We start from the raw sequence: 115,343 nt of genomic DNA on the forward strand, positions 1-115,343 counted from the left end.
GAGCGGCGTGATCGTCTCAATCATCTGTTGTTCCCGGGGCCGGCGAAGGAGTTGGCGGAGCATCGGGAGAAGTACGGGGACACCTCGGGGTTGTCGGCGAATCAGTTCTTCTACGGGTTGCGTCAGGGCGACGAGCATCGGGTGCGCCTGGAGAAGGGTGTGGATCTGCTGATCGGGTTGGAGGCGATCTCGGAGCCGGACGAGGCGGGGATGCGGACGGTGATGTGCATCCTCAACGGACAGTTGCGGCCGGTGTCGGTGCGGGACAGGTCGATCTCGGCGGATGCGCCGACGACGGAGAAGGCGGATCGGGACGATCCGTCGCATCTGGCGGCGCCGTTCGCGGGTGTGGTGACGTTGACCGCGGAGGTGGGGCAGTCGGTGTCGGCGGGGGAGACGGTGGCGACGATCGAGGCGATGAAGATGGAAGCAGCGGTCACCGCGCCGCGGGCGGGCACCGTGACCCGTCTGGCTCTGTCCGGTGTCGCGCAGGTCGAGGGCGGGGACCTGATCTGCGTCATCGCCGTCGGCGACACCACCGACCGCTCCTGACAGGGTTCTCGCAGTGACCAGGATCGTGGCCGGGACGGCCGGCGGGCGTTCGCTCGTCGTGCCGTCCCGCGGCACCAGACCCACCGCGGACCGGGTCCGAGAGGCGCTCTTCAGTGCGCTCGAGAGCCGGATGTACCTCGACGGTGCGTCGGTGCTGGACCTGTACGCGGGGTCTGGCGCTCTCGGTCTCGAAGCGCTCTCGCGCGGAGCCGAGCACGTCCTCCTCGTCGAGAACGACGCGCGCGCGGCGGCCGTGGTCGCCCGGAACATCGAATCCGTGGGACTGCCGGGAGCGCAGGTGCGTACCGCGCCCGTCGCGGCCGTCGTCGGCGGGACACCGGAGCGCCGCTACGACCTCGTGCTCGCCGATCCTCCGTACTCCGTGTCGGACGGCGCCGTGTCCTCGGTGTTGGACCGACTCGTCGAGGGCGAGTGGCTCGCCGAGGACGCCCTCGTGGTCGTCGAGCGGTCCTCGCGCTCGCCCGCAACGGTGTGGCCCGCCGGGCTCGTCGAACTGAAGGCCAAGCGCTACGGCGAGGCTCGCATCGACATGGCCCGGTTCGAGGTCGCGCAGATCGAGCACCCCGCACAGGGAAGCTGATACGTTCACCCACCATGAGCCGCGCCCTGGTCCCGGGATCCTTCGATCCGATCCACAACGGTCATCTCGACGTGATCTCGCGCGTCGCAACGCAATTCGACGAGGTCATCGTCACGGTGGTGGTGAACCCCAACAAGAGTGGACTCTTCACCGTCGACGAACGGGTCGAGATGCTGGCGCAGGCCACCACTCATCTGCAGGGTGTGCGCGTCGCGACGTGGCAGGGGTTGCTCGTCGACTTCGCGTCGGAGTCCGGGGCCACCGCCATCGTGAAGGGTCTGCGCAACGCCGCCGACTTCGACTACGAGGTGCAGATGGCGCAGATGAACCGGCGACTCACCGGCGTGGACACGGTGTTCCTCGGAACCGACCCGGTGCACAGCAGCCTGTCGAGCTCGCTCATCAAGGAGATCGCGCGACTGGGCGGAGACGTCACGACGATGGTTCCGGCCGCCGTGCACGACCGACTGCTGGCCCGGCTCGCCGAGCGCTCCTGACCGGGCCGGACGGCGACACACCGGGGGACAATCGTGCGGACCGGTGCGCGTACCGGGCACACTGACACCGGAGATCGCGCCCGACGGGTGTGGTCGCCGAACTCAGAGACTGTCGATCGAAGTGAGGGCCGAGCACGGTGTACCGGGTATTCGAGGCGCTCGACGAGCTCGTCGCGATCGTCGAGGAGGCGCGCGGCGTCCCGATGACCGCGGGATGCGTCGTCCCGCGTGGTGATGTGCTGGAGCTGCTGGACGACGTCCGAGACGCCATTCCGGGTGAGCTCGACGACGCGCAGGACGTGCTGGACCACCGCGACAAGCTGGTGTCGGACGCACGGACCGGTGCCGAGAAGACGATCTCGTCGGCCGACGCGGAAGCCACCAGCACGGTGGAGAACGCGCGGGACGAGGCCGATCGACTCCTGGCCGACGCGAAGGCCCACGCCGACCGGATGGTCGCCGAGGCCACCGCGCACGCCGAGAGCCTCGTCGCCGACGCCACCGCGCGCGCCGACGCCACCATCGCGGACGCGGAGCACGAGTACGAGACGCTGACCGAGCGCGGCCGCGTCGAGTCCGCTCGCTCGATCGACGCCGGCAAGGCGGCCTACGAGCGTTCCGTCGCCGAGGGTCTCGCCGAACAGGAGCGCCTGGTCTCGCAGACCGAGGTGGTGCAGTCCGCGCACGCGGAGTCCGCTCGGGTCATCGACGCGGCGCACGCCGAGTCGGATCGTCTGCGTACCGAGTGCGACCTTTACGTCGACACGAAGTTCGCGGAGTTCGAGGAGATTCTCTCCGGCACGTTGCGGTCCGTCGGTCGGGGACGGCAGCAGCTCCGCACCGGCAGTGGCGTTCCGAGTTACGACACCGATTTCGCCGACTCGCGTGGTGAGGGCCGCTCGCGCTACTGACCGCCACGCAGATCCCTCCTCGCAGGGTGGGCTGGTGTGATTTGGCGCTGACCTGACGCTCCCGTATCGTGGAGTGGTTGCCCGCACCGCCCGTGAAAGGATCGTTCGTTGTCTCCCGCTGCTCGTCGCCACTCCGCCGAACCCGTCTCGGGGCTGGTGGTGGACACCCGTCGTCTGGGTCGCCGCGCAGGGTCGATGATGCCGGTCGCTCGCACCGTTCCCTCCCCGTCGCGCATCGGTCTGGACCTGATCGCGATCCAGGAGGGGGCCGACATCGATCTCGATCTCCGGTTCGAGTCCGTGTCCGAGGGTGTGCTCGTCAGCGGCACGGTCGACGCCGACACCGTCGGTGAGTGCTCGCGGTGCCTCGAGCCGTTCACGTCACACGTGCAGCTCCACCTCACGGAGCTGTACGCGTACCCGAACAGCGTCACCGAGGCCACCACGGACGAGGACGATCTCTACCGGGTCGAGGACGACGCGATCGATCTCGAACCACTGATCGTGGACGTGGCGGGGCTCACCCTGCCGCTGCGACCCCTGTGCACCGAGGACTGCCAGGGACTGTGCCCGGAGTGCGGCATCCGCCTGTCGATTGCGGAACCGGGTCATGCGCATGAGACAATTGATCCTCGCTGGGCCGGTCTCGCGGCGAAGCTGCAGACCGACACCGACCAGACCTAGTCGGCCGGCGCACCCTGCGCCTGCACGACCCGTGCTTCACCAGCACGACATTGCACCGAACGAGTACGAGGAGAAGTAGAAGTGGCTGTTCCGAAGCGCAAGATGTCGCGGTCCAACACCCGATCGCGACGCAGCCAGTGGAAGACCACTGCACCCACCCTCATCACCTGCCCCAACCGCGGGTGCGGCGAGAAGACCCTGCCCCACACGGTGTGCCCGAACTGCGGCACCTACAAGGGTCGCCAGGTCACCGCGGCAGTCTGACGGTGACCTCACAGTCGCCAGCGACAGACCGGAGCGGCGAGGACGATCATGCATCGCTTCTCGCCGCTCTTGGCGTGTCTCTGGACCACGACCTGCTTGTCCACGCTCTCACCCACCGCTCGTACGCGTACGAGAACGGTGGGCTGCCCACGAACGAACGCCTCGAGTTCCTCGGAGATTCCGTTCTGGGTCTGAGCATCACCGAGCAGCTGTACAGCGCCCACCCCGACAAGTCGGAGGGCGAGCTGGCCAAGATCCGCGCGAGCGTGGTCAACATGCACGCGCTCGCCGAGGTGGCTCGCCAACTGGGTGACGGCGGACTCGGTGCGCACCTGCTTCTGGGCAAGGGCGAGGAGATGACCGGTGGGCGCGACAAGCCGTCGATCCTCGCGGACGGCATGGAATCGCTTCTCGGCGCCATCCACGTCGAGCACGGCATCGACGTCGCACGCGAGGTGGTGCTGCGTCTGTTCGACGCGTTGCTCGAGCGTGGACCGCGTCTCGGTGCCGGCCTCGACTGGAAGACCAGCCTGCAGGAGCTCACGGCCGAGAAGGGTCTCGGTGTTCCCGCGTACGAGATCACCGCGACGGGACCGGACCACGACAAGGAGTTCACGGCCACCGTGCTCGTCGGCGGATCGCCGCACGGGCAGGGCGTGGGTCGCTCGAAGAAGGAAGCCGAGCAGCGCGCCGCCAGCGCGGCCTGGAACGCCCTCAGTGAATCGGCCTCCGCAGCGCTGATCGCCGGCCCGACCCCGGAGATGTCGTCCGACCGGAATGCCTGAACTTCCCGAGGTCGAGGTGGTGCGACGCGGACTCGCGTCGCACGTCGTGGGGGAGACCCTCGTCGACATCGAGGTCCTTCATCCGCGTGCCGCTCGACGGCATCTCGAGGGAAGTCTCGATCTCCAGTCGCGACTGGCCGGCACCACCGTCGTGTCCGCCGAGCGCCGTGGCAAGTACCTCTGGCTCGTGGTCGCCGCGAACGACGACGCGACCGGGCCGCTCGAGTCGATCGTGGTGCACCTGGGCATGAGCGGGCAGATGCTCGTCCAGCCCGCGGACGCACCCGACGAGAAGCATCTCCGCATCCGCGCCCGACTGGGCAGCGGCAAGGATCTGCGATTCGTCGATCAGCGGACGTTCGGCGGGTGGGCCGTCGCCGACCTCGTGGAGGTCGACGGCTCCCGGGTCCCGGTTCCCGTGGCGCACATCGCCCGCGACCCACTCGACCCCCAGTTCGACGCGGAGTCCGTGGTGACGGCGATGCGGGGGAAGCACACCGAGATCAAGCGCGCGCTCCTCGATCAGACCGTCGTGTCGGGCGTGGGCAACATCTACGCCGACGAGTCGTTGTGGCGCAGCAAGATCCACGGCAATCGACTCACCGATTCACTGACTCGCCCGGCGCTGCGCAGGTTGCTGAACAACGCGCACGCTGTCATGGGGGAGGCACTGGCGCAGGGCGGCACCTCGTTCGACGCGCTTTACGTCAACGTGAACGGTCAGTCGGGGTACTTCGACCGGTCACTGGCCGCATACGGCCAGGAGGGACTCCCGTGCCCTCGCTGCGGCGCTCCCATCCGCCGCGAGAAGTTCATGAATCGGTCGTCCTTCAGCTGTCCGAAGTGTCAGCCGGCGCCGAGGGTTCGGCGGGGGTAGGGCGACTCCCGGCACGTCGGTCGTAAAGATCTCATAAAAACGCCTGCTCGCAGCGTCAACAGAGTGTCAGTGAGGCCGAGATGGGCGCGTAGGGGGTGGACGCTGGCGTAGCTGCCGAGCAACCGCCGGCAGTTCGTCGCCGTTTCACGAGGATTGCATCCATGGCTGACCTGGCCTATCTACTCACCGCCGCAGCAGGTTTCGCTGTGCTGGTATTCACCGTTCTTCGACTCGGGCGATCCGCATGACCGCCGCCGGAATCGAGAGCGTGATCTTGATCGTGGTGTCCGCGGCACTTGCGGTGTACCTGCTGATCGCGTTGCTCGACCCCGAAAGGTTCTGAGCCGTGACCCCCGCACTTGCGGCCGGCGTGCAGATCGCGGCCGTCGTGATCGTGCTCGCTGCCGCCTACGTTCCACTCGGCGACCACATGGCGCGCGTGTTCACCACCCCGCGAGATGCACGTGCTCGTGACGAAGTGGTCAGCTCTGCCGCGAACCAGGCAGAGGGATCGACGATCACCACGACCACTGCTCTCGACCCTCCGCAGCCGACGAGCAGGTCGGTATCGGCAACAGCGGACTGGCGGGTGGAATCCCTGCTGTATCGCGTGTGCCGGATCGACCCCCGCTCGGAACAGACGTGGGTCGGCTACGCCTTGTCGCTGCTGGGCTTCTCTGCGGCCGGCGTCTTCTTCCTCTATGCCCTCCAACGCGTTCAAGGTGTTCTGCCGCTGAACAATTCGCTGCCCGGTGTCAGCCCGTCGGTTGCGTTCAACACCGCCATCTCCTTCGTGACCAACACCAACTGGCAGTCGTATTCACCCGAGACAACGATGAGCAACCTCACGCAACCGCTCGGCCTCGCAGTGCAGAATTTCGTCTCTGCCGCAGTGGGATTGGCCGTGGCGGTTGCAGTGATCCGCGGGTTCGTTCGTGTGCGCAGTGGAGGCGAACTCGGAAACTTCTGGGTCGATCTCACACGCGGCGTACTTCGGATCCTGCTGCCGTTGTCGTTCGTCGTGGCGCTGATCCTGCTGACGCAGGGCGTGGTCATGTCGTTCCACAGCAGCTTCGCGTCGACGGGTCTGGACGGTAGCTCGATCACGAATGCTCTCGCTCCCGTCGCCTCTCAGGAAGCGATCAAAGAGCTCGGCACCAACGGCGGCGGAATCCTGGCAGCCAACTCGGCGCACCCGTTCGAGAACCCGACGCCGTTGTCCAACATCGTCGAGATCATCGCCCTGCTGTTGATCCCGGTCGCATTGACGCGCACCTTCGGAACCCTCGTCGGAGAACGCAAGCAGGGTCTGTCGATCCTCGCCGTCATGGCGTTGCTGTGGGCCGGCATTCTCGCCGTGACGCTCGCTGCGGAATCCGGTACTCGTGGCGTCGCTGCGCAGGCCGCCGGCGCCATGATGGAGGGCAAGGAACAACGATTCGGCATTCCCGGCTCGGCCCTGTTCGCAGTCAGCACCACCGGAACATCGACCGGTGCAGTCAATTCCGCGCACGACGCCATGTCCCCGCTCGGCGGTGGAGTCGTCATCCTGAACATGCTCTTCGGCGAGGTCGCACCCGGCGGAGTCGGGACCGGCCTCTACGGAATGCTGGTGCTGGCCGTCATCGCCGTGTTCGTGGGTGGGCTTCTGGTCGGACGCACGCCCGAATACCTCGGGAAGAAGCTCGGCAGACGCGAGATCACGATGGCAGCGCTGTCGGTACTGGTCATGCCGGCGCTCGTTCTGATCGGGACCGGTGTCACGGTGATCCTCGGTTCCACCAGCGGAGCGCTCGGCAACAGCGGCGACCCTGGAACTCCGGGTTCGATCCACGGGTTCAGTGAGGTGCTCTATGCCTACGCCTCCGCGTCGAACAACAACGGAAGTGCGTTCGGCGGACTGACCGTGACCGACGACTGGTTCCAGACCTCCCTCGGCATTGCGATGTTGCTCGGCCGATTTCTTCCGATCGTGTTCGTTCTGGCTCTCGCCGGCTCACTCGTGACCAAGCGTCGAAGTCCGGCCGGACCCGGCACGCTCCCCACCACGGGACTGCTGTTCGCCGGTCTTCTCACCGGCACGATCGTCCTCGTCGCTGCGCTCACATTCTTCCCGGCGCTCGCGCTGGGCCCCTTCGCGGAGGCTTTGCAATGACCCTCGTCAACGACCATCCCACTCTGTCGGAGGCGACACCCGACAACGGCGCGCCGGCTCCCGTCAAGTCCGGCTACTTCAGCCCCAAGCAGCTGTGGACCTCGTTACCCACCGCATTCCGCAAGCTCGATCCGCGTCACCAGGCCCGCAACCCGGTCATGTTCGTCGTTCTGGTCGGCTCGGTCATCACCACTGTCATGGCGATCGCCGACCCGTCGGTGTTTTCCTGGCTCGTCACCGGGTGGCTCTGGTTCACCGTGGTGTTCGCGAACCTCGCCGAGTCCGTTGCCGAGGGTCGCGGCAAGGCCCAGGCGGCCAGTCTGCGCAACGTCAAACGGGACACGCTTGCCAATCGTCGGCTGCCCGACGGGTCCGTCGAGAGCGTGCCCGGCACCGAACTGAAGGTCGGTGACGAGGTGGTCGTCACCGCAGGGGAAGTCATTCCTGGTGACGGTGACGTGGTCGACGGCATCGCATCGGTGGACGAATCCGCCATCACGGGTGAATCCGCACCGGTGGTGCGTGAATCGGGCGGTGACCGAAGCGCCGTCACCGGCGGCACCACCGTGCTGTCGGACCGGATCGTCGTGAAGATCACCGCCGCACAGGGTGAGACGTTCGTCGACCGGATGATCGCGCTCGTCGAGGGTGCGTCGCGACAGAAGACTCCGAACGAGATCGCTCTCAACATCCTGCTCGCGTCCCTGACCATCGTGTTCTTGCTTGCCGTCGTGGCCATCGGTCCCATGAGCATCTACGCGGGGTCGGCGCAGGATCCGGTCAAGCTCATCGCACTTCTCGTCTGCCTGATCCCGACGACCATCGGCGCACTCCTGTCCGCCATCGGCATCGCCGGCATGGACCGACTGGTGCAGCGCAACGTTCTCGCCATGTCGGGCCGCGCGGTCGAGGCCGCCGGTGACATCGACACCCTGCTGATGGACAAGACCGGCACGATCACCTTCGGAAATCGCAGAGCCACGGCACTGCATCCGGCACCAGGGGTCGAGGTTCGGGAACTCGCCGATGCGGCTCGCCTGTCTTCGCTCGCTGACGGAACACCCGAGGGACGCAGCATCGTCGAACTCGTCGCACGCGACTTCGGCGGGGAAGCAGATCCCGCAGCAGGGGGTGAGTTCGTTCCGTTCACCGCTCAGACCCGCATGAGTGGGCTGGACGTCGACGGTCGGCAGATCCGAAAGGGCGCCTCCGACAGCGTGTTCGCCTGGGTCCTTGAACGCAGTGGCGACGCCACCGACACTGCGGTACGTGATTCGGTCGAGTCGGTGTCCGAAGCGGGCGGTACTCCGCTCGTCGTTGCGGTCGCCGAATCCGGTTCGAGCGCCCGAGTTCTCGGAGTCGTCGAGTTGTCCGATGTGGTCAAGCCTCACATCGCCGAACGATTCGAACGGTTGCGCGCCATGGGCATTCGGACCGTGATGGTGACCGGTGACAACCCCCTCACCGCTCGGGCCATCGCTGCGGAAGCCGGGGTCGACGATTTCCTCGCCGAAGCGACACCGGAAGACAAACTCGCATTGATCCGCCGTGAACAGAACGGTGGTCGGCTGGTCGCAATGACGGGGGATGGCACCAACGACGCTCCCGCGCTGGCTCAGGCCGACGTAGGCGTGGCAATGAACACCGGCACGTCCGCAGCGAAGGAGGCGGGCAACATGGTGGATCTCGATTCCGATCCCACCAAATTGATCGAGGTGGTCGAGGTCGGAAAGCAACTCCTCATCACCCGCGGAGCGCTCACCACGTTCTCGTTGGCGAACGACCTCGCCAAGTACTTCGCGATCCTGCCGGCAATGTTCTCCACGGTGTATCCCCAGCTCGACACGCTGAACATCATGCGGCTGGCAACTCCACAATCAGCGATCGTCTCGGCCGTGGTGTTCAACGCACTGGTCATCGTGGCGCTGATTCCCCTTGCGCTGAAAGGTGTTCGGTACACGCCGTCCACCGCGTCGACACTGCTCGGCCGCAACCTCGCCGTCTATGGCGTCGGAGGCGTGATCTCGCCCTTCGTCGGCATCTGGCTGATCGACCTCGTGGTCCGACTTATTCCTGGAATGGGCTAGCAATGCGTATTACTTCGGTGTTCTTCAAACAGGTCGTCGCCGGGTTCACGGTCCTGTTGGCGTTGACGGTACTTCTCGGCATCGGGTACCCGGCTGCGGTGTGGGCGGTCAGCCGGATCGGGTCCGATTCGGCGGAAGGCTCACCCATCCGCGATGCCTCGGGATGTGTTGTCGGCAGCTCGCTCATCGGCGTCGACACCACTGTCGCAGACGGACAACCCGATCCGTATTTCCACACGCGCGTCACGGGGTCGGTCGCCGATGACGACGCCTTTGCCGCGGGCGACCCCTCCGCCGCTCTCCCTCTGAACCAGGGTCCGAGCAGTGACACTCTCGCGTCGTTCATCGAGCAACGTCGCGCTGCGATCGCCGAGCGTGAGAACGTCGATCCGGCGGCGGTGCCCGTCGACGCGGTGACGGGTTCGGGTTCGGGTATCGACCCGGACATCAGCCCGGCGTATGCAGAGCTTCAGGTCGCCCGCGTGGCGGCAGCAACAGGGAAATCACAGGACGAGGTGCGCACGCTGGTCGCGGAGAACACCGACGGTCGGCAGCTCGGTTTCCTCGGACAATCGGTGGTGAACGTCGCCACGCTGAACGTCGACCTGGGACTGACTGCACCCGACTGCTCGACCACGGGTGGATGATGAGCAGGTGAGCATGCACGCCGACGCCGCAGACGAACGCACGACTCCGGGGGGCAGGGGAGAACTGCGTATCTATCTCGGCGCGGCGCCGGGCGTGGGAAAGACGTTCGCGATGCTCGGCGAGGCGCACCGTCGCCAGTCCCGCGGGTGTGACGTCGTCGCCGGTGTCGTCGAGACTCATGGACGCACTCGAACGGCAGAGATGCTGGACGGCATCGCGGTACTGGCGCCGAAAATGGTCGAGTATCGCGGAGCCTCGGTGCCCGAACTCGACGTCGACGGCGTCGTGGCCAGAATGCCGGAATTGGTGCTCGTCGACGAACTGGCCCACACGAACACTCCGGGCAGTCGTAACGCCAAGCGCTGGCAGGACGTCGAGGAGTTTCTGGCCGCCGGGATCGACGTGGTGTCGACTCTGAACGTGCAGCACCTCGAGAGTCTCAACGACGTGGTCCAGCGCATTACCGGTGTGGTGCAACGGGAGACGGTTCCCGACGCCATCGTGCGGGCCGCAGCCCAGGTCGAGCTGGTCGACATCACCCCGGAAGCGTTGCGGCGCAGGCTGTCACACGGGAACGTCTACGCGCCCGAGAAGGTCGACGCAGCGCTCAGCAACTTCTTCCGACGGGGTAATCTCACTGCGCTGCGGGAGCTGGCACTGCTGTGGCTGGCCGATCAGGTCGACGCGGCGCTGGCCCGCTACCGTGCGGACAACGCCATCAAGGACACGTGGGAAGCACGAGAACGTCTCGTTGTCGCGGTGACCGGCGGTCCCGAATCCGAGACGCTGCTGCGCCGGGCGAGCCGAATCGCCGCCAAGTCCAGCGCGGAACTGATGGTGCTGCATGTGGTCCGAGGCGACGGACTCTCCGGTGTCTCCGCCTCGCACATGGGCAAGGTCCGTACCCTGGCCACCGCGCTCGGTGCCTCCGTGCACAGCGTCGTCGGCGACGATGTTCCGGCGACGCTTCTTGAGTTCGCGCGGGGCGTCAACGCGACACAGCTGGTGCTCGGGACGTCACGTCGCTCGCGGTGGGCCCGCATCTTCGACGAGGGCATCGGATCGTCGGTGGTGCAGCATTCCGGCAAGATCGACGTGCACATGGTCACTCACGAGGAGGCGCGCCGCGGAATCAGACGCACTGCCGCGCCGGCGTTGCGACGCCCGTTGGCGTGGGCCGCGTCGGTCGTGGTTCCTGCACTTGCGGCCGCGATCATCTCGCTGTTCGACGATTCCCTCGAACTCGGCGGTGAGAGCGCCCTGTTCTTCGTGGTGGTGCTGGCGGTGTCCCTGCTCGGCGGTGTCGCTCCGGCCGCGCTGTCGGCACTGTTCTCGGCTCTGCTGTTGAACTACTTCTTCACCGATCCGCGCTACAGCTTCACCATCGCCGAACCGGACAACTTCGTGACGACGGTGGTGCTGCTCGTCGTCGCCGTGGCGGTGGCCGTGCTCGTCGACGCGGCCGCCCGGCGGGCACGGGACGCCCGCAGCGCGTCGCAACAGGCGGAACTGCTGGCGCTGTTCGCCGGATCGGTGCTGCGGGGAGCCGACCTGCCCGCTCTGCTCGAGCGGGTGCGCGAGACGTACGGGCAGCGCGCCGTGGCGGTGCTGCGCTCGGGGCACGGCGTCGTCAGTGCAGTGGGGGAGAACCCGCCCACGAGCGTGGACGCCGCCGACACCGCGGTGGAGGTGGGCGACGAGGAGTACGCCCTCGTCCTCGCGGGGCACCGCACCCGAGCGACCGACCGGCGTGTCCTCACGGCGGTCGCCAATCAGGCGGTCGGCTTGATCCGCCAGAGCGAACTGGCCGCGGAGGCGAGCACCGCCGCGGCCGCCGTCGAGTCGGACACACTGCGGCGGGCACTGCTGTCCGCCGTGGGACACGACCTGAGGACGCCGCTGGCCGCGGTCAAGGCCGCCGCCTCGAGTCTGCGCAGCGAGGACGTCACCTTCTCGCCCGAGGACACCGCGGAGTTGCTGGCGACGGTCGAGGAGTCGGCGGATCAGCTCACCGCGCTGGTGGAGAACCTGCTCGACTCCTCGCGCCTGGCCGCCGGCGTGGTGCGGCCGGTGTCGGCGCGTGTGTTCCTCGACGAGGTCGTGCACCGCGCCTCGGCCTCCGTCGGTCCGGCGCGGTCCCGCCTGCAGGTGGAGGTGGGAGATCTGTCGGTGCTGGCGGACGAGGGTCTGCTGGAGCGGGTGGTGGCGAATCTGATCGACAACGCGGTGCGGTACGCACCCCACGGCGAGATCCGCGTGTCCGCTCGTGTGGACGACGACCGCGTCCGGCTCGCCGTGGCCGACCACGGGCCCGGTATCGCGGACGGCTCGGAGGAGACGGTCTTCGACGCGTTCCAGCGGCTCGGGGATCGCGACAACACCACCGGCGTCGGCCTCGGACTGTCCGTGGTGCGCGGCTTCGTCGAGGCCATGCACGGCACGGTGTCGACGCAGCGCACCGTCGGCGGCGGGCTGACCGTCACCGTCGACCTGCCGGCGGCGTCGTGACCGAGGACGGGGGAACGACCGAGACGCCGCGGCCGGGACCGCCGCCCACCCGTGTCCTCGTCGTCGACGACGAGCCGCAGTTGCTGCGGGCGCTGCGCATCAATCTCGGGGTGCGGGGCTACGACGTGTCGACGGCGTCGACCGGAGCGGGAGCTCTGCGCGCCGCCGCCGAGAGGCATCCGGACGTGATCGTCCTCGACCTGGGTCTGCCGGATCTCGACGGCCTGGAGGTGCTCGCCGGACTTCGCGGGTGGACCACCGTGCCCGTGATCGTGCTGTCCGCCCGTTCGGATTCCGGCGACAAGGTCGACGCGCTGGACGCGGGTGCGGACGACTACGTGACCAAGCCGTTCGGCATGGACGAGTTCCTCGCCCGGCTGCGCGTCGCGGTTCGGCGCGCCGCGCGCACGGCGGACGGCGACGGCGAGGCGGTCGTCGTGACCGACTCGTTCACCGTGGATCTGGCCGCGAGATCGGTGACGCGCGACGGGCAGCCGGTCCACCTCACCCCCACCGAGTGGGGCATGCTCGAGATGCTGGTGCGGCACCGCGGCAAGCTGGTCGGACAGCGAGAACTGCTGCGCGAGGTGTGGGGTCCGGCGTACGAGACCGAGACCCACTATCTCCGGGTGTATCTCGGTCAGCTGCGGCGCAAACTCGAGCCCGATCCGGCGCATCCACGCCACCTGCTGACCGAGGCCGGCATGGGGTATCGCTTCCGAACCTGATGCGCCTCACCGCCGGCGGCCCACCGCTCCGATAGGTTGGCCGGTGTGCTGGTCGACGGAAGAGACATCCCGGTCACCGGGAGCGTCCTGCAACCGTTGACCCGGCGAACGAGCGACATCCTGCGGGTCGTGACCGCGGCGATCGTCCTGGGGGCGATCGTCGTCGGTTCGTTGGTGACCCGCAACGAGTGGACAGCGCTGGAGCGCTCGATCTCCGACATCGTCGGCGTGCTCACCCCGAGCCAGTCCAATGCCGTCTATCTCGTGTACGGCGTCGCCATCCTGGCTCTCCCGTTCACCGTGCTCGCCGGACTGGTGGCGGCACGCCGCTGGCGGCTGCTCGCGGGTTACGTCGCCGCGGCCGTGGTGGCCGCACTGGCGTTGTCGGTCAGTGGCAGCGGGATCTCCGCGCCGAAGTGGCACATCGACGAATCGACGCGCCTGGACACCCTGCTCTCGCAGATCCTCGACGATCCGCGCTGGATCGCCATCGTCGCGGCCGTGCTCACCGTCTCCGGCCCTGGGCTGCCGATCCGCTGGAAGCGGACGTGGTGGGTGCTGCTCCTGGCTTTCGTCCCGATCCATCTGCTCATCAGCACCGTCGTCCCCGCGCGCTCGCTGCTGGGTCTCGCCGTGGGGTGGCTCGCCGGATCGCTCGTGATCTGGGTGGTGGGCACCCCGGCACTCGAGGTGCCGCTCGCCGAGGCCGTCCGTGCCCTGAAGCGCCGGGGAGTCGACATCGCCGGGTTCGTCGTCCTGCGCCCGGCGGGTTCGGGTCCCCTGGTGCTCTCGGGACGGATCGGGCCGGTGGGCCACGACGTCGTCGTCGAGCTGTTCGGTCCCAATCAGCGCAGCCGCGGCGCCCTGCGTCTGCTGCGCCGACTGGTGACTCTGCGGTCGTCGGAGAGCCCGCCCCTGCACGCCTCACAGCGCCGCGCGGTGGAGCATCGCGCGTTGATGGGCATCGCGCTGAACGACCTGGGCGTGGCGGCCTGTGTCCCGACGGCGGTGTCGGCCCTCGAGCGTGGCTGGGTCCTGTACGCCCACAGCGTTCCCCGCGGTCGGCGCGTGGACCCCGAGCGTCCGGAGGATGCGCACGCACTGTGGCGGACTCTGGGAGTGCTGCGCTCCCGGCAGATCTCGCACGGAGACCTCCGGGTCGACGACATCCGGATCGACGAGGACGGCACCGCGTTGCTCGGTGGCTTCGACACCGCGGAACTCGGCGCGTCGCAGGCCCAGTTGCACTCGGACGCCGCGCAGCTGATGCTGACCACCGCATCGCTGTACGGGCCCGACGTCGCCGTCGACGCCGCGATCGACAGGCTCGGCCCGGCGGACGTTCTCACCGCCTCACGCCGGCTGACGCCGTCCGCCATCCCGACCCGCGTGCGCCGGGCGGTGCACGACGCCAAGGGGGTGCTCACGGCGACGCGGGACACGGTGCTGGCCCGGACCGGGACCTCGGCGATCGCCACCGAGCAGGTGACGCGGTTCTCGCGTAACCAGGTCGTGCAGTTGGTCCTGCTCATCGCGCTGGTCTACGTCGCGTATCCGTTCATCAGTCAGGTCCCGACCTTCGCCTCCGAGCTGGCCTCGATCAACTGGTGGTGGGCACTGCTCGGTCTCGCGATCTCCGCCGCGACCTATTTCGGAGCGGCCGCGGCGCTGTGGGCGTGCGCCTCGGGCGCCGTGGGTTTCCTGAACACGACGATCATGCAGGTGGCCAACACGTTCGCGGCGACGACGACTCCGGCGGGTGTCGGCGGACTGGCGCTGAGCGTCCGCTTCCTGCAGAAGGGCGGTTTGACGCTCACGCGCTCGACCGCCGCGGTAGCTCTGCAGCAACTGGTGCAGGTGATCTCGCACGTGACGCTGCTCGTGGTGTTCAGCGTCGCGGCGGGCCAGTCCGCCGACCTGTCCCGCTTCGTCCCGAGCGCCACGATCCTGTACCTCATCGCCGGTGTCGCGTTCGGCGCCCTCGGCGCCTTCCTGTTCGTGCCCACCCTGCGGCGCTTCCTGCGCACCGCGGTGCGGCCTCAGCTCGCGGAGGTCTACTCGGACCTCTCGGAGCTCGTGCGGCATCCGGCACGCTTCACCGTCATCGTGCTGGGCTGCGCCGCAACCACTCTCGGTGCTGCCTTCGCGCTGTGGGTGAGCATCGAGGCGTTCGGCGGGGGAACCACCTTCATCACGGTCACCATCGTCACGATGATCGGTGGGACGCTCGCCTCCGCAGCCCCGACGCCGGGTGGCATCGGCGCCGTGGAAGCCGCTCTCATCGGCGGTCTGGCGGCGTTCGGGTTGCCCGCCACCATCGCGGTGCCGTCCGTTCTGCTCTATCGCGTGCTCACGTGCTGGATCCCGGTGTTCCTCGGCTGGCCGATCATGCGATGGTTGGCGCGCAAGGACATGATCTGATCCCGGCCGTCACGACATCCGCAGTGCCAGATAGAAGTTCACGCGGTCCTCGAGTCCGGAGAGATCCCGACCGGTGAGTTCCTCGATACGCTGGATGCGGTAGCGCACCGAGTTGACGTGCAGGTGCAGCCGGGTCGAGCACGCCGTCCACGATCCGTTGCAGTCGAGGAAGGCTCGCAGAGTCGGGACGAGATCGCTCTGATGGCGGTCGTCGTACTCCACGACCGGATCCAGCAGACGCGAGCGGAACAGCCGTCTCATCTCGTCCGGCACGCTCGCCAGGAGCAGCACCAGGTCCGCCAGTTCGTCGTGCCCCACGATGCGGACCCCGTCGCTGCGGCCGGCCGCGAGCCGGCGGGCGTACCTGGCTTCGTCGACGGCGCCGCGGAGTTCGCCCGCCGTCACCGCGCCGCTGACGCCGAGCGAGACGTCGCTTCCGGCAAGTCCGGGACCGAGGCGATCCATCCCCGACCGCACTCGCGGCGTCAGGTCGTCGTCGGTGGGAACGATCGCGACCACCTCACCGTCCGTCACACCGATCGCGCCGCCGCTCGGGAGCAACTCGCGCAGGACCACCCGGAGTTCGCCGGGGCGGAGGGGGCCACTCGCGACGGCCGCGGCGACCACCGCGTACCAAGCGTCGGTGTCGAGGCCGACCACCGTCATCTGGGCGAGGGTGTCCGCGACCGATCCGCCCGCGGTGATCACGCGGATCAGCTGGTGCGCCGAGCGTCCGGACGACCCGAGGCGGTCGTCGGTGCGCTCACGTTCGAGCGCGACGATCGACGCCACGTCCTCGGCGAGTGCGAGCCGCTCGGGAGTCCAACTGCGCCAGTCGCTGCGGAAGGCCACCATCGCGTCGGCGACGCGCGACGTCCGGTCACCGTCGACGGCGAGGAGGGACAGGCCGTGGGACACCACGGGAAGTGCTCGCGCCGTGAGGAAGTCGTGCGCCAGATCGTCGGGACGGATGTCGTCGGGAAGCGGATGGGACGAGGCCACGACGCGCCCGCCGGGGGTGAGCACCCAGCACTCCAGTCCGAGGTCCTCGGACACCAGGTCGAGAAGTGGCCCGATGCCGTCCCCGGCGCCGGCGCCCGACACCAGGCGGCGGTGCCGGTCGAGGACCGACCGGAGATCGGTCGCGCGCTCGCGCGAGAGCGAGCGCACCACGCTCTCCGTGATCGTCGCGAAGGCCACGGCGGCGGACACCCGGAACAGGGGCAGCCCGTGTCGGCGGCACGACTCGACGAGATCGGCGGGCACCACGCCGTCGTACGAGGCCGCCAGTGCGGCGACGCCGGCACCGGTGATCGCACGGACGAAGACGTCCGAATCCTCGGGTCTCGTGTGCCACATCAGTCCGGTGAGGACCAGTTCTCCGCCCTCGAGATACCGACCGGGATCGAGCATGTCGGTCGTCACGACCCATCGGATGACCGTGTCTCGTCCGTCGTCGGACACGAGGGGGTCGAGTCCGAGATGGGGCATGTCGAGTAGGTCGTGCACCTTCATTCGGAGGAACCTACAGTGATTCGCGTGTGATGCGGGTCATAGTCTGTCGTTCCTGCGTCTCGTCCGCCGGACGGTGGGCGGGTGTACTTCTCCCATGGACTTTCTTCGGCCACAGACCTGGGCGGACGCACTCGCCGCCGCAGCCGATCGACCCGATGTCGTCCCCGTGCAGGGGGGTACCGACGTCATGGTCGAGATGAACTTCGATCTGCACAGACCGACGGCGCTGCTCGACCTGAACCCGATCACGGAGCTCACCACCTGGGAGGAAAATCCAGACGGGTCGCTCCGCGTCGGTGCCGGCATGCCGTACGTGCGGATCATCGCCGAACTGGGCGATCGGCTGCCGGGAATCGCGCAGGCCGCGCGCACGGTCGGATCGCCCCAGATCCGCAACAGGGGGACGGTCGGCGGCAATCTCGGGGGCGCATCCCCCGCCGGCGATCTGCACGCGCCGCTGCTCGCCTGCGGCGCGATCGTCGAGGCCGAGTCGGCCGCTCGGGGCACACGCATGATTCCGGCCGAGGAGTTCTACGTCGGCGTCAAGCGTCACTGCCTCGAATCGGACGAGTTGATCCGCGCGTTCCACGTGCCGCCGGCCACCGGGCCGCAGTACTTCTCGAAGGTCGGCACGCGCAACGCCATGGTCATCGCGGTGTGTTCGTTCTCGCTCGCCCTGTTCCCGGCCGAGCGACGTGTCGGGACGGGTATCGGTTCGGCCGCCCCGACGCCGCGGCGGGCCACCGCCGCCGAGGAGTTCCTCGCTGCCGAACTGGACTGGGACGGCCCGCTCGACGACGCCGTCGCCCGCCGGTTCGGCGACCTGGTCCGTGAGGCGGCGAGCCCGATCGACGACGTACGCGGTACCGCCGATTATCGGCGACATGCGCTGGCGGTCATGGCGAGACGCACTCTCGCCTGGTCGTGGCGCGACCACAGGAACAACGGAGAGGCGGCGTGAGCATGAGAGTGAACTGCACGGTGAACGGCACCGACCAGAGCGCGGACGACGTGTGGGAGGGCGAGAGTCTTCTCTACGTGTTGCGCGAGCGCATGGGCCTGCCCGGATCGAAGAACGCGTGCGAGCAGGGGGAGTGCGGTTCCTGCACCGTCTATCTCGACGACGTGCCGGTGTGCTCGTGCCTGGTGGCGGCCGGCCAGGTCGAAGGTCGACGCGTGCGCACCGTGGAGGGACTCTCCGACGGGGAGGCGCTGGGTCCGATCCAGAAGGCCTTCGTGGAGTGCGGCGCCGTCCAGTGCGGCTTCTGCACACCCGGGCTGGTGGTCCAGGCGCACGACCTCGTCGAGCGGGTGCCCGATCCGTCCGATGCGGAGATCCGCGAGGCCCTCGCCGGAAACCTCTGCCGCTGCACCGGTTACGAGAAGATTCTCGACGCCGTCCGACTCGCCGCCTCACGAAGGGCCGATTCCCGATGAGTGTTCGCATCGTCACCAACGCCTACATCGCACCCGTGGTCGGTGCCGAGATCCCGCACGGGTACATCGTCGTCGACGGGCCGCTCGTGACCGCGATCGGCGCGGGTCCCGCGCCGATCGTTCCCGGCGCCGAGATCATCGACGCGCGTGGCGGACTGGTCACGCCCGGTCTGGTCAATGCCCATCACCACCTGTACCAGTGGGCGTCGCAGGGACTGGCGAAGGACAGCACCCTCTTCGAGTGGCTCGTGACCCTCTACCGGCCCTGGGCGAAGATGGACGCCGAGGTGGTCGGCGGGGCCGCGCTGGCGGGGCTCGGCTGGCTCGCGAAGTCCGGGTGCACCACCAGCACCGATCACCACTACATCTTCCCGAAGGGACGGGGCGATCTGTTCGCCGCCGAGATCGACGCGGCGGCGCGGATCGGAGTGCGCTTCCACCCCTGCCGCGGGTCGATGGACCGGGGCGTGTCGGACGGCGGGCTCCCGCCCGACGAGGTCGTGGAGAAGCTCGACGACATCCTGACCGCCACCGCGGACGCGATCGACACGCACCACGACGCGTCGTTCGGGTCGATGCTGCGCATTGCCGTGGCGCCGTGCTCCCCGTTCTCGATCAGCAAGGATCTGCTCGTCGAATCGGCGAGCCTCGCCCGATCGAAAGATGTTCGGCTGCACACACATCTGTCCGAGACGGTGGACGAGGAAGAGCATTGCCTCGCGCAGATGGGCTGCACCCCCGTGCAGTACATGGAACAGGTGGGGTGGCTCGGTGACGACGTGTGGTTCGCCCACGCCGTCCACCTGCACGACTCCGACATCACCTCGCTCGCGGCAACGGGTACCGGCGTCGCGCACTGCCCCAGTTCGAACGCGCGACTCGGCGCGGGAATCGCCCGTGTCGCCGATCTGCTGCACGCCGGCGCGCCGGTCGGTCTCGGCGTGGACGGATCGGCGTCCGCCGAGATGGTCTCGCTCGCCGGGGAGATCCGTCAGGCCGTGTACATGCAGCGGGCACGCTACGGGCCGACCGCGCTGAGTGCCCGCCAGGCTCTCGAAGCAGCGACACTCGGTGGCGCCACGGTCCTCGGCCGGCAGGACGAGATCGGGTCACTCGAGGTGGGCAAGCTCGCCGACCTCGCGATCTGGCGTACCGACGGCTTCTTCGCCGCGATAGACGATCCCGTCGTCGCGCTCGCGTACGGGCAGACGCCGCCACTGGGCCACCTCATGGTCGGCGGTCGGACGATCGTGGAGGACGACACGCTGATCAGCGTGTCGCAGGACGAGGCGGCGGCGGCGGGAGCGAACGCACATCGTCGTCTCATGGCTCTCGCGAAGGACGTCCTGTGAGCGCCCCCGGACGGACGCGCCCCGGCGCCTTCCCCGCACCCGTGGTCGCACCGGGCCTCGGACGCGTGGGAGACAGTCCGCTCCGCCCCGACGGGACCCTGAAGGTCAAGGGAGAGTTCGCGTACTCGTCCGATCTGTTCATCGACGGCATGCTGCACGGCGCCACCCTGCGGAGTCCGCATCCCCGCGCGCGCATCGTGTCCGTGGACATCTCGGCGGCGCTCGCCCTCCCCGGCGTGGAGGCCGTGCTCACCCACGAGGACGTGCCGGGACGCCCGTGTTTCGGCCTCGACGGCACATGGGACCAGCCTGTCCTCGCCTTCGGCGAGGTGCGTCACGAAGGCGAGCCGATCGTGCTCGTCGCGGCGGATCACCCCGAGACCGCGCGCCGGGCGATGGAACGGATCGAGGTGGTCTACGAGGTGCTCGAGCCACTGTGCGACGCCCGCCGTGCCGCACTGGATCCGACCTACCCGAAGGTGCAGGAGCGCGGCGGAATCGCACGACACCAACCGGTGCGCGTCGGCGACGTGGCCTCTGCGCGCGTGCGGTCCGACGTGATCGTCAGCAGCGACTTCTCGGTCGGCATCCAGGACCAGGCCTTCCTCGGACCCGAATCGGGTCTCGCGGTTCCCGGCGACGACGGCGGGGTGGACCTGTACGTCGCGACGCAATGGATGCACAACGACCTCGAACAGATCGGGCCGTGCCTCGGACTGCCGAAGGAGAAGATCAGGATGACGCTCTCCGGCGTCGGGGGAGCGTTCGGCGGGCGCGAGGACCTGTCCATGCAGATCCACGCGGCCATGCTCGCGATGTACACGGGCAAGCCGGTCCGGATGGTCTACAACCGCTACGAGTCGTTCTTCGGGCATGTGCACCGGCACCCGGCGCAGATGCACTACGAGTACGGCGCCACGAGCGACGGCCGGCTGTTGTTCGCGGACGTCGAGATCATCCTCGACGGCGGCGCCTACACGTCGGCCACGCTGAACGTCGTCGGCAACGCTGCGTCGCTGGGCGTGGGACCGTACGTGATCCCGAACATCGAGATAGACGCGTACGGCGTCTACACGAACAACCCGCCGTGCGGCGCGATGCGCGGATTCGGCGCGGTGCAGGCATGTTTCGCGTACGAGTCGATGATGGACCAGCTCGCCGAGGCGTGCGGTCTGAGCCCGGTCGAGGTCCGCCGCGTCAATGCCGTCGCTCAGGGTTCGCTCCTCGCCACCGGTCAGGTGATCGAGGCTCCCGCGCCCCTCGCCGAGATGCTCCTCCGGGCCGAGGCGATGCCCATGCCCGCGCCACTGGACACCTCCGACATCCGCAATCTTCCCGGAGGCGCGTCGCAGACCACGCACGGTGAGGGCGTCGTGCGGGGAGTCGGCTACGGCGTGGGACTCAAGAACATCTGCTTCTCCGAGAACTACGACGACTACTCGACGGCGCGGGTCCGACTCGAGGTCATCGGCGGCGAGGTCACCGCTCTGGTGCACACGGCCGCCGCCGAGGTGGGCCAGGGCCTGGTGACACTCGAGGCGCAGATCGCCCGCACCGAGCTGGGGGTGTCGCGCGTGACGATCCACCCGGCCGACACCACCGTCGGGAACTCGGGCTCGTCGTCCGCGTCCCGCCAGTCCTACATGACCGGCGGCGCGGTGAAGGCCGCGTGCGAGGCGGTCCGGGAGGCCGTGTTCGTCCTCGCCGGACTGCATCTCGGTCGCGCCGCGACGGACCTGACTCTGGACGGCGGCAAGGTCGTCTCACGCACCGACGGCGTCCTGGCCACGATCGAGGACGTTCTCGGCGACCGAGTGGTCGAGCAGACCCGCGAGTTCCACCACCGTCCCACCACCGGCATGGATCCGGTGACCGGGCAGGGTGCGAGCCACACCCAGCTCGCGCTGTGCGTGCACCGCGCGGTGGTCGACGTCGACGTCGAGCTCGGTCTGGTGAAGGTGGTCGAGATGGCCGCCGTCCAGGACGTCGGCAAGATCCTCAACCGGCTCTCCCTCGAGGGGCAGATCCACGGCGGATCGGCTCAGGGACTGGGCCTCGCCCTGATGGAGGAGATCGTCGTCGTGGACGGGCTGGTGAAGAACCCGTCGTTCACCGACTACCTCATCCCCACCATCCTCGACATGCCGCCGATGAAGCTCGACATCCTGGAGAACCCGGACCCGCTGGCGCCGTACGGCCTTCGCGGCGCCGGCGAGCCTCCGACCCTGTCCTCCACCCCCGCAGTCGTCGCTGCCGTTCGCGACGCCACCGGTCTCGCCCTCACACGAGTACCGATACGACCCGAACACATCACGGACCCGGGAAGGCCCTGACCTCATGACGAAACTCGATCCCGCGACGACGGTGGGCAGCGGCGGACGCCGCTCCCGACTCGACACCTTCTTCTCCATCACGATGCGCGGCTCCACGATCACCCGTGAGATCCGCGGCGGCATCACGACGTTCGTCGCGATGGCCTACCTGATCGTGCTGATCCCGCTCATCATCGGCGACGCGCAGGACGTCACCGGTGCGACCCTCGACCCGGCACAGTTGAGCACCATGGTCGCGCTGTCGGCGGGGCTGACGACCGTGCTGATGGGCGTGGTGGGCAATGCGCCGCTCGCCATGGCGGCAGGGCTGGGAGTGACGCCGATCGTGGTGTTCCAGGCCGCGCCGTTCATGACCTGGCCCCAGGCCATGGGTCTCGTCGTCCTCGAAGGTGTCATCATCGTCGTCCTCGCGCTGACCGGTGTCCGCCAACTCATCATGGACGCGATCCCGCGCGTGCTGAAGCAGGCCATCGGAGTGGGCATCGGAGCGTTCATCGCTCTCATCGGTCTCGTCGACGCCGGGTTCGTCGGTTACGGCGACAACGCCTCCACCGCAGTCACACTCGGTATCTTCGGCAAGCTCGCAGGCTGGCCGGTCCTCGTGTTCTGCGTCGGCCTCGTGGTCATGATGGTGCTGTTCGTCCGGCGCGTCCCCGGTGCGATGCTCATCGGCATCTTCGTCGCTACCAACCTCGCCATCGTGCTGAACTCCGTGGTCGACATCGACCCACGCGCATGGGGTCCCGTGGTGCCCTCGGTACCCGATTCCATCGTCGCCACACCGCGATTCGACCTGCTGTTCGAGGTGGACGTGTTCGGCGGCTTCGCCCGCGCCGGCGTCGTCACCGCGTCGGTCGTGTTGTTCACGCTGGTGCTCTCGGGCTTCTTCGACGCCATGGGAACCATCCTCGGAGTGGGCGAGGAAGCCGGTCTCGTCGACAAGCAGGGCCGGCTGCCCGGACTGAGCCGTATCCTCACCGTCGACGGCATCGGCGCCATCCTCGGCGGCGCGATCAACGGATCCGCCAACACCGCGGTGGTCGAATCGGCCGCCGGAGTCGCGGAGGGTGCTCGCACGGGACTGGCCAGCGTGGTCACCGGTGGACTGCTCACCAGCCTCATCTTCTTCACACCACTCGCCGGCGTCGTCCCGGTCGGCGCGGCCGCTCCCGCGCTGGTACTCGTCGGCGCGTTGATGATGACCCACGTCCGCAAGATCGACTGGGAGGACACCGAGATCGCGATCCCGGCCTTCCTGACCATCGTGCTCATGCCCTTCACGTACTCGATCACGGTCGGTGTGGCGGCAGGGGTGTTGTCCTACACGATCATCCGCCTGGCCAAGGGAAAGGTGCGGCAGACGCACTGGCTGCTGTACGTCATGAGCGCGGTGTTCGTCGTGTACTTCGCACTGCACCCCATCGAGGAAGCGCTGGGCATCTCCTGATGCGGGACATCGCGGACCGGTTGATGGCCTGGCACGACGCGGGACTGGCGTACGCCGTCGCGACCGTCGTCGCCGTCTCGGGCAGCGCGCCCCGGTCACCCGGTGCCGCGATGGCCGTCGCCTCCGACGGACAGGTGGTGGGCAGCGTGTCGGGCGGCTGCGTCGAGGGTGCCGTCTACGCGCTCTGCGAGGAGGTCCTGGAGACCGGCGTCGCGGTCCGCCGGAGTTTCGGCTACAGCGACGACGACGCGTTCGCCGTCGGTCTCACCTGCGGGGGCGAGATCGAGGTGTTCGTCTCGCCGGCGCCCGACCCCGCGGTCCTGCGGTCGTTCGACGGCGCCGTCGCCACCGTTCAGCTCCTCGACTCCGTCGGCACGGTCCTGGCCGTGCGGCCGGACCGGCACGTCGGATCGACCGGCTTCGCCGACATCGACCGCATCGCGGTCGACGAGGCCCGCGCCATGCTGGACACCGGGTCCACCGGAATCCGTTCCGTTCGTTGCCGACCCGGTGTGGAGATGTTCGTCGCGTCGTATGCCGAGCCGCCGCGACTGCTCGTCTTCGGTGCCATCGATCATGCCGGCGCTCTGGCCCGGCTCGGTACCTTCCTCGGCTACCGCGTGACGGTGTGCGACGCGCGCCCGGTGTTCGCCACACGGGCACGGTTTCCGGACGCCGACGAGGTGATCGCCGAATGGCCGCACTCCTATCTCGCGCGCACCGAGGTCGACGCGCGCACGGTGGTGTGCGTCCTGACCCACGACGCGAAGTTCGACGTGCCGCTGCTCGAGGTCGCGCTCAGGTTGCCGGTGGCGTTCGTCGGGGCGATGGGATCGAGGCGGACCCACCGTGACCGGCTGGCACGGCTGCGCGAGGTGGGGATGACCGAGACCGAACTGTCTCGACTGCGGTCACCCGTCGGCCTCGACCTGGGTGCGAGTACACCCGAGGAGACCGCGGTGGCCATCGCGGCGGAGTTCGTGGCAGCGCGGCGCGGCGGCAGTGGCATGTCCCTGACACTCGGGGACGGCCCGATCCACCACGCGACCGTGCCCGACCGTCGTCAGGCGTAGCCGAGTTGTGTGCAGTGATCCGCGGTGGGCGCGGATCACTGCACACAGGCGGACCGGGAACGACCGTGCCGCCCTGCGCGTCGAACCACTCGTGATCGACAGACTGCTCGCGGCTCAGGACGGCGTGGTCACGTCCGCACACGCTCGAGCTGCCGGCCTGAGCTCGGACGCTCTCGAACGACGAGTCCGCTCGGGACGGTGGCGACGGGTGAGTCCCGGCGTGTACGTCGCCCTCGACCGACCGTTCACCGACACAGCGCGGGTGCGGTGCGCAGTGTGGTCGACCACCAGCGGAGTGCTCACCGGGACGAGCGCCGCGTTCTGGTTGGGCCTGACGACGCATCTCTCGCCGCTGGTCGAGGTCACCGTTCCGCTCACCGCGTCGGGACGCCCCGCGCCGGGGGTTCGGTTGCGCCGCCGCACTCTCGATGCGGCAGACATCGTCGAGGTCCGCCGTGTCCGCGTCTCCGGTCTGGCGCTGACGGTGCTCGAGGCATCCGTCGTTCTCGGCCAGGAGGTCATGGACCGGCAGCTGCAGCGGCACGCGACTCTTCTGGGCCTACGGCGGGCGCAGGACCGCAATCGCGGACGACACGGCAGCACGGAAGCAGAGCGGTTGTTGCGGGCGGCCGAGTCCGGCGCTCGATCGGAGGCGGAGCGACTCGTTGTTCGCCTGCTCACCGTATCCGGGCTCCGCGGGTGGGTGGTGAACCATCCGTTCGGCGGGTACGTGCTCGACATCGCGTTCCCGTTGCAGCGCTTGGCGATCGAGATCGACAGGTGGGCATTCCACTCCGACAGCGCGGCCTTCCACCGTGACCGTATCCGGCAGAACGTGCTGAGCGCGTCGTGGACGGTGCTGCGCTACACCTGGCGCGACCTGACCGAGCGTCCCGGCGACGTGATCGCGGAGATCCGCGCGTTCGTCGATCGTGTGCAGTGATCCGCGCCCACCGCGGATCACTGCACACAACTCGGCTACTCGGTGGGACGCGAGGACGACCAGCGTTCGCGGGCCGCGGTGGCCGAGGCGTCGTCGAGCTCACCGAACAGCCGCAGCCGCGACAGTCCGCCGTCCGGGTAGACGTCCAGACGCAGGTGCGTCGCGGCAGGCGAGGTATCCAGGGCGAACCGGTGCCGTGTGTCCGGAGCGACGGCCGTTCGCGGTAGCAGTTCGTGCCACGCGCCCTCGTCGTGGACGTCGGCGGTGCGCGCGTCCACGGTGGTGACACGGACCCACCCGGGGGCATTACCGACGTAGTAGCTCGTGTCCACCTCGAGGTGGCGGGGAACGCCGGCGGCCGCCATCGCGAACACCGCGAAGTCGTTGCCTCCGTGTCGTCGTCGCGCGTTCTCCCAGCCCTCACCCATGTTGCGGGCGCGGCCCGGCATGATGATGTTGGCCGGCGAGGAGTAGAACGCGTCGGAGCACTCCGTCAGGACAGCGCCGTTCTCCGCGGCGAGCAGGTCGACCGTCCCCGTCAGGAACCTCGGGTCCGGGACCACCTCGCCGTGCACCCGGAGTCGGGCCACGCCCCCGTCGGGAAAGATGTTGAGGCGCACATGTGTCCACCGGTGATGATCGTCGACGCTGTAGGCGTTCGCGGTGCCGCCGAGTGCCGGCGATCTCTCGACGAGGGTGTGCCAGTCGGCCTTCTCCAGCTCCTCGCTCGACGGGTGGCCCTCGACGCAGGCTCCGTCGACGGACACGAACGGCGGGTAGTTGCCGAGGAAGTGTGCCGTGTCGACGATGACGCCGTGCACGATGCCGGCGGCACCGAGTCGAACGATCGCCCAGTCGTGTCCGTCGTCCCGGCGGCGACGGGTCTCCCACCCGTCGTAGACCTTGCCCTTGTGCCCGAAGTCGTGGGGATCGAAGAACGGGGGTTCCGGCCGGATCAGGTTCTCCCGCTGGGCGAACAGTTCGTCGTTCGCCGCGCTGACGCTTCCTCCCAGGGCGCGGGAGGCGAGGTCGACATGGGCGGTGAACGCAGCGGTGGTCATGAAACTCCTTCGGTGAGGTACGAGGTGGCGATGGTCGCGCCGATCCGCCGGAGCAGCGTCGGAGCGCGGCGCATCGACGCGGCGAGATCGGGTTCGAGATCGGCGAGCGAGTAGGAGCGGACGATGCCGTGGTCGGGTAGGCGATCGGGTGCGAGCGTGATTCGGCCGGCGACGGCGATCACCGGGATGCCTTCGTCGCGGGCGACGTGGGCGACGCCGACCGGGACTTTGCCGTGCAGGCTCTGCTCGTCCAGCGATCCCTCACCGGTGACCACGAGGTCCGCCGACGCCAGTCGGCGACGGAAGTCGACCAGGTCGAGCACGGTGTCGATTCCGGACCGCACCGTCGCTCCGAGCACTGCCATCGCGCCGAAGGCAGTTCCGCCGGCTGCGCCCGCACCGGGCCGATCGGCGTGGGCAGCGCCCGCGACCTCCGCCCATCGCGTCATCGCCTGCTCGAGGACACGCACTGCGTCCGGGCCGGCGCCCTTCTGTGGTGCGTACACGGCGGTGGCGCCCGCAGGGCCGAGCAGTGGATTGTCGACGTCGCACGCGAGTTGGAAGGAGACACCGGCCACCGCGGACGTCATCGCGTCGAGATCCAACGTCGCCGCCTCGCGTAACGCCTCACCGCCGCCGGTGATCCCACGGCCACGGGCGTCGAGGATACGCACACCCAGTCCGCGGAGCATACCGGCGCCGCCGTCGGTGGAGGCGCTGCCGCCCAGCCCGATGACGATGGTCCGGGCGCCGTCGCCGAGAGCGTGTCGGATGACCGTCCCGAGTCCGAAAGTACTGGTGTCCAACGCGTTCGGGGCACCGCCGGGCAGTAGCGACAGTCCCACCGTCGACGCGAGTTCGACGACCGCGGTGGCTCCCCGCCGCGCGTACGAGGAGTCGACAGGCGTGCCCGTCGGACCGGTCGTGGACACGGGCACGCGGTCCCACCCGGCGGCGACGGCGGCGTCGACCGTGCCGTCGCCGCCGTCCGCCACCGGCAGTCGCACGACGTCCCACGACGGTGCGGCGGTCGCGATGCCCTCGGCCAGGGCATCGGCGACCTCGATCGCCGTCGCCGATCCCTTGAACTTGTCGGGCGAGAGGAGAACGCGCGGCATCCTCAGTCCAACATCAGCAGTGCCGTGGGTGCATCGGCGGACGATCGCGCGAGATCCTCGAACTCGCCGACATTGTCCAGCTCGGTGCCCATCGCGATGTTCGTGACGCGCTCCAACACGATCTCGACGACGACGGGGACCTTGTGCTCGGCCGCCAGGGTGCGGGCCGAGGCGAGTGCGTCCGCGATCGCATCCGGGTCGGTGACGCGCAACGCCTTGCAGCCCAGCCCCTCCGCGACGGCGACATGATCGACGCCGTAGCCCTTGGGGATGCCCGGTTCACCGTCGACCGGGTCGTGGTGATTGATGTTGTCGAAACCGAGCTGCACACAGAAGTCCATGTCGAAGGCACGCTGGGCCTGTCGGATCAGACCGAGGTACGAATTGTTCACCAGCACGTGCACGTAGGGCAGGTTGAACTGCGCGCCGACGGCCAACTCCTCGATCATGAACTGGAAGTCGTAGTCGCCCGAGAGACCCACGACGGGGGTGCTCGGGTCCGCCGCGACCACACCGAGCGCGGCGGGGATCGTCCACCCCAGTGGACCGGCCTGGCCACAGTTGATCCAGTTGCGCGGCTCGTACACGTGCAGGAACTGTCCGCCCGCGATCTGCGACAGCCCAATCGTCGTGACGTAGCGGGTGTCCCGGCCGAAGACGCGGTTCATCTCCTCGTACACGCGCTGCGGCTTGATCGGGACGTCGTCGAAGTGCGTGCGACGCTGCATGGTCCGCTTCCGCGTCGCGCACTCCTCCACCCAGCCCGTGAGGTCGCGGAGCGCACCGGCCGCGCGGCGGTCACGTGCGACGGCCACGAACTGTTCCAGTGCTGCCGCAGCGTCCGAGATGATGCCGTAGTCGGGGGCGAACACCCGTCCGATCTGAGTCGGCTCGATGTCGACGTGGACGAACGTCCGCGTCCCGCGGTAGGTGTCCAGGCCACCGGTGTGTCGGTTGGCCCACCGGTTCCCGATGCCGATGACGAAGTCCGAGGCGAGCAGCGTCGCGTTGCCGTAACGGTGCGAGGTCTGGAGCCCGACCATCCCCGCGGCGAGGCGATGATCGTCGGGAATGGTGCCCCAGCCCATCAGCGTGGGGATCACGGGGACGTTCAGGATCTCGGCCAACTCGACCAGGAGGTCCGATGCGGCGGCGTTGACGATGCCTCCGCCGGCGACGATCAACGGTCGCTCGGCGGCGAGCAGCATGTCGATCGCCTTCTCCGCCTGTGCCCGCGAGGCACGCGGCTTGTGCACCGGCAGTGACTGATACGTGTCGGGGTCGAACTCGATCTCGGCCATCTGCACATCGATGGGCAGGTCGATCAGGACGGGCCCCGGGCGCCCGGACCGCATCAGGTGGAACGCTTGCGCGAAAGCGCCGGGCACCTGCGCGGGCTCGAGGACCGTCATGGCCATCTTCGTCACCGGTGCGGCGATCGACGCGATGTCGACGGCCTGGAAGTCTTCCTTGTGCAGTCGGGCCACCGGTGCCTGGCCCGTGATGGCCAGTACGGGAACGGAATCCGCCATCGCGGAGTAGAGACCGGTGATCATGTCGGTGCCGGCGGGCCCGGAGGTGCCGATGCAGATGCCGATGTTTCCGGCCTTCGCCCGCGTGAACCCCTCCGCCATGTGGGACGCGCCCTCGACGTGGCGGGCCAGCACGTGCCGGATGCCGCCGTGCGCCCGCATGGCCGAGTAGAAGGGGTTGATCGCGGCGCCGGGCAGACCGAACGCGGTGGTGGCGCCCTCGAGTTCGAGAATCTTCACCGCGGCGTCGGCCGCGCGCATGCGGGTCATCGGCTCGCCTTCCCGGACAGCTGCTCGACGCCGCGGAACAGGGCCGAGTGGTCGAGTCCGCCGTCACCGTTCGCGCGTGCCGACGCCATCAGCTGGGCGAGCAGGGCACCCATCGGCGTGACGACACCCGCCTCGCGTGCCGCGGAGCCGACGATGCCGAGGTCCTTGTGGTGCAGGTCGATCCGGAACCCGGGCTCGAACGATCGGTCGAGCATCTTCTGTGCCTTCTGCTTCAGGACTGCCGATCCGGCGAGGCCGCCCCCGAGAACCTCGACGGCGGCGCGCATGTCGACGCCGTAGGCCTCGAGGAAGACGATCGCCTCCGCGAGCACCTGGATGTTGCCGGCCACGATCAATTGGTTGGCGGCCTTGACGGTCTGCCCGGAGCCGTTGGGTCCGACGTGGACGACGGTCGAGCCCACCACGTCGAGAATGGGCCTGGCCGACTCGACGTCCTCGGCGGTGCCGCCCACCATGATCGACAGGGCCCGGTTCTCGGCGCCGGCCTGACCGCCGGACACCGGCGCGTCGATGATGCGGAACCCTCGTGACCGGGCCTCCTGCGCCAGCGCGCTGGTGACGTCCGGTCGGATGCTGGAGAAGTCGATGATCAGGGCGTCTGCAGGTGCGTTGTCGAACACCCCGCCCTCGCCGGTGAGGACGTCCTGGACGTCGGGGGAGTCGGGCACCATGACCGCGATGACGTCCGCGCCGGTCACCGCCTTGGCGATCGACTCGGCCGCGGTGCCGCCGGCCTCGACCAGTGGTGCGGTGCGGTCGGGTGTGAGGTTGTACCCGACCACCTGATGGCCGGCCTGTGCGAGGTGGACGGCCATGGGGCTGCCCATGATGCCGAGTCCGATGAATGCGATGGTGCTCATGGCGGATCCTTACGTGGAGTGCGAGTGGGTGAGCCAGTCGAAGGCGGTGTCCCGAGCGGCCTTGTATTCGAGTCCGATGACACCGCGGTAGCCGTTCTCGGCGAGGCGCGCGAGGTGCGCGTCCAGATCGAGGGCGCCGCTGCCGGGTGCACCGCGACCGGGCGCGTCAGCAATTTGGACGTGTCCGATCAGGGCGGCCCGGGTGTCGATGACCGCGGCGACGTCGTCACCGTTGACGTCGAGGTGGTACAGGTCGGCGAGCAGTCGGAGCGAGTCGACGCCGCGGGCGGCGACCCGGTCGATCACGGCGACCGCGTCCGCGGCCGTCGTCAGCGGGTAGGCGGGAGCTCCGCTCACCGGCTCGATCAGGACGACTCCACCGAGTCGGGCGACGGCGGTGCCGGCGGCCACCAGGTTGTCGGTGGCGACGCGGTCCTGTTCGACGGGATCGACCCCCTCCAGCCGATTGCCGTAGAGCGCGTTGAACGCTCGGGTACCGAGTCGCTCACCGATTCCGACCGTGACGTCGATGTTGTCGCGGAACGCCGCGATCTGTGCCGGGTCTGACAGGATTCCCCGATCACCGGCCGGCATGTCGCCCGCGGCGAAGTTCAGCCCGGTCAGTCGGACCCCGGCATCCTCGACCGCGGTGACGAAGGCGTCCACCTCGCGGTCGGCGGGCACGGGAGAGGCGAAGGGCCACCAGAACTCGACGGCGTCGAAGCCGAGATCCCGAGCGAGCCGAGGGCGTTCGAGGAGGGGCACCTCGGTCAACAGGATCGAGCAGTTGACCGCGTACGTCCACGTCTCGCCGCCGCTCACGAGACGTCGCCGGACGACGGGGCGGTGAGCCCGCAATACCGCCGCCAGCTGCCGGCGGCGGTGATGTCGGTCAGGCCCGTGTGGTCGTCGAGCAGTATGCCGGGCCGAAGACCCACGGCGAGAACGGAATCACCGTTCTCGAGCTGCACGACCGTTAGTTCGAGCTCGGGTGGCTCGTCGGGCAGGAACCGAGCGCGGATGTCGTTCATCGGGACGTCGTACAGCTCACCCTCGATGGCGGCGCCGCCGTCCGGGGCGAGCACCAGGGCCGGGAACTCGTCCCGTACCGAGTAGAAGCGGTAGTCGGGTGTGGTGCGCACGGTGCCGAGGAAGGTGTGGGCGGCGACGTTGTGGTGCAGAACGCCACCACGCATAGCGTCGCCGTTGCAGAAGAGTCGAGCCATCGAATGGACCTCCAGAATCCGTATTGTGGAATAATTATTCCGCGGATGCGTCGAGTGTCACGGGTCACAGTGGGGATGTCAACCCCTGGACCGCGCCGTGCGAGGCGCTGCGGATCGAGGGTTGACAGCGCGTGTGACCGCTGTCACTCTTCGTTCTATGGAATTGCTGTTTCGCGATACGGAATTCAAGACCCCCGCGAATGATGGCGGAGAAGAGCACCTCCGACACTGCCTCGACATCCCCCGGTGGGGCCGGGCGCTGCTCGCGCTGACGCCCTTCGCGGACGAGAGATCGCTGCACACCGCGGTGATGTCGGTGGCCGCCCCGTTCACGCCCGCCGAGATCGACGGTGCGCTCCGGCACCATCCGCGCATCGGGGACCGGCCCGTCGGTGACGGCGCCGGCGCCGCGTTCGCACGCTCGGAGCAGTCCGGCGTGGACAGCTCCGATGCGCGGGTCGGCGCTCGGCTCGCCGCCGGCAACGAGGAGTACGAATCGCGATTCGGTCGAGTGTTCCTCGTCAGAGCGGCCGGCCGGAGTGCTGCCGACGTGCTCGCCGAGCTCGATCGGCGGCTGGGTCACGACGAGTCGACCGAACTCCGCGAGATCGAGGACGCTCTGCGTCAGATCGCCGCTGTGCGGCTCCTGGGACCGGGTGTCCTGTGACCGAGCCCGCTCACGTCACGACGCACGTACTCGATGCAGCCGATGGTGTTCCCGCACAGGGCGTGTCGGTGGTACTGGTGCGTGAACGCGACGGCGTGACCCTGGCCTCGCGCGTGACGGACGCGCAGGGGCGCATCACCGATCTCGGTCCCGCCCGCCTCGAACCGGGCGTCTACCGGCTGACCTTCGACACCGCGTCCTACTTCACGCGCGGGGGCCGTCCGACCTTCTATCCACGGATCGACATCGCCGTCGACATCCGTTCCGCCGACGAGCACTACCACGTACCGATCCTTCTCAGCCCGTTCGCGTACACGACCTATCGAGGGAGCTAGACATGAGCACGATCGTTCTCGGAGCCAACCAGTACGGCAAGGCCGAATGCCGCCTCGTGCGCATCGACAGGGAGACCCCGCGCCACCGCATCACCGACATCTCGGTCACGTCGCAGTTGCGAGGAGATCTGTCCGCGGCGCACACCGACGGCGACAACGGTCGTGTCGTCGCGACCGACACACAGAAGAACACCGTGTACGCGTTCGCACGCCACGGGATCGGTGCCATCGAGGAGTTCGCGCTGCGTCTCGGGCGGCACTTCACGACCGATTTCGACTGGATCACCGGCGGCCGCTGGGAGATAGAGCAGTACTCGTGGGACCGCATCCCGACGGGACCGGAAGGGCACGATCACTCCTTCGTCCGTGCCGGCGACGAGAAGCGCACCACCATCGTGACCGTGGACGGCGACGACACCTGGATCGTCTCGGGCCTCAGCGATCTCGTGGTGCTCAAGTCGACGGGCTCGGAGTTCTGGGGCTTCCCCACCGACAGATACACCACTCTGCAGGAGACGACGGATCGCATCCTCGCCACCTCGGTGAGTGCACGGTGGCGGTACCTCACCACCGAGCTCGATTTCGACAAGACGTTCACCGACGTCCGCTCCATCATGCTCGAGACCTTCGCGACGGTGCATTCACTGGGGTTGCAGCAGAGCCTGTTCCAGATGGGGACGAAAGTTCTGGAGGCGCATCCCGAGATCGGCGAGATCAGATTCTCGATGCCCAACAAACACCACTTCCTCGTCGACCTGGAACCGTTCGGGCTCGACAACCCCGGCGAGGTGTTCTACGCCGCGGACCGGCCCTACGGGCTCATCGAGGCCACCGTCGAACGTGACGACGCCCCCGACGCCGGCCGGGCGTGGGACACCGTCCCCGGATTCTGCTAGGAGACGGCGATGACACGCGCAGCGCACGATCCCGCCCGTCCGGAAGACGAGCGGCTGAGTCTCGGCAAGACGTACGTTTACGGCCTGCAACACATCCTGACGATGTACGGCGGGGTCATCGCGCCTCCGCTCATCGTCGGCGGCGCCGCCGGTCTGTCCGGTACCGACATCGCGATCCTGGTGTCGGCGGCCCTGTTCGTCAGCGGCGCGGCGACTATGCTGCAGACACTCGGGTTGCCGTTCGTGGGCGCCAAGCTACCTCTCGTGCAGGGAATCTCGTTCGCCTCCGTGTCCACGATGGTGGCCGTCGCGAGTGGGCCCGGTGGGCTGAACGCGGTGTTCGGCGCCATCATCGCCGCCGGTGCCATCGGCATCCTCGTCACACCGTTCTTCAGCAGGATCGTCCGCTTCTTCCCACCGGTGGTCACCGGCACCATCATCACGGTCATCGGAATCTCGTTGCTGCCCGTGGCCTGTCGGTGGGCCATGGGTGGGACGGAGTCCGCGCCGGACTGGGGGTCGACCTCGAACATCGGGTTGGCCGGTGTCAGTCTCCTCGTCGTCCTCGTCGTCAGCCGGTTCGCGCAGGGCACAGTGTCGCGCCTGTCCATCCTGATCGGCATCGTCGTCGGCACGATCGTCGCGTCGCTCGTCGGCGAGGCCGACTTCGGTGACGTGGGCACGGGCGCGATCTTCAGTGTCCCGGAGCCGTTCGCCTTCGGGACGCCCGTCTTCCAGATCGGGGCGATCATCTCGATGGTCGTGGTCATCCTGGTGATCATGACCGAGACGACGGCCGACATCCTCGCGGTGGGCGAGATCGTCGGCACCGACGTCGATTCCCGCCGCGTCGGGGACGGTCTCCGGGCCGACATGCTCGCCACCACCGTTGCCCCGATCTTCGGGACGTTCCCCGCGAGTGCCTTCGCACAGAACGTCGGCCTCGTGGCGGTGACGGGCATCAAGAGCAGGTTCGTGGTCGCCGCCGGTGGATCGGTCCTGCTGGTGCTCGGGTTGTTTCCCGTCCTCGGACGTCTCGTCGCCGCGGTACCACTGCCCGTGCTGGGCGGCGCCGGCATCGTGTTGTTCGGTTCGGTGGCGGCGAGCGGCATTCGCACCCTGTCGAAGGTCGACTTCGACGGCAACCTGAATCTCGTGATCGTGGCCGTGGCCATCGGATTCGGCGTGCTTCCCATCGCCGTGCCCGGATTCTGGTCGGCGTTCCCGGAGTGGGTGCACGTGGTGTTCGACTCGGGAATCAGCGCGGCGAGCATCGTCGCGGTGATCCTCAACATCTTCTTCAACGAGATCACTGCCGGTCGACGGTCGTCGCCGTCGGTGGTCGCAGCGGCACCACCCATCGTGGTCGAGCGAAGTGAATGAGCCGTTTCTTCCGCCTGGTGGAATAGGCTCGGCGGCATGGAGTCCAGTGGCGGCGTGCAGTCGGTCGAGCGCGCGTTCGACCTTCTCGAGATCATGGCCGGTGCGGGCGGTTCGGTCGGTGTCAGCGAGCTGGCCGAGGCGGCCGAGCTGCCGATGCCGACCATCCACCGTCTGCTCAAGACCCTGGTGGCGCTGGGATACGCACGCCGACTCCCGTCGCGCCGGTACGCCCTGGGGACACGGCTCATCGCCCTCGGTGAGCGATCCGCCAAGCTCATCGGCTCGTGGGCTCGTCCCTATCTGGCGGAGCTCGTGTCGATCACGCACGAGACGTCCAACATGGCGTTCCTCGAGGACGACATGGCCGTGTACGTCGCGCAGGTGCCGTCCGAGCATGCGATGCGCATGTTCAACGAGGTGGGTCAGCGCGTGTTCCCGCACAGCACCGGGGTGGGAAAGGCGTTGCTCGCGCAGCTGCCCGACGAGGAGGTGCTCGCACTGCTCGCCCGGACGGGGATGGCGCCGAAGACGGTCAACACTCACACCACACCCGCGGCGCTCCTCGCAGATCTCGCCGTGATCCGCGAGCGCGGGTACTCCGTGGACGAGGGGGAGCAGGAAGTGGGGGTGCGGTGCTTCGCGGTTCCGGTGATCGGCGCCCCGACACTCACCGCGATCTCGATCGCGGGCCCGTCCGCCCGCGTCACCCCCGACACCGCGAACGACTATGTGCCACTGCTCGTCTCGGCCGCCGAACGACTGGCGAAGGACCTGGCCGCGGACGGTCTCGGTCGCCGCTGACTAGACTCGATCCATGGCTGAACTGTGGGTCGATCGCACCGGGACACGTCGTTACACCGGCAAGAGTTCGCGCGGTGCCGAAGTGCTCATCGGGTCCGAGGACGTCGAGGGTGTCTTCACTCCCGGTGAGCTGCTCAAGATCGCTCTCGCGGCATGCACGGGCATGAGCTCCGATCGTCCCCTCGCCCGCCGGCTCGGTGACGACTACGACGCGACCGTCCGGGTGTCGGGCGTCGCCGATCGTGACGAGGAGCGCTACCCGCGGCTCGAGGAGGTGCTGACGGTCGACCTCAGCGCCCTCGATCCGGAGGCCAGGGAACGGTTGCTCACCGTCGTCACCAAGGCAGTCGACAAGGTGTGCACGGTGGGGCGCACGTTGAAGGCGGGCACCGAGGTGGACCTCCGTATCGAGGTCGAGGAGTGACGGCAGTCGACCTCGAACGGCTGAGCGCGTGGGTCCACGGCAGTGTCCAGGGCGTCGGTTTCCGCTGGTGGACGCGGTCGCGCGCGTTGGAACTCGGGCTCGTCGGATCAGCGACCAACACGTCCGACGGCCGGGTGCACGTGGTCGCCGAGGGAGATCGAGCTGATCTCGAGGCGCTGCTCGCCGCTCTGCGATCGGGTGACACCCCGGGCTCGGTGACCACCGTGGTGGACAACTGGGAATCCGCGCGCGGCGGACTCGACGGGTTCGTCGAACGCTGAGAGAGCAGGGCTGGGTAGTCTGAACCGCCATGCACCTCAAGAGTCTGACGCTGAAGGGCTTCAAGTCCTTCGCCTCGGCGACGACTCTGCGTTTCGAGCCCGGCATCACCTGCGTGGTGGGGCCCAACGGATCGGGCAAGTCGAATGTCGTCGACGCGCTGACCTGGGTCATGGGGGAGCAGGGCGCGAAGGCGCTGCGCGGCGGCAAGATGGAGGACGTCATCTTCGCCGGCACGTCCGGCCGCGCCCCGCTGGGCCGGGCCGAGGTGACGCTGACCATCGACAACAGCGACGGCGCGCTGCCGATCGACTACTCCGAGGTCTCGATCACCCGCCGCATGTTCCGCGACGGTGCCGGCGAGTACGAGATCAACGGCAGCTCGTGCCGACTGATGGACGTCCAGGAACTGCTCAGCGACTCGGGTATCGGCCGTGAGATGCACGTCATCGTCGGTCAGGGTCGGCTCGCCGCCATTCTCGAGTCGCGGCCGGAGGACCGTCGCGCCTTCATCGAGGAGGCCGCCGGCGTCCTCAAGCACCGCAAGCGCAAAGAGAAGGCCGTCCGCAAGCTCGACTCCATGCAGGCCAACCTCGCGCGTCTGACGGACCTCACCACCGAACTGCGTCGGCAGCTCAAGCCCCTGGGCCGACAGGCCGAGGTGGCCCGGCGCGCGCAGACCGTGCAGGCGGACCTCCGCGACGCGCGCCTGCGCATCGCCGCCGACGATCTGGTGACACGCCGGACCGAACTGGCGGAACAGTCACACGACGAGACGAAGGCTCGCGAGGAGTACGCCGCTGTCCAGGACGCGTTGGCCGAGGGCGAGGCGGTGCTGGCCGAGGGCGAGCAGGACCTCGCGCGACTCACCCCGAGCGCGGAGGCGGCGGCGCAGACGTGGTTCCAGCTGTCCGCTCTCGCCGAGCGTGTCGGCGCCACCGTGCGCATCGCGACCGAGCGGGCACGTCACCTCGGTGACGAGCCGGAGGACCGCCGCGGTCCCGACCCGGACGAGCTCGAGCAGCGTGCGGACCGGGTCGCCGAGGAGGAGCTGCAGCTGACCGAGGCGGTGGAGTTCGCGCGCGCCACCCTCGATGCCGCGAGGGAGCAGCTCGCGGAACGGGAAGCGGCCGCGGCGGACGCGGAGCGCGCCCACGCCGCTGCCGTGCGCGCCGTCGCCGACCGCAGGGAGGGCCTCGCGCGGCTCTCCGGTCAGGTGGACGGGCTGCGCGCTCGGGCCGAGTCGTACGACACGGAGGTGGCCCGTCTCGCGACCGCGATCGAGGACGCGAAGCACCGCGGCGACGCCGCACAGGCCGAGTTCGACATCGTCCAGGAGAAGGTCGGCGAACTCGACGCCGGTGAGGCGGGACTGGACTCGCAGCACGAGAATGCTGTCGAGGCACTGGCCATCGCCGACGCCCGCGTCGCGGAACTGCAGACGGGAGAACGGGAGTCGAGCCAGCGAGTGGCATCGCTGCGCGCCCGGATCGACGCTCTCACGATGAACCTGGAACGCGGCGACGGCGGTGCGTGGCTGGGGGAGAAGCAACAGCACGGCGTCGTCGGCAGGTTGGGCGATCACCTCACCGTGCGGCCGGGCTACGAGGTGGCGGTGGCCGTGGCGCTGGGAGCCGCGGCCGACGCCGTGGTGGTCTCGTCGGTCGAGAACGCCCGCGAGGCGGTGTCGGCGCTCAAGAGCGAGGACGCCGGCCGCGCGGCGATCGTCTACCCCACGGGCGCGGCGTCCGAGGAGCGGACGATCGGCTCCGGCACCTCGATCCTGTCGGTGATCGAGGCGTCCGAGTCGGCGCGCGGCGCGCTCGCTTCGTTGTTGGCGGGCACCAGCGTCGTCGACACGCTGGAGGAGGCCACCGCCCTGGTCGAGGACAGCGCCGACGTGCGCGTCGTGACACGCGGCGGCGACCTGGTGGGGCGCGGGTGGATCACCGGTGGGTCGGACCGCCGACCCAGCACGCTCGAGGTGCAGGCGGCCATCGACGAGTCGGTGACCGAACTGGCGGCGACGGAGCGTCGGACCGAGGAACTCGCCGCGGCGCTGTCCGGGGCGCTCGCCGAACAGGCGGACCGCCGGGAGGCCGCCGATCAGGCGTTGGCCGCGCTCACGGAGTCCGACGCCGCGATGTCCGCGGTGTACGAGCGACTCGGCCGACTGGGCCAGGTCGCCCGTGTCGCGCATGCCGAGTCGACCCGGCTGCAGTCCCAGCGCGAACGGGCCGAGCATCAGCGGGACGAGGCGGTGACCGCGCTCGCCGAACTGGAGGAGCGCGTGCGCCGGGCCGAGGACGACCAGGGCGGCGACGCCGACGGGGACGGTGAGGCGGAGGAGTGGGCGCGGGCCCGCGAGGACGCTGCCGCAGCGGTCACCGAGGTGCGGTCCGTCGAGGTCGAGGCCAGATTGTCCCTACGCACCGCCGAGGAGCGCGCCGACTCGGTCCGCGGCAAGGCCGACCAGCTCCGTCGGCAGGCGCGGATGGAACGAGAAGGCCGTGCGCGAGCCGAGCGGGCACGGGCACGCCGCGTGCAGTCCGCTGCGGTGGCCGCCGCGGTCGCCGAGGCCGGGACTCGTGTCGCCGGACGGCTGGAGCGCGTCGTGGCGGACGCTGCCGTGCGCCGCGACGAACTGGCTCGCCGTCGTTCCGACCGAGCGGCCGAGCTGGACCGGACGCGGGAACAGGTTCGCGCCCTCGCCGCGCGCGCCACGCAGTTGACCGACGCGGTGCACCGCGACGAGGTGGCCAAGGCGCAGGCGGTGCTCCGCATCGAGCAGCTCGAACAGAACGTGGTGGAGCAGTTCTCCATCGCGCCCGACGACCTGATCGCCGAGTACGGACCCGACGTCACGCTGCCGCCGACCGACCTCGAGATGGCGGAGTACGAGCAGGCGAAGGAACGCGGCGAGCAGGTGGTGGCCCCGGCCCCGATGCCGTTCGACCGCGCGGAGCAGGAGCGCCGGGTCAAGCGTGCGGAGAAGGACCTCGCGACGCTGGGCAAGGTCAACCCGCTGGCTCTCGAGGAGTTCGCCGCCCTGGAGGAGCGCTACAACTTCCTGTCCACCCAGCTCGAGGACGTGAAGTCGGCGCGCAAGGATCTGTTGGGCGTGGTCGCGGACGTCGACGCCCGCATCCTGCAGGTGTTCACCGAGGCCTACGCCGACGTCGAGCGCGAGTTCGTCGGCGTCTTCGCCAAGCTCTTCCCGGGCGGTGAGGGCCGACTGGTACTGACCGACCCCTCGGACATGCTCACCACCGGCATCGAGGTCGAGGCCCGTCCGCCGGGCAAGAAGGTCAAGAGGTTGTCGCTGCTGTCCGGCGGCGAGAAGTCGCTCACCGCGGTCGCGATGCTCGTCGCCATCTTCCGGGCCCGGCCGTCCCCGTTCTACGTCATGGACGAGGTCGAGGCGGCGCTGGACGACACGAACCTCCGTCGCCTCATCGGCCTGTTCGAGCAGCTGCGGGAGAAGTCGCAGCTCATCGTCATCACGCACCAGAAACCCACCATGGAGGTGGCCGACGCGCTGTACGGCGTGAGCATGCGCGGCGACGGCATCACGACGGTGATCTCGCAGCGGTTGCCCAAGCGTGCCGTCCTCGAGCCCGCGGGGGAGGTGGCGACTCCCGGGCCACCGTCCTGACAGGATGGTCGACGTGACTACCGAACTGTGGATCGTCGTGGCGGCCGTCCTCGCACTGCTCGTCGTCGTTCTCGTCGTCGGGTTGGTGTTACAGCGTCGTCGCCGCATCTCCCTGGCCCGTCCGGACACCACCGAGCAGGTCCGCGAGGTCGACCGATCGGGTGGCTACAAGGCCGGGACCGGATTCGACTTCTCGCAGGGCACGGCGGCTCCGCCCACGCCGGCGCCCCGGAAACCGATCCCCGAACCCACCCTCGAGCGCACCGACACCGACGATCAGCCGCGGGTCGGTGACGACGCGTCGGTTCCTCGCGACGCACCCAAGCGGGGCATCACCGACATCTCGCTGCCGGACCCGGTGCTCGACGAGCCCGCTCCGGCCACGGAGGCACCGCCTGTCGAGACCCCGCCCGTGGTCGTCCCTCCGGTGGAGGAGGAGACGCCCGCAGAACCGGCGAGCTCCGCTCCGGTGCTCGACGAGATCGAGCCCACGTCGGGCCGCCTCACCAAACTGCGCGGTCGACTGTCTCGATCGCAGAACGCCGTGGGCCGGTCGTTGCTCGGACTGCTCGGTGGCGGCGACCTCGACGAGGACTCGTGGGAGGAGGTCGAGGACACCCTCCTCGTCGCCGACCTGGGGAGTGCGGCGACCGCCGAGATCGTCGCGACGCTGCGTGAACAGATGGCCGTGCGCAACGTGCGGACGGAGCCCGAGGCCCGCGCCCTGCTGCGAGAGGTGCTGATCGAGCAGCTCACCCCGTCGTTCGACCGCTCGATCCGTGCGCTGCCGCACGGTGACCGGCCGTCGGTCCTGCTCGTCGTCGGCGTCAACGGCACCGGCAAGACCACGACGACCGGCAAGCTCGCCCGCGTCCTGGTGGCGGACGGTCGTCGGGTCGTGCTGGGCGCGGCCGACACCTTCCGCGCCGCGGCGGCCGACCAGCTGCAGACGTGGGCCGAGCGCGTGGGCGCCGAGGTGGTGCGCGGCAAGGAGGGCGCCGATCCGGCCGCCGTCGCGTTCGACGCCGTGACGCGCGGGATCGCCGACGGAGTCGATGCCGTGCTCATCGACACGGCGGGCCGACTGCACACCAAGACCGGACTGATGGACGAGCTGGGCAAGGTCAAGCGCGTCATCGAGAAGAAGGCGCCTGTCGACGACGTCCTGCTCGTGCTCGACGCGACCATCGGTCAGAACGGTCTCGCGCAGGCCCGGGTCTTCGCTCAGGTCGTCGACATCACCGGCGTCGTGCTGACCAAGCTGGACGGCACCGCCAAGGGCGGCATCGTGTTCCAGGTGCAGCGTGAACTCGGTGTCCCGGTGAAGCTCGTGGGCCTCGGTGAGGGCGCCGACGACCTCGCTCCGTTCGAGCCCGGCGCGTTCGTCGACGCTCTTCTCGGCTGACCGCGAGCTCCGCTCGGGCCGCCGAGAATTCGACTCTCGTCGAGTCCTCGGCGGCCGAATCGGGTGAAAAGACCGAGACGCAACACGGTCGCAACATGATTCGGCTGTGCGTTCACACCGACGAAACACCGCAGTGTCGTCGCCGAAACGTCGAGTGAGCACCCTTCTCCTCAGGTCGTCAGCCGCCATCGGCTGGGGCGAGGAAGAAGGAGGAGGCTCAAGGTGGATTTTCCCACTATCGGTGCGCCCGACACCGGTGACACCGCATGGATGCTGACAAGCGCGGCATTCGTGTTGCTCATGGTTCCGGGTCTTGCGTTCTTCTACGGCGGCATGGTCCGCGCGAAGAGCGTGCTGAACATGATCATGATGAGCATCAGCGCGATGGGCGTCGTCGGCGTTCTCTGGGTGCTGTACGGCTACTCGGTCACCTTCGGCGAGGACAAGGGCAACCTGATCGGTGACCCGTTCCAGTACTTCGGGCTCAAGGGCCTGATCGGCGGAACGTACCTCGCCTCCGAGGACGAGGCCGGTGTGCTCACCGATGCCGCGATCCCGCTCGTCGGCACCATTCCCGCGACCGTGTTCGTCTCCTTCCAGGCCATGTTCGCGATCCTGACGGTCGCGCTGATCTCCGGCGCTGTCGCGGACCGCATGCGCTTCGGACCGTGGCTGCTGTTCGCCGGACTGTGGGCGACCCTCGTCTACTTCCCGGTCGCGCACTGGGTCTTCTCCTTCGACGAGGTCACCACCACGACCGGTGGCTGGATCGCCAACAAGCTCGCGGCGGTCGACTTCGCCGGCGGTACCGCCGTCCACATCAACGCGGGTGCCGCGGGTCTGGTGCTCGCCGTCATCCTGGGCAAGCGCAAGGGATGGCCGGGCACTCCGTTCCGCCCCCACAACCTGCCGTTCGTCATGCTGGGTGCCGGCCTCCTCTGGTTCGGTTGGTTCGGCTTCAACGCCGGTTCCGCCGTCGGCTCCAACGGCATCGCCGGTGCCACCTTCGTCACCACCATCGCGGCCACGGCCGCAGCCATGCTGGCCTGGCTCCTCACGGAGCGCATCCGTGACGGGCACGCGACGAGTCTCGGTGGTGCGTCGGGCATCGTCGCCGGACTCGTGGCCATCACCCCGGCCTGCTCCTCGGTCAACATCCTCGGTGCACTCGTCATCGGCGTCGTCGCCGGTGTGCTCTGCGCACTGGCCGTCGGCCTGAAGTTCAAGTTCGGTTTCGACGACTCGCTCGACGTCGTCGGCGTCCACCTCGTCGGCGGTCTGGTGGGCACGCTGCTCGTCGGACTGGTCGCCACCTCCGAGGCGCCGGCCGGTGTCGAGGGGCTGTTCTACGGCGGCGGATTCGACCAGCTGTGGCGTCAGGCAGTCGGTGCCGGTGCGGTGCTGCTCTACTCTCTGGTGGGTACGACCATCGTCGCGCTCATCGTCAAGTACACCGTGGGCCTCCGGATCGACGACGATGGTGAATCCATGGGAGCCGACGAATCGGAACATGCCGAGACCGCCTACGACTTTGCGGCACTCGGTGGGTCAACACTGGGACGCGTTCCCAGCAAGGAGGCGTGAGACATGAAGTTGATCACTGCAATCGTCAAGCCGTTCACTCTCGAGGACGTCAAGACGGCTCTCGAGCAGGCAGGCGTTCTCGGTATGACCGTGAGCGAGGTACAGGGGTACGGCCGACAGAAGGGCCACACCGAGGTCTACCGCGGTGCCGAGTACTCCGTGGACTTCGTTCCCAAGGTTCGCGTCGAGGTCGTCGTGGACGATGCGGCCGTGGACAAGGTCGTCGAGGTGATCGTCGAGGCAGCCCGTACCGGCAAGATCGGTGACGGCAAGGTCTGGGTCTCGCCCGTGGAGGCCGTCGTGCGCGTGCGCACCGGCGAGCGTGGCTCCGACGCTCTGTAGTTCCCGTCGGTCCGGCCGCGGATCCGCCTCGTTCGACGGGGCGGATCCGCGGCCGATCTGTTTCTCGGCGACACGACACCAGAAGGAGTGAGCCCCGTGGGAGGTTCCGAAGCAGCGGCGGATCTCGTCCGAGCGCGCGAGCAACTGCTCGCGGGCCAGGGCCGGAATCGACGACTGGACGCGACGGCGCTGCGCCAGGCGCTCGTCGATCTGCACGAGTTCTGGCTGACCACCAAGGGTTCCGAGGTGGGTATCAAGCCGGACAGCGGATTCGCCATCGTCGCCGTCGGCGGGTTGGGTCGCCGCGAGATGCTGCCGTACTCGGACCTGGACCTGGTGCTGTTGCACGACGATCTCGATCCCGCGCTCGTCAGCGGTGTGGCCGACCAACTCTGGTACCCGCTGTGGGACGCGCACATCAAGCTCGATCACAGTGTCCGCACGGTTCCGCAGGCTCTGGACGTCGCCGCCCACGACATGACCGCGGCCCTCGGTCTGCTCGACGCCCGACACATCGTGGGCGACGCCGAACTCAGTTCGATGTTGATCGACGGGATACGGCGTCAGTGGCGCATCGGGATCCGCGATCGGTTCGACGAATTACACGCGCTGACCCGCACTCGCTGGGGGCGTAGCGGCGAGATCGCCCACCGGGCCGAGCCCGATCTCAAGAGTGGACGCGGCGGACTGCGCGACGTGCAGCTGCTCGACGCGCTCTCCATCGCGCAGCTCACCGACGCGATGCCGGGCCTCGGGCCCGAATCACCGGGCGGTGGACTGGATTTCGCTCACCGACGGATCCTCGACGTCCGTACCGAGCTGCACCGGGTGGCGGGCCGTGCCCGTGATCAGCTGCGAGCGCAGGACGCGGACGAGATCGCCGCCGCGCTCCGTATCGGCGATCGGTTCGATCTCGCACGCGTACTGAGTGATTCGGCGCGCACCATCGTCTACTCGACGGACGTGGGCCTGCGTACCGCCGGGAATGCCATACCGCGACGCGGACTCTCGCGGCTCCGCCGGGCACCGGTGCGTCGGCCCCTGGACGAGGGGGTCGTCGAGCACGCCGGCGAGGTGGTGCTGGCGCGGGACGCCCGCCCCAACAAGGATCCGGGACTGATCATGCGTGTCGCAGCGGCCTCCGCGGTGACAGGGATGCCGATGTCCGCGTCGACCCTGGGCCGGCTGTCCGACAGTGCACCGGAACTGCGCGAGCCGTGGCCGAAGGAGGCACTGAACGACCTGCTGGTGGTCCTCGGATCCGGCCGCCGCGCCATCGACGCGATCGAGGCTCTGGACCGGACGGGCCTGTGGGGGCGTCTGCTTCCCGAGTGGGGGGCGGTGCGCGACCTGCCGCCGCGCGACGCCGTGCACACCTGGACCGTGGATCGCCATCTCGTCGAGACCGCCGCGCACGCGAGCGGTTTCACCACCCGGGTCGCGAGGCCCGACCTGCTGGTCCTCGGGGCACTGCTGCACGACATCGGCAAGGGCCGCGGGGGAGACCACAGCATCGTCGGCGCGGATCTGGCCACGCAGGTGGGCAAGCGGCTCGGTCTGTGGCCGTCGGACGTCCGGCTGCTCGAGGCGATGGTGCGCCACCATCTGCTCCTGCCGGACACCGCGACCCGACGCGACCTGGACGATCCCGCGACGGTGCAGCGGGTGGTCGACGCGCTGGACGGCGATCCGATCCTGCTCGAACTCCTGCACGCGCTGGCCGAGGCGGACTCGCTCGCGACGGGACCCGGTGTCTGGGGGGACTGGAAGTCCTCGCTCATCGGTGAGCTCGTGCGGCGCTGCCGCATGATCATGGCCGGTGAATCACTGCCGACGCCCGATCCGATCGACGCGGCGCTCGCGGCCCGCGCCGCCGAGGGCGGAGTCGACGTCGATCTGCAGCCGTCGGACAGTCCGCACACGTTCGAGGTGACGGTGACCGCGCCGGACAGGCTCGGCCTGCTGTCCAACGCGTCGGGCGTGCTCGCTCTGGCCGCGCTGCGGGTACTGTCCGCGTCCGTGGTCAGCGCGAACGGGTTCGCGATCAACCGCTTCGTCGTCACGCCCACCTTCGGGGCGCCGCCCCAGCCCGGCCTGCTGCGCCAGGAGCTCATCCGGGCACTCGACGGGGACCTCGACCTGCTCGCGCAACTCGACCTCAAGGAGGCCGGGGCACGGATCGCCGCCTCGGACGGCGAACTCGGAACGCTCGACTCGTCGGAGGTGCTGCTGTACGCGCAGGCGCCGCCGCGGGTGCTGTGGTTCGACGGTCCGGACGGCGACTCCGTGATCGTGGAGGTCCGCGCCGAGGATCGGCTCGGGCTGCTGTGCCGGCTCTCGTCCGTCTTCGAGAAGCACGGTGCCGACGTGCGCTGGGCCAAGGTCACCACCCGCGGATCCTCGGTGGTGGACGCGTTCTGCGTCGACACCAGCGGGGCGTCGGAGGGCGGCGCCGGATCGCGGGCACAGCGCGAGGAGCTCGAACGCGCGCTGCTGGCCGTCGTCCCCGCCCTGCGTCCGAAGGAGCCCGAGTCGGACGACTGAGGTACGCGTCGGGCCGGGCCACCGCCGGGTCGATCGACCGTTAGTCTGGTCGACGGAGTCTTCACTTCTCTCGCGATGTTCAGGAGTATCGGTGTTCGAATCACTGTCCGACAGATTGACCGGAAGCCTCAAGGATCTGAGAGGCAAGGGTCGGCTCTCGGGCGCCGACATCGATGCGGTGTGCCGCGAGATCCGCCTGGCACTGCTCGACGCCGACGTCGCGCTGCCGGTCGTGCGCGCTTTCATCACTCGGATCAAGGAGCGCGCGAAGGGCGCCGAGGTCTCCGCTGCTCTCAACCCCGCGCAGCAGGTCGTCAAGATCGTCAACGACGAGCTCGTCGGCATCCTCGGTGGCGAGACCCGGCGGGTGGAGTTCGCGAAGAACCCGCCGACCGTCATCATGCTGGCCGGTCTGCAGGGCTCCGGTAAGACGACACTCGCCGGCAAGCTCGCCAAGTGGCTCAAGGACCAGAACCACACCCCGCTCCTCGTGGCCTGCGACCTCCAGCGCCCCGGTGCGGTGAGTCAGCTCCAGATCGTCGGCGAGCGTGCGGGCGCCGCCGTCTTCGCGCCGCATCCGGGCACGTCGATCGGCGGCGGCGAGAATGCCCTCGGCGTGACCGCGGCCGATCCGGTGGAGGTCGCTCGCGCCGGTATCGCGGAGGCCAGGGCCAAGCAGTACGACGTCGTCATCGTCGACACCGCGGGCCGTCTCGGTATCGACACCGAGCTCATGGGCCAGGCCGCCGGTATCCGCGACGCGACGAACCCCGACGAGATCCTGTTCGTGCTCGACGCGATGATCGGCCAGGACGCCGTCAGCACGGCGCAGGCCTTCCAGGACGGTGTCGGCTTCACCGGCGTCGTGCTGACCAAGCTCGACGGCGACGCCCGCGGTGGCGCCGCGCTGAGCGTCCGCGAGGTCACCGGTCGACCGATCATGTTCGCGTCGACGGGCGAGAAGCTCGAGGACTTCGAGATCTTCCACCCGGATCGCATGGCGAGCCGCATCCTCGGCATGGGCGACCTGCTCAGCCTCATCGAGCAGGCCGAGACCGTCTTCGACGCGAAGCAGGCGGAGGACACCGCCGCGAAGATCGGGTCCGGCCAGTTGACGCTCGAGGACTTCCTCGAGCAGATGATGGCGATCCGCAAGATGGGACCGATCGGCAACCTGCTCGGCATGCTGCCCGGTGCCGGTCAGATGAAGGACGCCCTCGCGTCGGTGGACGACAAGCAGCTCGACCGCGTGCAGGCCATCATCCGCGGTATGACACCCGCCGAGCGGGCCGATCCGAAGATGATCAACGCCTCCCGTCGTCTGCGCATCGCCAACGGTTCCGGTGTGAAGGTCTCCGACGTCAACCAGCTCGTCGACCGCTTCTTCGAGGCCCGCAAGATGATGGCGTCGATGGCCGGCCGCATGGGCATGCCCGGCGCGCGCAAGCAGGTTCAGCGCAGCAACAAGAAGGGCAAGAAGGGGAAGAAGGGCGGTCGCGGACCCACACCGCCGAAGGGCGTGCGGGGAGGCTTCCCCGGTATGCCGGGCGGAATGCCCGCGGGGATGCCCGATCTGTCCTCGATGCCGAAGGGCCTCGACCAGCTTCCGCCGGGCCTCGAGGGCATCGACCTGTCGCAGCTGAAGCTCCCCAAGAAGTAGGGCGGAGCACGCGGTGCGCATCTCGCCGAGTCTGCATCTGCGCGGCGTCGTGCTGCCCGGCCACGACGAGGTGGACGTCTGGGTGCGAGACGGCCTCGTCTCACTGGATCCGGTTCCCGGTGCCACCACGGTGGCGCGGGGCGGCTGGATCGTTCCGGGTCTCGTCGACGCGCACTGCCATGTCGGTATCACGTACGGCGGCGGGCACGAGGATCACGACGGCACCGTCGCGCAGGCCACCACCGAGCGCGAGGTGGGTGCGCTGCTGCTGCGTGACGCGGGATCGCCCGTCGACACCCGCGCTCTGGACGACCACGAGGATCTGCCGCGCATCATCCGTGCGGGTCGGCACATCGCGATGCCCAAGCGCTACATTCCCGGCCTCGCCGTCGATCTCGAGGACGAGTCGCAACTGCCCGAGGCCGTGGCTCAGCAGGCGCGCCTCGGCGACGGGTGGGTCAAGCTGGTCGGCGACTGGATCGACCGCGAGGTCGGCGACCTCGCACCCTTGTGGGACGACGGGGTCCTGCGCCGGGCCATCGACGCCGCCCACGCCGAGGGCGCCCGGGTCACTGCGCACGTCTTCGGCGAGGACGCGCTGCCCGGGCTGATCGGTGCCGGCATCGACTGCATCGAACACGGCACCGGCCTGACCGACGAGACCATCGAGATGATGGTCGAGCACGGAACCGCACTGGTGCCCACGCTCATCAACATCGAGACCTTTCCGTCGATCGCCGACTCGGCCACCCGCTATCCGCGCTACGCCGATCACATGCGCGACCTGCACGCCCGAGTGGCGGACACGGTGGGGCGCGCGCACGACGCCGGAGTCCCGATCTACGCGGGCACCGACGCGGGCGGCAGCATCGAGCACGGGCGGGTGGCCGACGAGGTGGCGGCGCTGGTGGGCGTGGGCCTGTCGCCGACCGACGCCCTGGGTGCGGCCAGTTGGACGGCGCGGCGGTGGCTCGGGCGTGCGGGCATCGAGCACGGCGCACCCGCGGATCTGGTGTTCTACTCCACGGACCCACGAACCGGGCCGGACGTGCTGTCGGCGCCGGACGTGGTGGTCTTGCGCGGCCGGATCTGGTGACCGGCGGCTCCGATGGTCAGCGTGCTCGGTAGCGGCGTTCCGGGCGCCCCGCCCGGCCGTACTGCAGACGGACGTCCAGCACGCCGCAGGCCAGATAGTGTTCGAGGTACCGGCGCGCGCTGACTCGCGAGATGCCGACCGCTTCGGCGCATTCCGTGGCCGACAGCTCGGCTCCTCCGGTCATCTGCCCGAGTACCACGCCGCCGGTCTCCGGCGACAGACCCTTGGGCAGCCGGGCGGCGTCCGAGGTCGACTGGTCCGGCCGCGCTGCGGCACCGAACAGCGAATCGACGAGTGACTGATCAGCCTGCCCGGAGGACAGGGCATCGAAGCGCGCGGCGAAGGCGTCCAGCTTGTCGCGCAGCTGCGGATACTCGAAGGGTTTGATCAGGTAGTCCGCGGCGCCGCCGCTCAAGGCATCCGCGACGGTGTCGAGTTCCCGTGCGGCGGTGATCATGATGACGCCGACGGGATTCTTCTCGGCCCGCAAGGTACGGAGCACGTCGAGTCCCGAGACGTCGGGCAGGTGCACGTCGAGAAGGACGAGGTCCGGGGTCAACTCCGTGATGCTGGTCCGGGCTGCCGCCGCGGAGTGCGCGACACCGACCGCCGTGAAGCCAGGTGTGTGGTCGACGAAGCGGCGGTGGATGTCCGCCACCATGAAGTCGTCGTCCACCACCAGCACCGTGGGCACTCGGGGTACGTCCTCTCTCGTCGGGTCGGGAATGTGCAGAACCTAACCGAGCGGCATGCGGACGCGGAAACGGGCACCGCCGGAATCTGCGTCCTCGATGGTCGCGGTGCCGCCGTGCTGCACGCTGACCAAGCGGACGAGCGCGAGACCGATGCCGCGTCCGCCGGGAACGTCCGTCTTGGACGTCACGCCCCGCGAGAAGATCAACTCGCGCATCTGCGGGGGAACTCCGGGGCCGGAGTCGACGACCTCGACACACAGTTCCGGATCGTCACGGACGAGCACGGTGATGGAGCGATCGCCGTGGTCGCGGGAGACGTCGAGCGCGTTGTCCACGAGGTTGCCGAGGACGGTGATGACGTCCGTCGACAGCGCCGGATCGAGCGCACCCAGATCCGACTCCGGATCCAACACGAGCCGCACCCCGGCCTCGGCGGCGAGCGACGTCTTCGCGATGAGCAGTGCCGCCACCGCCGGGTCGTGGACGTGCGCCGTGATCGAATCGCTGATCTCCGCGCGGCGGCGGGTGAGCGTGCCCACCAACCGGGTCACGTCGTCGTAGCTGCCCAGCTGTGCCAAGCCGGAGATGGTGTGCAGCTGGTTCGCGAATTCGTGGGTCTGGGCGCGCAGGGTGTCGGTCACACTCTTGTGCGACGTCAGTTGGCTCTGCATCGAGGCGAGTTCGGTGCTGTCACGCATTGTGGTCACGGTGCCGATGTGCTGCCCGCGGTTCTCCGCACGGCGACTGGTGGCACTGCGGCGATTGAGGGCCAGGACCCGCGTCGAGGTGGTGACGACGACGTCCTCGACGTCACCGTCGGACAGAAGTACCTCGCGTATCCCGGCGTCGATGTCGACCTCGGCGACGTGACTCCCGACGACGCTCGGCTGTAGATCCAGCAGGGCGCACGCGCTGTCGTTGATCATCGTGATCCGGCCGTCGTTGCCGACGGCGATGACGCCTTCACGGATGCTGTGCAGCAACGCTTCTCGGTGGTCGGCAAGGCTCGCGATCTCGGTGGTCTCGAGCCCGAGAGTGTGGCGACGGATGCGCCGGGAGAGCAGCCACGATCCCGCGGCGCCGACGCCGGCGCCTATTCCGAGATAGATCAGGAGGCGAGCACCGGAGTCGGACAACAGCATCCACGTCGAGGGATAGTTCTCCGACACGGTGACCACAGCGATCACACCACCGTCGGTGTCGAGGATCGGCACGTGTCCGGCAATGGAAGGGTGGCCCTCCACGTCGACGTCGCCGTACCAGCCGCGGCCGCCGAAGACGTCGCTGTCACCGAGTTCTGCGGCGGATCCGACGCGGGTCGGATCGGTGGACACCAGAACCTCGCCTTCGGTCGAGACGATCTCGGCCAGGGTGGCTCCGGAGAGAGACACCGCGCGGTCGACGTCCGGCGCGAGCACTTGTTCCACCAGCGGCGCGTTCAGCTGCTCCCGCACGATCGGGGTGGAGGCCAGGCTCTCCGCGACGGACAGCATGCGCCCGCCCTGGATGTCCCGGAACTCGGTGGTCGACTGATGAATCGAGATCGCGGCCACGGCCCCCAACACCACGGCGACGACGGCCAGTTGCAACACGAGGAACTGGCCGGCCAGCGACCTGCCGCGCGCGTGCCGGACCAGGGCGGTCCGGGTCGACCGTCGTGACCACAAAGAACTCAACTTTCCTTGGTAACGAATGGGTGACCTGAATCACTGAAACATCCATGATTGCTCTCGATCACAGTCTTACATCACGATCGAGACGAATCGAGGACCGATGCCGAGAAGGCTGACAGCCGTTCTGGCGCTCGTACTCCTGCTGGCGGGGTGCGGCGTCACGCGGGGCGACGAGGGCGAAGGGCTGCACCGCATCCGCATGATGGTGCCCAACAGCCCCGGCGGCGGATACGACCTGACGGCGCGCACGGCCGTGAAGATCATGGAGGACGACGACATCACCGGTCGTGTCGAGGTGTTCAACGTCATCGGCGCCGGTGGCACTGTCGCCATGGCCCGTCTGATGAACGAGTCGGGTAACGACGACCTCATGATGATGATGGGCCTGGGTGTGGTCGGCGCGGGATACACGAACGGGTCCGCTGCCCGAGTGTCCGACGCGACTCCGCTGGCCAAGGTGGTCGAAGAGCAGGAGGGCATCCTGGTACCCGCCGATTCGCCGTTCACCACGGTGAACGAGCTGGTGGAAGCGTGGCGCGCGAATCCGGGGTCGGTGACGATCGGTGGCGGCTCGTCGCCTGGCGGCCCGGACCACCTGTTCCCGATGGAGACCGCGCAGGCGGTGGGCGTCGATCCCACCGCGGTCAACTACATCTCCTACGACGGCGGCGGCGATCTGCTGACGGCGTTGCTGGGCAACAAGATCACCGCGGGCACGTCGGGTCTGGGGGAGTACGTCGACCAGATCGAGGCGGGCCAGGTCCGGGTTCTCGCCGTCTCGGGAGCGGAGCGCGTTCGCGGGGTCGACGCCCCCACGCTGCGCGAGGCCGGCATCGATCTCGAATTCACCAACTGGCGCGGCATTCTCGCGCCGCCCGGACTCTCCGACGAGGTCCGCGCCGAGATGGTCGAGGCGCTGACAGAGCTGCACGCCACGACGGAATGGAAGGACGCACTGATGACCAACGGCTGGACCGACGCTTTCGAGACGGGACCGGGCTTCGAGCAGTTCCTGCGCGAGCAGGACGAACGGGTCGAGTCGACTCTGACCGAACTGGGGCTGGTGTGACGGCCACGGTGGAACGACCGGACGACGCGGCTGCGCAGAACCGTCCGGACTGGGCGCAGTTCGTCGTCTGCGCGGTCATGCTGGTGGTGGGGATCTTCCTGATCGTCGACGCCCTGTCCCTGACGGCCGAGTTCGCGAAGGTGGACCCGGTGGGCCCCAAGCTGTTCCCGCTCGTCATCGGCGCCGGCCTGCTGGTGTGCTCCGTGCTGCTGGCCATCGCCACCGCGCGCGGCAGCAAGGGCACCCCCGACGACGGTGAGGACATCGACACGTCCACGCCGGCCGACTGGAAGACGGTGGGACTGCTGGTTGCCCTGTTCGTCGCCACGATCGCACTGGTCGACGTTCTCGGCTGGGTGATCATGGGCGCCGTGCTGTTCGGCGGCGCCGCGACGATCCTGGGCAACAGGCATTGGATCCGCAATCTCGGGATCGGTCTGGTGCTCTCGCTCGTCAGCTTCTACGCGTTCTACGTCGGACTCGGGATCCCGCTGTCCGCAGGCATCCTGGACGGAATTCTCTGATGGACAATCTGAACTGGCTCATGGAGGGGTTCTCCCAGGCTGCGACGCCGATGAACCTGCTCTACGCCTGCATCGGTGTGCTTCTCGGCACCGCCGTGGGAGTGCTCCCCGGAATCGGCCCGGCCATGACGGTCGCGCTGCTGCTCCCCATCACCTACAACGTCAGTCCCAGTGCGGCGTTCATCATGTTCGCCGGCATCTACTACGGCGGTATGTACGGCGGTTCGACGACCTCGATCCTGCTCAACACGCCGGGTGAGTCGTCGTCGGTGATCACGGCCATCGAGGGCAACAAGATGGCGAGAGCGGGTCGAGCTGCACAAGCGCTCGCGACCGCTGCCATCGGGTCGTTCATCGCCGGCTCGATCGGCACGATGCTGCTGGTGCTCTTCGCCCCGATGGTCTCTCGGTTCGCCGTATCCCTGGGTGCGCCGTCCTATCTGGCCATCATGCTGCTGGCCCTCGTCGCCGTGACCGCGGTCCTCGGCTCGTCCAAGCTCCGCGGGTGCATCTCGCTGCTGCTCGGACTGTCCATCGGACTGGTCGGCATCGACTTCCTGACCGGCCAGCCGCGTGCCACATTCGGTATCCCGCAGCTGTCGGACGGCATCGACATCGTCGTGATCGCCGTCGCCGTGTTCGCCCTCGGCGAGGCTCTCTGGGTCGCCGCGCACCTGCGTCGCAAGCCGGCCGAGGTCATTCCCGTCGGGCGTCCATGGATGGGTAGAAGCGACTGGAAGCGGTCGTGGAAGCCCTGGCTGCGCGGAACCGCCTACGGCTTCCCGTTCGGTGCTCTTCCCGCCGGCGGCGCCGAACTACCGACATTTCTGAGCTACATCACCGAGAAGAAGCTGTCGAAGCATCCCGAGGAATTCGGCAAGGGCGCCATCGAGGGCGTCGCCGGACCCGAGGCCGCCAACAACGCGTCCGCGGCCGGCACCCTGGTCCCGATGCTCTCACTGGGCCTGCCCACCAATGCCACCGCCGCGGTCATGCTCACAGCGTTCGTCTCCTACGGCATCCAGCCCGGCCCTACGCTGTTCGACAAGGAACCGCTGCTGATCTGGACGCTCATCGCCAGCCTCTTCATCGGCAACTTCCTGCTGCTCGTGCTGAACCTGCCGCTCGCGCCGGTGTGGGCCAAGCTCCTGCGTACTCCGCGTCCGTACCTGTACGCCGGCATTCTGTTCTTCGCCGTCCTGGGTGCGTACGCCGTCAACCTGCAGTGGCTCGACCTGGCGATGCTGTTGATCTTCGGCCTGTTGGGGCTGATGATGCGGCGCTTCGGACTCCCCGTGCTCCCGCTGATCATCGGTGTGATCCTCGGACCGCGCATCGAACGTCAGCTCCGCCAGACGCTGCAACTCAACGAAGGCGACTGGAGCGGCATCTTCACCGAGCCCATCGCCGTGGTGGTCTACGCGATCATCGCCGTCCTGTTGATCGCGCCGTTGCTGGCCCGTCTCGTCCGACCCCGTGTGTCCGCCACCGCGGACCGGGAACTTCAGAAGGAGAACGCATGATCGTCGTCGGCTACACCCCGGACAAGTATGGCCGAGCCGCCCTCGAGCACGGCATCGCCGAGGCGAAGGCGCACGGCACCGAGGTGACCGTGGTCAACGCCTCGAAGGGCGATGCGCTGGCCGACCCGCACTTCGCCGACTCCGCGGCGGTGGACCAGTTGCAGAGCACGCTCGAGTCGTCCGGCGTGCCCTTCACCGTCGAGCAGGACACCACCACCGATCCGGTCGAGGCTCTGCTCACCGCGATGGAGAAGCCCGACGCCGACGTCCTGGTCATCGGCATCCGGCACCGCACTCCGGTGGGCAAGCTGTTGATGGGCAGCACCGCGCAGCGGATCCTGCTCACGTGCCCCAAGCCGGTGCTGGCGGTGAAGCCGGAGGACTGACGGGCGGGTCCCCGGGGACGGAAAGGCCGAGGATTATGAGGGGCGGGCAGCGTCTGGCAGAATAAGTCGCTGTTCGCCCGTCTCCGGTTCCGTACCGAGCGGCGGTCACAACACCCATCCACCGCAAAACCGGGTGCGCATGCCGTGCGCATCGCTGAATTGCGCCGTGACCAGCGGTCGCGTCCTGCGACCACATCGAAAGAGGCTTCGTTTCACATGGCAGTCAAGATCAAGCTCACCCGTCTCGGCAAGATCCGCAACCCGCAGTACCGCGTCGTCATCGCCGACGCGCGTACCCGTCGCGGTGGCCGTGCCATCGAGACCGTCGGCAAGTACCACCCGAAGGAAGAGCCGTCGCTGATCGAGATCGATTCCGATCGCGTGCAGCACTGGCTGAGCGTGGGCGCACAGCCCACCGAGCCCGTCGAGGCACTCCTCAAGATCACCGGTGACTGGCAGAAGTTCAAGGGCCTGCCGGGCGCCGAGGGCACGCTCCGCGTCAAGGAGCCGAAGCCGTCCAAGCTGGACCTGTTCAACGCTGCGCTCGCTGCCGCCGACAACGAGCCCGTCGCCGAGGCCACCACGCCGAAGAAGAAGAAGGCCGCCAAGGCCGACGACGCCGAGAGCGCACCGGCAGACGAGACCGCGGACGCCACAGCCGAGTCCACCGAGAAGTAGGACCCACCTGTGAGCACCATGGTCGCCGACGCCGTCGAGCATCTGGTTCGCGGCATCGTGTCCAATCCGGACGACGTTCGTGTCGAGATGATCACCGGTCGCCGTGGCCGGACCGTCGAGGTGCATGTGCACCCCGACGATCTGGGCAAGGTCATCGGCCGTGGCGGTCGTACCGCCACCGCGCTCCGTACCCTCGTCTCGGGTATCGGCGGCCGTGGGATCCGTGTCGACGTCGTCGACACCGATCGCTGATCACCGACGTGGATCTCGTCGTGGGCCGCGTGGCCAAGTCGCACGGCATCAAGGGCGAGGTCGTCGTGGAGGTCCGCACGGACGATCCTGACGAGCGGTTCGCTCCGGGATCCGTTCTGCACGGCCGTGCGCGTCGCGACGACAGCACGACCGACTACACGGTGGAAGCCGCCCGGGAGCATTCCGGGCGGCTTCTGCTGCGTCTGAAGGGAATCGACGATCGCAGTACCGCCGACGCGATGCGCGGCACCCTGTTCGTCGTCGACACCGCGGATCTACCCCCGTCCGACGATCCGGACGAGTTCTACGACCACGAGCTCGAGGGCATGACGGTGCAGTTCGCTCCGGATCACGAGTCGGCGGGCACGGTGATCGGCACGGTCAGCGAGGTGCTGCACTCCGCTGCGGGGGAGTTGCTGTCGATCACGCCGGCCGACGAGAACGTCGGCCGCGAACTGCTCGTACCGTTCGTGTCCGCGATCGTGGTGTCGGTCTCCCGCGAGACGCGGACCGTCGAGATCGACCCGCCCGAAGGGCTTCTGGACGGCGAGTGACCATGCGTATCGACGTGGTGACGATCTTCCCCGAGTACCTCGAGCCCATGCGTACCGCGCTGCTGGGCAAGGCCGTGCAGAACGGTCTGGTGACCCTCGGTGTCCACGACCTCCGGGACTGGACACACGACGTGCACAAGGCGGTCGACGACTCGCCCTACGGCGGCGGCCCCGGCATGGTCATGAAGCCGACGGTGTGGGGAGACGCGTTGGACGACGTCATGCGCGACTCCGACCCGATCCTGGTGGTGCCCACGCCCGCCGGAGTGCCCTTCACCCAGCGCACCGCCGAGAGATGGTCGCGCGAGGATCATCTGGTGTTCGCATGCGGCCGCTACGAGGGCATCGATCAGCGAGTCTTCGACGACGCGGCGACCCGGGTGCGCGTCGAGGAGGTCAGCATCGGGGACTACGTGCTCATCGGCGGCGAGGCCGCGGTGCTGGTGATGACCGAGGCCGTGACGCGGCTGCTGCCCGGCGTCCTGGGCAATCAGCTCTCGCACCAACAGGACTCGTTCTCCGACGGTCTCCTCGAGGGGCCTGGCTACACCCGACCGGCCACGTGGCGCGGCCTGGACGTGCCGCCGGTCCTGTTGTCCGGCAACCACTCCCGCATCGAACAGTGGCGGCGGGAACAGTCGCTCGAGCGTACCGCTCAGCGCCGGCCCGACCTCCTGCCCTGACGCGATCTCTCAGGCGACGACCCCGGTGGGGAACAGAATCTTCAGCGCGCCGGTGACGGTGACGCGCGCGTGCTTGGCGCCGTCGTCGTCCGTCACCGCGGTGTCCGCCGTCGTCTCCGCGCTGCCGCCGTCCGCGCCGTACCAGGGATCCTCCCGCGAGAGCACCGCCACCACGTAGCGTTCTCCGTCGCCGACGAACCCCGTGCTCAGGTGGATCCACCGACCGTCGACGCAGCACATCCAGCCTTGCTTGACCCCGCGGACCGTCTCGCCCGGGAGTGCCCGCGGGATGCCGAAGGTCTGGGGATAGCCGTCTGCCCCCTCGGGGGTGAACGCCTCGAGGTCTCCGACGACGGTCGCCCGGTCCGCCGGGTTCAGTCCGCCGGTGCCGTCGAGGACGGCGTCGTAGTACCGCACCAGGTCTGCCGCGGTGGTCCGGGTGTTCCACCAGATCCCGTCCGCCGACGCGGCTGTGGCGGGCAGGCCGTAGCGGCCGGCGACGCGTGCCACGACGTCGGATCCACCGGCGGCGTCCCACAGGACCTGTGCCGCACTGTCGTCCGACGACGAGAGCATCGGCGCGATGAGGGCACGGGACTCCTCGTCGAGGGCGAACTCGCCGCGCGACGAGCGGTAGAGCAGATCGTCGGCGATGAACAACTTGACCACCGACGCCGTCTCGATCGGATCGTTGTCACCGGAACCCATGTACGTCCCGGTCTCCCGATCGAGGAAGCCGATGGAGAGCGTGGCGCCGCGAGCGGCCGCGCCGTCGAGTGCCTGCTGCAGGCGGCCGGTGAGGTCCGGTGCCATCGGCATCTCGGGTTCGGGGAACTCCGGTGCGACCGGGATCGTCGTCGCCGCCGGCTCGGCCGGCTGCGCGCAGGCCGCCGCCATCGTGGTGGCGAGCGCCACCGCCGCCATCATGGTGGAGGCTCGTCGCAGGCGCGCCGAGAGAGTTGTCACGTGACTACCGTTCTGTCATCGAGTGCCCCCACATTCGAGAGTGGACGTACCGGGCGCGTCGGCGCTCGGAACCCGGGGCGGCACCGTCACTCCACGGTACCGGCGCGGTAGGGTCCATCGCCGTGACGACCGCTGTGAAATCTGTCAATCGCCGGATCGCCGAGGAGCTCGACGTCGCGGAGGAGCGCGTACGCGCCGCCGTGGACCTGCTCGACGGGGGTGCGACGGTGCCGTTCATCGCGCGCTACCGCAAGGAGGTCACGGGCACGCTCGACGACACCCAGCTGCGCACGATCGACGAGCGACTGCGATACCTGCGCGAGCTCGACGAGCGCCGCGCCGCGATTCTCGAGTCCATCCGCTCGCAGGGCAAGCTCGACGACGCGCTCGAGGACTCGATCGTGCTCGCGGACACCAAGGCGCGCCTCGAGGACATCTACCTCCCGTTCAAACCGAAGCGCCGCACCAAGGCGCAGATCGCGCGCGAGGCCGGCCACCAGCCCGTGGCGGACGCCCTGCTGTCCGATCCGACCACCGATCCGACGTCCTTCGACGAGGAGCAGCTCGCCGGTGCGCGCGCGATCCTCGTCGAGCACTTCGCCGAGGACGCCGACCTCGTCGGGTCGCTGCGCGAGCTGATGTGGACCCGTGGCCGGTTGACCAGCGCGGTGCGACCGGGCAAGGAGACGGACGGTGCGAAGTTCTCCGACTACTTCGCGTTTTCCGAGTCCTTCACCTCCGTTCCGTCCCATCGAGTACTGGCAGTCCTGCGCGGGGAGAAGGAGGAGGTGCTCTCCCTCACGATGGATCCGGAGCCGAACACCGACGAACCCGCACCCGGTACCGCGTCGGTGTACGAGACCCGCATCGCGGCGCGCTTCGGTATCGGCGACCACGGCCGTGCGGCCGATCGGTGGCTCCTGGACACGGTGCGATGGGCGTGGCGGACCAAGCTTCTGGTCAGCCTGGGCATCGACACCCGCATGCGCCTGCGGCAGTCCGCGGAGGAGCGCGCGGTCGACGTCTTCGCCTCCAACCTCAAGGACCTGCTGTTGGCTGCGCCCGCCGGCAGTCGCACCACCATGGGCCTCGACCCCGGGTTCCGCACGGGAACCAAGGTCGCGATCGTGGACCCCACCGGCAAGGTCCTCGCGTACGACACCATCTATCCGCACAAGCCCCAGGGCAAGTGGAACGAGGCGCTCGCGACGCTGGCCGCACTGGCGGCGAAGCACCGTGTCGATCTGCTGGCCATCGGCAATGGCACCGCGTCGCGTGAGACCGACGCGCTGGCGGCGGAACTCATCGCGAAGTACCCGGACGCGAACCTGACCAAGGCGATGGTCTCCGAGGCCGGCGCCTCCGTGTACTCCGCGTCCGCCTACGGGTCGCGCGAACTGCCCGATCTCGACGTCTCGATCCGCGGCGCGGTCTCCATCGCCCGTCGTCTGCAGGATCCCCTCGCGGAACTGGTGAAGATCGACCCGAAGTCGATCGGCGTGGGGCAGTACCAGCACGACGTCTCGGAATCCATGTTGGCGCGTTCCCTGGGCGCCGTCGTCGAGGACGCGGTGAACGCGGTCGGCGTCGACGTCAACACCGCCAGTGTGCCTCTGCTCGCGCGCGTCTCCGGCGTGGCCACCACTCTCGCCGAGTCGATCGTCGCGCACCGCGACGAGAACGGCCCCTTCCGATCCCGATCCGCGCTGCAGAAGGTTCCGCGGCTCGGGCCCAAGGCTTTCGAGCAGTGCGCCGGGTTCCTCCGCATCACCGACGGCGACGACCCCCTCGACCGGTCGAGCGTGCACCCCGAGGCGTATCCCGTGGTGCGCCGCATCGTCGACAGGGCCGGCATGGGAGTCCGTGAGGTGATCGGCAACGAGCGGGTGCTGCGGTCCCTGCGCCCGCAGGACTTCGTCGACGACCGGTTCGGACTCCCGACCGTCACCGACATCCTGTCCGAGCTCGAGAAGCCCGGCCGCGATCCGCGTCCGGAGTTCGCCACCGCCACCTTCGCGGCCGGTGTCGAGAAGGTCGCCGACCTCCGACCGGGCATGGTGCTCGAGGGAGTGGTGACCAACGTGGCGGCCTTCGGCGCCTTCGTCGACGTGGGCGTGCACCAGGACGGACTCGTCCACGTCTCGGCGATGTCCGACCGCTTCGTCTCGGACCCGCACGACGTCGTCAAGTCCGGACAGGTCGTGCGCGTGAAGGTCATGGAGGTCGACCTGCCGCGCCAACGGATCGGCCTGTCCCTGCGACTGACCGACGAGATCGGCGGTACGGCAGCGGCATCGGCTCCACGCGGCGGGTCGGGAGGCCAGGGCGCGCGGAACAGGCAGAAGACCGGAGCCGGACCACGCAAGGGAGCGCAGTCCTCGGCACCGGCCGCGGCAACGGGATCGATGGCCGATGCCCTGCGGAAGGCGGGCTTCGGAAAGTAGAGGGTGTCGCGGCGGCGCGGATAGACTTCCTCGTCACAGGACAGGCACGGCAGGAAGGCGCTGCGATGGAGCGGTGGATGCACCACGTCTCCGACGAGGGGCGCATCCCGCTGCTGTTCTTCCTCGTCGGGTTCATCGCCGGGTTCGTCTTCATCCGGTTCAGCGTCCGCATGATCCGCGCGCAGGTGTCCTGGTGGCCGGGCAACGTCACGCCGGGCGGACACCACGTGCATCACGTCGTGTTCGGTGTGGTCGCCATGCTGGTCTCGGGTATCGCGATGATCACCGTGTACGTCGACGGCACCCAGACCACGGGCGCGGCGCTCGCGGCGTTCTTCGGTATCGGTGCGGCACTGGTACTCGACGAGTTCGCGCTCATCTTCTATCTGGAGGACGTGTACTGGGCCGAGCAGGGCCGCACCTCCGTCGACGCGGTCTTCGTCGCCGTGGCCGCCACCGTCATGCTGCTGTTCGGTCTCAAACCGCTCGAGTTCTTCGACGTGGCCGGCTTCCGTGACGATCCCAGCGTCGCGGTGCGGAGCATCATCGTCGTCCTGGCCGCGCTCAACCTCCTCCTCGCCGCGATCGTCCTCGCGAAGGGCAAGATCTGGACCGGGCTCGCCGGCCTGTTCTTCCTGCCGCTGCTCGTGATCGGCGCGATCCGGATCGGCCGGCCGGGGTCACCCTGGGCGCGCTGGCGCTACACCCGACGCCCGCGGCGGATGGAGAAGGCCCTGCGGCGCGAGCGCAACCTGCGCCGTCCCGTCGTCCGCGCGAAGATCTGGATGCAGGACGCCATCGCGGGCACGCCCGACGTCGCGCACGTGCGCGCCGCTGCCGAGGACGAACTCGATCGCATCGTCGTTCCGGCGCCGGCGCCGGGGGAGTCGCGCCCCGATCGCGAATCGGTCGGCGCGGGCTGATCCGGCCGATTTCGTCGGGCACCGGTTCTCTGGCACAATCGTGGGGTTGCCTGACACCGGGCGTGCTACTCGCATGCCCGGCATCCGGTGGACACCTATTCGGAGTACGAACCAGTCGAGCGTCGACGGCATCCGCCGACGGCAGCCGCTCGGGTCCTCTGCTCGAGATCTCGTCACAGCAAGGATGAACCATGAACACCCTGGATTTCCTGGACAAGCAGTCGCTGCGCAGCGACATTCCCGAGTTCCGCCCGGGCGACACACTGAACGTGCACGTGAAGGTCATCGAGGGCTCCAAGGAGCGCGTGCAGATCTTCAAGGGCGTCGTCATTCGGCGTCAGGGTGGCGGCATCCGCGAGACCTTCACGGTCCGCAAGGTGTCCTTCGGCGTCGGCGTGGAGCGCACCTTCCCCGTCCACACCCCGAACATCGCCCAGATCGACGTGCTGACCCGCGGTGACGTGCGTCGCGCGAAGCTGTACTACCTGCGCGAGCTGCGCGGCAAGGCAGCCAAGATCAAGGAGAAGCGCTGATCTTCGGCGTTCCACTCGCTGGACGGCCGGACACAGGGGACTCGTTCCCCGGTGTCGGGCCGTTCTGCGTCCCGGCCGTTCTGCACCGCGGCGCTGCCGCTAATCTTGACCCGTGACGGACGAGCGCGCGGGCGACGACAACGACGAGGCGCGGCGAACCAAGAAGCCACGGTCCTTCTGGCGTGAGCTCCCGATTCTCATCCTGGTCGCCCTGGTGCTCAGCTTCCTCTTGCAGACCTTCGTCGCGAGGGTGTACCTGATCCCCTCGGAATCGATGGAGCCGACCTTGCACGGCTGCACTGGTTGCACCGGTGACCGCATCGTCGTGGAGAAGATCGGGTACCGCTTCGGCGATCCGACGGCCGGTGACGTCGTCGTGTTCCGCGGACCGCCGTCCTGGGACGGCGACTACGTCTCCACGCGGTCGTCCAACGTCGTCGTCCGCGGCGCTCAGGAACTCGGATCCCTCGTCGGCCTGGTCGCACCGGACGAGAACGATCTGGTCAAGCGCGTCATCGCCACCGGCGGTCAGACCGTCGAGTGCTGCGACGAGCAGGGGCGCGTTCTCGTCGACGGCAAGCCGCTCGACGAGCCGTACATCACCATGGACTTCGACTTCGTGCCCGGCACGCTCACGTGCGACACCCCGATCCGTTCCGGGCGGTGCTTCGGGCCCGTCACCGTGCCCGAGGGCAACGTGTGGGTCATGGGTGACAACCGCAGCAACTCCGCCGACTCGCGCTTCCACGTCGCCGACGAACTGCAGGGAACCATCCCGCTGGACAACGTGATCGGCAAGGCGCAGGCCATCGTGCTGCCGCCCGGTCGCTGGGGTCTCATCGACGATCCGGACATCCAGGGGCAGTGAGTTCGGGGCCCATGAAGTCGACCACGCGGCTCTCCCGGACGTCGTGGCCGCCGCGCACCGTCATCCGGCGTGCGGGTGGTATGCGCACCATGGAGTCGGCACTTCTCCGGTCGGGTCTCGGGCCCGTGGCGGGCGTGGACGAAGCGGGTCGTGGCGCCTGTGCGGGCCCACTGGTCATCGCCGCGTGCATCCTGGGCGATCGCGCCCGCGCCGCGCTGGACCTTCTGGACGACTCGAAGAAGTTGAGCGAGAAGACGCGGGAGTCGTTGTTTCCGAAGGTGATCCGCTGGGCGACGGCATACTCGATCGTCACCGTCCCCGCGGCCGAGATCGACCGCATCGGTATCCACGTCGCCAACATCGAGGGCATGCGCCGCGCGGTCGCCGGACTGTCGGTCGACCCCGGGTACGTCCTGACCGACGGTTTTCGGGTGCCCGGGCTTCCCGCGCCGTCACTCCCGGTGATCGGTGGTGACGCCACCGCGGCCTGTATCGCCGCCGCGAGCGTGCTCGCCAAGGTGCATCGCGACCGCATCATGCGCTCACTCGACGGAGACATTCCCGGCTACGACTTCTCCGCACACAAGGGCTACAACACGACGCTGCACACGGACGCCCTCGCCCGTCTCGGGGCGAGCCGGGAGCACCGTCGCTCGTGGTCGAACGTCGCCTGCCTCGAGGATGCCGGCGCCGCACCGACGGTGTCGCCGCAGGAGCGGGGTCGATGGGAACACGAGGGCGCCGATGCGCGATGATGGCGGCATGAGTGCCGAGGATCTCGAGAAGTACGAAACCGAGATGGAACTGTCGCTGTACCGGGAGTACCGCGACATCGTCGGCCAGTTCACCTACGTGGTGGAGACCGAGCGTCGCTTCTATCTCGCGAACTCGGTGGAGATGATCCCGCGGAACGCGGACGGCGAGATCTACTTCGAGGTGCGGATGTCCGATGCGTGGGTGTGGGACATGTACCGACCCGCGCGCTTCGTCAAGCACGTCCGGGTGATCACGTTCAAGGACGTCAACATTGAGGAACTCGACAAGCCGGATCTGCGACTTCCTGAGTGACGGGGACTTCCCGAGTGACGGGGACTTCCCGAGTGAATCAGCGCTGATCCGTTCCCAGGATGCGCGCGTTGAGGTGCCACCCCTCGTAGCCGTCGTCCACGCCTCTGCGCTGGTCGTGCTCGATCGACGCGCGCGGAATGGACAGGATGCGTGCCGTCCGTAGCGCCCACGAGTAGTCGCCGCACCCCACCTCCCTGGTCGATTCCCGACCCAGCGCATCGTTCGACGTCCACAGCAGTGCATAGGGGTGAGCGGGCCGCCGATCGTCCGGCACGCGGCGGAGAAGGAACTCACTGCCGGACGGCGTCCCGCTCGCCGACGAGTCGCGTGCAGTGTTCATGACCCGATCATCGCAAACCCCACGGCCGAGCGCCGCGCAACAGGGGGTTTCGGTGGTCCGTCATCCCCGGGTCGAGCGTCGTCCCCGGGTTTTCTGCGGCCGCAGGTCGGCGCCGCGGCACGGTCGCCGCGTGCCTGCACAGTCGTGCTCCGACACCGGGTGTGCCCACCACCGGGCACCGGGTCGGCGAGGGGAGCCATGGCGACGAACGCGGAAATGGGCAGAGCGGGCGAGGAAGCTGCCGCGTCGTATCTGACGACGGTGGGTCTGCGGATTCTCGACCGCAACTGGCGGTGCCGGCACGGCGAGGTCGACATCATCGGCGTGGACGGCGACACCGTCGTGTTCGTCGAGGTGAAGACCCGCTCCGGCGACGGGTACGGCACTCCGGCCGAGGCGGTCACGCCGGCGAAGGCGCAGCGCATCCACCGGCTGGCCGGGCTGTGGCTCGCCGAGCGGTCCGGTCCGTGGGTGCCGGTGCGGTTCGACGTCGTGGAGGTCGTGATCGCCGACGGCCGGGGGCCTCTGCTCTCGCATCTGAGGGCGGCGTTCTGATGGCGCTGGGACGGACGTTCTCGGTCGCCGTCACTGGCATCGACGGCATCCTGGTAGAGATCGAGGCCGACGTGGGGCGGGGCCTGCCGGGCGTGCACGTGGTCGGACTCCCCGATGCGGCGCTGCAGGAGTCACGGGACCGAGTGCGGGCCGCGGTGAACAACTCCGGCCAGAGCTGGCCCGCGTCCAAGGTGGTGCTCGCGCTGTCGCCGGCCACACTCCCGAAAGTGGGATCCGTGTACGACCTGGCACTGGCGTGCGCGGTGCTCGGCGCCGCCAAGGTGGTGCCGCCGGGTCTGTTGGCCTCGACGGTGCTGGTGGGGGAGCTGGCACTCGACGGGCGGGTGCGGAGCGTGCGCGGGGTCCTTCCCGCCGTGCTCGCCGCACGCGGAGCGGGATGGACTCGCGTGGTGGTGCCGCAGGACAGCCTCGTCGAGGCGGGCCTGGTGGGCGGGATCGAGGTCCTCGGGGCCGCGCATCTGCGGCAGGTGATCGAGTGGCTCTCGCACCGGTGCACTCTCCCGGAACCGATGCCGACACGGCCGGGTCCGGAGCCCCGGTACGGCGATCTCGCCGACGTGGTCGGACAGTCCGAAGCACGCTGGGCTCTCGAGGTCGCGGCCGCCGGCGCACACCATCTGATGTTCACGGGGCCGCCCGGTATCGGCAAGACGATGCTCGCGGGTCGGCTGCCCGGACTGCTGCCGCCGCTGACGGAGGGTCAGGCCCTGGAGGTGACGGCGGTGCACTCCGTCGCGGGGACACTCACGGCGGAGTGTCCGTTGATCACCACCGCCCCGTTCATCGCGCCGCATCACACCACCTCGGTGGCGGCACTGGTGGGCGGCGGAAGCGGCATGGCGCGACCGGGTGCGGTGAGCCGGGCGCACCACGGCGTGCTCTTCCTGGACGAGTGCGCCGAGATGTCGGTGCGCGTGCTGGAGGCACTGCGTACCCCGCTGGAGGACGGCGAGGTGCGCATCGCGCGGCGCGACGGGGTCGCCCGCTATCCCGCTCGCTTCCAACTGGTGCTGGCGGCCAATCCGTGTCCGTGCGCCTCGCCGCGGACCGCCGACTGCGTGTGTGCGCCGAACGCCCGCCGGCGCTACCTCGGCAAGCTGTCCGGACCACTGCTCGACCGGGTGGACCTGCGGCTGTCGATGCAGCCCGCTGCGACCGGAATGTTGACCGACGACGTGGGGGAGACGACCGAGGTGGTGCGCGGCAGAGTGACGGCAGCGCGGCAGGCGGCGGCGGAACGGTGGTCCGAGTTCGGCTGGCGGACCAATGCCGAAGTACCCGGATCGGCACTGCGCCAGCGCTTCCGGCTCGAACGCGAGGCGTTGATCCCGATCGAACGGGCGCTGCGGCGCGGTGGCATCACGGCGCGGGGCGCGGACCGCATCCTGCGCTTGGCCTGGACGCTCGGCGACCTCGAGGGGCGGATGTCTCCGGGACCCGAATGCGTGGCGTCGGCGATGAGTTTTCGCGAACAGGGGAGTGGCGTGTGAGTGGAGCGGAGAATCCGGAGACCCTGGCGTGGGCGTACGTCTCGACGGTGGTGCAGGGTCCGTCGCGCGCCGTCGAGCAGCTCATCGCGTCGCGCGGAGTGGTGGACGCCGCGGCGACGATGCGCACCGGGGACGTTCCGAAGGCGGTGTGGGACCGCGTGTCGGCGCGGGCACATCTCGACACCGCCGCGGCGAGCCTCGACCTGATGGCTGCGATGGACGGTCGACTGGTGGTGCCGTCGGACGAGGAGTGGCCCGCCTGGCGGTTCCTCGGATTCGAGCGGCCGGACGGGGCTCTGCCCACTCGCGACGGCGGTGCGCCGTTGGCGTTGTGGGTGGTGGGTCCGGCGCCGGTGGCGTCGTCCACGGAGCGGGCGGTGGCCGTGGTGGGAACGCGCGCCGCGACGAGCTACGGGGAGCACGTGACGGGTGAGATCGCGGGAGACCTGGCCGTGGACGGGTGGACGGTGGTCTCCGGCGGCGCGTACGGCATCGACGGTGCGGCGCATCGCGCCGCGCTGGGCGTGGGCGGCTGCACGGTGGCGGTGCTGGCGTGCGGCGTCGACCGGGCGTACCCGGCGGGGCACGAGCGTCTGCTGCGGAGAGTGTCGGAGACGGGTGCGGTGGTGTCGGAGTATCCGCCGGGCACACCACCCGCCCGGTACCGCTTCTTCTCCCGCAACAGGCTGGTGGCCGCACTGTGTGACGGCGTGGTCGTGGTCGAGGCGGGATGGCGCAGCGGGGCGCGTAACACGGCGTCGTGGGCACGGGCACTGGGGCGACCGGTCATGGCGGTACCGGGGCCGGTGACGTCCGCGTCGTCGACGGGGTGCCACCGGATGATCCGCGAGGGCGAAGCGCGTCTGGTGACGGGTGCCCGGGACGTGGTGGCCGAGGCGGGTGCGGTGGGTGCGGGTGTCGAGGACGACGACGACCGGGACGCCCTGTTCGGCCGCGATCTCGATCGCCTGCCGCAGACTCCCGCCCGCGTGCTGGACGCGTTCCCGGCCACGGGAGCCCGAACGGTGCAGCAACTGTCCGTGGACTCCGGCGTGCCCGTGTCGGCGGTGCGGTCAGCGCTGGTGGTCCTCGAGATCGAGGGACACGCCGGCCGCGACGAGGCGGGATGGGTGCGCATCGAGAAGATCCGGTGAGGGCTGTGCCGGGAGCAGGTCCTCTGCCCGCAGGGAGGTGCCGGGCAGGATCGCGTCGCGCAGGTCCGGCTTGACGCCGCTGATGATCCAGGTGCACAGCGCGGCGAGCTGAGCGGACACGAGCGGCGGTACCGCGTCCCCGATGTGGCGGTACATGTTCGACAGCGATCGCGCGCGGAACACGTAGTCGTCCGGAAAACCGTTCAGCAGGGCCAACTCTCGCACCGTGCACAGCCGGTCCTGCTCGGGATGGGTGTAGCGGCCGTTGCCGAAGTGGGCGCACTCCCGTTTGACGGTGGGCGCGGGACGGTCCCACCACAGTCGGCCGTAGACGTCGGGGTGCGACCCCAGGCGCCCGGCGGCGACGAGGCGCTGCATCGCGGGCGTCAGGTGGTCGTCGCCGCCGGGGGCGGACCTGAGGTCGAGCCAGGAACCGCCGTCGTGGGGGAGGGCGTGGAGGCGGCGGCGGGTCGACTCACGACCGATGCTGGGCGAGAGGTGCATCGGATCGCCGGACGCCGTCTCACCGGCCTCGACGCGGGGCAGGTGGCCGATCGCGCGACGCACCGTGATCGCCTCCGGTGCGATGGTCCTGCCCTCCCACAATTCGGAAAGAGTGTGCAATTCGTGATCGCGCCGCACCGCGACCACCAGGGATCTCTCGCGTCGTTGCGGTAAGCCGACCGTACTGAGCATGTGCACCGAGGCATCGACGTCGTAGCCGAGGTGATCCAACCGCAGAGCCAACGCGTCGAGATGACCACGGAAATTACCGCCGACCAATTCTCGTGCGTTTTCCATGACGAGGACGATCGGGCGCAGAGCCTCGACGGAGTCGGCGACACGGGTCACGAGCGAATTGCGTGGATCGTCGGTGAGATGATTTCGAGGATTTGCACGGGAGAAGCCGGTGCACGGCGGGCACGCGCTGAGTACGTCGAGTGGTCGTCCGTTCAGACGCGGGGCGAAGAGTCGCGCCAACTCGGCCCCGGTGACAGCGGAAAGATCCACGGCGTGCGGCACCGTTCCGATATTCGCCTCGTAGGACGCATTGCATTCGAGAGATCCGCGCGCACTGCTCGGTTTACCCAGTTGTGCGTCCGCCGCGCCGACGACATCGAAGGCGCCGTGTCGTGCGAAGCCGCAACTCATTCCGCCCGCACCGCTGAAGAGATCGACGAAGGTCAGCGAACCGGACGGTCTCGTCGTCGACGACACGGCACGCGTTTCCGAGAAACTCTGTGCGGTCATCCGTGAACCCTTCGTGGCCGACGTCGACGGGAGTGGCCGCGTCGAGTTTGCGTCCGTCACAGTACCGGCGACCGCGGTGAGCCCGATCGTCCCGTGTCGGTCACGAACAACAGGTCGTCGAATTCACGACCGAGATGTCGTGATTCGGATGTTGTCAGGGCGGTGTCGGGTCGGTGTCACGATGTCGGCCATCTCGGCTGTTATCTTGGAGGAAATTCTTTCTCCACCCGGTATCGAGGAGCGCAGTACAATGGCACGACGCACCACCGTCCAAATGATCGACGATGTCGACGGTTCACTCATCAAGGACGGGCAGGGCGAGACGGTCGAGTTCGCGGTCGGAGGCGTGTCCTATTCGATCGATCTCAACAGCAAGCACGCCAACGAGTTGTACGACCAATTCGCATTCTGGATCGAACACGCGGAGAAGGTGGGCGGCAAGAAGTCTCGCCGGAACGGGTCCGCCGCGGCGCCGAAGAAGGGCCGCCAGAATCTGCAGGACGTGCGGGCGTGGGCCAAGGAGAACGGCTTCGAGGTCAGCACCCGCGGGCGCATCAGCCAGGAGATCCAGGACGCGTACGACGCCGCGCACTGACCTGTCGTGGGGCCGGTCGGCGAATTAGGGTAGGCTAACCACGTCTTGCGCCCCACCGGCGGCAAGGCCCGTACCCGATGGAGGTGCCCTGTGGCGCGACGACTGACCACCCTGACCGTTCTCCGCACCGAGCGGCTCACCCCGCACATGGTGCGCGTGGTGCTCGGCGGTGCGAACTTCGACGAGTTCGCGCCGTCCGAGTTCACCGACAGCTACGTCAAGCTGCACTTCGGTGACGCCGACGAGCCGACGTTGCGCACCTACACGGTGCGATCGGTGGACACGCAGGCCCGCGAAGTCGCCATCGACTTCGTCGTCCACGGCGACGAGGGTGTCGCCGGCCCGTGGGCGCTGAGCGCCGCGGCGGGGGACCAGCTCTCGTTCTTCGGTCCCGCCGGCGCGTACTCGCCTCGTGCGGACGCAGACTGGCACCTTCTCGCCGGCGACGAGACGGGCGTGCCCGCCATCTCCGCAGCACTCGCGGCGCTTCCCGAGGGAGCCGTCGCGCGAGTGGTGCTCGAAGCAGCGAGTCCGGAGGACCGCGTCGAGATCGCGGCGCCGACCTCTGCCGACATCCGCTGGGTGTACCGCGACCAGGATCCGGGTGGCTCACCGCTGGCCGCCGCCGTCCGTGCGGTGGAGTGGCTGCCCGGTCAGCCTCATGTCTTCGTGCACGGTGAAGCGCAGTCCGTGATGCACGAGATCCGGCCTTACATCCGCAAAGAGCGTGGCGTGACTGCGGAATGGGCCTCGATATCGGGATACTGGCGTCGTGGCCGCACCGAGGAGGGATTCCGCACCTGGAAGCGAGAACTCGCTGCCAGCGAATCCTGACGATCTCGCGCTCCTCGCGAGATTCACCGAGCATCTCGCTCTGCAACGCAACCGCTCCGAGCACACCGTGCGCGCGTACGTCGGCGACGCCCGTGCTCTGATCGGCTTCTGTCGAGACGCGCACGGTGATCCGTCCGCGGCACTCGACGACGTGATCACACTTCGCTCCCTGCGCTCGTGGCTCGCCTCGATGTCGGTCGCGGGAGTGTCCCGCTCGACTCTCGCGCGTCGAGCGAGTTCGGCGCGCACCTTCACCGCGTGGTCGTGCACCGTCGGAGCACTCACCGCGGACCCGGCGGTGCGGCTGTCGGCACCGCCGTCGCGTCGGACGCTCCCGGGCGTGCTGCGTGAGCGTGACGCTCGGGACGCGATGACGGCCGCGACATCCGGTGCCGAGCAACAGGATCCGATGGCCCTGCGCGACAGGGTCGTCGTAGAGCTCTTGTACGCGACCGGAATCCGGGTCGGCGAACTGTGCGGTCTCGATGTGGACGACGTGGATCTCGACAGACGGGTGCTCCGCGTCCTCGGCAAGGGCGACAAGGAACGCGTCGTACCGTTCGGCGCGCCCGCGGAGGACGCGGTGGTGCAGTGGTCGACCGTGGGCCGCCCCGCCCTGGCCACACCGGACTCCGGCGCGGCCCTGCTCCTGGGGCGTCGCGGCGGACGCCTGAATCAGCGGCAGGCGCGCTCGGTGGTGCACGAGGTGCTGTCCGCCGTGCCCGGTGCCCCGGACCTGGGTCCGCACGGCCTCCGACACTCCGCCGCGACCCACCTGCTCGAGGGCGGCGCCGATCTCCGCGTGGTGCAGGAACTGCTCGGGCACGCGTCGCTCGCCACGACGCAGATCTACACCCATGTCTCCGTGGAGCGGCTGCGCGCGGTCCACGATCAGGCGCATCCGCGAGCCTGACGTCGGGTCCTGTCGACCACCTCGCACGCTCGTGCACGTTTGGTACCGTCTGCACGGGGGATGTGACCGTGCCGGCGCTGTGAACCACACCGTTCGTCCCTGATCGGCAATCGGAGCAGACCGTCGACAGGAGGGTGGGGACCGTGGATCGTCGAGACGACAGCCCGCACTCCTCAGGTCCCGGCAGCCGGGCGGGTACCAACGGACCCTGGTCTCCGCCCGAACCGGAACGATTCTCTCGGCCGTCCGTTCCGCCCTCCCACGTTCCCGCACCGCACCATCCGGGCCTCGCCGATCCGCGACGCGACTCGGCCGCCTTCGGTGCGGAGAGTCCGGTGCGCCGACCCGGGTCGCCCTTCGTCTCGCCGGCCCCGTCCTCCACACGGCCGGGGTGGCGCCGCACCCTGGATCGCGTCCTGGGCAGTGGGCGACCGGGTGGCCGTGGTGCGGTCGCCTCCGAGGCGGAGCGTCGCCATCAGATCGACCGCATTCGACAGCCGCTGCGCAGCGATTACCGGATCGCCTTCCTGTCCCTCAAGGGCGGGGTGGGCAAGACGACCGTCACCGTCGGGCTGGGGTCGGTGTTCGCTTCCTTGCGACGCGACGACGTCATCGCCGTCGACGCGAACCCCGACTTCGGAACGCTGGGGGAGCGCGTCCCGCGGCAGACGATGTCCACGGTGCGCGATCTCCTCGCTGCCCGGCCGACCATCCGGAGTTACGCCGACATCAGGGAGCACACCTCCCAGTCGTCGAGTCGTCTCGAGGTCGTCGCGGGGGAGCGTGACCCGGCCGCGTCGGAGGCGTTCACCGAACAGGACTACCGCGCGGTCATCGACACCCTCCGAGCGCACTACAACCTGATCCTCACCGACTGCGGCACGGGCATCATGCACTCGGCGATGGAGGGGGTGCTGTCGCTGGCGCACGCACTGGTGCTCGTCAGCTCGCCGGCGGTCGACGGCGCCAAGAGCGCCGCCGCGACCCTCGACTGGCTCGGGCTGCACGGGTACGCGCACCTCGTCGAGCGGACCGTCGTCGTCATCAGCGCCCACCGACCGGGCGCCGCGAGCATCGACATGGACGAACTCACCCGGCACTTCCTCGCGCGCTGCCGCGCCGTCGTGGTGATTCCCTTCGACGATCATCTGGCGGAGGGCTCCGTCGTCGATCTCGATCGACTGCGCCCCCGCACGCGCGCCGCCTTCATGGACCTGGCGGCGATGATGGCGGACGATTTCCCCGACGCGGAGGGCCGGCACGCGTCCGCGCCGCAGTCGACGCCGCAGCGTCATCGCGCGTACTGAAGGCGCCTCACTCGGGCTCGGCCAGGGGTTTCAGCACCACCACACCGCGGTCGACGAGAGCCGTGGGATCGAGGTAGTCACGGCCGCGACGCGCTCCCCAGTGCAGGCACCAGGCGGCGCCGCACCCCTGGTGACCTGCCTCGAGGACACCGATCGGCTGACCTCGTCGCAGCCGGGTGCCGACCGTGACGGTGGGCGTGACCGGCTCGTACGTCGTCCGGAGGCCGCCGGCATGGTCGATCGAGACGACGGGGCGGCCGGCGACCGCACCTGCGAACACGACGACGCCGTCCCCGGCCGCGACGACGGTGTGTGTCGGATCGGAGCCCGCATCGAGGTCGACGCCGCGATGGCCCGGCAGCCACCGCTCGGGTGGCGGGTCGTACGGGGTCACCACGGCGGGACGGGGCTGCAGCGGCCAGTCGAACGGGCGTCCGTCCGTCTCCGCGGCGGCTACGGATCCGGACGCCAGCAGGGCTGCCGTCAGCGCCGCGGACACGAGCGCCGAACGCGGCGACCAACGGCGGGCGGAGCGGAGACAGGTCATCCCCGCACTCTTGCGAACGCGACGACAGTGGTCCCGCGTCGAGCCACCGCACCCGGGGACGGACCGTCCTCCGTGCACAGGCGGTCGACCCGGTTATGACCTGCGGCGTCGCGGACGTACACTGACTTCTGCGGCCTGTCCACACGGGTCGACTTCGCGCGCTCGTCGCGCTTCGGTACGGAACGGCACCTGTCGATCCTCCACCGGAGCACGGGTTCGTCGGCTGGTCCTGCACTGCAGGTCCGACGGACGACGAGCGCCAGGGCACGACACACCTGCGGTACGACGGACCCACGGGTTCGGCGATCGACGGTGCTCGCGCATCAACCGGCACACGAAAGAGAGATCCACAGCTATGGCTGTCGTTACCATGAAGCAGCTGCTCGACAGCGGCACGCACTTCGGGCACCAGACCCGTCGTTGGAATCCGAAGATGAAGCGATTCATCTTCACCGATCGCAACGGCATCTACATCATCGACCTGCAGCAGACGCTGACGTACATCGATCAGGCGTACGAATTCGTCAAGGAGACCGTCGCCCACGGTGGCACCGTTCTCTTCGTCGGGACCAAGAAGCAGGCACAGGAGTCCATTGCGGCCGAGGCGACTCGGGTCGGAATGCCCTACGTGAACCAGCGCTGGCTCGGCGGCATGCTCACCAACTTCACCACTGTCCACAAGCGTCTGATCCGGCTCAAGGAACTCGAGTCGATGGAGCAGACCGGTGGCTTCGAGGGCCGCACGAAGAAGGAAATCCTCATGCTCACGCGTGAGATGACCAAGCTCGATCGCACCCTCGGTGGTATCCGGGACATGTCCAAGGTCCCGTCGGCGATCTGGATCGTCGACACCAACAAGGAGCACCTCGCGGTCGCCGAGGCTCGCAAGCTGAACATCCCGGTCATCGCGATCCTGGACACCAACTGCGACCCCGACGTCGTCGACTACCCGATCCCGGGCAACGACGACGCGATCCGTTCCGCAGCACTCCTCACCAAGGTCGTGGCGTCCGCCGTGGCCGAGGGCGTGCAGGCGCGTGCCGGCCGCAACGCCGGTACGGACGAGAAGCCCGAGGTCGGTGCCGGCGAGCCCCTGGCCGAGTGGGAGCTCGAGCAGCTCTCGCAGGCCTCCCCGGCCGCCGAGGCGACGCAGCAGGCCGCTGCCGAGACCCCGGCAGCCACCGACACACCCGTCACGGAGGCTCCGGCCGCCGAGGGCGCGAACGGTGCGGCGGCTCCCGCCGAGACCGAGGCACCCGTCGCGGACGTTCCCACCGCGCAGAACTGATCACGGTCGAGACCCGGTGTGCCCGTTAGTGGCGCACCGGGTCTCGTTCTGATTCACCCCCTCTCTCGTCACACACGAGACGCATCACCCGTGCGTCTCCACGAGCAATGCAAGGAGGCTCGCCCACGATGGCGAACTACACTGCCGCCGACGTCAAGCGGCTCCGTGAGCTGACCGGCTCCGGCATGTTGGACTGCAAGAACGCGCTCGCCGACAACGACGGTGACTTCGACAAGGCCGTCGAGCAGCTCCGTATCAAGGGCGCGAAGGACGTCGGCAAGCGCGCCGAGCGTTCCACCGCCGAGGGTCTCGTCGTCGCGAAGAACGGTGTCCTCCTCGAGATCAACTCGGAGACCGACTTCGTCGCCAAGAACGAGGAGTTCCAGAACTTCGCGCAGTCCATCGCGGACGTGGCGGCCGAGGGCAAGCCGGCCGACGTCGACGCCCTGAAGGCGCTGCAGCTCGACGGCAAGACCGTCGACGCCGCACTGCAGGAGCTCTCGGCCAAGATCGGCGAGAAGCTCGAGATCCGTCGCGTCGTCTCCTTCGACGGTCCGGTCGCGACCTACCTGCACAAGCGCAGCTCGGACCTCCCGCCCGCCGTCGGTGTCCTCGTCGAGTACACCGGTGAGGGCGAGGCCGCAGCCGAGGCCGCTCGCGGCGCAGCGATGCAGGTCGCCGCGCTCAAGGCCAAGTACGTCACCCGCGACGAGGTCCCCGCCGACATCGTCGAGGGCGAGCGCCGCATCGCGGAGCAGACCGCCCGCGAGGAGGGCAAGCCCGAGCAGGCACTGCCCAAGATCATCGAGGGTCGCGTCAACGGCTACTACAAGGACGTCGTGCTGACCGAGCAGTCCTCGGTCCAGGACAGCAAGAAGACCGTCAAGGCTCTTCTCGCCGACGCCGGAGTCACCATCACGCGCTTCGTGCGTTTCGAGGTCGGCTCCAACTGAGCCTCGTGACACCCGAGTGACGTCATGACCGTGCCGTCCACCCCGATGGGTGGACGGCACAGTCATGTGCGCCCCGTGCCGACGCATGGGGCAAGATCAGGCGCAACAGTGTCGTGCGGACACCGACCCGCACACGCCCCACGGACAGGAGCCTTCATGACCGAGTCGTCGCCCGCCCGCACCGGATTCTCCCGAGTGCTGCTCAAACTGGGCGGTGAGATGTTCGGTGGTGGCCAGGTCGGGCTCGATCCCGACGTGGTGCAGAAGGTGGCGGAGGAGATCGCGGACGTCGTCCGTTCGGGTGTCCAGGTCGCCGTCGTCATCGGCGGCGGGAACTTCTTCCGCGGAGCCGAGCTCCAGGTGCGCGGTATGGACCGGTCCCGCTCCGACTACATGGGCATGCTGGGCACCGTCATGAACTGCCTCGCCCTGCAGGACTTCCTCGAGAAGCAGGGCATCACCACGCGCGTGCAGACGGCCATCACCATGGGGCAGGTCGCCGAGCCGTACATCCCGCTGCGCGCCGAACGCCACCTCGAGAAGGGGCGCGTGGTCATCTTCGGAGCCGGCATGGGCATGCCGTACTTCTCCACCGACACCACGGCGGCGCAGCGTGCGCTCGAGATCGGCGCGGAAGTGGTGCTGATGGCCAAGGGTGTCGACGGGGTCTACTCCGCGGACCCGCGCGAGGATCCGACCGCCACGATGTACACCGAGATCTCGCACCGCGAGGTCATCGAGAAGGGGCTGAAGGTGGCCGATGCCACAGCCTTCAGCCTCTGCATGGACAATGGGATGCCGATCATGGTCTTCAATCTGCTCACCGAGGGAAACATCGCGCGAGCGGTGTCGGGTGAGAAGATCGGAACCCTGGTCAAGTGAGTCACCACGTGCAGTCGCTGCACACTCGAGGTTTTCGGAAGGAACGGTCGTGATCGACGAAGCGCTCTTCGACGCCGAAGAGAGAATGGAAAAGGCCGTCACGGTCGCGCAGAACGATCTGTCGTCCATTCGGACGGGTCGCGCGAACCCGGGGATGTTCTCGAAGATCGTGGTCGAGTACTACGGCTCGCTGACCCCCATCACCCAGCTCGCGGGCATCAACGTGCCCGAGGCGCGCATGGTGATCGTCAAGCCGTACGAGCAGGCCCAGTTGGGCCCCATCGAGACTGCGATCCGCAACTCGGACCTGGGGTTCAACCCGTCCAACGACGGACACATCATCCGGATCTCGATCCCGCAGCTCACCGAGGAGCGGCGCCGCGAGTACGTCAAGCAGGCCAAGAGCAAGGGTGAGGACGCGAAGGTGTCCATCCGCAACGTCCGCCGCAAGGTGATGGACGAGCTCAAGCGCATCCAGAAGGACGGCGAGGCAGGCGAGGACGAGGTCACGCGTGCGGAGGCCGAGCTCGACAAGACCACCGCGAAGTACGTGGCGCAGGTGGACGAGATCGTGAAGAACAAGGAAGCGGAACTGATGGAGGTGTGACCTCCGCACGTCCCGGTGGCCCAGATGAAGTGAAACGAGAAGCAGTGTCCGTATCGGCCGACAACGGTTCGACCGCCGATCCCGCCCCGAAGACCTCGCGGGCGGGCCGCGACCTCCCCGCGGCGATCGCGGTCGGCGGCGCACTGGGCGTGTCGCTCATCGTCGTCCTGGTCCTGGTTCCGCTCGTGTTCATCGGCATCGCCGCGGCCGCGGTCGCCGTCGCCTCGTGGGAGGTGACGAAGCGGCTGCGGGAGTCCGACATCTCCGTGCCCCGGATCCCGGTGATCCTCGGAGGTCAGGCGATGATCTGGCTCGCGTGGCCGTTCGGCGCACTGGGCGCGCTCAGTGCGTTCGCCGCGACGGTACTGGTCACGATGGTCTGGCGCCTGTTGTCCGGTGGTCTGGACGTGGCACCGAAGAACTACCTGCGCGACTGCGCGATCTCGATCTTCGTCCTGTCGTGGCTGCCGCTGTTCGGTGCGTTCGCGGCGTTGCTGACCCTCGAGGACGACGGCGGCTCGCGCGTCCTCGTGCTCATGATCGCGGTGGTGTGTTCGGACGTCGGCGGCTACGCGGCCGGAGTCCTGTTCGGACGGCATGCGATGGCGCCGGCCATCAGCCCGAAGAAGTCCTGGGAGGGGCTCGGCGGATCGCTGCTCTTCAGTGTCGTCGGGTGCGTCCTCACCGTCACGTTCCTGCTGGACGCGAACCCGTTCGTGGGGGCCCTGCTGGGCGTGCTCATCGTTTTCTCCGCGACGCTCGGCGACCTGGTCGAGTCGCAGGTCAAGCGGGAGCTCGGGATCAAGGACATGGGGACGATGCTTCCCGGTCACGGCGGACTGATGGACCGCCTCGACTCCGTTCTGCCCAGCATCCTCGTGACGTGGATCGTTCTGACGATCTTCGTCTGATCCTGTGCCCGGTCGCGACGGCGTGATCGCCAGCCCGAACATCTGGAACTGGCCCGACGTGTACGAGGCCGAGAATCGCGCCCAGGACGTCACCGGCGAGATCGAGGCGGTGCTGCGGGATCTCACGCCGTGGGCGGGACGCGACGTCGTCGACGTCGGATGCGGAACCGGATTCCATCTGCCTCTGTTCGCCCGCGAGGCACGGTCCGTGGTCGGTGTCGAACCACACCCACCACTGATCGAGCGTGCTCGGCACCGGGTCGCGGGCTCGGCTGTGCGGGTGCTCCGGGGGACTGCGGATCGGCTGCCGCTGGAGGACTGCTCGGCGGACGTCGTGCACGCCAGGACGGCCTACTTCTTCGGGCCGGGATGCGGGCCGGGCATCACCGAGGCCATGCGCGTCCTGCGCCCCGGGGGTGTGGTGGTGGTGGTGGATCTCGACGCCACGGTCGATCCGTACGGAGGATGGATGCGCCGCGACCTGCCGCACTACGACCCCCTCACCGTCGAACGATTCTTCGCCGCGCAGGGTTTCGACCTGCGCCGGGTCCGGACGCGGTGGTCGTTCGCGGACCGCGAGGAGGCCGCTGCGGTGCTGGGAATCGAGTTCTCGCCGCGGGTGGCCGCTCGCGCGCTGCGGCAGCTCACCGGCACGTCCGTCGAGGTCGGATACCGGGTGCACACTCGTCGCAGACCGCACGGACTCGAGACGGCCTGAGCCGCCGCGTCGGCGATCAGGAATCGAGAAGCAGCCCCGATGCGCACCGGCTACCGTGTCCGCTGACCCGTTCGCTGCACCACGAAGGACATCAGCCATGGCCACGAAGTCGAGTACCGCACGGCACGTCGCCGACACCCACGATGTCATCCGGGTGCAGGGGGCGAGAGTCAACACTCTGCAGAACGTGAGCGTCGACCTCCCGAAGCGCCGTTTGACGGTCTTCACCGGCGTGTCCGGATCGGGCAAGAGTTCGTTGGTGTTCGGCACGATCGCCGCCGAGTCCCAGCGCATGATCAACGAGACGTACAGCGCGTTCGTGCAGGGGTTCATGCCCAGTCTCGCGCGGCCCGACGTGGATCTGCTCGACGGTCTGACGACGGCCATCATCGTGGACCAGCAGCGGCTCGGCGCCGATCCGAGGTCCACCGTCGGTACCGCCACCGACGCCAACGCGATGCTGCGCATCCTCTTCAGCCGTCTCGGACAGCCGTACGTGGGCTCCCCGCAGGCGTTCTCGTTCAACGTGGCGTCCATCTCCGGTGCGGGAGCGGTGACGGTGGAGAAGGGCGGACGTCAGACAAAGGAGAAGCGCACCTTCAGCATCACCGGCGGGATGTGTCCGCGGTGCGAGGGGCGCGGCTCCGTCTCCGACATCGACCTCACGGCGCTCTTCGACGACAGCAAGTCGCTCAACGAGGGTGCGATCACGATCCCCGGCTACAGCATGGAGGGGTGGTACGGGAGGATCTTCCGCGGCTCCGGCTACTTCGATCCGGACAAGCCCATCGCGAAGTTCACCAAGCGCCAGCGCGAGGACCTGCTGTACCGGGAGCCGACCAAGATCCAGGTGGACGGCATCAATCTCACGTACTCCGGACTGATTCCCCAGATCCAGAAGTCGTTCCTGTCCAAGGACGTCGACGCGATGCAGCCGCACATCCGGGCGTTCGTCGAACGCGCGGTGACCTTCGCCGTGTGCCCGGAGTGCGACGGCACGCGGCTCAACGAGGGTGCACGGTCCTCGAAGATCGACGGCGTGTCGATCGCCGACGCGTGCGCCATGCAGATCAGCGATCTCGCAACGTGGATCCGCGGAGTGTCGGCACCGTCCGTGGCCCCGCTGCTCGCCTCGCTGGGAGACACCCTCGACTCGTTCCGGGAGATCGGACTGGGCTATCTGAGTCTCGACCGGCCGGCGGGCACGCTCTCCGGTGGTGAAGCGCAGCGCACCAAGATGATCCGACACCTCGGATCGTCGCTCACCGACGTCACCTACGTCTTCGACGAACCCACCACCGGACTCCATCCCCACGACATCGCCAACATGAACGATCTGTTGATCCGGTTGCGCGACAAGGGAAACACGGTGCTCGTCGTCGAGCACAAGCCCGAGACGATCGTCATCGCCGACCACGTCGTCGATCTCGGACCCGGCGCCGGAACGGCCGGTGGCACGGTGTGCTTCGAGGGCACCGTCGAGGGGCTGCGGACGAGTGACACCATCACGGGCCGGCACTTCGACGACCGCGCCGCGGTGAAGGACGCGGTGCGCACGTCGACCGGAGCGGTGGAGATCCGCGGCGCCGATTCGCACAACCTGAAGTCGGTGGACGTCGACGTGCCCCTCGGGGTCCTGGTGGTCGTGACCGGGGTCGCCGGGTCGGGCAAGAGTTCGTTGATCCACGGCTCGCTCTCGGGCCGCGAGGACGTCGTGGCCGTCGATCAGGGCGCGATCCGCGGCTCGCGGCGCAGCAACCCCGCGACCTACACGGGTCTCCTCGAGCCGATCCGGAAGGCCTTCGCCAAGGTCAACGGAGTGAAGCCGGCTCTCTTCAGCGCGAATTCGGAGGGAGCGTGCCCGACGTGCAACGGCAACGGGGTGATCTACAGCGACCTCGCGATGATGGCCGGAGTCGCCACCGTGTGCGAGCTGTGCGAGGGCCGACGGTTCCAGAACTCGGTCCTCGAGTACCACCTCGGCGGCCGCGACATCAGCGAGGTGCTCGCGATGTCGGTGGCGCAGGCACAGGAGTTCTTCGCCGACGGTGACGCCGCGCTACCGGCGGCGCATCGAATCCTGACCCGCCTGAACGACGTTGGCCTGGGCTATCTGAAGATCGGTCAGCCGCTGACCACACTGTCCGGCGGCGAGCGTCAGCGGCTGAAGCTGGCGACGCACATGGGGGACAAGGGCGGCATCCTGGTCCTCGACGAGCCCACGACGGGACTGCATCTCGCCGACGTCGAGCAGTTGCTCGCCCTGCTCGACAGGCTGGTGGACGCCGGGAAGTCGGTGATCGTCATCGAGCATCACCAGGCCGTGATGGCCCATGCGGACTGGATCATCGACCTCGGACCGGGCGCCGGGCACGACGGTGGCACCGTGGTCTACGAAGGAACACCCGCGGACCTGGTCGCGGCACGGTCCACCCTCACGGGTGAACACCTCGCCGTGTACGTCGAGCGGTGACCGTCAGCCGATCGAGAAGACCGCGGCCTGAGCGGTGATCTTCTTCGCCTTGGCCAGGCGGGGGAGGTCGCTGCCGTCGCGCACGCCGGAGCCGTCCTCACCGAGCTGGGCGATGACGTCCCGAGCCCACGCCACATCGGCAGCGCTGGGTGCGAGTTCGCGGTTGACGATGGGGCCCTGATCGGAGTGCATGCACAGCTTGCCGGTCATGCCCATGGAGACGGTGAGCTGGCTGTCGCGGCTCAGCATGCTGTCGTTGACGGCGAGGGTGGGGCCGTCGATGGGGCCGGGAAGCCGGGCGGCGCGGCTCGACACGACGAGCCGGGCGCGCGGGTAGGCCATCGCCATCGGGTCGTCGCTCATGCCGGTGTCGCGCCGGAAGTCGCCGCTGCCGAACGCCAGGCGGAAGGTGGCCTCGGCGCGCGCGATCTCAGGGGCAGCCTCGAGACCCATGGCCGACTCCACCAGCGCCACGATCCGGCAACCGTGACCCAATCGGTCGGCGGTGGCCTCGACCTGGCTTCCGCTCTCGGTCTTGGCGAGCATGACGCCCTCGAGGGTGTCGATGCCGCGCAGCGCGTCGAGATCGTCGGCCCAGTACGGCGTCGTGGCGTCGTTGATGCGTACCCAGGCGCGGCCGCCGGCACGGAGCCAGGACACGACGGCATCGCGTGCGGCGGGCTTCGCGCCCGGTGCGACGGCGTCCTCGATGTCCAGGATCACGGCGTCGACGGCGGACTCTGCGGCCGGGGTGAAGAGTTCCGGCTTGCTCGCAGGAACGAGAAGCCACGAGCGCGCCTTGTCGGCGGCCACTCCAGATAGCACGGGGTTCTCCAGGAAGGTCGTCACGTGTGCAGTCCTCGCTCGGTGTGTCGCTCGTGGGTCGCGTCGAGCTGCGACTCGTACCGTTCGATCACCACTGTGCACGGCAGACCACCACACGTGAAGGTTGTGTCAATAGTGTTCACGTGCGCGACGGAACACCGACGGCCGCGACGTGAGATCGCTCACGACGGCGGCCGACGAACTACTTGCGCTTGGCGGCCCGGCGGACCTGCAGGATGCGCACTCCACCCGCGGTGGCCATGACGAGTGCACCGGCGACCGCGGCGAGGAGCATGCCGATGCCGATGGGCAGGTCGAAGGTCCAGCCGAACAAGTGAATCGGGACGCTGTCGAGGTTCTGGATGATGAACACCATCAGGACGACCAGGATGATCGCGCCCACCACGAGACCGGTGTAGAGCGCCGCCGCACGGGTGTGCTTGACGCCGTCGGGCGTCTTTCCCTGCGCCAGGCGGGTGTCCGTGGGCCCGGTCTGCTCGACGGGGAGACCCGCGGCGGTGGAGGAGGTGTCCAGAGGGGCGTCCGTGCCGGTCAGGGCGTTCGGATCGGATGCATCGTGCGATGAGCGGGCCATGTACAGATCATGCTGTACGGAGGTGGCGAATGCACGTCTGCCCCGACCGTGCCCGACAGTGTCGCCGAACAGTGAGAGAATGGTGCTCACTATGGCACCCATCGCTCTCCCTCTCGTGTTCGACGCTCCCCGTCGCGGCATGCCCGCGAAGCACCTCGCCGACCTCGACGCGGACCAGCGTCGAGCGGCCGTCGCCGAGCTGGGCCTGCCGGCGTTCCGCGCCGACCAGCTGGCGCGGCAGTACTACTCCCGGCTGGAGGCGGACCCGGCGAAGATGACCGATCTTCCGGCGTCGGTCCGCGAGAAGGTCGGGGACGCGCTGTTCCCGACGTTGCTCACGCCCGTCAAGCACATTGCCTGCGACGGCGGGGACACGCGCAAGACGCTGTGGAAGGCCGCCGACGGCACTCTGCTCGAGTCGGTTCTCATGCGGTACCCGGATCGCGCGACGCTGTGCATCTCGAGCCAGGCCGGGTGTGGCATGGCCTGCCCGTTCTGCGCCACCGGCCAGGCCGGCCTGCAACGCAACCTCTCCACGGCCGAGATCGTCGACCAGGTGCGGAGCGCTGCGGCGGATCTCCGCGACGGTGCGGTCGAGGGCGGCGAGGGGCGACTGTCCAACGTCGTCTTCATGGGGATGGGGGAGCCGCTCGCGAACTACAAGCGCGTCGTCGCGGCGGTCAAACGGATCGTCTCGCCCGCGCCGGAGGGCCTCGGCCTGTCACAGCGCTCGGTGACGGTGTCCACCGTCGGGCTCGCGCCCGCGATCCGCAAGCTGGCCGACGAGGGTCTGACGGTGACGCTGGCCGTGTCGCTGCACTGCCCGGACGACGAACTGCGCGACACGCTCGTCCCCGTCAACAACCGCTGGCCCATCGCCGAGGTCCTCGACGCGGCGCGCTACTACGCCGACACCACGGGGCGACGGGTCTCGATCGAGTACGCGCTGATCCGCGACATCAACGATCAGCCGTGGCGAGCGGACATGCTGGCCAAGAAGCTCAAGCGCGCCCTGGGGGCGCTGGTCCACGTGAACCTGATCCCGCTCAATCCGACACCCGGCAGCGAGTGGGACGCCAGTCCCAAGCCGGTGGAGCAGGAATTCGTGCGACGCGTCCGTGCGCACGGAGTCTCGTGCACCGTGCGTGACACGCGGGGTCAGGAGATCGCGGCGGCCTGCGGGCAGCTGGCCGCCGAGAACTGAGCCGTCAGGAGCGGCGCGGCTTGCGGCGGAGCAGGATGTCGCGGACCAGCAGGCCTGCGATGGCCACGGCGAAGCCGACGAGCCAGATGTCCTCGACCCGGCCCGTGTGGTTACCGATGATCATGACCAGCAGGATCGCGACGGTGACCCAGCCCGCGATGCGCGAGGTACGGGGGCCTTCGCCGCTCCACCCCCACTCCGCAGACGGCACCTCGGCGGTGCTGACCTTGGTCGTGGGAACGCGCTCGACGTCCGAAGCCTGGTTGCGGCTGATGTCGGTCACGGCCGATCCTCCTGAAAGTCTGTGATGCAGGTGGTCCCTGGTGGGCTGAATCCTAGCGCGCTGTACGACCGGCCGTCGTAGGGGCAGTCGCCACGACGTGTCAGGCGGTGAGGGCCGCGATGTAGCGACCGGTCGCGATGCGCTGGGTCGCCCTGTTGAGGGGCCCGCCCAGTGCGACGACCCTGTTGCCGGGCCGCGAGAAGGCGCGGATGTGGGCGGTCACGGCATCGGTGACCGGATCGTGTCGGACGGTGAAGCGCTCCTCACCCGACTCGGGGTGACCCGGCAGCGTGCCGTACGCGAAGCCCCGGTGGTGCGACTCGTCGATCACCTCGACTACCCGGCACGGGATGCGGACCGGACCGAGTAGCAGGACCACCACGGTGTCGACGGTCGCCGACGCCGCGCTCGACCGCACCCGCAGCCCGGCGCCGCGATGCATGTCCCACTCGACGATGCGGCGTCCGGCCCGCTCGAAAAGTTCGAGGCCGGTCCCGATGCGCTTCTCCACGTCGACGTGGTGGTAACCCGCCGGCATCGACTCGTGCGCGGTCCCTCCGATCTCGGCGTACGTGAGGGGCGTCGAGAAGTACGAGTCCGGATCGGCGGACGGGAGCAGGGGCACGCCGTCCATCCTCACACGGTGAGCCGCAGTTGCCCGCTCACCGTGCTCTCAGTGAGGTCGTCCACACTGTCCAGGTGACGGAACAGAAGGCACGTGGGACCGACGGACCCGTGCGGGTGCTGGTGCTCGGCAGTACGGGGTCCATCGGCACCCAGGCGCTCGAGGTGATGGCGGCTCGACCGGACCGTTTCACCGTGGTCGGGCTGGCCGCCGGCGGAGGCAACGTCGATCTGTTGCGTCGACAGATCGCCGAGACCGGTGTCCGCGACGTGGCGGTGGCCGACGTCGACGCTGCGCGGACCGTGGACACGCCGGGGCTGCGCTCGGGGGCCGACGCGGCGACGTCGTTGGTCCGCGAGGTGCAGGCCGACGTGGTCCTCAACGCGCTCGTCGGGTCTCTCGGTCTGCCGCCGACGCTCGCTGCGCTGGAATCGGGAGCTCGACTGGCGTTGGCGAACAAGGAGTCTCTCGTGGCGGGCGGCTCGCTGGTCACGTCCGCGGCGGCTCCGGGCCAGATCGTTCCCGTCGACTCCGAGCACTCGGCTCTCGCCCAGTGCCTGCGCGGCGGTCGCGCCGACGAGGTGGCGCGACTGGTGGTCACGGCGTCCGGTGGGCCGTTCCGCGGCTGGGATCGCGAGGGCCTCGAGTCCGTGACGCCGGAGCAGGCCGGCAAGCACCCCACCTGGTCGATGGGGCCGATGAACACGTTGAACTCGGCCACCCTGGTGAACAAGGGCCTCGAGGTGATCGAGGCGCATCTGCTGTTCGGCATCCCGTACGACCGCATCGACGTCACCGTGCATCCGCAGTCCATCGTCCACTCGATGGTCACGTTCACCGACGGATCGACGCTAGCTCAGGCCAGCCCGCCGGACATGAAGCTGCCGATCGCGCTGGCACTCGGATGGCCTGATCGCATCGCCGGCGCCGCGACGGCCCTGGACTTCACCCGAGCCCACACGTGGGACTTCGAACCACTCGACGACGAGGTGTTCCCCGCGGTCGAGCTCGCGCGCACCGCCGGCGCGCTGGGCGGCTGCATGACGGCGGTCTACAACGCGGCGAACGAGATCGCCGCCGAGGCGTTCCTCGACGGGCGCCTGTCGTTCCCGCAGATCGTGGACGTCGTGTCCGACGTGGTCGACGCCGGACGCGGCGACTGGTCCGCGGAACCGTCTACGGTGGACGACGTTCTCGCAGCGGACACGTGGGCTCGGGGCACCGCCCGCACACTCGCCGCCGCACGATCGAAAGGCTGAACGAGAAGATGGTGTTCGTTCTCGGTGTGATCGCCTTCGCGATCTGCATCGGCATCTCGATCGCGCTCCACGAGTGCGGGCACATGTGGGTGGCCAAGGCCACCGGCATGAAGGTGCGCCGCTACTACATCGGGTTCGGGCCCAAGATCTTCTCCTGGCGTCGCGGCGAGACCGAGTACGGACTCAAGGCGATCCCGGCCGGTGGCTTCTGCGACATCGCGGGCATGACGGCGGTCGACGAGCTCGCTCCCGACGAGGTCGAGCGCGCGATGTACAAGCAGAAGACCTGGAAGCGCCTCGCCGTGATGTTCGGCGGGATCGCGATGAACTTCGTGCTGGCGTTCGTGCTGGTGTACACCCTCGCCCTCGGCTGGGGTCTGCCCAATCGCGACACGACGGCCACCGTGGCGGGGACCCAGTGCGTGGCCCCGCAGAACGTCGAGGGCGACATGGCGCCCTGCTCGGGTCCCGGTCCCGCGGGTGCCGCGGGCATCCGGGACGGTGACGTCATCACCGCCGTGAACGGTGAGTCGACGCCCACGTTCGGCGACGTCGTCGCGGTGATCCAGGACGAGCGTGGATCGGTGTCCGTCACGGTCGAGCGGGCCGGTGAGACCCTCACCGTGCCCGTCGACGTGCAGGAGACGGACCGTCTCTTCGCCGTCGAGAACGGCGCACCCGACGCCACGGAGCTGCGCACGGTCGGCGCCATCGGCGTCGCCCGCACCCCACTCACCCTCGACTACGACGCGGTGTCCGCCATCGGCGGATCGGCCTCCTACACGGTGTTCATCGCGGGGCAGACGGTGCAGGCCATCGTCGATCTCCCCAGCAAGGTGGGGGCACTGTGGACGTCGATCACCGGTGGTGAGCGGGATCCGAACACTCCCATCAGCGTGGTCGGTGCCAGCGTCATCGGCGGTCAGGCGGCGGAACGCGGCCTGTGGGAGGTCTTCGTCACGCTGTTGGCGACCCTCAACTTCTTCCTCGGTGCCTTCAACCTGCTCCCGTTGCTCCCGCTCGACGGCGGTCACATAGCGGTGACCGTCTACGAGGGCATCCGGAACAAGATCCGCTCGCTGCGGGGGCTGGGCAAGGGTGCGCCCGTGAACTACCTCAAGCTGATGCCGGTGACGTACGTCGTCATTCTCATCGGCGGCGCGTTCATGCTCCTGACCCTCACCGCCGACATCGTGAACCCCATTCAGATCTTCCGCTAGAAGCGCAGGTCCGGCGTGACGGCGCGAACACACGGCGGTCCTCCCGGCGCGACTACAGTGGGGAGGGTCAGTCGGCACCAGATGCCGTCAGAAGCTCGAAAGGATCGAAGTGACCGTTGGACTGGGCATGCCGGCCGGACCCGTACCGGTGCTCACACCGCGACGGAAGACTCGTCAGCTTCAGGTGGGCAGCGTCGGTGTCGGCAGCGACTCGCCGATCTCGGTGCAGTCGATGTGCACCACCAAGACTCACGACATCAACTCCACCCTGCAGCAGATCGCCGAACTCACCGCCGCGGGATGCGACATCGTCCGCGTCGCGTGCCCGCGTCAGGAGGATGCGGACGCCTTGGCGACCATTGCGCGCAAGTCGCAGATCCCTGTCATCGCGGACATCCACTTCCAGCCGCGGTACATCTTCGCGGCCATCGATGCCGGGTGCGCCGCGGTGCGCGTGAACCCCGGCAACATCAAGGAGTTCGACGGCCGCGTCAAGGAGGTCGCGAAGGCGGCCGGTGACGCGGGCATCCCCATCCGTATCGGAGTCAACGCAGGATCCCTCGATCCGCGCCTGATGCAAAAGTACGGCAAGGCCACGCCCGAGGCGCTGGTGGAGTCGGCGCTGTGGGAGGCCGGCCTCTTCGAGGAGCACGGTTTCGGCGACATCAAAATCTCGGTCAAGCACAACGACCCGGTCATCATGGTCGAGGCCTACCGTCAGCTCGCCGCCAAGTGCGACTACCCGCTGCACCTCGGCGTGACCGAGGCCGGGCCGGCGTTCCAGGGCACCATCAAGTCCGCCGTCGCCTTCGGATCGCTGCTGGCCGACGGCATCGGCGACACGATCCGCGTCTCGCTGTCCGCGCCGCCCAACGAGGAGATCAAGGTTGGGACGCAGATCCTGCAGTCCCTCAACCTCCGTCCCCGCAAGCTCGAGATCGTCTCCTGCCCGTCCTGCGGACGCGCACAGGTCGACGTCTACACCCTCGCCGACCAGGTGACGGCCGGACTCGAGGGCATGGAGATCCCGCTCCGCGTCGCCGTCATGGGCTGCGTCGTCAACGGTCCCGGTGAGGCGCGCGACGCCGATCTCGGTGTGGCGTCCGGAAACGGCAAGGGACAGATCTTCGTCAAGGGCGAGGTCATCAAGACGGTGCCCGAGGCGATGATCGTGGAGACCCTGATCGAGGAGGCGATGCGTATCGCCGAGTCGTACGAGTCCGACCAGGAAGCCGCCGGCGGATCGCCCGTCGTGTCGGTCAGCTGATTCTCCTCGTCTGCGGCGACATTTCCTGGCAGTGTCACCATGACAACGGGTGTGCTCGGTGCGGATCGGTGGTCACGGAGGTGGCGGGATGCTCAAGCTGCTCGGCGCTAAGGCGCTGACGAGCCGCGACACGAACGAGGTCGTCCGTGTGCTGCGCAGTGATCCCGTCGCATCGTGCATGGTGCTGGCACGTGTCGAGGAATCGGGCGTGGAGCCCCGCGACAACCACGGTGAACTGTGGTCACGCGGAGGTCCGGCATCGTCCCTGTGTTTCTCGGGAGCCAATCTCGTGCCGTTGTTCGGTACCTACGACGATCTCCGGAGTTTCGCCGAGCGCGCGTTGCGCTCTCCCCGCGTCTGCTCGTCGCTGGTGGGGCGAGCCGAACTGACGCTGCCGTTGTGGGACATGCTCGCCGCGGACTGGGGGACCCCGCGTGAGGTGCGTGCCGAGCAGCCACTGCTGGCGTTGACGAGCGCGCCCACCGCCGTGGACCCCTACGTCCGACGCGTCACCGTCGACGAGCTGGACGTGTACCTCACCGCTGCCGTGGCGATGTTCATCGAGGAGGTGGGCGTCGATCCGCGCGCGGGCGACGGCGGACGCGGCTATCGGCGGCGCATTGCCTCGTTGATCGCGGCGGGTCGCGCCTGGGCGAGGTTCGAGGAGGGCCGCGTCGTCTTCAAGGCCGAGGTCGGATCGCTGTCCACCTCGGTCGGTCAGATCCAGGGCGTGTGGGTGCACCCGCTCTACCGCGGGCGCGGGCTCGGCACCGCGGGAACCGCATCCGTGGCGGCCGCGGTGGTCGACAGCGGCCGCACGGCCAGCCTGTACGTCAACAGCTTCAACGTGCCCGCCCGCCGTGCCTACGAGCGTGTCGGGTTCGAGCGCGTCGCCACCTTCTCCACAGTTCTGCTCGACTGACACGCTGGCAGGGTGAGGGCCGCGGGCGTCCCGTCGCCCTACGATGAGAATCGATGACCTCTCGTGAACACGGCCGTGCCACCCGCGTCCTGATCGTGCTCGTCGCGGCGATCACCGCGGTGGCGGCCTCGGCGTGCACCCCGAAACCGCAGGGCCCCGAGTCCGCGGCCGATTCGTTCGTTTCCGCGCTGGCCCAGCGTGACAGTGCCGCCGCGGCGCAGGCCACGGATCGGCCGGACCTCGCGACCGCCGCCGTCGATCAGGCGTGGGACGGCCTACAGGCCGAGTCGCTCGACGCGGCGACCGGCGCGGTGAGCGTGAACGGCGACACCGCGACCGTCGACTACACCTACACGTGGCACCTTCCGAAGGACCGCACCTGGACCTACGACGGGGCCCTGCAGATGGGCCGACGCGACGGGGCCTGGGTGGTCCGGTGGAACTCGACCGATCTGCACCCCAAGCTCGGGGACACCCAGTCGATGGTGCTGCGGTCCACGTCGGCGCCGCGGGCGCGGGTCAACGAGCACGCGGGGTCCGACGTCCTGGTGCCCGGGGTGGTCCAGGGGGTGTCCTTCGACGCCGCCGAGTCGACCGACGTGGTGGGCACGGCGCGCACCCTCGAACGCATCCTGAAGCCCTTCGACGCGTCGATCACGGCGCAGTCCATCGTGGAGTCGGCGACCGCGACGCAGGGCCCTTACCGCCTGATGACCCTCCGGGACGAGGACTACGACGCCGTCGCGCCCGGTCTGCTCGCGTTGTCCGGGGTGTCGGTGACAGAGCAGTCCGACCTGGTCTCCACCGATCGCACGTTCGCCCCCGACCTGGTGAGCCAGGTGAAGAAGACCGTGATGGACCGCGTCGACGGTGCCGCGGGCTGGAGCGTCGTGGCGGTCAACACCAACGGCGCGGACACCGGTGTGTTGACCGAGACGGCGCCGCAGCCGGTTCCGTCGATCAGTATCAGCCTCGACCGTCCGGTGCAGGTGGCCGCACAGAACGCCGTCAACGTGTCACGGGACCAGGCGATGATGGTGGTGATCCAGCCGTCGACAGGCGACATCCTCGCGGTGGCGCAGAACCCGGCGGCGGATCGCGACGGTCCCGTGGCCTCGACCGGCCTCTACCCACCGGGCTCCACCTTCAAGATCATCACGGCCGGTGCGGCGATCGAGGAGGGACTCGCGACGCCCGAGACCACCGTGCCGTGCCCGGGCCGCATCGTCATCGGCGAGCGCAGCGTGCCCAACTACAACGAGTTCTCCCTCGGGGACGTCTCGATGAACACGGCCTTCACGCGCTCGTGCAACACCTCGTTCGCGAAGCTCGCCAGTGAGATGTCCGCGAGTGCTCTCACCGACGCGGCGGCCATGTTCGGCGTCGGGCCCGACTACGGCGTCGTGGGTCTGCCCACCGAGTCGGGATCCGTCCCGCCCGCAGAGGAATTGGTGCAGCGCACCGAGGACGGGTTCGGACAGGGAAAGGTGCTGGTGTCGACGTTCGGCATGGCTCTCGCCGCCGCGACCGTCGCACACGGATCGACGCCCGTTCCCCGGCTGATCCAGGGGGAGGAGACCACGATCGACGGTGACCACCCGCAGATCGAGCCGGCCATGGTCGACGGACTCCGCGGGATGATGCGCTCGGTGGTCACGAGCGGCACCGCGGACCGGATCGCCGACCAGGGCGAGGTGTACGGCAAGACGGGTGAGGCCGAGGTCGAGGGCGGATCCCATGCCTGGTTCGTCGGATACCGCGGTGATCTCGCGTTCGCGACCCTGGTCGTGCGCGGTGGCAGCTCGGACAATGCCGTCGCCGTGACGCGGGACATGATCACTGCGTTGCCCGCCGGATACTGACCTCGACCGGCGGCGACTACGCTGGTGCCATGTCCGTCCGCACCGTTCTCGAACCCGGCACCGTCTCACCCGTTCTCGATGTTCCCAAGTCCGTCGAGCGTCCCGAGTACGCGTGGAAGAAGACTGCGCGCGAAGGCCACGAGCCGTGGGTGCAGACCCCGGAGACCATCGAGAAGATGCGTCTGGCGAGCCGCATCGCCGCGCAGGCACTGCAGGAGGCCGGAAAGGCCGTCGAGCCGGGCGTCACGACGGACCGACTCGACCGTATCGCCCACGAGTACATGGTCGACCACGGCGCGTACCCGTCGACGTTGGGCTACAAGGGATTTCCGAAGTCCTGCTGCACCTCGCTCAACGAGGTCATCTGCCACGGCATCCCCGATTCGACGGTCGTGCAGGACGGCGACATCGTCAACATCGACGTCACGGCGTACATCGACGGGGTGCACGGTGACACGAACGCCACCTTCCTCGCCGGGGACGTCTCCGAGGAAGCGCGCCTGCTCGTGGAGCGCACCCACGAGGCCACCATGCGGGCGATCAAGTCGGTCAAGCCGGGTCGCGCTCTGAACGTCGTGGGACGGGTCATCGAGGCCTACGCCGATCGTTTCGGGTACGGCGTCGTCCGGGACTTCACCGGCCACGGCATCGGCACCACCTTCCACAACGGCCTGGTGGTGCTGCACTACGACGAGCCCACCGTCGAGACGGTGCTGGAGCCCGGGATGGTCTTCACCATCGAGCCGATGATCACCCTCGGCGGCATCGACTGGGACCAGTGGAACGACGGCTGGACCGTCGTCACGCGGGACCGATCCTGGACCGCCCAGTTCGAGCACACTCTCGTCGTCACGGAGACGGGCGCCGAGATCCTCACCCTCCCTTGACCCTTCGCGGCGCCATTCTGGTCGCGGGAACCACCTCGGACGCGGGCAAGAGTGTCGTTGTGGCGGGGTTGTGCCGCCTCCTCGCTCGCCGCGGTGTGAGGGTGGCGCCGTTCAAGGCGCAGAACATGTCCAACAACTCCGTCGTCACGTTGGACGGCGGGGAGATCGGTCGTGCGCAGGCACTGCAGGCCCGGGCATGCGGTCTCGAGCCCAGCGTGCGGTTCAATCCGATACTGCTGAAGCCGGGCGGGGACAGGACGTCGCAACTGGTTGTTCGCGGCCGGGCCACCGGCACCGTGGGCGCCGCCGACTACATGACGCACCGACAGCATCTGCGCTCGGTCGTGGCGGAGGAACTCGACGCTCTGCGGGTCGACTTCGACGTGGTGATCTGCGAGGGCGCCGGCTCACCCGCCGAGATCAACCTGCGGGCCACCGATCTGGCGAACATGGGACTGGCGCGCGCTGCGAGCCTTCCCGTGATCGTCGTGGGCGACATCGATCGCGGGGGAGTGCTGGCCCACTTCTTCGGCACTCTGGCCGTGCTCGACGCGGCGGATCAGGCACTGATCGCGGGGTTCGTCGTGAACAAGTTCCGCGGCGATCCCGCGCTGCTGCAACCGGGACTCGACACCCTCGAGACTCTCACGGGCCGACCGACGTTGGGCATCGTTCCGTTCAGGGACGAGTTGTGGCTCGACGCCGAGGACTCCCTCGGGACCGTGGCCGACGCACCGCTGGGCCGGCCCGCTCCTCCGATCGGATCGCAGTGGCTCCGCGTCGCCGCCGTGCGGTTACCGCGCATCTCGAATTCCACGGACGTCGAGGCCCTGGCGTGCGAACCGGGGGTGACGGTGCACTGGGCGACCGAGGCCTCCCGACTGGCAGATGCCGATCTGGTGGTGCTCCCCGGCTCCAAGGCCACGGTCCAGGACCTGGACTGGCTTCGTCGCACCGGTATCGCAGACGAGCTGGCGCGGCGCGTGGCTCGCGGTGCTCCGGTCCTCGGGATCTGCGGCGGTTACCAGATGCTGGGGAGAACGATCACCGACGCCGTGGAGTCGGGTGCCGGGCAGGTGCAGGGGCTCGGCCTCCTGGACCTCGAGATCGAATTCGCGGCGGACAAGGTGCTCTCCCGGGTCAGCGGGCATGCCGGCGCGGTCCCCGTGACCGGCTACGAGATCCACCACGGCCGGGTGACCCGAAGCGGCGACGAGCCCTGGTTCACGGGCACCGACGGCGAACCGGAGGGGAGCGTCCGTGGACGGGTGCGCGGCACCCACTGGCACGGCCTCCTGGAGAACGACGACTTTCGTCGGGCATTCCTCACGGAGGTGGCGGAGCAGGCCGGCCGCTTCGGTTTCGTGGTGGCCCCGGACACCGATGTCGACGCGATGCGCACCGCCCAGGTGGATCTGTTGGCCGACCTCATGGAGAGCTCCCTCGACGTCGACGCGCTTCTCACGCTTGTCGCCGAGGGAGCTCCCGCCCTGCCCGTGCTGCGCGTCACGCAGTCGTCCTCCGCAGGATGACGTGTGTTCCCAGACCGGCCGCGGATGCGACGAGAAGCGGCAGCAGCACCATGGTCGACAGTCGTGGTGCGTCGGCGATGGTCTCGGTGATCGTGCCCCACCACCCCTGCCAGGTGACGACGAAGATCACGGCGCCGATGACGACGGACTCGACCAGTACGGCAGTCCAGATACCGGAGACCCGCCAACGCAGGTAGACGGCGCCGGCCAGCATGCCGACGAGGTTGCACAGCAGGAACGCCGCAAGGAGGAAGAGTAGCTCGGTGACGGCATTGCCGGCGAGCGGCGTTGCGAGCGCGAACATCTGCATTCCCACCCCGAAGCCGTTCGTCGCCGTCTCCACGACAGACAGCACGAACATGCCGATTCCGAACACGAGAGCATGCGCCGCTGCGACGCACAGAGTCCCGCGGAAGAACTCGCGGCGCGTGACCCCCAGCCCCAGAACGAACGGGAACACCTGCGTCACCATCTGCGCGAACAGCACCAGGCCGAAGAGGAAGACGAACAGCGACCCGCCCGTCTTGATCTCGGTACTGCCTTCGGGAGCGAGGGACAACACCGCCCACGTGACGCCGACGATGACGGCCAGGATGCCGAGTGGCCATGCGAAGGCGAGCGTGCGGTAGTTGATGTGGACGCGCATCACGGAGACGATGCGGTCACGAGCGGGGGCTGTCCGAGTGTCGAGTGCGGTGGTCATGACGGGACGTCCTCTCGTGTGTCGGACACGGCGGGCAGCGTGGCTCGTCCGCGCGAGGTGCAGTGGACGACGAACTGTTGCAACGACACGGGTTCGACGGCGAGCCCGTCTGCAGCGACCCGGTCGAGGTCTGCCTCGGTGAGCGGGCCCACGACGGTGGTGCGGGCCATCGATCCGAATGACTCACGATGCAGCACTGCGCGATCCGCGACGAGTCGCTCGACGGCGTCGGTGGACCCACCGATGGTGACCGCGCGTCCGCGAAGATTCTCCGCATCGTCGTCGACCACGACGGTGCCGTCACTGATGACGACGACGCGGTCGACGAGCTCGCTGACCTCGTCGATGAGATGGGTGGACAGCACGACAGTGCGCGGGTGTTCCGCGAAGTCCGCGAGCAGGTGGTCGTAGAACATCTGCCGGGCCACAGCGTCGAGACCGAGGTACGGCTCGTCGAACAAGGTCAACGGTGCTCGGGACGCCAGTCCGACGACGACGCCGAGTGCCGACGTCATGCCGCGAGAGAGCTTCTTCACCTTGCGCTTCCGAGGAAGTTCGAAATCGTCGGTCAGCCGGCGGGCGAAGTCCTCGTCCCAGTCACGCATCACTGTCGCAGCGGACGAGAGAACCTGGCCGACCGTGAAGTCCTCGGGGTACTTCTGGCTTTCCTTGACGAAGCAGACGTCGCGCAGGACGGTCGCGTTCTCGAATGGGCGGGCGCCGAACACTTCCACGTCGCCGGCGTCCTGCCACGCCTGACCGGTGAGGATCTGCATCATCGTCGTCTTGCCGGCACCGTTGCGCCCCAGCAGTCCGTGGATGCGATGCTCCTGCAACTCGAAGGTCACGTCCCGGAGTGCGGCCACGTCGCCGAAGGTCTTGACGACACCACGGACCGTCGCCACTGCCGCGGTCATCGCCGGACCTCCGTGGTCATGGGATCGACAGTCGACGCGTGCGAGAGCGCGTCGATCATGTCCTGAAGTTCGGCGGTGCCGAGGCCGAGTTTGCGTGCCTCGGCCACGAGCGGCCGGACGTACTGCTCGGCGAAGCCCTCGCGCCGACGGAAGCGGAGCGCATCTCGTGCGCCCGAGGTGACGAACATTCCGATTCCTCGCTTCTTGTGGAGAATTCCGGCCGTGACCAGATGGTTCAGGCCCTTGCCTGCGGTGGCGGGGTTGATGCGGTGGAAGGCTGCCAGCTCGTTGGTCGAGGGAACCTGGCTCTCCTCGGCGAGCGAACCGTCGATGATCGAGTTCTCGATCATCTCGGCGATCTGCAGGAAGATCGGCCGGCCGTCGTCCATCACCGGGACCACCGCGCCCGGAGGCGCCGCAGCCTCATTGGTTCATTACTCATGTAATGAACCGTACAACCTTCGGCTCGGTCGTGGCAAGGGCTGCGAACGTGCAGGGTCGGGTAGCGTCGGGTCCCATGCAGCAGCAGACCGTCTCCCTGCCCTCCGGCGATCTGACCGTGCGAATCGATGGGCCGGACAGTGGCCACGCGGTGCTGTTGCTCCCGGCCGACAACGACGGCGCAGACGTCTTCGACGACACGGCGGCGCGGCTGACGACATCGGATCTGCGCACCGTCACGCTCGAGCCCGGCGTGAGTCCGAACGACACCGATCTCGTGGCGCTGCTCGATGCTCTCGGGTTGCCGTGGGTCAATCTGGTCGGCAGGGGAGAGGGCGCCGACCGCGCCTGGTCGCTCGCCGCCCGCACGTTCGGGCGCGTGTCGAGCCTGGTCGTCATCGACCGGGGTCACCCGGCTGTTCGTGACGACTCCGGTTGCCCGGCAGTCGAATTGCGTACGACGATGGTGGTCGTGGACCCCACCTTCGCGGAGGAGGCGTCCGCGACGAGCCGCTACGTCTACGGCGACTACCGCGTCGTCACGCTCGACTCGTCGACCCCGGACGCCGCGGCCGCAGCACTGGCCACCGAGATCGTGATGCGCACCAGCGCCTGGTGATCATTCGCCGGGCGCGGTGAGGTAGTCGTTCCCCTGCGAGTCGCGGATGTGGACGATGCCGTTGTGAAGCTTCCGGTAATGCCACTGCCCCCGTGTCTTCAACCCGTGATGCCGGCGGCACAGGGGTTGAAGGTTGGCGGCGACCGTCCATCCGGCTCTCCGGGGGTCGGTGTGGTCGAACGGGACGACGTGATCGAGGTCGCAGTCCTCTCTGGGCACAGCACATCCCGGATGAACGCACGTCGAATACAGGGCTGTCACCAACGCCGCGACCGCCTCGGACGGCCGGTAGGTCAACGCCCCGGCCGGGGGTACGGCGAAGCCACCGTGGCCGTCGGGGTCGGCTACGGCGCGGTCCAACGCCGATGGTGGGAGCGCGCGGAGATAGTCGACCTGCTCCCTGGCTTTGCGGGCTGTCGTGCTGCCCAGCTTCCCCGCGGTCGGTGTCCAGCCTGCGGGCATACGGCGGGTGCGGCGGACTTCCCGACCCGTGATCGGCACAGGCGGGTCGGGGACGGTGGGTGGGTCGTGCTCCGGGCAACGGTAGCTGCATCCCGCCCGCGGTTCAGTTCCGCGGGCTGCGGTGATGAGTGCTTGCCACGTCGCATCCCCGGCGATCCTCCGTGCAGTGTCCGCAGGAACCGGACCCCAGCCGACGAGGTGACCGGGTTCCCCTGCCAACCCCGCCGCCGTGGCGGCGTCGAGGACGATGACGGCATGATGGGCCGGTGCGGCCGGCGACGGCGCGTGGGCGCAACTCTCGTCAACGCAGTCGCACGGCAGAGGTGTGCCGGTGATGATCGCGTGCGCAGCGTCGAACAACCGCGCCGGCAGCGAACTCGGATCGCACACCCCTCGGGCCGCCTCGACGATGGCCCGCTTCATCCCGGCAATCTGCTCTGCGGGGCCACGAACCTTCAGCTCGGCTTGACCTCGCGGCAGCTTCCTTACCGAGACGTACCGTTCCGTCGTCGCGCGCTCCCGAGCGATGCGGTGCCACTCCGCGTCGAACTCCGCGAGAATCCGATCGACCGCCGCTGCCACCGCACCGGGAGTGCAGCTCGACGCGGCAGCGATCACACGCTGCAGCAGTGCCTCGGTGGCGTTCGGAACCCCGGCCACCGACCGGCACACCGTCCGGAACGCCGCATACGCCAACCGGCCCGCATCGAACGCCTCCGCCACCGCAGGATGCGCGGTGCGGGTCAGGAACAGCCACTCGGTCACCGTGCGCGTCGACACCGCCAACGCCGCCGCGACCTCCGCCACCGCACAGGTCTCGGCGGCTTCCGCGTCGAACACCCCACCCGGACCGAGCACCGCCGGCCGGCGCGACGACTCCTGCACGTACGCACACGACGCCGACACGGTCCGGGCGAACGAGGCCTGGGCGTCGACCTTCGCCGACACCACCACATCGACGGAAACTGGTGCGTCGTACACGAATTCACCCCCCCGGTGATGCCCCGATCAGGCCGCCCCCCGACGACCTGAACAGACAGTAACCGACACCACCGACACGGAATCAGCGTGGCGCGAGCGCGTCCGATTCAGTCGAGATCGAGTCCGAGGAGCGCGTTCTCGACCACCTCGGGCAGTGCCGGGTGGATCCAGTACTGGCCCCGTGCGACGTCGCGGACGGACTGCCCGAACGTGAGGGCCTGGATCAGCGGTTGGATCACGGTCGGCGCCTGCTCACCGATGATGTGCGCGCCCAGCAGTCGACCGGTCGCGCGGTCGGCGATCACCTTGCAGAGACCCTCGTCGTCCTCCATCGCCCAGCCGTACGCGACGTCGGCGTACTTCTGGACCTTGACCGCGATGTCGTATCCCTGGTCACGAGCCTCCTGCTCGGTGAGACCCACCTCGGCGATCATCGGATCGGTGAACACCGCGGAGGGGACGTAGCGGTGATCGAAGCGCTTCCACCCCGTCGTGTCGTCCCACGACGGCTTCAGGACGTTCTCCTGCACCACACGCGCCTCGGCATTGGCGACGTGCTTGAGCTGGTACGGCGACGAGACGTCGCCGAGTGCGAAGACGCCCTCGGCCGACGTGCGGCCGAACTCGTCGACCGCGATGCGGCCGTCGTCGTGCAGGTCGATGCCCGCCTCGTCGGCGCCGAGCTGATCGGCGTTGGGAGCGCGACCGATCGCCACCAGCAGCGCGTCCCCGCGTACCTCGGTGCCGTCCGACAGGGACACCACGACGTCGTCGCCGTCCTGACGGACACCGGTGGCATCGACCGAGAGCCGGACGTCCCACTTGTCCTGCGCGAGCGTGGTGAACTGCTGCGAGATCTCGAGATCCGACTTGCGGAGGAGGCGCTCCTTGCGTGCCAGGACCGTCACGTGCGAGCCGAGGGCCGAGAACACGTGCGCGAACTCGGCGGCGATGTAGCCCGACCCGAGCACGATCAGCCGCTCCGGAAGGGACGGCAGCCGCATGATGTCGTCGTTGGTGTGGAACGTGACGCCGCTGTCGCGGATGAAATCGGGGACGGTGGCACGCGAGCCGCTCGCGACGACGACCTTGTCGGCGGTGACGACACGGCCGTCACCGGTGTCGATACGGCGCGGTCCGACGAAGCGCGCGTGGCTGCTGAACAGCGTCACGTTGGGCGAACCTTCGCGGCGGTACTTCTCCCCGCCGTCCGCGATGGGGTCGATCCGGCCGAAGACGCGGTCCACGATGTCGGTCCACCGCACCCTGTCGATGTGGGCGTCGATGCCGTACTTCGACGCAGTGGTGACAGCGCGGGCCACCTCCGCCGCGTAGACGAACATCTTCGTCGGGATGCATCCCACGTTGATGCAGGTGCCGCCGAAGATGGACTCCTCGAACATCGCGACGCTCAACCCGTCGAAGCGCTCGTCGAGAATCGAGTTACCGGACCCGGTTCCGATGATCGCGAGGTCGAAATGCTGGACATCGGACCCGGTGTCCGCCGTGGCGCTCACGATCCGGTCGCCAGTTCTGCGTGGTCGCCGCCCGAGGGCGCGTCGGACAACCCGCTGCCGCGGTGCCGCAGCCAGTCGTCCATCTCGGCGAAGGCGCGTTCCAGCGGCTCGGGTGTGGAGAGGAAGACGTCGTGGCGGGCGCCCTCGATCGGCACGATCGTCGTGCGGTTGCCCAGGCATCCCGCCCACCGCGCGATCTGTCGGACGTCGAGAACGGCGTCCGCGGCGTCGACGTCCGGCACGTACGTCTTGGAGAAGCGGGTGACCTTGGAACGCAGGATCAGGGACGGTACGCCGATGTCGAGTCCCCGGTGCAGTTCCGCGTGGCCGCGACGGACCGCGCGGATCCAGCCGAGCTTGATGGGAAAGCCTGCCAACGGTTTCCACGACAGGTCGTAGTCCCACTCGCCGTTGCCACCCGAGCTGATGGAGAGGCCGTAGGTGTCCAGACCCTGGCCCGGCAACGCGCGCAGGGGAGCGACGCGGCCCAGGACACCGATCGCGACGGTTCCGACGCTGCGCACCAGAGGCGGGCCCTGGAGGTCGAACCACGGACTGTTCAGCACCAGACCGGAGATGCCGGCGGCAGCGGCACCCCCTCGGGTGCGTTCGAGACGATCGAGCCACAGCGGGACGATGAGGCCGCCCGTCGAGTGCGCCGCCATCAGGACCTCGGCGCCCGTCTCCTCGCGCACGATCGCCAGCGCCCGGTCGAGTTCCTCGTCGTACAGCGCCAGGTCGGACACGAAGTGCGGCGACTGCCCCTCGCCGATGGAGCGTCCGCACTTGCGCAGATCGAGTGCGTAGAACGCGTGTCCCAGATCGGCGAAGTGCTCGGCCAGATGGCGCTGGAAGAAGTAGTCGGTGAAACCGTGCACGTAGAGGACTGCGCCCTTCGGCGTCGCGGAACCCGTCACGGACCGCGTCAGGCGCACGAGTGTGGCCCGCACCTCGCCCTCGCCGTCCGGGTCGGAGCCGAGCGGTATGGTCAGTTGCTCGTAATCGTCACCGAGTACATCGGGCGCCCATGTAGTCACACTCACACAGTAATGGCCGCTTCGCAGGGGTGGCGAGGGGCACAATCGGGTACAGAGACGGTGACTGTCGCGGTGACGCGGCACGGCGCCGCGGACAGCAGCATCCGCACCGCACTCCCTGTCGGGAGTGCCGATGGACGAAGGAAGTCGATCCAGCAGTGGGCGAACACGATCAGAACAGTCAGTCCGGCACCAAGTCGGGATCGAAGGTGGAGAGGACCGACGTCGTCCTGATCGGCGCGGGCATCATGAGCGCCACGCTGGGCACGCTCCTCCGTCAGGTCGAGCCCACCTGGTCCATCTCCGTCTTCGAGCGTCTCGACGCTGCGGCCGCGGAGAGCAGCGACCCGTGGAACAACGCCGGTACGGGCCACTCCGCCCTCTGCGAGCTCAACTACACCCCGCAGGGCAAGGACGGCTCCGTCGACATCAGCAAGGCGCTGAACGTGAACGAGCAGTTCCAGGTCTCGCGGCAGTGGTGGTCGCACGCGCTGGAGGCCGGCGTGCTCGCCGACCCCAAGAACTTCATCAACCCCATCCCGCACGTCAGCTTCGTGCACGGCGAGGACAACGTGAAGTACCTGCGAGCGCGGTACGACGCGCTCTCGGGCAACCCGCTGTTCCCCGGTATGGAGTACATCGACGACGAGACCGAGTTCGCCCGTCGCCTCCCGCTGATGGCGAAGGGGCGCGATTTCAGTGATCCGATCGCGCTCAACTGGTCCGACGGCGGCACGGACGTCGACTTCGGCGCACTGACCAAGCAGCTCCTCAACCACCTCGCGGTGGAGGGCGCGTCGGTCAACTTCGGGCACGAGGTCCGCGATCTGTCCAAGAACTCCGACGGCACCTGGACCGTCAAGGTCTACAACGGGCGGACCGGCGTCACGCGCAAGATCGTCACCAAGTTCGTCTTCGTCGGCGCGGGCGGCGGCGCCCTGCACCTCCTGCAGAAGTCGGGCATCGCGGAGGCCAAGGGCTTCGGCGGTTTCCCCGTCAGCGGTGAGTGGCTGCGGTGCACCACCCCCGAGCTCGTCGAGCAGCACTCCGCCAAGGTGTACGGCAAGGCCTCGGTCGGTGCGCCCCCGATGTCGGTGCCGCACCTCGACACCCGCGTCATCGGTGGCAAGCCCGGGCTCCTGTTCGGGCCTTACGCCGGCTGGTCGCCCAAGTTCCTCAAGCAGGGCAAGATGACCGATCTCGTCAACTCGGTCAAGCCGAACAACCTGTTCTCGATGCTCGGTGTCGGTGTCACCGAGATGGCCCTCACCAAGTACCTCGTCACCGAGCTGCTGCAGTCCGAGACCGACCGCGTGGAGACGCTGCGGGAGTTCATGCCGTCCGCTCAAGGCAAGGACTTCGAGCTGGTCACCGCCGGACAGCGAGTCCAGGTGATCCGTCGCAAGGGTCGCGGCGGCGTGCTCGAGTTCGGCACCGCCGTGATCAACGCGGGCGACGGCACCATCGCGGGCCTGCTCGGGGCGTCACCCGGCGCGTCCACCGCCGTGCCGGCGATGCTGGACGTGCTGAAGCGCTGCTTCTCCGACCGGTACAGCTCGTGGGAGCCGACCCTCAAGGACATGGTTCCGTCCCTGGGCACCAAGCTGGCCGAGAACCCGCGTCTGTTCGACGAGATCTGGTCGCACACCACGCGAGTGCTGCAGCTCGACACGACCTCGGCCACCGGCCGGCAGGTCGCGCACTCCGGAACTGTGTGATACCACCATCACATGACGACGGCGACTGCAACACTCAAGCGATCCTGGGCACTCGACCTGTCGAACGAGACCCTCTACGAGCTGCTCAAGCTGCGCGTGGAGGTGTTCGTGGTGGAGCAGGCCTGCGCCTACCCCGAGCTCGACGGTAAGGACCTGCTCTCCGACACCCGCCACTTCTGGCTCGAGCGCGACGGCAGCGTGGTCTGCACACTGCGTCTCCTCGAGGAGCACGACGACGGCGAGAAGTCGTTCCGCATCGGGCGCCTGTGCACCCACCGCTCCTCGCGCGGGCAGGGCCACACCACGCGTCTGCTGCGGGCTGCGCTCGCGGAGGTCGGCTCGTCCCCGTGCCGCATCAACGCGCAGAGCTACCTGGTGGAGATGTACGCAAAGCACGGCTTCTACCCGGACGGCCAGGAAGTTCTCGAGGACGGCATCCCGCACACGCCCATGCGGCGCGGCGGCGGCAGTCCCTGGAGCGAAGGCGACAAGAACTGACTCGCCTGCACCGACACTGAACAACCGACGAACGTCTCGGAGAAGCCCGTGTGACTCGGGCGCGGTCCCGCCACTGTGACGTGGTCCGGCCTCCTTCAGGAGGTCGGACCACGGAGCCAGATCGCCGAGCGTTCGTGTCACTGCTGCGTGAGGAGACCACGCGCAGCTTCGTCTCGACTCCTCGGCGCGGTCACCGAGGTCGAACAGGACCACACGCGTGAATCCCGGATATCCGTTCTCTGCCATCGTCGGTCAGGACCGACTGCTGTTGGCGCTCTCACTCTGTGCCGTTCACCCCGGCATCGGCGGCGTGCTCGTACGCGGTGAGAAGGGCACGGCGAAATCGACCGCCGTGCGTGCGCTGACGGCGCTGATGCCTCCCGTCACGGACTCGGCGGGCACCCGGCCCGCTCGGCTCGTCGAACTGCCCGTCGGGGCGACCGAGGACCGCGTCGTCGGGTCCATCGACTTCGAGCGCATCGTCCGCGACGGCGAACGCGCCTTTACCCCCGGCCTGCTCGCGGCCGCGGACCGTGGCCTGCTGTACGTCGACGAGGTCAACCTTCTCCACGATCATCTCGTCGATCTGCTGCTCGATGCGGCAGCCATGGGCCGGGTACACGTGGAGCGGGACGGCATCTCGCACTCCTACCCGTCGACCTTCGTGCTCGTCGGCACCATGAACCCCGAGGAGGGGGAGCTGCGCCCGCAGCTGCTCGATCGCTTCGGCCTCGCCGTGGACGTCTCCGCCTCCCGCGATGTCGACACGCGGATGACGGTCGTCCGTCGCCGACTCGACTACGAACGCGACGCCGTCGCGTTCGCCGAGGCGCATGCCGACGCCGACGCGGAGATCGCGGCCCGCATCGCCGGTGCGCGGGACCGTGTCGCCGACGTCGAGCTGCCCGACTCGGAACTGCGTCGTATCGCGGCCGTGTGTGCGGCCTTCGACGTCGACGGGATGCGCGGTGACCTCGTCGTCGCGCGCACCGCGACCGCTCACGCCGCGTGGCGGGGCGGCACCACGGTGACCGAGGACGACGTGCGCGTCGCCGTCGAACTGGCGTTGCCCCATCGGCGTCGGCGCGATCCGTTCGATGCTCCCGGACTCGCGGACGGCGAGCTGGACGACGCGATGTCGCAGGCGGACGAGGACGTGCGACGTTCGGAACCGGAGCCCGATCCCGATCCCGACCCGGACGGCGGAGGCGCACCCGATCCCGCTGCCGAGGACGGTGCTCCCGAACAGTCGAGCTCCGACGATGCACCGTCCGCCGATGAACCGCCCCCGCGGCCGTCGACCGGTGGCAGCTCCGGAACCGCCGCGTCCGGGGACGGCTTCGATGCCCGGCTTCTGCAGATCGACGGTGTCGGCGACGGCGCACCCGGTCGTCGCTCACGCGCGCGGGTGTCCTCGGGTCGTGTCGTGCGTGCGACCGACTTCACCGGCGGCTCACTCCATCTCGTCGGCACTCTGATGCGTGCCGCGGAGCGCAGGGGAGCGGCCGACTCCGGCCGGTTGTCCATCGCGGGCGGTGATCTGCGCGGCGTCGATCGCGAAGGGCGCGAAGGCAATCTGATCGTCTTCGTCGTCGACGCCTCCGGCTCGATGGCGGCGCGCGACCGCCTGTCGGCGGTCACCGGTGCCGTCGTGTCGTTGCTGCGCGACGCCTACCGACGCCGCGACCGCGTCGCCGTCGTCTCGGTGCGGGGCAGCGACGCGGAGGTGATCCTCCCGCCGACCCGGTCGGTGGACGTCGCCGTCACCCGACTCCGCGACGTACGCACCGGTGGCAGAACGCCGCTCGCCTCGGGCTTCCTGACGACACGCGACGTCGTCGTACGTGAGCGGGTCCGGGAGCCGGGGCGTCGTGCCCTCGTCGTCACCCTGACCGACGGCCGAGCCACCGGTGGACCCGATCCGGTGGGACGAGCCCGTCACGCCGCCGCACTGCTGGCCGCGGACAAGGTGGCCTCCGTGGTCGTCGACTGCGAGTCCGGCATGGTTCGCCTCGGACTCGCCCGTGACCTCGCGACCGCCCTGCGCGGCACCTACATCTCACTGCCCGAACTGTCGTCGGCGAGCGTGGCCGGCGTCGTCCGGGCCGCAGCCTGAGGAGATCGTCCATGCCACAGGGAGTTCCGGCACCCGGCACCGTTCCCGACGACGGCCTGACCACCAGGCAGCGTCGCAACCTCCCGATCCTCGCCGTCCACACGGGCCCCGGAAAGGGGAAGTCCACCGCCGCGTTCGGCATGGCGATGCGCGCCTGGAACCAGGGCTTCGACGTCGCGGTCTTCCAGTTCGTCAAGAGCGCCAAGTGGAAGGTCGGCGAGGAGTCGGTGTTCCGCACCCTCGGTGATCTGCACGACGAGACCGGCGTCGGCGGCGCCGTGGAGTGGCACAAGATGGGCTCGGGATGGTCCTGGTCGCGCAAGCGCGGCGACGAGGTCGACCATGCCGAGGACGCCCGCGAAGGGTGGGCGGAGATCGCGGCGCGCATCCGGGACGAACGGCACCGCTTCTACGTCCTCGACGAGTTCACCTATCCGCTGCACTGGGGGTGGATCGACGTCGACGACGTGGTGCGCACCCTCACCGACCGGCCCGGCAACCAGCACGTCGTCATCACGGGCCGCAACGCACCCACCGCGCTGCTCGACGCCGCCGATCTGGTCACCGAGATGTCGAAGATCAAGCACCCCATGGACGCGGGTCGCAAGGGTCAGCGCGGCATCGAATGGTGAACGATCTGCCCGCCGTCGTCATCGCGGCCCCCTCGTCCGGCAGCGGAAAGACCACCATCGCCACCGGCATCATGGGCGCACTGCGCGCCGCCGGCCGGCGGGTCGCTCCGTTCAAGGTCGGCCCGGACTACATCGATCCCGGGTACCACGCCGTCGCCGCAGGACGGCCCGGTCGCAACCTCGACGCCGTCATGACGGGCCGCGACGCGATGGTGCCCGCGCTGCGCTGGGGTGCGAGCGGGTGCGACATCGCGGTCGTCGAGGGCGTCATGGGTCTCTTCGACGGTCGCATCGACCCCCACGCCACCGGACCCGCTGCGGAGGGGTCCACGGCCGCGGTCGCCGCCGCGATCGGTGCGCCGGTGATCCTGGTGGTGGATTCGCGAGGGCACAGCCAGAGCATCGGCGCGCTGGTCCACGGGTTCTCGACGTACGACCCCTCGGTCCGCGTCGCCGGGGTGATCCTCAACCGGGTCGGCAGTGAGCGACACGAGGCGGTGCTGCGACAGGCCTGCGACCGGGTCGGCGTTCCCGTGATCGGGTCGGTGCCTCGCGCCGGCGCGCTCGAGGTGCCGTCGCGTCACCTCGGCCTGGTGACCGCAGCCGAGCACGGCTCCGCCGCGGTCGACGCCGTCGCGGCGATGACCGAGCTGGTGTCGCGCCATGTCGACGTCGACGCTCTCGCTCGCATCGCGGCGACGGCGCAGGTTCCGACGGCGGAGCCGTGGAGTCCGGACGCCGCGGTGGGGGTGCGGATCGAGGGTCCGCGTCCGGTGGTCGCCGTCGCCGGTGGCCCGGCGTTCACGTTCGGCTACGCCGAGCAACCGGAGGTGCTGCGTGCCGCGGGAGCGGACGTGGCGGTGTTCGACCCGCGCCACGACCGGTTGCCCGAGGGTGCCACCGGCCTGGTCGTTCCCGGCGGGTTCCCCGAGCTCCACGCCGCCGAGCTGGCCGCCAACGAGCCACTGCTGCACGACATCCGGGCTCTCGCCGACGCCGGGTGGCCGGTGCACGGTGAGTGTGCGGGCCTCCTGTACCTGGCCACCTCGCTGGACGGGCACCGCATGGCGGCAGTGCTGGACCTCGACGTCGAGTTCGGGTCGCGGCTCACCCTCGGCTATCGAGACGCGGTGGCGCTGACGGGGTCGGTGATGTTCGACGTCGGCCAGCGCATCACCGGCCACGAATTCCACCGCACCCACGTCGTCCGGTCGGGATCGTTCGAACCCGCGTGGGCCTGGCGGCGCGACGGCAGCACCGTGCAGGAGGGATCCGTCGGCGCCGGCGGACGGGTGCACGCGTCGTATCTGCACACCCATCCGGTGGCGACGGCCCGGGGATTCGCTCGGTTCGTGGCGGCCTGCCGGCCGTCCACCGATCACGCCGCGAGCAGTCCCTCCAGGTAGTCCAGGAGCCGTGACACCTCCCGCGGGGCGCCGAGGACGACGACCTTGAGCCGGTCGCGTTGCGCGTCGTAGGCGGTGTTGACGCGCAACGGTTCACTGTCGGGTCGCGCGTCCCCGGTGGCTCTGGCGAGCAGTGCGGTCAGCCGATCCGCGGTCTCGCGGTCGACGGTGTCGATGTCGACGATCGAGGTGACCTCGACGCGATGCTCGGTGCGCAGTGTGGAGGCGGCCTGCCCGGTGAACGTCTCGAGGTCCTCGCCGGAGATGCGGTACTGCTTGCCGATGCGGACGGCGGGAAGGCGCCCGGACCGCACGTAGCCGCGGACGGTGCGCACGTGCAGCCCCAGCATGTCGGCGACATCGTCGACCGAATACATCCGCACAGTCATCCAAACAACGTAAACATCCCCTGTCGCACACGTCAATTGGGACATCTACGTGCCCCGTGGCGGCTTTTCCCGGACATGTCGTCGGGAGACTTTTCCGACAGGTTGCCGGTGAACGGCGCGGAAATCGGGCATTGGTGGCAATCTGGATCGAATGACCGACATCGACCAGAGACTGATCCTGGGGCCGTTCGTCCGCTACGTCAGTACCGATCGCGCGACCTTCTGGGTGGAGACGTCGCACTCCTGCACCGTCACGGTCACCACGTCCTCGGGCGCCTCGGTGGACGAGCGCACGTGGGGTCTCCACGGGCACCACTACGCCCTCGTCGCCGTCGAGGATCTGCCGCAGAACTCCCTCGTCGACTACACCGTCGCGATCGACGGCGAGCAGGTGTGGCCCACTCCCGACCGCCGGGCCGTCGTGCACACGATGTGCGACGACGAGCCCGTCACCGTCGCTTTCGGATCCTGTCGGCGGGGTGACACCTACAGCGACGAGGCGCTGACGCGCATCGGTGCCGACGCGCTGGTCGGGCTCGCCGACCGCGTCGCGAGCGAGGAGCCCGACACCTGGCCGGATCTCCTGGTCTTCCTCGGCGATCAGGTCTACGCGGACGATCCGTCGCCCGAGATCGTCGAGCGCCTGCACGCCCGGCGCGAGGCCGGCGAACGTGCTGCCGGCGCCCGCTCGGAGGAGGTCGAGGACGAGATCTGCGACTTCGAGGAGTACACCTGGCTCTACCAGGAGTCGTGGGGCGACGACCGCGTCCGCCAACTGATGGCCACGGTCCCGACGTGCATGATCCTCGACGACCACGATCTGCGGGACGACTGGAACTCCTCCGCGGACTGGCGCGCGGAGGTGACACAGGCGTCCTGGTGGGAGGACCGCGTGATCGGCGCCTTCTCCTCGTACTGGGTCTACCAACACCTGGGCAACCTGTCCCCGCGCGAACTCGAGGACGACGCGATGTACGCGGCCGTGCGATCCGCCGCGAGCGACTCCGAGCGTGAGACGCTGCTCGCCGAGTTCGCCCTGAAGGCGGACGCGGAACCGTCCTCGGCGCGCTGGAGCTATCACCGCGACATCGGCAACACGCGTCTGGTGATGATCGACAGCCGGTGTTCGCGTGACCTGTCGCCCGAGCGCAGGGCCATGGTCGACGACGTCGAGTGGGCATGGGTGCGCGAGCACACGCTGAAGTCGGGCAAGGAGCACGTGCTCCTGGGTTCCTCGCTGCCCTTCCTCATGCTTCCGGGGCTGCACGCGGTGGAGCAGTGGAACGAGGCGGTGGCGCAGGGCGCGTGGGGGAAGCGGTTCGGTCGGATCGGGGAGAAGCTGCGTATCGCGCTCGATCTCGAGCACTGGGCCGCGTTCGGAAAGTCGTTCGGCGACATGGTGGATCTGGTCGACGAGGTGGTCGTGGGACCGGACGCGCCGAAGTCGGTCGTGTGGTTGTCGGGTGATGTGCACTGCTCCTACGTCGCGAAGGCGGAGACCCGCGTGTCGACGTCGACGTCTCTGTACCAGCTGACGATGTCGCCGTTCCGCAATCCACTGAACCTGCCGATCCGGGCGGTCAACCGCCTGGCGATCCGTCGCCCGGTGGCGAGGATGCTCGCGCGCCTGGCGCGCGGAGCCAAGGCGGAACCCGTGCACGCGGAGTGGAGCACGGAGGCGGGTCCCTGGTTCGACAACGGGGTGATGTCGTTGACCACGGACTCGCAGGCGCTGCGTCTCGAGGTGAACCACGCCGCGGTGGTGAACGGGCGTCAGACGCTCAGCACCACGGCTCGCTACGACCTCACGCCGTCCGGGGTGCGGCAGCGCTGATCGTGCCCGTGCCACGGCAGGTAGGGTCTTCCGACGTGGACGCGACCGATTCTCCCTACCTCGCAGGGCTCGATCTGGCCGGTCGTCGCGTGGTCGTCGTCGGTGGGGGCAGTGTCGCGCAGCGGCGGCTCCCGCTGCTGGTGTCGTGCGGCGCGAAGGTCGTCGTCATCACCCGCGAGGCCACCCCGGCCGTCGAGGGCATGGCGAGCTTCGGTCAGATCGAGCTGGAGTTGCGCGACTATCGCGACGGCGATCTGCGCGAGGCCTGGTACGCCATCGCCTGCACCGACGAGGCCGAGACCAACGCGGCCATCGTCGCGGAAGCGGCGCGCTCCCGGATCTTCTGCGTGCGCGCGGACGTGGCGAGAGACGGCACGGCGGTCACGCCTGCCAGCGCGGAGTACGACGGTCTGACCGTCGGCGTGCTCGCCAGCGGAGAGCATCGCCGGTCCGCCGCCGTGCGCAACGCCGTGCTGGACGGGCTGCAGTCCGGGGCCATCGCGGACGCTCCGGAGAAGTCGATCGCGGGGGTCGCACTCGTGGGCGGTGGACCGGGGGACCCGGACCTCATCACCGTGCGGGGGCGCCGCCTGCTGGCGCGTGCCGACGTGGTGGTGGCCGACCGTCTCGCGCCGCCCGAGCTGCTGGCCGAACTGGGACCGCACGTCGAGGTGATCGACGCGTCGAAGATCCCGTACGGCCGGTTCATGGCACAGGAGGCCATCAACGACGCGTTGATCACGCATGCCCGCGCCGGCCGGTTCGTGGTCCGACTCAAGGGCGGCGATCCCTACGTCTTCGGCCGCGGATACGAGGAACTCGAGGCGTGCACCGCAGCGGGCATTCCCGTCACCGTCGTTCCCGGCATCACCAGCGCCATCTCGGTGCCGTCCGCCGCCGGTATCCCGGTCACCCATCGTGGCGTCACGCACGAGTTCGTCGTCGTCAGCGGTCATCTGCGCCCGGATCACCCGGACTCGCTGATCGACTGGCCGTCCCTGGGCCGGTTGCGCGGCACCATCGTGCTGCTCATGGCGGTCGAGCGCATCGGAGCCTTCGCGGACGTGCTCGTCGAGAACGGGCGCGCCGCGGACACGCCGGTCGTGGTGGTCCAGGAGGGCACGACGCGGTCGCAGCGGGTGGTGCGGGCGGATCTGACCACCGTCGCCGAGCGGGTGCGTGCGGAGAACGTGCGCCCCCCGGCCATCATCGTCATCGGACCGGTGGCGGGATTCGACGCCGCGGCCGTGATCGGCGCAGCCTCGTGACCCGGCCGATGACCTATCCCGTGACCGAGCGGGCCTTCGGACTCGCGATCATCGCGCTCAGCGGCATGCAGTTGATGGCCGTGCTCGACGGCACCGTGGTGAACCTCGCGCTCGCTCCGCTGCAGGCCGAACTCGGCCTCAGCGATGCCGGTCGCAACTGGGTGGTCTCGTCGTACGTACTGGCCTTCGGCGGGCTCATGCTCCTCGGCGGGCGCATGGGCGACGCCTTCGGACGCAAGCGCATGTTCCTCGTCGGAGTCGCGCTGTTCACGGTGGCGTCCGCGGCCTGCGGACTCGCGCAGAACGAGGCGATGCTGGTGCTGGCCCGCGTGATCCAGGGCGCCGGCGCCGCCGTCGCGTCGCCCACGGCGTTCGCACTGGTGGCCACCACGTTCGCGCCGGGGCCCGTCCGCAATCAGGCCATCGCCATCTACGCGGCCATGACCGGTGTCGGCTCCTTCTCAGGTCTCATCATCGGCGGGGCGCTCACCGAGGTCTCGTGGCGGTGGATCTTCCTCATCAACGTGCCGATCGGTCTCGCGATCCTGGCCCTGGGATGGCGCGCGCTCACCGAGACGGCCGGCGAACGGGCACCCCTCGACGTGCCGGGGGCGATCCTCGCGACGCTCGGATCCACCGGTGTCGTGTTCGGCATCGTCGAGGGTCCGGAACGAGGCTGGACGGACGTCGTCACCCTCACCGCGATCGTCGTCGGTCTGTTCCTGCTGCTCGCGTTCCTCACCGTCGAGCGGCGCGCCAGGAACCCACTGCTGCCCTCCGAACTCTTCCGCGACCGGGACCGAGTCGCCACCTTCGTCGCCATCTTCTTCTCCGGCGGCGCCCTGTTCGCGATGACCGTGATCGTCGCGGTGTTCGTCCAGGACGTGTTGGACTACAGCCCGCTGCGCGCCGGCATCTCGTTCATCCCGTTCGGTGGCGGCATGGCGCTCGCCGCCGTCGCGTCGTCGTGGCTGGCGCCGCGGGTCGCACCGCGCTGGATCATCGCGACCGGCGCGGTCCTCACCGTCGGGTACCTGATCTTCGCGTCGACCATCACGGTGGAGTCGACGTACTGGAAGAACCTGTTCCTCCCCATCGGCGGCATCGGTTTCGGCGTCGGACTGGCGGTCATCGCCCTCCCGCTCTGCGCGATCGCCAACGTCGACCAGAAGAACATCGGGCCCCTCACCGCCATCTCGCTCGTCGCGCAGAACCTGGGTGGCCCACTCGGCCTCGCTGTGGTCAGCGCGATGGCGGCGTCGAAGACGCTCTCACTGGGCGGTCGGACGGGCTCGGCCGTCGACATGACCCGGCCGGAGATCGTCGCGTTGGGAGAGGGCTACACGTTCGCTCTTCTCGGCTGCGCCGTTCTCGCTGCGGTCGCCGCCGTCTCGGCGTTGTTCATCCGCTACAGCGCGGCCGACGTCGCCCAGGCCAAGGCAGCCCAGGACGCGGTTCACCGCTGACGGTCGGCGGGCAGGTCCGCCTCGTTCGCCGCCGCCCGCCCGGACTCCCATCCCGCGAGGTCCAGCCGGGGTCCACGGACCGACCGGGTGGCCGGGAACAGTCGCTCGACCTCGGCCTCGACGGTCACCGTCTGCGTCGCCAGCATCGGCAGCAGATCGCCGGACCGTCGACTCGCCTCCTCGAGGGCCAGCGCGTCCGACTCGGCGAGGCGTTCACCCAGCCGCACGGCGTAGGCCCACAGGAACGCGGTGTCGAACCCGGATGCCGCCTTCTTCCGCCGAGCCGGTCGGGGAGCGCGAGCCAGAGCGCGCGCCGCCTGCACCGAGAGGGAGGTGAAGAGCATCTCGGTCTGCTCCACGTCGACGGGTGCACCCACCACCGTCGCGAGGGCGTGATCGGTGTCCCAGACCACCCGGGTGCGGTTGACCGTCGCCACCACGTGCAGCAACTGTGCACGCGCATCCGCGTGCGGATTGTCGACGTGCACACGCCTGCTCACGACGTCGGTCCGGCCCTCGGCGAGCACGAGGGTGTCGACAGAGTACTTCGTCATCAGTTCCTGCGCCTTCGCGGTGAACGCATCGGCCTCCTCCTCGAACTCGGTCGAGTCCGCCTTGGCGAGAAGCCCCCTGATGCGTCCGAGCATGCCGGACCCGACGACGGTGTCGGGCGGCAGCAGGCGTGCGGTCCGGGCCGACGGCCACTGCGACGGCAGCGCACCGATCCGGGTGAGTCGGGGCAGGCTCTGCCACCGCCCGAGCAGCGTGAGCACGGCGATCCACTGGTCACTGACGGCGATGTAGTCGGACGCACCGCCGAGGCGCAGACGCGCGGCGAGCAGACTCGGAGACGCGTCGACAGGCGACTCGACGTCCGGGCGCAGCGCCCGGATCGCCTCGACCTGGCGCACCCAGCTCTCGGGCGCGCGCGCGGTGGCGTCGGAGAGCTCGGCCTCGTGCAGGAGGGCCGCCGCGGCGAGTCCGGTGACCTCGGCGGTGCAGTGGCGGCGGACGACGTGCAGCAGGTCGAGCGGTTGCCACCCCTCCTCGTACAGCGCCGTGATCGTGGACAGGAGCGTGACGGACCCCTGAGCGAGGGGATCCGCGTCGGTGCAGGCGACCAACTGGTCCGCGACGTCGTCCACCACGCGTTGCGAGGCGGTGCGACCGACGGCGGCATCGGCGCCGCGCTGCAGCAGTTCCGGGACCGGGTTCATTCGGTCAGCACGATCACCTCGGTCGGCGATGCGACCTCGGCTCGGAGTCCTGCACGGACGGCGACCGCGGCGACGGCCCGTGCGCTCGTGGGTTCCGCGCGGGTGACGGTCAGCGCCCGCGCCAGCAGTCCCTTGTGATGCTTGTTGAAATGGCTGACGACGGTGCGGGATCCGTCCGGTTGCTCGGTGAGCACGGTGGCGGTGACCGCGCCGGGTATGGGGCCCAGGTCGCGGTAGATTCCCGAGCGCAGATCGACGACGAGACCGTCGGCCGCGGCGGTGACCGCCGCGGGCAGCACCGGCTTCCACAGGGCGCGGAGCGTGGGGAGCCCGGGCAGTGCGGACCCGCCCGAGAGCCGGTACGCCGGAACCGGATCGTCCGCTCGCACCGCACCGAAGAGGGCGGACCCGATCGCGAGGCGCTGCCGAGCCCTGGCCTTCTGCGCGCGGGTGAACGATGCCGCGTCCAACGCGTCGAACAACACTCCGGTGTAGCGCTCGAGAGCCGGTCTCGTCGCCGAGACCGTCAGGGCCGCATTGCGCTCGATCTCGTCGTCCTGCTTCGGCGAGAGTCCCAGGGCCGTGCGGGAGGCCGCGGGATCGTCGGCGAGGGACACGAGAGCGTTCACCAGCGTCGATCGGACGTCGGTGAGCTGCGGAAGCCACAGCCGGTCGAGATCGAGCGGATCACCGCGGCCGCCCGCGGACTTGGTTTCGGACGGTGGCAGAAGAACGAGCACGGCAGGAACGGTACCGACACACCCACGGACTAGGCTGTGCGCCTGTGATCACCCGTCTGTCCCACCTGTTCCTGCGCACGCTCCGCGACGATCCCGCCGATGCCGAGGTACCGAGCCACAAGCTCCTGGTGCGCGCCGGCTACGTCCGCCGCATCGCTCCCGGTGTGTACTCGTGGCTGCCGCTCGGGCTCCGGGTGCTGCGCCGCGTCGAGCAGGTGGTGCGCGAGGAGATGAACGCGATCGGTGGCCAGGAGATCTCGCTGCCGGCGCTGTTGCCGCGCGAACCGTACGAGGTGACCAACCGCTGGACCGAGTACGGCGACGGGCTGTTCCGGCTCAAGGATCGCAAGGGCGTCGACATGCTGCTCGGGCCGACGCACGAGGAGCTCTTCGCGCTGACGGTCAAGGGGGAGTACAGCTCCTACAAGGACCTGCCGGTCACGCTGTACCAGATCCAGACCAAGTACCGCGACGAGGAGCGTCCGCGGGCCGGCATCCTGCGCGGCCGTGAGTTCGTCATGAAGGACTCGTACTCGTTCGATCTCGACGAGGCGGGTCTGAAGACCTCTTACGAGGCCCACCGCGAGGCGTACCAGCGGATCTTCGAGCGCCTCGGTGTCAGCTACGTCATCGTCGCGGCCACGTCCGGTGCGATGGGCGGGAGCGCGTCCGAGGAGTTCCTCGCGGAATCGGTCGTCGGCGAGGACACCTACGTGCGGTGTGTCGAGTCCGGGTACGCCGCGAACGTCGAGGCCGTCACGACGCCGGCTCCGCCGTCGATCCCCCTCGAGGGCCTGCCGCAACCGACGGTGCACGAGACCGGCGACACCCCGACCATCGCGACGCTCGTCGACTGGGCGAACGGTGCCGATCTCGGCCGCACGGTCACCGCGGCGGAGACGCTCAAGAACGTGCTGCTGAAGACACGCATCCCCGGCGGTGAGTGGGAACTGCTCGCCATCGGCGTTCCCGGTGATCGTGACGTGGACGAGAAGCGCCTCGAGGCCTCCCTCGCCCCCGCCGAGTTCGTCATGCTGGGCGACGCGGACTTCGCCGCCAATCCGTTCCTCGTCAAGGGGTACATCGGACCGAAGGCCTTGCAGGACAACGGCGTGCGTTACCTCGTCGACCCTCGCGTCGTCGACGGTACGGCGTGGATCACCGGCGCGAACGAGAAGGGCAAGCACGTCGTCGATCTGGTCGCGGGCCGCGATTTCGTCGCGGACGGCACCATCGAGGCCGCCGAGGTGCGCGACGGTGATCCCTCTCCGGACGGCCGCGGCGCACTGGTGTCCGCTCGCGGCATCGAGATCGGCCACATCTTCCAGCTCGGTACCAAGTACACCGACGCCTTCGCGGTCGACGTCCTCGGCGAGAACGGCAAGCCCACCCGCCTGCTCCAGGGCTCGTACGGCGTCGGCGTGTCCCGCCTGGTGGCTGTCATCGCCGAGCAGATGCACGACGACAAGGGTCTGCGGTGGCCCGCGTCCGTCGCACCCGCCGACGTGCACATCGTCATCGCCAACAAGGACGTGGGCGCGCGCGAGGGTGCCGAGGCGCTCGCCGTCGAACTCGACGCGCACGGACTCGAGGTCGTCCTGGACGACCGTCCCAAGGTGTCTCCCGGTGTGAAGTTCAAGGACTCCGAGCTGATCGGTGTGCCGCTCGTCGTCGTCCTCGGTCGCGGCTGGGCGGACGGAACCGTCGAGCTGAAGGATCGCTTCACCGGTGAGGCTCGCGACGTTCCGGCCGAGTCGGCGGGCCGGGAGGTCCTGCGCGCGGTCGGGCGACCCGTGTGAGCACCTCGTCGTCGAGCGAGTCTCTCCCCGCAGTCCTGACCCGGCTCGTCGACGCTCGCCGAGTCCTGCTGATCGCGCCGACACACGGACGCTCGGCCGCTCTCGCGGCCGACGCGGTCGGTGAGCGCGGATCCGTCGTGGTGCTCGCCGCGGACGAGAGCGTCGCGGCCGTCCGGGCCGACACGGAGGCGGCACGAGGCCGGGTGGAAATCGTCGCCGGCGATCCCGCCGGATCGTTGCCGCAGCTCCGCACGGACGACGACACGACCTTCGGTGTGGTGTCCGCCGACGTCTCGCGGGCCGGTGCGGCCGAGGCCGTGCAGTACCTCGAGTGGGCGCTGGTGCTCGGTCGACCCGGGACCGCCGTGGTGGTCACCGGTGATGCCGACGGGGCGACGTGGACGGCGGTGCAGGACATGGTCGACGGTCACCCACGGCTCGCCGCGG

Annotated in this window: 108 protein-coding genes and 1 pseudogene (1 of these 109 running past the window's edge); 83 read left to right on the forward strand and 26 right to left on the reverse strand. The window is 68.8% G+C overall.

Going from position 1 to position 115,343, the window contains the following annotated elements:
* The 15 genes and pseudogenes from BR07_RS23820 to BR07_RS0107995 all read left to right on the forward strand — a co-directional run.
* On the forward strand, nt 1–552 hold a 552-nt coding region (locus BR07_RS23820; RefSeq protein WP_037185264.1), incomplete at its 5' end, for a biotin/lipoyl-containing protein.
* A gap of 13 nt (nt 553–565) precedes the next feature.
* Nucleotides 566–1,153 (forward strand): 16S rRNA (guanine(966)-N(2))-methyltransferase RsmD, encoded by a 588-nt coding sequence (gene rsmD / locus BR07_RS23825; protein WP_037185266.1) that lies wholly within the window; start codon nt 566–568, stop codon nt 1,151–1,153.
* Nucleotides 1,154–1,167: 14 nt separating this feature from the next.
* Complete coding sequence (gene coaD, locus BR07_RS0107935; RefSeq protein ID WP_027504973.1) at nt 1,168–1,650, forward strand: pantetheine-phosphate adenylyltransferase; 483 nt, start codon at nt 1,168–1,170, stop codon at nt 1,648–1,650.
* Between the two features lie 137 nt (nt 1,651–1,787).
* On the forward strand, nt 1,788–2,561 hold the full coding sequence (locus BR07_RS0107940; protein ID WP_027504974.1) for a DivIVA domain-containing protein: 774 nt from the start codon (nt 1,788–1,790) through the stop codon (nt 2,559–2,561).
* A 195-nt stretch (nt 2,562–2,756) separates the two neighbouring features.
* Entirely contained in the window at nt 2,757–3,245 is a 489-nt protein-coding gene (locus tag BR07_RS0107945; protein WP_081821208.1) for a YceD family protein, read from the forward strand.
* Nucleotides 3,246–3,326: 81 nt separating this feature from the next.
* Nucleotides 3,327–3,509, forward strand: coding sequence for a 50S ribosomal protein L32 (rpmF, locus tag BR07_RS0107950; RefSeq protein WP_027504976.1), 183 nt, complete (start codon nt 3,327–3,329; stop codon nt 3,507–3,509).
* 2 nt (nt 3,510–3,511) lie between these two features.
* Nucleotides 3,512–4,294, forward strand: coding sequence for a ribonuclease III (gene rnc, locus BR07_RS0107955; protein WP_027504977.1), 783 nt, complete (start codon nt 3,512–3,514; stop codon nt 4,292–4,294).
* Entirely contained in the window at nt 4,287–5,171 is an 885-nt protein-coding gene (gene mutM, locus BR07_RS0107960) for a bifunctional DNA-formamidopyrimidine glycosylase/DNA-(apurinic or apyrimidinic site) lyase (RefSeq protein ID WP_027504978.1), read from the forward strand. The genes rnc and mutM overlap by 8 nt, the downstream gene beginning before the upstream one ends.
* 244 nt (nt 5,172–5,415) lie before the next feature.
* On the forward strand, nt 5,416–5,514 hold the full coding sequence (gene kdpF / locus BR07_RS0107965) for a K(+)-transporting ATPase subunit F (RefSeq protein WP_027504979.1): 99 nt from the start codon (nt 5,416–5,418) through the stop codon (nt 5,512–5,514).
* Between the two features lie 243 nt (nt 5,515–5,757).
* Nucleotides 5,758–7,326, forward strand: a pseudogene (kdpA, locus tag BR07_RS0107970) (potassium-transporting ATPase subunit KdpA); the annotation flags it as partial.
* Nucleotides 7,323–9,413 carry a potassium-transporting ATPase subunit KdpB gene (gene kdpB / locus BR07_RS0107975; protein ID WP_027504981.1) on the forward strand — a complete coding sequence of 697 codons (2,091 nt, stop codon included), beginning with the start codon at nt 7,323–7,325 and terminating at the stop codon, nt 9,411–9,413. The pseudogene kdpA and the gene kdpB, both read left to right, overlap by 4 nt.
* A 2-nt stretch (nt 9,414–9,415) precedes the next feature.
* Nucleotides 9,416–10,060, forward strand: coding sequence for a potassium-transporting ATPase subunit C (locus BR07_RS0107980; RefSeq protein WP_027504982.1), 645 nt, complete (start codon nt 9,416–9,418; stop codon nt 10,058–10,060).
* A gap of 13 nt (nt 10,061–10,073) precedes the next feature.
* Nucleotides 10,074–12,569, forward strand: a complete 2,496-nt coding sequence (locus BR07_RS0107985; protein WP_027504983.1) for a sensor histidine kinase — start codon at nt 10,074–10,076, stop codon at nt 12,567–12,569.
* Nucleotides 12,566–13,297, forward strand: coding sequence for a response regulator (locus BR07_RS0107990; protein ID WP_027504984.1), 732 nt, complete (start codon nt 12,566–12,568; stop codon nt 13,295–13,297). The genes BR07_RS0107985 and BR07_RS0107990 overlap by 4 nt, the downstream gene beginning before the upstream one ends.
* A gap of 45 nt (nt 13,298–13,342) precedes the next feature.
* The gene (locus tag BR07_RS0107995) at nt 13,343–15,718 is read left to right on the forward strand and encodes a lysylphosphatidylglycerol synthase transmembrane domain-containing protein (protein ID WP_027504985.1); all 2,376 of its coding nucleotides are present in this window, start codon (nt 13,343–13,345) and stop codon (nt 15,716–15,718) included.
* Between the two features lie 9 nt (nt 15,719–15,727).
* On the opposite strand, the gene BR07_RS0108000 is transcribed toward BR07_RS0107995, so the two are convergent.
* The gene (locus BR07_RS0108000; RefSeq protein ID WP_027504986.1) at nt 15,728–17,233 is read right to left on the reverse strand and encodes a PucR family transcriptional regulator; all 1,506 of its coding nucleotides are present in this window, start codon (nt 17,231–17,233) and stop codon (nt 15,728–15,730) included.
* Nucleotides 17,234–17,327: 94 nt separating this feature from the next.
* Between BR07_RS0108000 and BR07_RS0108005 the strand changes: the two genes are divergently transcribed.
* The 7 genes from BR07_RS0108005 (at nt 17,328) to BR07_RS0108035 (ending at nt 25,818) form a co-directional block, all read left to right on the forward strand.
* Nucleotides 17,328–18,194, forward strand: coding sequence for an FAD binding domain-containing protein (locus BR07_RS0108005; protein WP_027504987.1), 867 nt, complete (start codon nt 17,328–17,330; stop codon nt 18,192–18,194).
* 2 nt (nt 18,195–18,196) lie between these two features.
* A complete protein-coding gene (locus tag BR07_RS0108010) occupies nt 18,197–18,670 on the forward strand; it encodes a (2Fe-2S)-binding protein (RefSeq protein WP_027504988.1) in 474 nt (157 codons plus the stop codon).
* Nucleotides 18,667–20,022, forward strand: coding sequence for an 8-oxoguanine deaminase (locus BR07_RS0108015; RefSeq protein ID WP_027504989.1), 1,356 nt, complete (start codon nt 18,667–18,669; stop codon nt 20,020–20,022). Before BR07_RS0108010 ends, BR07_RS0108015 begins: the two co-directional genes overlap by 4 nt.
* The gene (locus tag BR07_RS0108020; RefSeq protein ID WP_231476261.1) at nt 20,019–22,355 is read left to right on the forward strand and encodes a xanthine dehydrogenase family protein molybdopterin-binding subunit; all 2,337 of its coding nucleotides are present in this window, start codon (nt 20,019–20,021) and stop codon (nt 22,353–22,355) included. The genes BR07_RS0108015 and BR07_RS0108020 overlap by 4 nt, the downstream gene beginning before the upstream one ends.
* Before the next feature lie 4 nt (nt 22,356–22,359).
* Nucleotides 22,360–23,802 (forward strand): NCS2 family permease, encoded by a 1,443-nt coding sequence (locus BR07_RS0108025; RefSeq protein ID WP_027504991.1) that lies wholly within the window; start codon nt 22,360–22,362, stop codon nt 23,800–23,802.
* Entirely contained in the window at nt 23,802–24,875 is a 1,074-nt protein-coding gene (locus tag BR07_RS0108030; protein WP_027504992.1) for an XdhC family protein, read from the forward strand. The genes BR07_RS0108025 and BR07_RS0108030 overlap by 1 nt, the downstream gene beginning before the upstream one ends.
* Before the next feature lie 91 nt (nt 24,876–24,966).
* Complete coding sequence (locus BR07_RS0108035) at nt 24,967–25,818, forward strand: type IV toxin-antitoxin system AbiEi family antitoxin domain-containing protein (RefSeq protein WP_027504993.1); 852 nt, start codon at nt 24,967–24,969, stop codon at nt 25,816–25,818.
* A 35-nt stretch (nt 25,819–25,853) separates the two neighbouring features.
* Here the strand turns inward: BR07_RS0108035 and alc are convergent, their stop codons facing one another.
* Genes alc through BR07_RS0108065 form a run of 6 tightly spaced genes read right to left on the reverse strand, consistent with a single transcriptional unit; the run spans nt 25,854 to nt 31,906 of the window.
* Nucleotides 25,854–26,879, reverse strand: a complete 1,026-nt coding sequence (gene alc, locus BR07_RS0108040) for an allantoicase (RefSeq protein WP_027504994.1) — start codon at nt 26,877–26,879, stop codon at nt 25,854–25,856.
* Nucleotides 26,876–27,997, reverse strand: coding sequence for a glycerate kinase (locus BR07_RS0108045; protein WP_027504995.1), 1,122 nt, complete (start codon nt 27,995–27,997; stop codon nt 26,876–26,878). The genes alc and BR07_RS0108045 overlap by 4 nt, the downstream gene beginning before the upstream one ends.
* Before the next feature lie 2 nt (nt 27,998–27,999).
* Entirely contained in the window at nt 28,000–29,799 is a 1,800-nt protein-coding gene (gene gcl / locus BR07_RS0108050) for a glyoxylate carboligase (RefSeq protein WP_027504996.1), read from the reverse strand.
* The gene (locus BR07_RS0108055; protein ID WP_027504997.1) at nt 29,796–30,680 is read right to left on the reverse strand and encodes a 2-hydroxy-3-oxopropionate reductase; all 885 of its coding nucleotides are present in this window, start codon (nt 30,678–30,680) and stop codon (nt 29,796–29,798) included. Before BR07_RS0108055 ends, gcl begins: the two co-directional genes overlap by 4 nt.
* Nucleotides 30,681–30,689: 9 nt before the next feature.
* Nucleotides 30,690–31,502 (reverse strand): hydroxypyruvate isomerase family protein, encoded by an 813-nt coding sequence (locus BR07_RS0108060; protein WP_027504998.1) that lies wholly within the window; start codon nt 31,500–31,502, stop codon nt 30,690–30,692.
* Complete coding sequence (locus BR07_RS0108065; RefSeq protein ID WP_027504999.1) at nt 31,499–31,906, reverse strand: allophanate hydrolase-related protein; 408 nt, start codon at nt 31,904–31,906, stop codon at nt 31,499–31,501. The genes BR07_RS0108060 and BR07_RS0108065 overlap by 4 nt, the downstream gene beginning before the upstream one ends.
* A gap of 157 nt (nt 31,907–32,063) precedes the next feature.
* Between BR07_RS0108065 and uraD the strand changes: the two genes are divergently transcribed.
* The 14 genes from uraD (at nt 32,064) to BR07_RS0108135 (ending at nt 48,977) form a co-directional block, all read left to right on the forward strand.
* The gene (uraD, locus tag BR07_RS0108070) at nt 32,064–32,573 is read left to right on the forward strand and encodes a 2-oxo-4-hydroxy-4-carboxy-5-ureidoimidazoline decarboxylase (RefSeq protein ID WP_037185273.1); all 510 of its coding nucleotides are present in this window, start codon (nt 32,064–32,066) and stop codon (nt 32,571–32,573) included.
* Nucleotides 32,570–32,908 carry a hydroxyisourate hydrolase gene (gene uraH / locus BR07_RS0108075; RefSeq protein WP_027505001.1) on the forward strand — a complete coding sequence of 113 codons (339 nt, stop codon included), beginning with the start codon at nt 32,570–32,572 and terminating at the stop codon, nt 32,906–32,908. The genes uraD and uraH overlap by 4 nt, the downstream gene beginning before the upstream one ends.
* A gap of 2 nt (nt 32,909–32,910) precedes the next feature.
* On the forward strand, nt 32,911–33,804 hold the full coding sequence (gene pucL / locus BR07_RS0108080) for a factor-independent urate hydroxylase (protein WP_027505002.1): 894 nt from the start codon (nt 32,911–32,913) through the stop codon (nt 33,802–33,804).
* Between the two features lie 9 nt (nt 33,805–33,813).
* Nucleotides 33,814–35,187, forward strand: a complete 1,374-nt coding sequence (locus tag BR07_RS23830) for a nucleobase:cation symporter-2 family protein (protein WP_081821167.1) — start codon at nt 33,814–33,816, stop codon at nt 35,185–35,187.
* Between the two features lie 36 nt (nt 35,188–35,223).
* The gene (locus BR07_RS0108090) at nt 35,224–35,988 is read left to right on the forward strand and encodes an IclR family transcriptional regulator (protein ID WP_027505003.1); all 765 of its coding nucleotides are present in this window, start codon (nt 35,224–35,226) and stop codon (nt 35,986–35,988) included.
* Nucleotides 35,989–36,001: 13 nt separating this feature from the next.
* Nucleotides 36,002–36,412 (forward strand): OsmC family protein, encoded by a 411-nt coding sequence (locus BR07_RS0108095; RefSeq protein ID WP_027505004.1) that lies wholly within the window; start codon nt 36,002–36,004, stop codon nt 36,410–36,412.
* Nucleotides 36,409–36,693, forward strand: a complete 285-nt coding sequence (locus tag BR07_RS0108100) for an acylphosphatase (RefSeq protein ID WP_027505005.1) — start codon at nt 36,409–36,411, stop codon at nt 36,691–36,693. Before BR07_RS0108095 ends, BR07_RS0108100 begins: the two co-directional genes overlap by 4 nt.
* Nucleotides 36,694–36,722: 29 nt before the next feature.
* Entirely contained in the window at nt 36,723–40,346 is a 3,624-nt protein-coding gene (gene smc / locus BR07_RS0108105) for a chromosome segregation protein SMC (RefSeq protein ID WP_027505006.1), read from the forward strand.
* A 4-nt stretch (nt 40,347–40,350) separates the two neighbouring features.
* The gene (gene ftsY, locus BR07_RS0108110; protein WP_027505007.1) at nt 40,351–41,751 is read left to right on the forward strand and encodes a signal recognition particle-docking protein FtsY; all 1,401 of its coding nucleotides are present in this window, start codon (nt 40,351–40,353) and stop codon (nt 41,749–41,751) included.
* A 222-nt stretch (nt 41,752–41,973) separates the two neighbouring features.
* Nucleotides 41,974–43,335, forward strand: coding sequence for an ammonium transporter (locus BR07_RS0108115; RefSeq protein ID WP_027505008.1), 1,362 nt, complete (start codon nt 41,974–41,976; stop codon nt 43,333–43,335).
* A gap of 3 nt (nt 43,336–43,338) precedes the next feature.
* Nucleotides 43,339–43,677, forward strand: a complete 339-nt coding sequence (locus BR07_RS0108120; RefSeq protein ID WP_027505009.1) for a P-II family nitrogen regulator — start codon at nt 43,339–43,341, stop codon at nt 43,675–43,677.
* Between the two features lie 57 nt (nt 43,678–43,734).
* The gene (locus BR07_RS0108125; protein ID WP_051613187.1) at nt 43,735–46,221 is read left to right on the forward strand and encodes a [protein-PII] uridylyltransferase; all 2,487 of its coding nucleotides are present in this window, start codon (nt 43,735–43,737) and stop codon (nt 46,219–46,221) included.
* 91 nt (nt 46,222–46,312) lie between these two features.
* Entirely contained in the window at nt 46,313–47,881 is a 1,569-nt protein-coding gene (gene ffh, locus BR07_RS0108130; protein WP_027505011.1) for a signal recognition particle protein, read from the forward strand.
* 31 nt (nt 47,882–47,912) lie between these two features.
* On the forward strand, nt 47,913–48,977 hold the full coding sequence (locus BR07_RS0108135) for an amidohydrolase family protein (RefSeq protein WP_027505012.1): 1,065 nt from the start codon (nt 47,913–47,915) through the stop codon (nt 48,975–48,977).
* Nucleotides 48,978–48,993: 16 nt separating this feature from the next.
* On the opposite strand, the gene BR07_RS0108140 is transcribed toward BR07_RS0108135, so the two are convergent.
* Both BR07_RS0108140 and BR07_RS0108145 read right to left on the reverse strand, forming a co-directional pair.
* A complete protein-coding gene (locus BR07_RS0108140; protein ID WP_027505013.1) occupies nt 48,994–49,671 on the reverse strand; it encodes a response regulator in 678 nt (225 codons plus the stop codon).
* A 42-nt stretch (nt 49,672–49,713) separates the two neighbouring features.
* Complete coding sequence (locus BR07_RS0108145; protein ID WP_197027765.1) at nt 49,714–51,339, reverse strand: sensor histidine kinase; 1,626 nt, start codon at nt 51,337–51,339, stop codon at nt 49,714–49,716.
* A 106-nt stretch (nt 51,340–51,445) separates the two neighbouring features.
* Here BR07_RS0108145 and BR07_RS0108150 point away from each other — a divergent pair, with 106 nt between their 5' ends.
* The 8 genes from BR07_RS0108150 (at nt 51,446) to trmD (ending at nt 57,014) form a co-directional block, all read left to right on the forward strand.
* Complete coding sequence (locus tag BR07_RS0108150; RefSeq protein ID WP_027505015.1) at nt 51,446–52,414, forward strand: Bug family tripartite tricarboxylate transporter substrate binding protein; 969 nt, start codon at nt 51,446–51,448, stop codon at nt 52,412–52,414.
* Entirely contained in the window at nt 52,411–52,938 is a 528-nt protein-coding gene (locus BR07_RS0108155; RefSeq protein WP_269320092.1) for a tripartite tricarboxylate transporter TctB family protein, read from the forward strand. The genes BR07_RS0108150 and BR07_RS0108155 overlap by 4 nt, the downstream gene beginning before the upstream one ends.
* A complete protein-coding gene (locus BR07_RS23835) occupies nt 52,938–54,461 on the forward strand; it encodes a tripartite tricarboxylate transporter permease (RefSeq protein ID WP_051613188.1) in 1,524 nt (507 codons plus the stop codon). The genes BR07_RS0108155 and BR07_RS23835 overlap by 1 nt, the downstream gene beginning before the upstream one ends.
* The gene (locus BR07_RS0108165) at nt 54,458–54,847 is read left to right on the forward strand and encodes a universal stress protein (protein WP_027505017.1); all 390 of its coding nucleotides are present in this window, start codon (nt 54,458–54,460) and stop codon (nt 54,845–54,847) included. The genes BR07_RS23835 and BR07_RS0108165 overlap by 4 nt, the downstream gene beginning before the upstream one ends.
* A 216-nt stretch (nt 54,848–55,063) precedes the next feature.
* Nucleotides 55,064–55,525: a 30S ribosomal protein S16 gene (gene rpsP / locus BR07_RS0108170; RefSeq protein WP_027505018.1), complete on the forward strand. Its 462-nt coding sequence runs from the start codon at nt 55,064–55,066 to the stop codon at nt 55,523–55,525.
* A 9-nt stretch (nt 55,526–55,534) separates the two neighbouring features.
* Complete coding sequence (locus BR07_RS0108175; protein WP_027505019.1) at nt 55,535–55,777, forward strand: RNA-binding protein; 243 nt, start codon at nt 55,535–55,537, stop codon at nt 55,775–55,777.
* Nucleotides 55,778–55,785: 8 nt separating this feature from the next.
* The gene (rimM, locus tag BR07_RS0108180; RefSeq protein ID WP_027505020.1) at nt 55,786–56,331 is read left to right on the forward strand and encodes a ribosome maturation factor RimM; all 546 of its coding nucleotides are present in this window, start codon (nt 55,786–55,788) and stop codon (nt 56,329–56,331) included.
* A gap of 2 nt (nt 56,332–56,333) precedes the next feature.
* The gene (gene trmD / locus BR07_RS0108185; RefSeq protein WP_027505021.1) at nt 56,334–57,014 is read left to right on the forward strand and encodes a tRNA (guanosine(37)-N1)-methyltransferase TrmD; all 681 of its coding nucleotides are present in this window, start codon (nt 56,334–56,336) and stop codon (nt 57,012–57,014) included.
* Nucleotides 57,015–57,023: 9 nt separating this feature from the next.
* On the opposite strand, the gene BR07_RS0108190 is transcribed toward trmD, so the two are convergent.
* Entirely contained in the window at nt 57,024–57,980 is a 957-nt protein-coding gene (locus tag BR07_RS0108190; protein ID WP_231476263.1) for a serine hydrolase, read from the reverse strand.
* Between the two features lie 122 nt (nt 57,981–58,102).
* Here BR07_RS0108190 and BR07_RS0108195 point away from each other — a divergent pair, with 122 nt between their 5' ends.
* The 6 genes from BR07_RS0108195 (at nt 58,103) to BR07_RS0108220 (ending at nt 63,816) form a co-directional block, all read left to right on the forward strand.
* Entirely contained in the window at nt 58,103–60,424 is a 2,322-nt protein-coding gene (locus tag BR07_RS0108195) for a Tex family protein (protein WP_027505023.1), read from the forward strand.
* A 65-nt stretch (nt 60,425–60,489) separates the two neighbouring features.
* Nucleotides 60,490–61,347 carry a hypothetical protein gene (locus BR07_RS23840; RefSeq protein ID WP_037185285.1) on the forward strand — a complete coding sequence of 286 codons (858 nt, stop codon included), beginning with the start codon at nt 60,490–60,492 and terminating at the stop codon, nt 61,345–61,347.
* A gap of 191 nt (nt 61,348–61,538) precedes the next feature.
* The gene (gene rplS / locus BR07_RS0108205) at nt 61,539–61,880 is read left to right on the forward strand and encodes a 50S ribosomal protein L19 (RefSeq protein WP_027505024.1); all 342 of its coding nucleotides are present in this window, start codon (nt 61,539–61,541) and stop codon (nt 61,878–61,880) included.
* 112 nt (nt 61,881–61,992) lie between these two features.
* Nucleotides 61,993–62,748, forward strand: coding sequence for a signal peptidase I (gene lepB / locus BR07_RS0108210; RefSeq protein ID WP_027505025.1), 756 nt, complete (start codon nt 61,993–61,995; stop codon nt 62,746–62,748).
* 11 nt (nt 62,749–62,759) lie between these two features.
* Nucleotides 62,760–63,503, forward strand: coding sequence for a ribonuclease HII (locus BR07_RS23845; RefSeq protein WP_051613189.1), 744 nt, complete (start codon nt 62,760–62,762; stop codon nt 63,501–63,503).
* Nucleotides 63,504–63,510: 7 nt separating this feature from the next.
* Nucleotides 63,511–63,816, forward strand: a complete 306-nt coding sequence (locus BR07_RS0108220) for a DUF2469 domain-containing protein (RefSeq protein WP_027505026.1) — start codon at nt 63,511–63,513, stop codon at nt 63,814–63,816.
* Nucleotides 63,817–63,853: 37 nt separating this feature from the next.
* Here the strand turns inward: BR07_RS0108220 and BR07_RS0108225 are convergent, their stop codons facing one another.
* The gene (locus BR07_RS0108225; protein ID WP_027505027.1) at nt 63,854–64,156 is read right to left on the reverse strand and encodes a hypothetical protein; all 303 of its coding nucleotides are present in this window, start codon (nt 64,154–64,156) and stop codon (nt 63,854–63,856) included.
* A gap of 198 nt (nt 64,157–64,354) precedes the next feature.
* On the opposite strand from BR07_RS0108225, the gene BR07_RS0108230 reads away from it, so the two are divergent.
* The 3 genes from BR07_RS0108230 to dprA are packed head-to-tail and all read left to right on the forward strand — an operon-like array spanning nt 64,355 to nt 67,376.
* Nucleotides 64,355–64,711, forward strand: a complete 357-nt coding sequence (locus BR07_RS0108230) for a YraN family protein (RefSeq protein ID WP_027505028.1) — start codon at nt 64,355–64,357, stop codon at nt 64,709–64,711.
* Nucleotides 64,711–66,222: a YifB family Mg chelatase-like AAA ATPase gene (locus tag BR07_RS0108235; RefSeq protein ID WP_027505029.1), complete on the forward strand. Its 1,512-nt coding sequence runs from the start codon at nt 64,711–64,713 to the stop codon at nt 66,220–66,222. Before BR07_RS0108230 ends, BR07_RS0108235 begins: the two co-directional genes overlap by 1 nt.
* Entirely contained in the window at nt 66,174–67,376 is a 1,203-nt protein-coding gene (dprA, locus tag BR07_RS0108240) for a DNA-processing protein DprA (protein ID WP_051613247.1), read from the forward strand. Before BR07_RS0108235 ends, dprA begins: the two co-directional genes overlap by 49 nt.
* Here the strand turns inward: dprA and BR07_RS23850 are convergent.
* Entirely contained in the window at nt 67,296–68,627 is a 1,332-nt protein-coding gene (locus BR07_RS23850) for a DNA cytosine methyltransferase (RefSeq protein ID WP_081821169.1), read from the reverse strand. The two genes, dprA and BR07_RS23850, sit on opposite strands and share 81 nt — an antisense overlap.
* Before the next feature lie 250 nt (nt 68,628–68,877).
* On the opposite strand from BR07_RS23850, the gene BR07_RS0108250 reads away from it, so the two are divergent.
* From BR07_RS0108250 to BR07_RS23855, 4 genes are all read left to right on the forward strand, one after another.
* Nucleotides 68,878–69,222: a histone-like nucleoid-structuring protein Lsr2 gene (locus BR07_RS0108250; RefSeq protein ID WP_027505031.1), complete on the forward strand. Its 345-nt coding sequence runs from the start codon at nt 68,878–68,880 to the stop codon at nt 69,220–69,222.
* Between the two features lie 90 nt (nt 69,223–69,312).
* Nucleotides 69,313–70,056, forward strand: coding sequence for a siderophore-interacting protein (locus BR07_RS0108255; RefSeq protein WP_027505032.1), 744 nt, complete (start codon nt 69,313–69,315; stop codon nt 70,054–70,056).
* Nucleotides 70,040–70,969: a tyrosine recombinase XerC gene (locus tag BR07_RS0108260; protein ID WP_027505033.1), complete on the forward strand. Its 930-nt coding sequence runs from the start codon at nt 70,040–70,042 to the stop codon at nt 70,967–70,969. The genes BR07_RS0108255 and BR07_RS0108260 overlap by 17 nt, the downstream gene beginning before the upstream one ends.
* Nucleotides 70,970–71,103: 134 nt before the next feature.
* Complete coding sequence (locus tag BR07_RS23855; RefSeq protein ID WP_374197718.1) at nt 71,104–72,276, forward strand: MinD/ParA family ATP-binding protein; 1,173 nt, start codon at nt 71,104–71,106, stop codon at nt 72,274–72,276.
* Nucleotides 72,277–72,283: 7 nt separating this feature from the next.
* Here BR07_RS23855 and BR07_RS0108270 read toward each other — a convergent pair whose 3' ends face one another.
* Nucleotides 72,284–72,823 (reverse strand): M23 family metallopeptidase, encoded by a 540-nt coding sequence (locus BR07_RS0108270; protein WP_037185288.1) that lies wholly within the window; start codon nt 72,821–72,823, stop codon nt 72,284–72,286.
* 355 nt (nt 72,824–73,178) lie between these two features.
* On the opposite strand from BR07_RS0108270, the gene rpsB reads away from it, so the two are divergent.
* The 7 genes from rpsB to BR07_RS0108305 all read left to right on the forward strand — a co-directional run bounded on the left by rpsB (nt 73,179) and on the right by BR07_RS0108305 (nt 80,655).
* Nucleotides 73,179–74,111 carry a 30S ribosomal protein S2 gene (gene rpsB / locus BR07_RS0108275; protein WP_027505035.1) on the forward strand — a complete coding sequence of 311 codons (933 nt, stop codon included), beginning with the start codon at nt 73,179–73,181 and terminating at the stop codon, nt 74,109–74,111.
* A 128-nt stretch (nt 74,112–74,239) separates the two neighbouring features.
* A complete protein-coding gene (gene tsf / locus BR07_RS0108280; protein WP_027505036.1) occupies nt 74,240–75,064 on the forward strand; it encodes a translation elongation factor Ts in 825 nt (274 codons plus the stop codon).
* A gap of 156 nt (nt 75,065–75,220) precedes the next feature.
* Nucleotides 75,221–75,946 (forward strand): UMP kinase, encoded by a 726-nt coding sequence (gene pyrH / locus BR07_RS0108285; protein WP_027505037.1) that lies wholly within the window; start codon nt 75,221–75,223, stop codon nt 75,944–75,946.
* A 49-nt stretch (nt 75,947–75,995) separates the two neighbouring features.
* Nucleotides 75,996–76,553 (forward strand): ribosome recycling factor, encoded by a 558-nt coding sequence (gene frr, locus BR07_RS0108290; protein ID WP_027505038.1) that lies wholly within the window; start codon nt 75,996–75,998, stop codon nt 76,551–76,553.
* A 44-nt stretch (nt 76,554–76,597) separates the two neighbouring features.
* Nucleotides 76,598–77,464 (forward strand): phosphatidate cytidylyltransferase, encoded by an 867-nt coding sequence (locus BR07_RS0108295; RefSeq protein ID WP_037185291.1) that lies wholly within the window; start codon nt 76,598–76,600, stop codon nt 77,462–77,464.
* 22 nt (nt 77,465–77,486) lie between these two features.
* Complete coding sequence (locus tag BR07_RS0108300) at nt 77,487–78,182, forward strand: class I SAM-dependent methyltransferase (protein WP_027505040.1); 696 nt, start codon at nt 77,487–77,489, stop codon at nt 78,180–78,182.
* Between the two features lie 97 nt (nt 78,183–78,279).
* Nucleotides 78,280–80,655, forward strand: coding sequence for an ATP-binding cassette domain-containing protein (locus tag BR07_RS0108305; RefSeq protein WP_027505041.1), 2,376 nt, complete (start codon nt 78,280–78,282; stop codon nt 80,653–80,655).
* A gap of 3 nt (nt 80,656–80,658) precedes the next feature.
* Here BR07_RS0108305 and BR07_RS0108310 read toward each other — a convergent pair whose 3' ends face one another.
* Both BR07_RS0108310 and BR07_RS0108315 read right to left on the reverse strand, forming a co-directional pair.
* Nucleotides 80,659–81,504 (reverse strand): HpcH/HpaI aldolase/citrate lyase family protein, encoded by an 846-nt coding sequence (locus BR07_RS0108310; protein ID WP_197027755.1) that lies wholly within the window; start codon nt 81,502–81,504, stop codon nt 80,659–80,661.
* Between the two features lie 178 nt (nt 81,505–81,682).
* A complete protein-coding gene (locus BR07_RS0108315) occupies nt 81,683–82,075 on the reverse strand; it encodes a LapA family protein (protein WP_027505043.1) in 393 nt (130 codons plus the stop codon).
* A gap of 91 nt (nt 82,076–82,166) precedes the next feature.
* Between BR07_RS0108315 and rlmN the strand changes: the two genes are divergently transcribed.
* Nucleotides 82,167–83,279 carry a 23S rRNA (adenine(2503)-C(2))-methyltransferase RlmN gene (gene rlmN, locus BR07_RS0108320; protein WP_027505044.1) on the forward strand — a complete coding sequence of 371 codons (1,113 nt, stop codon included), beginning with the start codon at nt 82,167–82,169 and terminating at the stop codon, nt 83,277–83,279.
* A gap of 4 nt (nt 83,280–83,283) precedes the next feature.
* Here the strand turns inward: rlmN and BR07_RS0108325 are convergent, their stop codons facing one another.
* Nucleotides 83,284–83,562, reverse strand: coding sequence for a DUF2631 domain-containing protein (locus BR07_RS0108325; protein WP_037185298.1), 279 nt, complete (start codon nt 83,560–83,562; stop codon nt 83,284–83,286).
* A gap of 100 nt (nt 83,563–83,662) precedes the next feature.
* Nucleotides 83,663–84,196: a DUF1990 family protein gene (locus tag BR07_RS0108330; RefSeq protein ID WP_051613190.1), complete on the reverse strand. Its 534-nt coding sequence runs from the start codon at nt 84,194–84,196 to the stop codon at nt 83,663–83,665.
* A gap of 107 nt (nt 84,197–84,303) precedes the next feature.
* On the opposite strand from BR07_RS0108330, the gene dxr reads away from it, so the two are divergent.
* From dxr to BR07_RS0108365, 7 genes are all read left to right on the forward strand, one after another.
* Nucleotides 84,304–85,446, forward strand: coding sequence for a 1-deoxy-D-xylulose-5-phosphate reductoisomerase (gene dxr, locus BR07_RS0108335; protein ID WP_027505047.1), 1,143 nt, complete (start codon nt 84,304–84,306; stop codon nt 85,444–85,446).
* An 8-nt stretch (nt 85,447–85,454) separates the two neighbouring features.
* The gene (locus tag BR07_RS0108340; RefSeq protein ID WP_027505048.1) at nt 85,455–86,666 is read left to right on the forward strand and encodes a M50 family metallopeptidase; all 1,212 of its coding nucleotides are present in this window, start codon (nt 85,455–85,457) and stop codon (nt 86,664–86,666) included.
* 103 nt (nt 86,667–86,769) lie between these two features.
* Entirely contained in the window at nt 86,770–87,933 is a 1,164-nt protein-coding gene (gene ispG / locus BR07_RS0108345) for a flavodoxin-dependent (E)-4-hydroxy-3-methylbut-2-enyl-diphosphate synthase (RefSeq protein ID WP_155956970.1), read from the forward strand.
* An 88-nt stretch (nt 87,934–88,021) separates the two neighbouring features.
* Nucleotides 88,022–88,855, forward strand: coding sequence for a GNAT family N-acetyltransferase (locus BR07_RS0108350; protein WP_027505050.1), 834 nt, complete (start codon nt 88,022–88,024; stop codon nt 88,853–88,855).
* 53 nt (nt 88,856–88,908) lie between these two features.
* Complete coding sequence (locus BR07_RS0108355) at nt 88,909–90,717, forward strand: penicillin-binding transpeptidase domain-containing protein (protein ID WP_027505051.1); 1,809 nt, start codon at nt 88,909–88,911, stop codon at nt 90,715–90,717.
* Nucleotides 90,718–90,746: 29 nt separating this feature from the next.
* Nucleotides 90,747–91,604 carry a type I methionyl aminopeptidase gene (gene map, locus BR07_RS0108360; protein ID WP_027505052.1) on the forward strand — a complete coding sequence of 286 codons (858 nt, stop codon included), beginning with the start codon at nt 90,747–90,749 and terminating at the stop codon, nt 91,602–91,604.
* Nucleotides 91,601–93,136: a cobyric acid synthase gene (locus BR07_RS0108365; protein WP_027505053.1), complete on the forward strand. Its 1,536-nt coding sequence runs from the start codon at nt 91,601–91,603 to the stop codon at nt 93,134–93,136. The genes map and BR07_RS0108365 overlap by 4 nt, the downstream gene beginning before the upstream one ends.
* On the opposite strand, the gene BR07_RS0108370 is transcribed toward BR07_RS0108365, so the two are convergent.
* The 3 genes from BR07_RS0108370 to BR07_RS23860 are packed head-to-tail and all read right to left on the reverse strand — an operon-like array spanning nt 93,111 to nt 95,148.
* Nucleotides 93,111–93,839, reverse strand: a complete 729-nt coding sequence (locus BR07_RS0108370) for a hypothetical protein (RefSeq protein ID WP_027505054.1) — start codon at nt 93,837–93,839, stop codon at nt 93,111–93,113. The genes BR07_RS0108365 and BR07_RS0108370 overlap by 26 nt on opposite strands.
* Entirely contained in the window at nt 93,836–94,756 is a 921-nt protein-coding gene (locus BR07_RS0108375; RefSeq protein ID WP_027505055.1) for an ABC transporter ATP-binding protein, read from the reverse strand. The genes BR07_RS0108370 and BR07_RS0108375 overlap by 4 nt, the downstream gene beginning before the upstream one ends.
* Nucleotides 94,753–95,148, reverse strand: a complete 396-nt coding sequence (locus tag BR07_RS23860) for a GntR family transcriptional regulator (RefSeq protein ID WP_197027756.1) — start codon at nt 95,146–95,148, stop codon at nt 94,753–94,755. Before BR07_RS23860 ends, BR07_RS0108375 begins: the two co-directional genes overlap by 4 nt.
* A 125-nt stretch (nt 95,149–95,273) precedes the next feature.
* Between BR07_RS23860 and BR07_RS0108385 the strand changes: the two genes are divergently transcribed.
* Entirely contained in the window at nt 95,274–95,816 is a 543-nt protein-coding gene (locus BR07_RS0108385) for an alpha/beta hydrolase (RefSeq protein WP_027505056.1), read from the forward strand.
* Here the strand turns inward: BR07_RS0108385 and BR07_RS0108390 are convergent, their stop codons facing one another.
* From BR07_RS0108390 to BR07_RS0108400, 3 genes are all read right to left on the reverse strand, one after another.
* The gene (locus BR07_RS0108390) at nt 95,817–97,259 is read right to left on the reverse strand and encodes an HNH endonuclease signature motif containing protein (protein WP_081821171.1); all 1,443 of its coding nucleotides are present in this window, start codon (nt 97,257–97,259) and stop codon (nt 95,817–95,819) included.
* Between the two features lie 107 nt (nt 97,260–97,366).
* Nucleotides 97,367–98,776, reverse strand: coding sequence for a mycothione reductase (mtr, locus tag BR07_RS0108395; protein ID WP_027505058.1), 1,410 nt, complete (start codon nt 98,774–98,776; stop codon nt 97,367–97,369).
* Complete coding sequence (locus BR07_RS0108400; RefSeq protein WP_027505059.1) at nt 98,773–99,813, reverse strand: alpha/beta hydrolase; 1,041 nt, start codon at nt 99,811–99,813, stop codon at nt 98,773–98,775. Before BR07_RS0108400 ends, mtr begins: the two co-directional genes overlap by 4 nt.
* A 158-nt stretch (nt 99,814–99,971) precedes the next feature.
* Here BR07_RS0108400 and mqo point away from each other — a divergent pair, with 158 nt between their 5' ends.
* From mqo to BR07_RS0108425, 5 genes are all read left to right on the forward strand, one after another.
* Nucleotides 99,972–101,531 (forward strand): malate dehydrogenase (quinone), encoded by a 1,560-nt coding sequence (gene mqo / locus BR07_RS0108405; RefSeq protein WP_081821172.1) that lies wholly within the window; start codon nt 99,972–99,974, stop codon nt 101,529–101,531.
* 12 nt (nt 101,532–101,543) lie between these two features.
* Nucleotides 101,544–102,029 (forward strand): GNAT family N-acetyltransferase, encoded by a 486-nt coding sequence (locus BR07_RS0108410; protein WP_027505061.1) that lies wholly within the window; start codon nt 101,544–101,546, stop codon nt 102,027–102,029.
* Between the two features lie 217 nt (nt 102,030–102,246).
* Nucleotides 102,247–104,145, forward strand: coding sequence for a VWA domain-containing protein (locus tag BR07_RS0108415; protein ID WP_027505062.1), 1,899 nt, complete (start codon nt 102,247–102,249; stop codon nt 104,143–104,145).
* A gap of 11 nt (nt 104,146–104,156) precedes the next feature.
* Entirely contained in the window at nt 104,157–104,777 is a 621-nt protein-coding gene (gene cobO, locus BR07_RS0108420) for a cob(I)yrinic acid a,c-diamide adenosyltransferase (RefSeq protein ID WP_027505063.1), read from the forward strand.
* A complete protein-coding gene (locus tag BR07_RS0108425; protein ID WP_027505064.1) occupies nt 104,771–106,183 on the forward strand; it encodes a cobyrinate a,c-diamide synthase in 1,413 nt (470 codons plus the stop codon). Before cobO ends, BR07_RS0108425 begins: the two co-directional genes overlap by 7 nt.
* On the opposite strand, the gene BR07_RS0108430 is transcribed toward BR07_RS0108425, so the two are convergent.
* Nucleotides 106,156–106,572 carry a helix-turn-helix domain-containing protein gene (locus BR07_RS0108430; protein WP_027505065.1) on the reverse strand — a complete coding sequence of 139 codons (417 nt, stop codon included), beginning with the start codon at nt 106,570–106,572 and terminating at the stop codon, nt 106,156–106,158. The genes BR07_RS0108425 and BR07_RS0108430 overlap by 28 nt on opposite strands.
* A 151-nt stretch (nt 106,573–106,723) precedes the next feature.
* Here BR07_RS0108430 and BR07_RS0108435 point away from each other — a divergent pair, with 151 nt between their 5' ends.
* The 3 genes from BR07_RS0108435 to BR07_RS0108445 are packed head-to-tail and all read left to right on the forward strand — an operon-like array spanning nt 106,724 to nt 111,140.
* The gene (locus BR07_RS0108435; RefSeq protein ID WP_027505066.1) at nt 106,724–108,406 is read left to right on the forward strand and encodes an alkaline phosphatase D family protein; all 1,683 of its coding nucleotides are present in this window, start codon (nt 106,724–106,726) and stop codon (nt 108,404–108,406) included.
* 35 nt (nt 108,407–108,441) lie between these two features.
* Nucleotides 108,442–109,674, forward strand: coding sequence for a uroporphyrinogen-III C-methyltransferase (gene cobA, locus BR07_RS0108440; RefSeq protein WP_027505067.1), 1,233 nt, complete (start codon nt 108,442–108,444; stop codon nt 109,672–109,674).
* 8 nt (nt 109,675–109,682) lie between these two features.
* Entirely contained in the window at nt 109,683–111,140 is a 1,458-nt protein-coding gene (locus BR07_RS0108445; RefSeq protein ID WP_027505068.1) for an MFS transporter, read from the forward strand.
* Here BR07_RS0108445 and BR07_RS0108450 read toward each other — a convergent pair.
* Complete coding sequence (locus BR07_RS0108450) at nt 111,131–112,357, reverse strand: DUF2786 domain-containing protein (protein ID WP_027505069.1); 1,227 nt, start codon at nt 112,355–112,357, stop codon at nt 111,131–111,133. The genes BR07_RS0108445 and BR07_RS0108450 overlap by 10 nt on opposite strands.
* The gene (yaaA, locus tag BR07_RS0108455; protein ID WP_027505070.1) at nt 112,354–113,097 is read right to left on the reverse strand and encodes a peroxide stress protein YaaA; all 744 of its coding nucleotides are present in this window, start codon (nt 113,095–113,097) and stop codon (nt 112,354–112,356) included. Before yaaA ends, BR07_RS0108450 begins: the two co-directional genes overlap by 4 nt.
* A 44-nt stretch (nt 113,098–113,141) precedes the next feature.
* Between yaaA and BR07_RS0108460 the strand changes: the two genes are divergently transcribed.
* Entirely contained in the window at nt 113,142–114,896 is a 1,755-nt protein-coding gene (locus BR07_RS0108460) for a proline--tRNA ligase (protein ID WP_027505071.1), read from the forward strand.
* Nucleotides 114,893–115,343 carry the 5' portion of a hypothetical protein gene (locus BR07_RS23865; protein ID WP_051613191.1) on the forward strand. Its footprint extends 56 nt past the window's final position, so 451 of the gene's 507 nt are visible here — the first part of the coding sequence; its start codon is at nt 114,893–114,895; its stop codon lies off the right edge, out of view. Before BR07_RS0108460 ends, BR07_RS23865 begins: the two co-directional genes overlap by 4 nt.

Source organism: Rhodococcus sp. UNC23MFCrub1.1 (assembly GCF_000686025.1).
GTDB lineage: Bacteria > Actinomycetota > Actinomycetes > Mycobacteriales > Mycobacteriaceae > Rhodococcoides.

Excerpts from the sequence above, each read along its gene's own strand:
- BR07_RS0107945 (WP_081821208.1), top strand. The coding sequence starts at position 2,757 with ATGATGCCGGTCGCTCGCACCGTTCCCTCCCCGTCGCGCATCGGTCTG.
- rpsP (WP_027505018.1), top strand. The coding sequence starts at position 55,064 with ATGGCAGTCAAGATCAAGCTCACCCGTCTCGGCAAGATCCGCAACCCG.
- BR07_RS23850 (WP_081821169.1), bottom strand. The coding sequence starts at position 68,627 with ATGACCGCACAGAGTTTCTCGGAAACGCGTGCCGTGTCGTCGACGACG.
- BR07_RS0108055 (WP_027504997.1), bottom strand. The coding sequence starts at position 30,680 with ATGAGCACCATCGCATTCATCGGACTCGGCATCATGGGCAGCCCCATG.
- rplS (WP_027505024.1), top strand. The coding sequence starts at position 61,539 with ATGAACACCCTGGATTTCCTGGACAAGCAGTCGCTGCGCAGCGACATT.
- BR07_RS0108250 (WP_027505031.1), top strand. The coding sequence starts at position 68,878 with ATGGCACGACGCACCACCGTCCAAATGATCGACGATGTCGACGGTTCA.
- BR07_RS0108095 (WP_027505004.1), top strand. The coding sequence starts at position 36,002 with ATGGCTGAACTGTGGGTCGATCGCACCGGGACACGTCGTTACACCGGC.
- mutM (WP_027504978.1), top strand. The coding sequence starts at position 4,287 with ATGCCTGAACTTCCCGAGGTCGAGGTGGTGCGACGCGGACTCGCGTCG.
- BR07_RS0108435 (WP_027505066.1), top strand. The coding sequence starts at position 106,724 with ATGACCGACATCGACCAGAGACTGATCCTGGGGCCGTTCGTCCGCTAC.
- BR07_RS0108225 (WP_027505027.1), bottom strand. The coding sequence starts at position 64,156 with ATGAACACTGCACGCGACTCGTCGGCGAGCGGGACGCCGTCCGGCAGT.
- BR07_RS0108120 (WP_027505009.1), top strand. The coding sequence starts at position 43,339 with ATGAAGTTGATCACTGCAATCGTCAAGCCGTTCACTCTCGAGGACGTC.
- BR07_RS0108165 (WP_027505017.1), top strand. The coding sequence starts at position 54,458 with ATGATCGTCGTCGGCTACACCCCGGACAAGTATGGCCGAGCCGCCCTC.
- BR07_RS0108045 (WP_027504995.1), bottom strand. The coding sequence starts at position 27,997 with ATGCCGCGCGTTCTCCTCTCGCCCGACAAGTTCAAGGGATCGGCGACG.
- dprA (WP_051613247.1), top strand. The coding sequence starts at position 66,174 with ATGCGTGGCGTCGGCGATGAGTTTTCGCGAACAGGGGAGTGGCGTGTG.
- rlmN (WP_027505044.1), top strand. The coding sequence starts at position 82,167 with ATGGCACCCATCGCTCTCCCTCTCGTGTTCGACGCTCCCCGTCGCGGC.
- BR07_RS0108445 (WP_027505068.1), top strand. The coding sequence starts at position 109,683 with ATGACCTATCCCGTGACCGAGCGGGCCTTCGGACTCGCGATCATCGCG.
- BR07_RS0108150 (WP_027505015.1), top strand. The coding sequence starts at position 51,446 with ATGCCGAGAAGGCTGACAGCCGTTCTGGCGCTCGTACTCCTGCTGGCG.
- uraD (WP_037185273.1), top strand. The coding sequence starts at position 32,064 with ATGGAATTGCTGTTTCGCGATACGGAATTCAAGACCCCCGCGAATGAT.
- BR07_RS0108355 (WP_027505051.1), top strand. The coding sequence starts at position 88,909 with ATGACCTCTCGTGAACACGGCCGTGCCACCCGCGTCCTGATCGTGCTC.
- BR07_RS23845 (WP_051613189.1), top strand. The coding sequence starts at position 62,760 with ATGAAGTCGACCACGCGGCTCTCCCGGACGTCGTGGCCGCCGCGCACC.
- BR07_RS0108375 (WP_027505055.1), bottom strand. The coding sequence starts at position 94,756 with ATGACCGCGGCAGTGGCGACGGTCCGTGGTGTCGTCAAGACCTTCGGC.
- BR07_RS0108370 (WP_027505054.1), bottom strand. The coding sequence starts at position 93,839 with ATGACCACCGCACTCGACACTCGGACAGCCCCCGCTCGTGACCGCATC.
- trmD (WP_027505021.1), top strand. The coding sequence starts at position 56,334 with ATGCGTATCGACGTGGTGACGATCTTCCCCGAGTACCTCGAGCCCATG.
- map (WP_027505052.1), top strand. The coding sequence starts at position 90,747 with ATGTCCGTCCGCACCGTTCTCGAACCCGGCACCGTCTCACCCGTTCTC.
- rpsB (WP_027505035.1), top strand. The coding sequence starts at position 73,179 with ATGGCTGTCGTTACCATGAAGCAGCTGCTCGACAGCGGCACGCACTTC.
- BR07_RS0108410 (WP_027505061.1), top strand. The coding sequence starts at position 101,544 with ATGACGACGGCGACTGCAACACTCAAGCGATCCTGGGCACTCGACCTG.
- ftsY (WP_027505007.1), top strand. The coding sequence starts at position 40,351 with ATGGTCGACGTGACTACCGAACTGTGGATCGTCGTGGCGGCCGTCCTC.
- BR07_RS0108340 (WP_027505048.1), top strand. The coding sequence starts at position 85,455 with ATGGTGTTCGTTCTCGGTGTGATCGCCTTCGCGATCTGCATCGGCATC.
- tsf (WP_027505036.1), top strand. The coding sequence starts at position 74,240 with ATGGCGAACTACACTGCCGCCGACGTCAAGCGGCTCCGTGAGCTGACC.
- BR07_RS0108350 (WP_027505050.1), top strand. The coding sequence starts at position 88,022 with ATGCTCAAGCTGCTCGGCGCTAAGGCGCTGACGAGCCGCGACACGAAC.
- BR07_RS0108330 (WP_051613190.1), bottom strand. The coding sequence starts at position 84,196 with ATGGACGGCGTGCCCCTGCTCCCGTCCGCCGATCCGGACTCGTACTTC.
- BR07_RS23835 (WP_051613188.1), top strand. The coding sequence starts at position 52,938 with ATGGACAATCTGAACTGGCTCATGGAGGGGTTCTCCCAGGCTGCGACG.
- BR07_RS0108015 (WP_027504989.1), top strand. The coding sequence starts at position 18,667 with ATGAGTGTTCGCATCGTCACCAACGCCTACATCGCACCCGTGGTCGGT.
- BR07_RS0108010 (WP_027504988.1), top strand. The coding sequence starts at position 18,197 with ATGAGAGTGAACTGCACGGTGAACGGCACCGACCAGAGCGCGGACGAC.
- pucL (WP_027505002.1), top strand. The coding sequence starts at position 32,911 with ATGAGCACGATCGTTCTCGGAGCCAACCAGTACGGCAAGGCCGAATGC.
- BR07_RS0108425 (WP_027505064.1), top strand. The coding sequence starts at position 104,771 with ATGGTGAACGATCTGCCCGCCGTCGTCATCGCGGCCCCCTCGTCCGGC.
- BR07_RS0108090 (WP_027505003.1), top strand. The coding sequence starts at position 35,224 with ATGGAGTCCAGTGGCGGCGTGCAGTCGGTCGAGCGCGCGTTCGACCTT.
- BR07_RS0108430 (WP_027505065.1), bottom strand. The coding sequence starts at position 106,572 with ATGACTGTGCGGATGTATTCGGTCGACGATGTCGCCGACATGCTGGGG.
- BR07_RS0107980 (WP_027504982.1), top strand. The coding sequence starts at position 9,416 with ATGCGTATTACTTCGGTGTTCTTCAAACAGGTCGTCGCCGGGTTCACG.
- BR07_RS0108385 (WP_027505056.1), top strand. The coding sequence starts at position 95,274 with ATGCAGCAGCAGACCGTCTCCCTGCCCTCCGGCGATCTGACCGTGCGA.
- gcl (WP_027504996.1), bottom strand. The coding sequence starts at position 29,799 with ATGACCCGCATGCGCGCGGCCGACGCCGCGGTGAAGATTCTCGAACTC.
- BR07_RS0108315 (WP_027505043.1), bottom strand. The coding sequence starts at position 82,075 with ATGGCCCGCTCATCGCACGATGCATCCGATCCGAACGCCCTGACCGGC.
- BR07_RS0108005 (WP_027504987.1), top strand. The coding sequence starts at position 17,328 with ATGGACTTTCTTCGGCCACAGACCTGGGCGGACGCACTCGCCGCCGCA.
- BR07_RS0107985 (WP_027504983.1), top strand. The coding sequence starts at position 10,074 with ATGCACGCCGACGCCGCAGACGAACGCACGACTCCGGGGGGCAGGGGA.
- BR07_RS23830 (WP_081821167.1), top strand. The coding sequence starts at position 33,814 with ATGACACGCGCAGCGCACGATCCCGCCCGTCCGGAAGACGAGCGGCTG.
- BR07_RS0108220 (WP_027505026.1), top strand. The coding sequence starts at position 63,511 with ATGAGTGCCGAGGATCTCGAGAAGTACGAAACCGAGATGGAACTGTCG.
- kdpF (WP_027504979.1), top strand. The coding sequence starts at position 5,416 with ATGACCGCCGCCGGAATCGAGAGCGTGATCTTGATCGTGGTGTCCGCG.
- BR07_RS0108235 (WP_027505029.1), top strand. The coding sequence starts at position 64,711 with ATGGCGCTGGGACGGACGTTCTCGGTCGCCGTCACTGGCATCGACGGC.
- BR07_RS23840 (WP_037185285.1), top strand. The coding sequence starts at position 60,490 with ATGGAGCGGTGGATGCACCACGTCTCCGACGAGGGGCGCATCCCGCTG.
- kdpB (WP_027504981.1), top strand. The coding sequence starts at position 7,323 with ATGACCCTCGTCAACGACCATCCCACTCTGTCGGAGGCGACACCCGAC.
- pyrH (WP_027505037.1), top strand. The coding sequence starts at position 75,221 with ATGACCGAGTCGTCGCCCGCCCGCACCGGATTCTCCCGAGTGCTGCTC.
- alc (WP_027504994.1), bottom strand. The coding sequence starts at position 26,879 with ATGACCACCGCTGCGTTCACCGCCCATGTCGACCTCGCCTCCCGCGCC.
- BR07_RS0108305 (WP_027505041.1), top strand. The coding sequence starts at position 78,280 with ATGGCCACGAAGTCGAGTACCGCACGGCACGTCGCCGACACCCACGAT.
- BR07_RS0108270 (WP_037185288.1), bottom strand. The coding sequence starts at position 72,823 with ATGACCTGTCTCCGCTCCGCCCGCCGTTGGTCGCCGCGTTCGGCGCTC.
- BR07_RS0108065 (WP_027504999.1), bottom strand. The coding sequence starts at position 31,906 with ATGGCTCGACTCTTCTGCAACGGCGACGCTATGCGTGGTGGCGTTCTG.
- cobO (WP_027505063.1), top strand. The coding sequence starts at position 104,157 with ATGCCACAGGGAGTTCCGGCACCCGGCACCGTTCCCGACGACGGCCTG.
- smc (WP_027505006.1), top strand. The coding sequence starts at position 36,723 with ATGCACCTCAAGAGTCTGACGCTGAAGGGCTTCAAGTCCTTCGCCTCG.
- coaD (WP_027504973.1), top strand. The coding sequence starts at position 1,168 with ATGAGCCGCGCCCTGGTCCCGGGATCCTTCGATCCGATCCACAACGGT.
- BR07_RS0108030 (WP_027504992.1), top strand. The coding sequence starts at position 23,802 with ATGCGGGACATCGCGGACCGGTTGATGGCCTGGCACGACGCGGGACTG.
- BR07_RS0108000 (WP_027504986.1), bottom strand. The coding sequence starts at position 17,233 with ATGAAGGTGCACGACCTACTCGACATGCCCCATCTCGGACTCGACCCC.
- BR07_RS0108450 (WP_027505069.1), bottom strand. The coding sequence starts at position 112,357 with ATGAACCCGGTCCCGGAACTGCTGCAGCGCGGCGCCGATGCCGCCGTC.
- BR07_RS0108025 (WP_027504991.1), top strand. The coding sequence starts at position 22,360 with ATGACGAAACTCGATCCCGCGACGACGGTGGGCAGCGGCGGACGCCGC.
- BR07_RS0108230 (WP_027505028.1), top strand. The coding sequence starts at position 64,355 with ATGGCGACGAACGCGGAAATGGGCAGAGCGGGCGAGGAAGCTGCCGCG.